The sequence below is a fragment of the uncultured Formosa sp. genome (genome assembly GCF_947500765.1).
Lineage (GTDB): Bacteria > Bacteroidota > Bacteroidia > Flavobacteriales > Flavobacteriaceae > Formosa.
Genome location: NZ_CANMTH010000012.1, coordinates 1 through 112658, shown reverse-complemented (window position 1 = coordinate 112658; position 112658 = coordinate 1). Strand labels below are relative to the sequence as shown.

The 112658-nt window shown below is 32.5% G+C and carries 83 protein-coding genes, 2 tRNA genes, 2 pseudogenes and 1 riboswitch; of the genes and pseudogenes, 44 read left to right on the top strand and 43 right to left on the bottom strand.

The window, feature by feature from the left end; genetic code table 11:
• Positions 1–216: 216 nt before the first annotated feature.
• The 7 genes from Q1B05_RS16675 to Q1B05_RS16645 all read right to left on the bottom strand — a co-directional run bounded on the left by Q1B05_RS16675 (position 217) and on the right by Q1B05_RS16645 (position 12452).
• Positions 217–3132, bottom strand: a complete 2916-nt coding sequence (locus tag Q1B05_RS16675) for a glycoside hydrolase family 3 N-terminal domain-containing protein (protein WP_299782225.1) — start codon at positions 3130–3132, stop codon at positions 217–219.
• A gap of 38 nt (positions 3133–3170) precedes the next feature.
• Entirely contained in the window at positions 3171–3995 is an 825-nt protein-coding gene (murQ, locus tag Q1B05_RS16670; RefSeq protein WP_299782223.1) for an N-acetylmuramic acid 6-phosphate etherase, read from the bottom strand.
• Between the two features lie 17 nt (positions 3996–4012).
• Positions 4013–5473 (bottom strand): sodium:solute symporter, encoded by a 1461-nt coding sequence (locus Q1B05_RS16665; RefSeq protein WP_299782221.1) that lies wholly within the window; start codon positions 5471–5473, stop codon positions 4013–4015.
• A 64-nt stretch (positions 5474–5537) separates the two neighbouring features.
• On the bottom strand, positions 5538–6722 hold the full coding sequence (locus Q1B05_RS16660; RefSeq protein WP_299782219.1) for a DUF1343 domain-containing protein: 1185 nt from the start codon (positions 6720–6722) through the stop codon (positions 5538–5540).
• A gap of 112 nt (positions 6723–6834) precedes the next feature.
• A complete protein-coding gene (locus tag Q1B05_RS16655) occupies positions 6835–8181 on the bottom strand; it encodes a RagB/SusD family nutrient uptake outer membrane protein (RefSeq protein WP_299782217.1) in 1347 nt (448 codons plus the stop codon).
• 25 nt (positions 8182–8206) lie between these two features.
• Positions 8207–11161, bottom strand: a complete 2955-nt coding sequence (locus tag Q1B05_RS16650) for a SusC/RagA family TonB-linked outer membrane protein (protein WP_299782215.1) — start codon at positions 11159–11161, stop codon at positions 8207–8209.
• Between the two features lie 184 nt (positions 11162–11345).
• Positions 11346–12452: a DUF5009 domain-containing protein gene (locus tag Q1B05_RS16645; protein WP_299782213.1), complete on the bottom strand. Its 1107-nt coding sequence runs from the start codon at positions 12450–12452 to the stop codon at positions 11346–11348.
• A 167-nt stretch (positions 12453–12619) separates the two neighbouring features.
• Here Q1B05_RS16645 and Q1B05_RS16640 point away from each other — a divergent pair, with 167 nt between their 5' ends.
• A complete protein-coding gene (locus Q1B05_RS16640; RefSeq protein WP_299782211.1) occupies positions 12620–13369 on the top strand; it encodes a DeoR/GlpR family DNA-binding transcription regulator in 750 nt (249 codons plus the stop codon).
• Positions 13370–13615: 246 nt separating this feature from the next.
• Here Q1B05_RS16640 and Q1B05_RS16635 read toward each other — a convergent pair whose 3' ends face one another.
• Positions 13616–14206: a DUF6515 family protein gene (locus tag Q1B05_RS16635; RefSeq protein ID WP_299782209.1), complete on the bottom strand. Its 591-nt coding sequence runs from the start codon at positions 14204–14206 to the stop codon at positions 13616–13618.
• A gap of 487 nt (positions 14207–14693) precedes the next feature.
• On the opposite strand from Q1B05_RS16635, the gene Q1B05_RS16630 reads away from it, so the two are divergent.
• Together Q1B05_RS16630 and Q1B05_RS16625 are read left to right on the top strand one after the other, a co-directional pair.
• The gene (locus Q1B05_RS16630) at positions 14694–15881 is read left to right on the top strand and encodes a histidinol-phosphate transaminase (protein ID WP_299782207.1); all 1188 of its coding nucleotides are present in this window, start codon (positions 14694–14696) and stop codon (positions 15879–15881) included.
• Positions 15882–15892: 11 nt separating this feature from the next.
• A complete protein-coding gene (locus tag Q1B05_RS16625; RefSeq protein ID WP_299782205.1) occupies positions 15893–17020 on the top strand; it encodes a permease in 1128 nt (375 codons plus the stop codon).
• A gap of 92 nt (positions 17021–17112) precedes the next feature.
• Here the strand turns inward: Q1B05_RS16625 and Q1B05_RS16620 are convergent, their stop codons facing one another.
• The 3 genes from Q1B05_RS16620 to Q1B05_RS16610 form a co-directional block, all read right to left on the bottom strand.
• Complete coding sequence (locus tag Q1B05_RS16620) at positions 17113–18852, bottom strand: ribonucleoside-diphosphate reductase subunit alpha (RefSeq protein ID WP_299782203.1); 1740 nt, start codon at positions 18850–18852, stop codon at positions 17113–17115.
• A gap of 3 nt (positions 18853–18855) precedes the next feature.
• Positions 18856–20130 carry a ribonucleotide-diphosphate reductase subunit beta gene (locus tag Q1B05_RS16615; protein WP_299782201.1) on the bottom strand — a complete coding sequence of 425 codons (1275 nt, stop codon included), beginning with the start codon at positions 20128–20130 and terminating at the stop codon, positions 18856–18858.
• Positions 20131–20349: 219 nt separating this feature from the next.
• Positions 20350–20538: riboswitch (cobalamin riboswitch) on the bottom strand.
• Positions 20539–21275: 737 nt separating this feature from the next.
• A tRNA-Leu gene (locus tag Q1B05_RS16610) sits at positions 21276–21357 on the bottom strand.
• A 165-nt stretch (positions 21358–21522) separates the two neighbouring features.
• On the opposite strand from Q1B05_RS16610, the gene Q1B05_RS16605 reads away from it, so the two are divergent.
• The 4 genes from Q1B05_RS16605 (at position 21523) to Q1B05_RS16590 (ending at position 25901) form a co-directional block, all read left to right on the top strand.
• Positions 21523–22458 (top strand): ribose-phosphate pyrophosphokinase, encoded by a 936-nt coding sequence (locus Q1B05_RS16605; RefSeq protein ID WP_299782199.1) that lies wholly within the window; start codon positions 21523–21525, stop codon positions 22456–22458.
• A 29-nt stretch (positions 22459–22487) separates the two neighbouring features.
• Positions 22488–23105: a 50S ribosomal protein L25/general stress protein Ctc gene (locus Q1B05_RS16600; protein WP_299782197.1), complete on the top strand. Its 618-nt coding sequence runs from the start codon at positions 22488–22490 to the stop codon at positions 23103–23105.
• A 148-nt stretch (positions 23106–23253) separates the two neighbouring features.
• Positions 23254–23820, top strand: a complete 567-nt coding sequence (pth, locus tag Q1B05_RS16595; protein WP_299782195.1) for an aminoacyl-tRNA hydrolase — start codon at positions 23254–23256, stop codon at positions 23818–23820.
• A gap of 89 nt (positions 23821–23909) precedes the next feature.
• Positions 23910–25901 carry a T9SS type A sorting domain-containing protein gene (locus Q1B05_RS16590; RefSeq protein ID WP_299782192.1) on the top strand — a complete coding sequence of 664 codons (1992 nt, stop codon included), beginning with the start codon at positions 23910–23912 and terminating at the stop codon, positions 25899–25901.
• A 185-nt stretch (positions 25902–26086) separates the two neighbouring features.
• Here Q1B05_RS16590 and Q1B05_RS16585 read toward each other — a convergent pair whose 3' ends face one another.
• Positions 26087–29416: a reprolysin-like metallopeptidase gene (locus Q1B05_RS16585; protein WP_299782190.1), complete on the bottom strand. Its 3330-nt coding sequence runs from the start codon at positions 29414–29416 to the stop codon at positions 26087–26089.
• A 177-nt stretch (positions 29417–29593) separates the two neighbouring features.
• On the opposite strand from Q1B05_RS16585, the gene Q1B05_RS16580 reads away from it, so the two are divergent.
• The 5 genes from Q1B05_RS16580 to Q1B05_RS16560 all read left to right on the top strand — a co-directional run bounded on the left by Q1B05_RS16580 (position 29594) and on the right by Q1B05_RS16560 (position 36104).
• Positions 29594–30535: a bifunctional riboflavin kinase/FAD synthetase gene (locus Q1B05_RS16580; RefSeq protein ID WP_299782188.1), complete on the top strand. Its 942-nt coding sequence runs from the start codon at positions 29594–29596 to the stop codon at positions 30533–30535.
• Positions 30525–31838 (top strand): HTTM domain-containing protein, encoded by a 1314-nt coding sequence (locus Q1B05_RS16575; protein ID WP_299782186.1) that lies wholly within the window; start codon positions 30525–30527, stop codon positions 31836–31838. Before Q1B05_RS16580 ends, Q1B05_RS16575 begins: the two co-directional genes overlap by 11 nt.
• A gap of 238 nt (positions 31839–32076) precedes the next feature.
• Positions 32077–33348, top strand: coding sequence for a serine--tRNA ligase (gene serS, locus Q1B05_RS16570; protein WP_299782184.1), 1272 nt, complete (start codon positions 32077–32079; stop codon positions 33346–33348).
• A 497-nt stretch (positions 33349–33845) separates the two neighbouring features.
• Positions 33846–35582, top strand: coding sequence for a tetratricopeptide repeat protein (locus Q1B05_RS16565; protein ID WP_299782182.1), 1737 nt, complete (start codon positions 33846–33848; stop codon positions 35580–35582).
• Between the two features lie 3 nt (positions 35583–35585).
• Entirely contained in the window at positions 35586–36104 is a 519-nt protein-coding gene (locus tag Q1B05_RS16560; RefSeq protein ID WP_299782180.1) for a GNAT family N-acetyltransferase, read from the top strand.
• 8 nt (positions 36105–36112) lie between these two features.
• On the opposite strand, the gene fucU is transcribed toward Q1B05_RS16560, so the two are convergent.
• A complete protein-coding gene (fucU, locus tag Q1B05_RS16555) occupies positions 36113–36547 on the bottom strand; it encodes an L-fucose mutarotase (protein WP_299782178.1) in 435 nt (144 codons plus the stop codon).
• Between the two features lie 271 nt (positions 36548–36818).
• Here fucU and Q1B05_RS16550 point away from each other — a divergent pair, with 271 nt between their 5' ends.
• From Q1B05_RS16550 to Q1B05_RS16535, 4 genes are all read left to right on the top strand, one after another.
• The gene (locus tag Q1B05_RS16550) at positions 36819–37145 is read left to right on the top strand and encodes a DUF4286 family protein (RefSeq protein ID WP_299782176.1); all 327 of its coding nucleotides are present in this window, start codon (positions 36819–36821) and stop codon (positions 37143–37145) included.
• Between the two features lie 5 nt (positions 37146–37150).
• The gene (gene rsmA / locus Q1B05_RS16545; protein WP_299782174.1) at positions 37151–37936 is read left to right on the top strand and encodes a 16S rRNA (adenine(1518)-N(6)/adenine(1519)-N(6))-dimethyltransferase RsmA; all 786 of its coding nucleotides are present in this window, start codon (positions 37151–37153) and stop codon (positions 37934–37936) included.
• On the top strand, positions 37936–39309 hold the full coding sequence (gene mgtE, locus Q1B05_RS16540; protein ID WP_299782172.1) for a magnesium transporter: 1374 nt from the start codon (positions 37936–37938) through the stop codon (positions 39307–39309). The genes rsmA and mgtE overlap by 1 nt, the downstream gene beginning before the upstream one ends.
• A 129-nt stretch (positions 39310–39438) precedes the next feature.
• Positions 39439–40377 carry a 2-hydroxyacid dehydrogenase gene (locus Q1B05_RS16535; protein ID WP_299782170.1) on the top strand — a complete coding sequence of 313 codons (939 nt, stop codon included), beginning with the start codon at positions 39439–39441 and terminating at the stop codon, positions 40375–40377.
• A gap of 105 nt (positions 40378–40482) precedes the next feature.
• On the opposite strand, the gene Q1B05_RS16530 is transcribed toward Q1B05_RS16535, so the two are convergent.
• From Q1B05_RS16530 to Q1B05_RS16515, 4 genes are all read right to left on the bottom strand, one after another.
• Complete coding sequence (locus Q1B05_RS16530; RefSeq protein WP_299782168.1) at positions 40483–43161, bottom strand: AsmA-like C-terminal region-containing protein; 2679 nt, start codon at positions 43159–43161, stop codon at positions 40483–40485.
• Between the two features lie 311 nt (positions 43162–43472).
• Positions 43473–45326, bottom strand: a complete 1854-nt coding sequence (locus Q1B05_RS16525; protein ID WP_299782166.1) for a lysophospholipid acyltransferase family protein — start codon at positions 45324–45326, stop codon at positions 43473–43475.
• Between the two features lie 22 nt (positions 45327–45348).
• Positions 45349–46596 carry an aspartate kinase gene (locus tag Q1B05_RS16520; protein WP_299782164.1) on the bottom strand — a complete coding sequence of 416 codons (1248 nt, stop codon included), beginning with the start codon at positions 46594–46596 and terminating at the stop codon, positions 45349–45351.
• On the bottom strand, positions 46597–47076 hold the full coding sequence (locus Q1B05_RS16515; protein ID WP_299782162.1) for a GNAT family N-acetyltransferase: 480 nt from the start codon (positions 47074–47076) through the stop codon (positions 46597–46599).
• A 112-nt stretch (positions 47077–47188) separates the two neighbouring features.
• On the opposite strand from Q1B05_RS16515, the gene fbp reads away from it, so the two are divergent.
• Positions 47189–48199 (top strand): class 1 fructose-bisphosphatase, encoded by a 1011-nt coding sequence (gene fbp / locus Q1B05_RS16510; protein ID WP_299782160.1) that lies wholly within the window; start codon positions 47189–47191, stop codon positions 48197–48199.
• Positions 48200–48265: 66 nt separating this feature from the next.
• Here the strand turns inward: fbp and Q1B05_RS16505 are convergent, their stop codons facing one another.
• On the bottom strand, positions 48266–48697 hold the full coding sequence (locus Q1B05_RS16505; RefSeq protein ID WP_299782158.1) for a TerB family tellurite resistance protein: 432 nt from the start codon (positions 48695–48697) through the stop codon (positions 48266–48268).
• Between the two features lie 176 nt (positions 48698–48873).
• On the opposite strand from Q1B05_RS16505, the gene mfd reads away from it, so the two are divergent.
• Positions 48874–52221: a transcription-repair coupling factor gene (gene mfd, locus Q1B05_RS16500; RefSeq protein WP_299782156.1), complete on the top strand. Its 3348-nt coding sequence runs from the start codon at positions 48874–48876 to the stop codon at positions 52219–52221.
• A gap of 5 nt (positions 52222–52226) precedes the next feature.
• Positions 52227–53531 carry a TlpA disulfide reductase family protein gene (locus Q1B05_RS16495; protein ID WP_299782153.1) on the top strand — a complete coding sequence of 435 codons (1305 nt, stop codon included), beginning with the start codon at positions 52227–52229 and terminating at the stop codon, positions 53529–53531.
• A gap of 108 nt (positions 53532–53639) precedes the next feature.
• Here the strand turns inward: Q1B05_RS16495 and Q1B05_RS16490 are convergent, their stop codons facing one another.
• From Q1B05_RS16490 to Q1B05_RS16455, 8 genes are all read right to left on the bottom strand, one after another.
• Entirely contained in the window at positions 53640–54443 is an 804-nt protein-coding gene (locus Q1B05_RS16490; protein ID WP_299782151.1) for an amino acid racemase, read from the bottom strand.
• A 13-nt stretch (positions 54444–54456) separates the two neighbouring features.
• Positions 54457–56031 carry a sulfatase gene (locus tag Q1B05_RS16485; protein ID WP_299782149.1) on the bottom strand — a complete coding sequence of 525 codons (1575 nt, stop codon included), beginning with the start codon at positions 56029–56031 and terminating at the stop codon, positions 54457–54459.
• Positions 56032–56373: 342 nt separating this feature from the next.
• The gene (locus Q1B05_RS16480; RefSeq protein WP_299782147.1) at positions 56374–57813 is read right to left on the bottom strand and encodes a SusD/RagB family nutrient-binding outer membrane lipoprotein; all 1440 of its coding nucleotides are present in this window, start codon (positions 57811–57813) and stop codon (positions 56374–56376) included.
• 11 nt (positions 57814–57824) lie between these two features.
• Entirely contained in the window at positions 57825–60980 is a 3156-nt protein-coding gene (locus Q1B05_RS16475) for a SusC/RagA family TonB-linked outer membrane protein (RefSeq protein WP_299782145.1), read from the bottom strand.
• 327 nt (positions 60981–61307) lie between these two features.
• Positions 61308–62741 carry a hypothetical protein gene (locus tag Q1B05_RS16470; protein ID WP_299782143.1) on the bottom strand — a complete coding sequence of 478 codons (1434 nt, stop codon included), beginning with the start codon at positions 62739–62741 and terminating at the stop codon, positions 61308–61310.
• Between the two features lie 132 nt (positions 62742–62873).
• Complete coding sequence (locus Q1B05_RS16465; protein WP_299782141.1) at positions 62874–63764, bottom strand: hypothetical protein; 891 nt, start codon at positions 63762–63764, stop codon at positions 62874–62876.
• A gap of 457 nt (positions 63765–64221) precedes the next feature.
• Positions 64222–65184, bottom strand: a complete 963-nt coding sequence (locus tag Q1B05_RS16460) for a D-2-hydroxyacid dehydrogenase (protein ID WP_299782139.1) — start codon at positions 65182–65184, stop codon at positions 64222–64224.
• A gap of 61 nt (positions 65185–65245) precedes the next feature.
• The gene (locus tag Q1B05_RS16455) at positions 65246–65605 is read right to left on the bottom strand and encodes a YraN family protein (protein ID WP_299782137.1); all 360 of its coding nucleotides are present in this window, start codon (positions 65603–65605) and stop codon (positions 65246–65248) included.
• A 194-nt stretch (positions 65606–65799) separates the two neighbouring features.
• On the opposite strand from Q1B05_RS16455, the gene Q1B05_RS16450 reads away from it, so the two are divergent.
• On the top strand, positions 65800–67707 hold the full coding sequence (locus Q1B05_RS16450; RefSeq protein ID WP_299782135.1) for a S9 family peptidase: 1908 nt from the start codon (positions 65800–65802) through the stop codon (positions 67705–67707).
• Positions 67708–67800: 93 nt separating this feature from the next.
• A complete protein-coding gene (locus Q1B05_RS16445) occupies positions 67801–68109 on the top strand; it encodes a hypothetical protein (RefSeq protein WP_299782133.1) in 309 nt (102 codons plus the stop codon).
• A gap of 610 nt (positions 68110–68719) precedes the next feature.
• On the opposite strand, the gene Q1B05_RS16440 is transcribed toward Q1B05_RS16445, so the two are convergent.
• The gene (locus Q1B05_RS16440) at positions 68720–69682 is read right to left on the bottom strand and encodes an LD-carboxypeptidase (RefSeq protein WP_299782131.1); all 963 of its coding nucleotides are present in this window, start codon (positions 69680–69682) and stop codon (positions 68720–68722) included.
• A gap of 115 nt (positions 69683–69797) precedes the next feature.
• On the opposite strand from Q1B05_RS16440, the gene metG reads away from it, so the two are divergent.
• The 6 genes from metG (at position 69798) to Q1B05_RS16410 (ending at position 77507) form a co-directional block, all read left to right on the top strand.
• The gene (metG, locus tag Q1B05_RS16435; protein WP_299782129.1) at positions 69798–71885 is read left to right on the top strand and encodes a methionine--tRNA ligase; all 2088 of its coding nucleotides are present in this window, start codon (positions 69798–69800) and stop codon (positions 71883–71885) included.
• Between the two features lie 39 nt (positions 71886–71924).
• On the top strand, positions 71925–72683 hold the full coding sequence (locus Q1B05_RS16430; RefSeq protein WP_299782127.1) for a copper resistance protein NlpE N-terminal domain-containing protein: 759 nt from the start codon (positions 71925–71927) through the stop codon (positions 72681–72683).
• A 167-nt stretch (positions 72684–72850) separates the two neighbouring features.
• Positions 72851–74974, top strand: coding sequence for a Tex family protein (locus tag Q1B05_RS16425; protein ID WP_299782125.1), 2124 nt, complete (start codon positions 72851–72853; stop codon positions 74972–74974).
• A gap of 1 nt (position 74975) precedes the next feature.
• Entirely contained in the window at positions 74976–75881 is a 906-nt protein-coding gene (locus Q1B05_RS16420; protein ID WP_299782124.1) for a histone deacetylase, read from the top strand.
• 162 nt (positions 75882–76043) lie between these two features.
• On the top strand, positions 76044–76931 hold the full coding sequence (locus Q1B05_RS16415) for a DMT family transporter (RefSeq protein WP_299782122.1): 888 nt from the start codon (positions 76044–76046) through the stop codon (positions 76929–76931).
• Between the two features lie 57 nt (positions 76932–76988).
• Complete coding sequence (locus Q1B05_RS16410) at positions 76989–77507, top strand: ferritin (RefSeq protein ID WP_299782120.1); 519 nt, start codon at positions 76989–76991, stop codon at positions 77505–77507.
• A gap of 309 nt (positions 77508–77816) precedes the next feature.
• Here Q1B05_RS16410 and Q1B05_RS16405 read toward each other — a convergent pair whose 3' ends face one another.
• Positions 77817–80402 carry a phosphoenolpyruvate carboxylase gene (locus Q1B05_RS16405; RefSeq protein WP_299782118.1) on the bottom strand — a complete coding sequence of 862 codons (2586 nt, stop codon included), beginning with the start codon at positions 80400–80402 and terminating at the stop codon, positions 77817–77819.
• A gap of 484 nt (positions 80403–80886) precedes the next feature.
• A complete protein-coding gene (gene ssb / locus Q1B05_RS16400; protein ID WP_299782117.1) occupies positions 80887–81225 on the bottom strand; it encodes a single-stranded DNA-binding protein in 339 nt (112 codons plus the stop codon).
• Positions 81226–81464: 239 nt separating this feature from the next.
• Between ssb and Q1B05_RS16395 the strand changes: the two genes are divergently transcribed.
• Together Q1B05_RS16395 and Q1B05_RS16390 are read left to right on the top strand one after the other, a co-directional pair.
• Complete coding sequence (locus Q1B05_RS16395; protein WP_299782115.1) at positions 81465–82025, top strand: hypothetical protein; 561 nt, start codon at positions 81465–81467, stop codon at positions 82023–82025.
• A 1-nt stretch (position 82026) separates the two neighbouring features.
• Positions 82027–82377 (top strand): hypothetical protein, encoded by a 351-nt coding sequence (locus tag Q1B05_RS16390; RefSeq protein ID WP_299782114.1) that lies wholly within the window; start codon positions 82027–82029, stop codon positions 82375–82377.
• A 15-nt stretch (positions 82378–82392) separates the two neighbouring features.
• On the opposite strand, the gene Q1B05_RS16385 is transcribed toward Q1B05_RS16390, so the two are convergent.
• From Q1B05_RS16385 to Q1B05_RS16375, 3 genes are all read right to left on the bottom strand, one after another.
• Positions 82393–82860 (bottom strand): CBS domain-containing protein, encoded by a 468-nt coding sequence (locus Q1B05_RS16385; RefSeq protein ID WP_299782112.1) that lies wholly within the window; start codon positions 82858–82860, stop codon positions 82393–82395.
• 156 nt (positions 82861–83016) lie between these two features.
• A complete protein-coding gene (locus Q1B05_RS16380) occupies positions 83017–83523 on the bottom strand; it encodes a nuclear transport factor 2 family protein (RefSeq protein WP_299782110.1) in 507 nt (168 codons plus the stop codon).
• Complete coding sequence (locus Q1B05_RS16375; RefSeq protein ID WP_299782108.1) at positions 83520–84029, bottom strand: hypothetical protein; 510 nt, start codon at positions 84027–84029, stop codon at positions 83520–83522. The genes Q1B05_RS16380 and Q1B05_RS16375 overlap by 4 nt, the downstream gene beginning before the upstream one ends.
• 464 nt (positions 84030–84493) lie before the next feature.
• Between Q1B05_RS16375 and Q1B05_RS16370 the strand changes: the two genes are divergently transcribed.
• The 5 genes from Q1B05_RS16370 to Q1B05_RS16350 all read left to right on the top strand — a co-directional run bounded on the left by Q1B05_RS16370 (position 84494) and on the right by Q1B05_RS16350 (position 90003).
• Positions 84494–84991, top strand: a complete 498-nt coding sequence (locus tag Q1B05_RS16370) for a hypothetical protein (RefSeq protein ID WP_299782107.1) — start codon at positions 84494–84496, stop codon at positions 84989–84991.
• Between the two features lie 126 nt (positions 84992–85117).
• Positions 85118–85999, top strand: a complete 882-nt coding sequence (locus Q1B05_RS16365) for a LysR family transcriptional regulator (RefSeq protein ID WP_299782105.1) — start codon at positions 85118–85120, stop codon at positions 85997–85999.
• A 75-nt stretch (positions 86000–86074) separates the two neighbouring features.
• Positions 86075–87001, top strand: coding sequence for a putative sulfate exporter family transporter (locus Q1B05_RS16360; RefSeq protein WP_299782103.1), 927 nt, complete (start codon positions 86075–86077; stop codon positions 86999–87001).
• Positions 87002–87180: 179 nt separating this feature from the next.
• The gene (locus Q1B05_RS16355; RefSeq protein ID WP_299782101.1) at positions 87181–87624 is read left to right on the top strand and encodes a hypothetical protein; all 444 of its coding nucleotides are present in this window, start codon (positions 87181–87183) and stop codon (positions 87622–87624) included.
• A gap of 150 nt (positions 87625–87774) precedes the next feature.
• Complete coding sequence (locus tag Q1B05_RS16350; RefSeq protein ID WP_299782099.1) at positions 87775–90003, top strand: TonB-dependent receptor plug domain-containing protein; 2229 nt, start codon at positions 87775–87777, stop codon at positions 90001–90003.
• 759 nt (positions 90004–90762) lie between these two features.
• Here Q1B05_RS16350 and Q1B05_RS16345 read toward each other — a convergent pair.
• A tRNA-Asn gene (locus tag Q1B05_RS16345) sits at positions 90763–90836 on the bottom strand.
• A gap of 76 nt (positions 90837–90912) precedes the next feature.
• The gene (rseP, locus tag Q1B05_RS16340; RefSeq protein WP_299782097.1) at positions 90913–92259 is read right to left on the bottom strand and encodes an RIP metalloprotease RseP; all 1347 of its coding nucleotides are present in this window, start codon (positions 92257–92259) and stop codon (positions 90913–90915) included.
• Between the two features lie 171 nt (positions 92260–92430).
• On the opposite strand from rseP, the gene Q1B05_RS16335 reads away from it, so the two are divergent.
• The 4 genes from Q1B05_RS16335 to Q1B05_RS16320 all read left to right on the top strand — a co-directional run bounded on the left by Q1B05_RS16335 (position 92431) and on the right by Q1B05_RS16320 (position 95689).
• Positions 92431–93105 carry an SCO family protein gene (locus Q1B05_RS16335; protein WP_299782096.1) on the top strand — a complete coding sequence of 225 codons (675 nt, stop codon included), beginning with the start codon at positions 92431–92433 and terminating at the stop codon, positions 93103–93105.
• 72 nt (positions 93106–93177) lie between these two features.
• Positions 93178–93414, top strand: a complete 237-nt coding sequence (locus Q1B05_RS16330; RefSeq protein ID WP_299782094.1) for a FeoA family protein — start codon at positions 93178–93180, stop codon at positions 93412–93414.
• Positions 93407–95506, top strand: a complete 2100-nt coding sequence (gene feoB / locus Q1B05_RS16325; protein ID WP_299782092.1) for a ferrous iron transport protein B — start codon at positions 93407–93409, stop codon at positions 95504–95506. Before Q1B05_RS16330 ends, feoB (Q1B05_RS16325) begins: the two co-directional genes overlap by 8 nt.
• Before the next feature lie 39 nt (positions 95507–95545).
• Positions 95546–95689: a FeoB-associated Cys-rich membrane protein gene (locus Q1B05_RS16320; RefSeq protein ID WP_299782090.1), complete on the top strand. Its 144-nt coding sequence runs from the start codon at positions 95546–95548 to the stop codon at positions 95687–95689.
• 184 nt (positions 95690–95873) lie between these two features.
• On the opposite strand, the pseudogene feoB (Q1B05_RS16315) reads toward Q1B05_RS16320, so the two are convergent.
• From feoB (Q1B05_RS16315) to Q1B05_RS16300, 4 genes and pseudogenes are all read right to left on the bottom strand, one after another.
• Positions 95874–98069, bottom strand: a pseudogene (gene feoB, locus Q1B05_RS16315) (ferrous iron transport protein B).
• 3 nt (positions 98070–98072) lie between these two features.
• Complete coding sequence (locus Q1B05_RS16310) at positions 98073–99095, bottom strand: metal-dependent transcriptional regulator (protein ID WP_299782088.1); 1023 nt, start codon at positions 99093–99095, stop codon at positions 98073–98075.
• 2 nt (positions 99096–99097) lie between these two features.
• The gene (locus Q1B05_RS16305) at positions 99098–99751 is read right to left on the bottom strand and encodes a metal-dependent transcriptional regulator (protein WP_159022244.1); all 654 of its coding nucleotides are present in this window, start codon (positions 99749–99751) and stop codon (positions 99098–99100) included.
• A gap of 191 nt (positions 99752–99942) precedes the next feature.
• Positions 99943–100692 carry a TerB family tellurite resistance protein gene (locus Q1B05_RS16300; protein ID WP_299782082.1) on the bottom strand — a complete coding sequence of 250 codons (750 nt, stop codon included), beginning with the start codon at positions 100690–100692 and terminating at the stop codon, positions 99943–99945.
• Between the two features lie 272 nt (positions 100693–100964).
• On the opposite strand from Q1B05_RS16300, the gene Q1B05_RS16295 reads away from it, so the two are divergent.
• From Q1B05_RS16295 to Q1B05_RS16280, 4 genes are all read left to right on the top strand, one after another.
• Positions 100965–101375 carry a BrxA/BrxB family bacilliredoxin gene (locus Q1B05_RS16295; RefSeq protein ID WP_299782080.1) on the top strand — a complete coding sequence of 137 codons (411 nt, stop codon included), beginning with the start codon at positions 100965–100967 and terminating at the stop codon, positions 101373–101375.
• 92 nt (positions 101376–101467) lie between these two features.
• Positions 101468–102211: a 1-acyl-sn-glycerol-3-phosphate acyltransferase gene (locus Q1B05_RS16290; RefSeq protein WP_299782078.1), complete on the top strand. Its 744-nt coding sequence runs from the start codon at positions 101468–101470 to the stop codon at positions 102209–102211.
• A gap of 12 nt (positions 102212–102223) precedes the next feature.
• Positions 102224–103210 (top strand): acyl-ACP desaturase, encoded by a 987-nt coding sequence (locus Q1B05_RS16285; protein WP_299782076.1) that lies wholly within the window; start codon positions 102224–102226, stop codon positions 103208–103210.
• Between the two features lie 146 nt (positions 103211–103356).
• A complete protein-coding gene (locus Q1B05_RS16280) occupies positions 103357–104010 on the top strand; it encodes an HD domain-containing protein (protein ID WP_299782074.1) in 654 nt (217 codons plus the stop codon).
• Between the two features lie 89 nt (positions 104011–104099).
• Here Q1B05_RS16280 and Q1B05_RS16275 read toward each other — a convergent pair whose 3' ends face one another.
• Positions 104100–104969 (bottom strand): AraC family transcriptional regulator, encoded by an 870-nt coding sequence (locus tag Q1B05_RS16275; protein WP_299782072.1) that lies wholly within the window; start codon positions 104967–104969, stop codon positions 104100–104102.
• 207 nt (positions 104970–105176) lie between these two features.
• Here Q1B05_RS16275 and Q1B05_RS16270 point away from each other — a divergent pair, with 207 nt between their 5' ends.
• Positions 105177–105773 carry a hypothetical protein gene (locus Q1B05_RS16270; protein ID WP_299782070.1) on the top strand — a complete coding sequence of 199 codons (597 nt, stop codon included), beginning with the start codon at positions 105177–105179 and terminating at the stop codon, positions 105771–105773.
• Positions 105774–105946: 173 nt separating this feature from the next.
• Positions 105947–106789 (top strand): alpha/beta fold hydrolase, encoded by an 843-nt coding sequence (locus tag Q1B05_RS16265; protein WP_299782068.1) that lies wholly within the window; start codon positions 105947–105949, stop codon positions 106787–106789.
• 163 nt (positions 106790–106952) lie between these two features.
• Here Q1B05_RS16265 and Q1B05_RS16260 read toward each other — a convergent pair whose 3' ends face one another.
• The 4 genes and pseudogenes from Q1B05_RS16260 to Q1B05_RS16245 all read right to left on the bottom strand — a co-directional run.
• On the bottom strand, positions 106953–108896 hold the full coding sequence (locus Q1B05_RS16260) for an OmpA family protein (protein WP_299782066.1): 1944 nt from the start codon (positions 108894–108896) through the stop codon (positions 106953–106955).
• Positions 108897–108912: 16 nt separating this feature from the next.
• Positions 108913–109857 (bottom strand): type IX secretion system membrane protein PorP/SprF, encoded by a 945-nt coding sequence (locus Q1B05_RS16255; RefSeq protein WP_299782064.1) that lies wholly within the window; start codon positions 109855–109857, stop codon positions 108913–108915.
• A gap of 1 nt (position 109858) precedes the next feature.
• Positions 109859–111100 carry a gliding motility-associated C-terminal domain-containing protein gene (locus tag Q1B05_RS16250; RefSeq protein ID WP_299782062.1) on the bottom strand — a complete coding sequence of 414 codons (1242 nt, stop codon included), beginning with the start codon at positions 111098–111100 and terminating at the stop codon, positions 109859–109861.
• Between the two features lie 184 nt (positions 111101–111284).
• Positions 111285–112658, bottom strand: a pseudogene (locus tag Q1B05_RS16245) (hypothetical protein); the annotation flags it as partial.

Below are 112658 nucleotides of genomic sequence, written 5' to 3'. Positions count from 1 at the left end.
GGTTGTTTTTGGGATGCTTTAACCTTAATTAAGTCGGCTATTTCTTTTGCTACAGCTTTCGACCCTGAAATAGAATCTTCATATACTACCGTTCCGATGTTCTCGAACCGCTTTTCAAATCCTGTGGCTTTGTCTATACTACTTTTTAGCATGATGTTTTTTTTTGATTGATTATTTATTTCCTTTTAAAATGCTTTCCTATTGAATCTATGAATATTATTCTTTTATAGCTTCATAAATAATATCAAGAATATTTGTTCTTATATTTTGCTCTCCAATCTTATTATTTACCATTGTTGGATATACTCTATTCGATAAAAAGACATATAATATACCAGTATCAGGATCTGCCCATGCAAAAGTTCCTGTAAAGCCTGAATGACCAAAACTATTTTCAGAAGCATATTTACTACTTGCAAATACTTCAGGATCTAGCTGAGGCTTATCGAAACCAAGACCTCTTCTCACACTATCTTTTTCGAAATACCTATGATTAAATTTATGTACGGTTTTCGATTCATAATAACGTTTACCACCATAATATCCGTCTTGCAAATACATTTGCATCATCTTAGCAACATCGTTAGAATTACTAAACAAACCAGCATTACCACTTACACCATTCATCATGGCAGCACCCATATCGTGAACATAACCTTGAAGTAATTGTCCCCTGAAATAATCATCATTTTCTGTAGGTGCAATTTTAGATACATCAAATTTATTTAACGGGTTATACGTTAACGTATTTGCTCCTAGAGGCTTATAAAATTCCTGATTATTTAACACATCCATATCTTCCCCATAAGTATTTTTTATATACTTTTTGAATAAATAAAATAGCAAACCACTATACTTATAACCTCCTTTAATTTCCTGTGGTGCTTCGGCTATTTTTTTATAAATAGAATCTGTGTACGAACTAATTAGGTATAAACCTTCGGCTACTTTAATCGAAAAATCTGGGGTCTTAGTTTTACTATAATATTTACTAAAAGGAATCTTAGTTACAGTATCAATAGTTTCTAAATAATACGGAATCCAAGGTTTAATTTTCGCATTATGAGACAGTGCTTCTTTTAATGTAATGGTATCTTTATTAGAACCTTTTAAATAAGGTAAGAGTTCGCCAAGTGTATTATCTATATTTAGAAGGCCAAGCTCTTCACTTTTCATAATCATAGGAAGACCACCTAGTATTTTAGTTAGTGAAGCTAAATCGTAAAGGTCTGTAACTTTCACTTCTTGCTTTTTATTATAAGTCTGATACCCAAAACTTTTATGATAAATGACTTTTCCATATCTAGCAACTAATACTTGTCCGCCAGGAGCTATGGTAGAATCTACAACTATTTTTGTAATAGAATCTATTTTAGAAAGCCTTTTACTATCCATATCAACTTCTTCTGGAATTGCGTATGAAAGTCTTAATAAATTTGGTGTTGTTATGCCTGTTCCTTCTGAAAACGTATTGTTTATAGAAACGGGTAATTTCCCCTTAATTTCTAATGCTCCAAAAATCATTTGTGCAGAAATTTCTTGTGATATTTCACTATTTTGGTAAGACACCATAACAGCATCTATATTAGAAAAATCTGAAATCTTTAATAGCGTATACGGACTTGCAAAAACATCTAATATCACTTTATTTGTTTTTGAAATTTCTTGCAACCAAGTCAATTCTTCACTAGACATTTTATAACTTTTCCATGGGGTATCATTCGATTTATGAAAACCAACAATAACAGTATTATAAGCCTCTAATTTTTTAAGTAAACTTGAAAGATTTTCATCTGAAACAACATCTACTTCTGTATATTTTTTTAATGTATTTGTAAAGTTAAAATTATCTGAATCTCCTAATTTTACATAAGCAATTTTAGACTCTGCCAAATTTTGAATAGGAAGTGTTGCATCGTTATTTTGTACAAGCGTTACGGCTTCTTTCATTAAAGATCTGTACAACACCTCATCTCTTGGAGTAATAATATCTTCTTTGATATCGACTTCTTTAATTGGAGTAAAATGATTCAGTCCAGCCCAGTATTTAGCGTTTAATATTTTATAAACAGATTCATCTAAACGAGCTTCAGTAATAACATTTGTTTTTAATGCTTGTTTCAGTTTAAAAACAGCAGCTTTTACGTCTTCTGGAATAAGCAACATGTCGTTACCAGCTACAAATGCAGCCAAATCAATATCTCCTGGTTGTGCATAGTTTGCAGCACCTTTCATATTTAAAGCATCTGTAAAAATCAAACCTTTAAAATTCATTTTTTCTTTTAAAAGCCTAGTCACTACATTGTATGAAACAGATGTTGGCACACCTGCTTTAGGCTCTAGGGCAGGCACATTTAAATGTGCAATCATAACACTTGCTAAGTCTGTTTTAAATAACTTTTTGTAAGGATACAATTCAATAGAATCTAAACGATCTAAACTAAAATCTAAATAAGGTAAGGTTTTATGAGAGTCTGTAGAGGTGTCTCCATGACCTGGAAAATGTTTTGCATTTGCTAGTACGCCCATACTTTGCATACCTTTAGTAAACGCTATTGCTTTTTCGGTAACATTATATTTATTCTCTCCAAAAGAACGATTTCCAATAATAGGATTTTCTGGATTTGTATTAATATCGACAACGGGAGCAAAATTAATATGGATACCAACACGTTTACAATGTACTCCTAATTGCTTCCCAAACTCTTCTATTAACATGTTATTTTGTACGGCTCCTAAAGTCATATTCCAAGGATAACGGAATGTGTTTTTTAATCGCATATCCAAGCCCCATTCACCATCGAATCCAATTAATAAAGGAATCTTAGATTTAGACTGATATAGGTTGGTAAGTTTTACCTGTTTTTCGGGAGTACCTTGCATAAAAATAAGTCCGCCAATTTGATACTCTTTTATCATTTTTTTGATAAAATTAGTTTGCTTTTCGTCTCTATTTGAGTAAGCTTGAATCATAAAAAGCTGACCGATTTTCTGATCTAGTGTAAGCGTTTTAAAAACACTATCTACCCACTTTTTTTGATGCTCTGTGTTTTGAGTTTGTAGTGGCTTATGTTGTTGCGCGTAAGTTGACACACACACTAAAAAGACACTAACAATAATTAACTTTTTCATTAAAATTTAGTTTTACTTCTGTACAATTTACACAGAACTTATTTAACGTATGTTGATTTATAAAAATCAAGCGTATCTTTAACGCTTTTATATTCAATCAATAATTTTTTAGCTAGTTTTTCATCGATATTCAACTCATCTACAATCATTTTAACACCTCTATTCACTAATTTTTTATTAGACAATTGCATATTCACCATCTTATTCCCTTTAACCCGACCTAGCTTTATCATTACCGTTGTGGAAATCATATTTAACGCTAATTTCTGTGCAGTTCCAGCTTTCATTCTAGTACTGCCAGTAACGAACTCTGGCCCTACAACCAACTCTATAGGATAGTCTACTTTTAATGACAATGGAGAATCTTGATTACAGGTAACACAACCTGTAATAATATTATTTGCTTTCGCTTTTTCTACGCCACCAATAACATATGGCGTGGTTCCAGAAGCCGCGATACCTACAAGTACATCATTCTGATTAATATTATATTTTTTCAAATCGTTCCAGGCTAAATCGGTATCGTCTTCAGCATTTTCTACTGCTTTTCTAAGTGCAAAATCGCCTCCTGCAATTAGCCCAATAACCCAGTCGTCTGAAACCCCATAAGTTGGCGGGCATTCTGATGCATCTAACACGCCCAATCGTCCGCTTGTTCCTGCCCCGATATAGAACAGTCTGCCTCCTGCTTTCATTTTATCATAAATAACATCTACTAATTTCTCAATAGAAGGCACCGCTTTTTCTAAAGCATAGGGCACTGTTTTATCTTCAGCATTCATATTTGTAAGCAACTCGTTAGTGCTCATTTTTTCCAAATTATTATAGTCTGATGCTTGTTCTGTAGTTAGTTTATTTTTCATTTTCAGCATTTTTCAATTTAATTTATATTTTTTTTATCACGATAAAGGATTAAACATATAACCGTTAAAAAAGCATTAACAAATATGTTCATGAACCCAAAATCGAAATCAAACCAAAGAATAAAATAGTGATTTAAAAGATAGGTTACGATAGGCATAGCAATACATATAAATGGTACTGCTGCATCTTTTATCTTGATTTTAGTAAAAATTCCAAACATATACAGTCCTAATAACGGACCATAGGTATATCCTGCAACTTTAAATATGAGTGAAATTACATTGCCTTTACTTTGTGAAAACACCATAATAATTGTAAAAATGACTACAGAAAAACCTAATAGCACCAGATTTTTTATAGCCTTTTTTTCTTTTGAATTTTTATGTTGAACATCCATAAAATCGTATGTAAATGATGTTGTTAGGGCTGTTAGAGCAGAATCTGCACTTGAAAACGATGCTGCCGTAATTCCTAAAATAAAACTTAAGCTTGCAATTGTTCCAAAATGATTTAAAGACAACATTGGAAATAAGGTATCTGTATTTATAAATTTTCCGTTTTCTACGTCTAATTGTATTCCAAATTTTTCTGCATACATATACAGCATAACACCCAATCCTAAAAACAGAAATTGAGTTACTGCCAGCACCAAACTAAAGGTTAAAATATTACGTTGAGCTTCTTTTTTATTTTTACACGTTAGTGTTTTCTGCATCATGTTTTGATCTAAACCAACCATGGCTACAGCTATTAAAACTCCTGAAATAAACTGTTTAAAAAAGTTGCTTCCTGAATTAAAATCCCAGTTAAAAACTTTAAAATACTCATGATTAATCACTGCAGAAGTTGTTTCTGAAAGACTTAAATTTAAAGCACTTTTAACCACATATATAGTAATACCTACAGAGAGTAATAAGAAAAATGTTTGCAACGTATCTGTCCAAACAATAGTTTTAATTCCAGATTTATGTGTGTAAAGCCAAATAAGAACCAGTATAATAAGTACAGTTACAAAAAATGGAATATGAAAGGCATCAAAAACCGCATATTGTAAAATTTTTGCAGCTAATAAAAGTCTAAGTGCTGCACCAAAAGATTGTGATATTAGAAAAAAAAGTGATCCTGTTTTATAAGATTTAATTCCGAAACGCGATTCTAAATACGTGTATATTGAAACTAATTTTAAATCGTAATAAATTGGTACAAGCACATACGTTATAAACACATACCCAACTACATTACCAAAAACGAATTGTAAATAGTAAAAGTAATTGGTTCCAACCATACCCGGAATAGATACAAAAGTAACTCCTGACAGCACGGCACCAATCATTCCAAAAGCAACGACTTGCCAAGGCGATTTACGATCTCCAGTATAAAAAGAATCGTCGCTTGTATTTTTTGAAACCACATGAGATATTAGAAGTAATACTCCAAAATACGCTGCTATAATTATTAAGATAAGTGTTGCGCTCATGTATATAATTTGATTAAAATAATTATCCTAGCTTACTTTTTTAAGATTAAGAGAAAAGACTTCATTAATAAATCTTAATATCGTGTAGTTGCTTTTTATATATTTTTAAGTCTTCAAAAGCATCTAAAGCTTCAATAGAGCTATTGTTAACCACCCAATGTCTCAATTTATCTGTACCGTTAATAAGATCTATCGGATGTTGATTATAATTATATTCATAAGGCGGTAGCTTCCAATCAAAATTATCTCCTAAATAATGATACAACTCTCTCATTAATAACTGCCCTGCACGCCAAGGCTTATAAATAGATTTATTTGTAACATGAATTTGAATACCGCCACAAACCTTACCACCTTGTTTTTGAAACGTAGGCAAAAACGTAATTGGCCTGTATTTGAAACCTTCTAATTTTGATTGTTTCATAGCTTCAGAAAGCACATTCTCATAGAACGAAAAAGGTTCTATTTTTGGATGACCAACAACCTCTAAAGATTGTGTAGTACCACGACCTTCACTTAAAGTTGTCCCTTCAAACAAAACAGTTGCAGGAAACGTATAAGAACTTTCTATTCTTGCCAAGTTAGGAGACGGTAATAACCAGGGTAGTTGGGTATCTTCATAAAACATATTCCTATCCCAATTAAGCATTTTTATAACTTTTAAATTTGCTTTCTCTTTAACCCAAAATTTTTGATGCATTAAAGCAACTTCTCCAATTGTCATACCATGACGCATTGGTATAGGGTGCCTTCCTACAAAAGATTCAAAATCTAAATCGAGTATATTACCTTCTATATCGATACCATTTATTGGATTTGGACGATCTAACACAATAATTTCTATTGGTTTTGAAGCACACTTTTCTAATAAATATGTTAAGGTATAAATGTAAGTATATACTCGGCAGCCTACATCTTGCAAGTCTACAAATAAATGATCTACACCTTGAAGCATCTCATCTGTAGGAATGCGTGTTTCTGAATACAAAGAATACACTGGTATTTTAAAAAAAGGATGAATAACATGATCCGTTTCTACCATATTATCTTGCACATCTGTAGAAAAACCATGCTGTGGTCCAAATAATTTAACAAACCGTTCTTGGAATGCTATTTTAAAACCTAATGCAGCATGAGTATATGTTGAATCTATAGAGGCATTATGGCAAAGTAAAGCAATATTCCCCTTAAATGTTTCTTGAAGTTTCTTATCATTTAACAATACATCTAAACCTGTTTGTACTTTCATAATAATTATTTAAATTATATAATATGCTTGTATCTTTTTTAATTCTACAAAGGGCAACACTCTTGTTACCCTTTATAAAATTAACTAAATAAAAAAATCAAACTTTACTCTTTTATATAGTAGGGTCTGCAGGGGTATTAGGGTTATTTTCTCTTTCTGTACTTGGATAAGGGTAATAATTTCTATTTCTTTCATTTGTTGTATTTGCTTCTAAAGGCACATCAAAATCTGGATGAAATCTTTTACTATCTCCAAACCTTAATCCTGTAAGAAATAACTCAACACTTCTATTTATATATATTTCTTCTAGAATAGCATCAGCATTAGACTCATCTCCAGACCAGGCCGGAAGATTTGCATTTACACCTAAAGGATCGTTTGTTTTTTGTCTTACAAGGTTTAATTGAGTTACTGCATTATCTAATTGATTTAATCGAGCATATGCTTCTGCTTTATTAAGCATCATTTCTCCAGGAAGATAAATTGGAATTGGAGCTGTACTAGAATCGAAAAAACCAAGCATCTCACTAAGCGCTTGTCCACCAGCATCTTCATTTGCAAACCCAGCATCTGCACCTAAATAAAAATCTATTCTACCATCTTCTTCTTCTGGAATATAATCTCCTGTTAATCCAAAATTTGATTGCGGATTTAAATCGGCAGAATTAACTGTTCTATTCCAAATAGGGTTTTCATTATTAGCATCGTATATCCACATAGAGTTTGTCGTGTCGCTAGAATTTAAGACTGCATCTGCAGATATTATTGACTCTGCATAATTACCAGCCATTAATTGATATCTAGATAAAAACGCATTAATAGTTTTCTCTAAACTCATATCTGACCACAATACTGTTGTTTCAAAATCATCAGACATTGGTTCTGAAGCCAACTCATTTCTAGCCTCTTCTAATAATAGAATACACTCAGACAATACAGTAGCTTTATCGCTAAATACAGCTGCTCCATCTGCAGAATTATCTATTGGTACCTGTTCAAACATTTCAATTAATGACCCAAGACACATGGCTTTTATTAAATTCCCATAAGCCAATAAACCACTTCGCGTACCTGCATTAAGTTCTACTGTATTTGTGCCTTCAATTAATGATTCAGCCATTCCTTTAGTTTTCAAAAGATATGTCCAAGGATTTGTAATTCCTCCACTTTCAGATGGCAATTCAGCACCTCCTTTAGCTAATTCATTAATATTTAGAAAGGTATTGGTAACCCCTAACTCTCTAGTTGTAATACCTGGCGCCTCTATAACTTGTCTTAACGCAGTTACAGAGTAATATTGTCTAATTCCTGTAGCCAAAGCAAAAAGGCCTTCTTTTGTTCCTAAAACAACATCTTCTGTTGGATTATTTGGATTCTCGAACTCAGTATCGCAAGCTGTAAACAAACCACTACTAAGAAGAATAACTCCAATTATTGTATATATTTTTATATTTTTCATCTTTTATTATTTTTTGTTTACACGTTTAAAAAGTAGCAACTACACCAAATTTTATAACTCTAGGAATAGGTACTAACCCCATAACACCTCCACGAGAACCATTACTTTGTCCATCCATATTTACTTCTGGATCGTGACCAGAAAAACTATCAATAGAAAGTAAATTACGTCCTGTTAATGTAAATCTTACACTATCTACTCCTTGTAAAGGATCTTTTAATAAATAAGATGTTGATAACTCACGAAGCTTAATATAAGACCCATCTTCTATATAGGATTCTGCGATACTAAAATTAGCTGCCCCAGTTCCTCTAACACTCTCTCCTCTTAATTCTTTAGCGGTTTGTTCTCCACCTCCAAAACGATATAACATACGTGTATCCCAACTTAATAAATCGACACCTTGAACGGCATCAAACTGCATTCTAAAAGAAAAGTTTTTATATCTAAATTCATTTGTTAAAGACGCTATAAAGTCTGGATTTGGATCGCCAATAACCTTACTTAAATTCGATCCACTAGGTTGTCCAGAGGCATCTCTTCCTGCGACAGGATTACCATCTGCATCGTACGATCCTTTTTCTCTTTGCGGAAGACCACCTTCTGTTAAAAGCAAGCTTCCATCTTCATTTCTTGCGTAGTATCCTTGATAAAAAACACCCAATGCCTCACCATTTTTAGCAACTGAGAAATCAAAGTTTCCAATACTAAACTGATCTCCTTCTATATCATTCACTTCATTTTTATTAGTAGAAAAAGTTCCCGTAACAGTCCAGCTAAAATCGTTCGTTTGTATAGGCGTTGCAGTAATTAATGCTTCAAACCCACTATTTGTCATAGTTCCGATATTCTCGACTCTAGATCCAAACCCTGTTGAAGGAGATAACGTTCTAGCCAATAATAAGTCTTCAATATTTTGTTTATAATAAGTAAGCTCTACCCCTATTCTATTATTAAATAATCCCATATCAATACCAAACTCTAATTCTGTTTGTCTTTCTGGTTTAAGATCTGCATTCCCTAATTCGGTTGGTGCTATTAAACCAGAAGTTCCATCGATACTAACAGCCGAATAATTTGACAATCTATCGAATGGTCCTATAGCAGTAAGGTTACCTGCCTGTCCCCAAGCTGCTCTAACTTTAAAACTATTAAGTGCACTACCAAAAGTATTATCCCAAAAATCTTCTTCAGAAACCAGATACGACATACTTGTTTTTGGATACCATTGATTTCTTTCATCTTCACCAAAAACTGAAGAACCATCTAGCCTAATAGCTCCTGTAACGAAAAGCTTATCTTTAAAACCAAATGTTTGCTGTAAAAAACCTCCCCAAAAAGAACGTTCACTTCTACTTTCATTAGTACTAATAGATGCAGATCCGTTGGTTGTTTTTACACCTAAAGCTAATCCCGTTCCTGAAATTGAACTTAAGTTAGTTTCATCTGCTTGCCATGAAAACCCTGTTGTAGTTGTTGATGATAAAACATCATTTAAATCTAAATTATAAGACCCGTTTAAATCACTATTAAATTGAGTTGTCGCAATTGTTGTTGTACTAGCACTACCTAATTCAATAGTAGTAGTTCCAATTGGGATATAAGTATTTCCTGTAGATTCTGAATTATCGTAACCTAAAACGTAGTTTACTTTAAGTCCATCTACTGGCTTTAACGTTATTTGTAAATCACTAATATTTCTATTACTCTTCTGAGTGAAATCGAAAGTATCAATGTATTCTAATATATTAGGATAAAAGGTCATTGTTGGATAATTTCCATCTTCATCGGGTCTAGGGTCTATCGAATTATCTGAAAATAAAATTGTAGGCAACACACCCGCAACATAACCTCCGTTTGGTTGATCCTGACTCTTACTTGTAGAAAAATAGGTCCCAAAAGAAGCCGATATCCAGTCGTTTACAACTTGATTTACTCTAATTCTTCCTGATTGTCTTTGATAATTTGTGCTTTTAAGAATCCCATCGTTCTTTAGATAAGAAAACGACCCGAAATAATTAGTATTTCCTTTTCCTCCAGACATAGACACATAATTATCTGTCCCTATAGAATTTTCAAACACCATATCTTGATAATCATATCGTGTGGCTGCGACCTTATCTAACACCGTAATATCTGACGATGCCCATGTAAAAGGCTCATCATTATATTCACGTTTTTTTCTCAAAGAATTAAAATTCACACTTGAAGAAATGGTAATAACAGGCTCTCCAGACTGTCCCTTCTTAGTAAAAATTTGAACAACACCATTACTTGCTCTAGATCCATATATAGCTGCGGCTGCCGCTCCTTTAATAACTTCTATCCTATCAATATCTTGCGGACTAATATCTGACATTCTGTTTTGAACAACACTCGTAGATCCTAAAACATCTGTAGAGTTATTATTAACAATAACACCATCTATTATATACAAAGGATCTGAACTACCGTTAACTGTACTAGAACTTCTTAATCTAACACTTATTCCACCTGCAGGATCTCCTGAATTCTGTGACACTTGAATACCTGCTAATTTTCCAGAAAGGGCACCTGTTATATCTACAGAACCAGCTTGCGAAATCTCGCCACCTTTAATACTAGAGATGGTATTACCTAATTGTCTTTTTTGTGTTAATGCACCTGCACCCGTAATAACAACTTGATCTAACCCTAGAATATCCATAGTCATCTCAACATCTTTAACCACATTGGTTTGATTCCCTAAAATCATTTTTACTTCTTGAGTAGATAAACCTAATAATCTAAAGACTAACGTATATTCGCCTGGCTCTAAACTAGCTTTTAACTCATAGTTTCCATCAAAATCAGAAATAGCTCCCTGATTCGTATTTTTAAGCTGAACCGTGACACCTGTCGCAGGACTTCCTAAATTGTCTTTCACACTACCTTTTAAGGTATAAAGTGTCTGGCTTTGCAATCCAAACCCAAACAACATAAACAGCGAAAAGCTTATCATAAATTTGGCTCTCTTAAGAAAAGAGAAAAGGGTGTTCGTTTTTTTCATAAGGACTAAGGTATTAGTTATTGCACTAAAAGTAGAAAAATTATGCAATAATCAATCATTTTTCATGCATAATATTGCAAGTTTTAACAAAAAACCCAATAAAATCGCTTATCTACACAAAAAATCTTATTAAAAACTATATTTTTACAAATATTTTATTTCTATATAAGAGATAACATATTGACCAAAATATAATAATATGAGTTAAAGCAAACATTAATGATCCATTCATATTACCTAACATGGGAGCAAACACCTCATTATACAGATACTTATAAGCAGATACTTTATTTCCAGAAGACACCGGTATCTTAATTAAGTAATTAATCGTTTTTATATACAATCCAGATAAAACAAATATAAATAAGGGATTAGTCCCAAAATGAACAAAAGGCCTAGACCACACACTAACCCCCTTTAAATCAATAATAAACATTAATAAAGCCAAAAGAATAGCACACAGACCTGCTGTAAAAAGCACATACGAACTTGTCCACAACGCTTTATTTATAGGAAGAACAAAATTCCACATGATTCCTAAAAGCACGAATAAAGATCCGTACAATAATAACTTTCTAACTTTAAACACTAACGACTCCTTTTCGGCTACAATTTGACCTATTAAAAACCCAAGGATAACCGTTCCTACGGCTGGAATAGCAGACAATAATCCTTCCGGATCAAACGGAACACCAAAGCCTTTATAGATGTGATTTTTACCAAATAAAAACACATCAAATGTTCTAACCACATTATTTTGTAAAGAATATGGATTTGATGCTGCACCAAAAAAAAGTAACGCCCAATACCCTAACAAAATAACAGCTAGAACAATTAACAAATTTCTTCTTTTAAAACTTAAACAAAGTATGGCTCCAATTCCATAAGCAATAGCAATACGTTGAAGCACACCCATAACTCGCACATTATCAAAATCGAAAAACGGAAAAAGATTTAGCACAAACCCTAAGAGAAATATAACAACACTCCGTTTTAGAATCTTTAAAGTATTTGTTATAGACAATGTTATTCCATATTTAGAAAAAGAGAACCAAATAGATATACCTACAATACATAAGAAAAAAGGAAAGACCAAATCTGTTGGCGTACAACCATGCCAAGCTGCATGTCTTAACGGGGCATACACATAACTCCAACTCCCTGGAGTATTTACCAAAATCATAAAAGAGATTGTAATTCCCCTTAAAACATCTAAAGAAATGAGCCTATTTGAACTTAACATAATTTTAAATTGTTTGTTAAAAATTAGCTAATACGTTCAAATATATTTATTTTTTAAAAACATTTGCACGTTTAAGAACTAAAACATGCAAAATAATGCGTATTTTAACACCCCCTATTTTATACAGCTAATTTTAAATTAATCTTATTTTTGAAAAAATTATTTACATGAAGAAAAAGGAGAGACAACAAAAAGTGATTGATGAAGTAAGCATAAACCGGAAGGTGAGTTCTAGTTTTTTATCAGAAAAACTTAATGTTTCTGAAGATACAATAAGACGAGATATTAAAGAATTACATGATAAAGGTATAATTACAAAAGTTCACGGGGGAGCAATATCTAACATCCAAAAGCTTTACCATTATAACGAAGATGTTATATATAATAGAGAGAATAAAATTCGTATTGCACAAAAAGCAATTTCTCTTATAGAGGATAACATGGTTATTATTATTAGCGGTGGTACTACTAATTTAATGCTCGCAAAGCTACTTCCTAAAAACTTAAAACTAACGGTTTACACCTACAGTCTTCCTCTGGCCATGCAATTAACAGAACACCCTTTAGTTGAAACTATTTTTATTGGCGGTAAAATTCACAGAAGCTCAATGGTTACTATTGGGATTGATGTTATTCAATACTTATCTAACATTAGAGCTAACATTTGTTTTATGGGAGTAAGCGGACTAGATATTGAAACAGGAATTACTGAAGATGGGTACGAAGTTTCTTTAATAAAAAAAGCAATGATAAAATCTTCCGAGCACATTGTATATTTAACAACGTCTAATAAATTAAATTTAAGACAAGGATATGATGTTTGTAATCTTAAAGAAATTGATACTGTTGTAACAGATTTAGACATAGAAGATCCAAAACTTAAACAGTATATTTCTGCTGGAATAAACATATTATAAAGAAAAATATTAATACTTAAACTCGCTACATAAAAGAAAACTACTTAATCAAATTTATTAACACCTCCCAAATCCTTTTTAACAAAGCAATTCTAAATTATTAAAACATTGAACATTAAATCATAAACACAGCATTTAAAACAAAAAAATATCAAAGATAAATCCTTGATATTTTTTTACACAACATTTAAGAGGTTGCAAACTCAAACTTTCAATAATCAAATCACTGAAACAGTTTTATTTAAATTAGTCGATTTCAATAATCCCAACAACCTCATAAGCTCTTGTATCATTAACCTGTACTTTTTCATATAATACATTAGCATACTCGTAATACGACAAGCCATCAACAACTACTTTTTCATAGCCATCTGGGAGATCGTAAACTATAGTACCAACCTCTGGATCTACAACTTCATATTGATTATTAATTTCTATATAAAAAACACCATTAGCATTAAAATAGTTATGCGTATCATATTGTATTCTTTTATAACTAGGAGGCAATACTTTTATTCTAAAACCTACTTTTGGAGCAATAGGAACATAACGCCCTCTAGACTGTGTGTAAAATTTATTATTTGAGTAATAATAATTTTCACCATTGTGTTTAAGTACTGTTTTATTAGGTATCTGTCTTACAGAAACCACCTTTCGCGATTCTCTTTTATAAGTAACCTTACTGCTAGGCACCTTTCTAACATTATTTTTCACAATTACTGTGGTTTTTGAAGACTTACTCTTAGATGTCGTTTTTTTGGTTTGCGAAAACCCCTGAGTCGTAATAGCCATTAAAAAGAATAACGGCATGAAATAAAATTTAATAAATGATTTCATAATTTATAATATTTTAGATTAATGTCTTTTTGTAATTAGACACTCACCAAACTCAATAGTTTAGCCCATTTTTATTCTTTCAAAAAACATTAACAAAACAACTTCTAAGTATAAAAACACAAAACACTACAAATAAATAGATTACAAAAAAAGACAAAATTTTTTTTAAAGCATTTTAACATTATAAACCATGAAGAATTCGGTTAAAGCCAAACAACCTATTTGTTTTCACACATTTTATTAATAACTGTACACACACAAAAATCGTTATACAAACAGATTCTCATCATTAAAACAGCCTTACACTAAACTAAAAGCTTTAAAAATTTCTCAATTTGACTTTGATTTTTAATACAAATATTAAAAAATCATCATATATTCAATTAAATCTACAATTCACCTCATTTTTTAATCTTAAAAACAAATTTTAACATTTTTAAATCAATTAAAACTCTAATTTTAATGAAAAAATTAAAGATTTATCAAAATGAGCTCATCACATATTAGCAGAAGAAATTGGTTAAAAAGAGGAAGTTTAACAATGGCTGGCCTTGCATTCATGCCCACAGAAATATGGGCAAAATCTGTAGAAACTGCCCAACAAAAAGATTCTACATTTATATTTGACACCAGTAATACTTTTAACGAATTCACACCACCAATTATAGATGAAGTAAAAATAAAAGCAAGACTCTTAGCAAATGAAAACCCCTATGGACCGCCACCATTAGCAGCTAAAGCTTTTCAAGACGAAGTTTTCACAGGAAATCGTTATGGTTGGGAAACATTAAATACTTTGATTGATATTATCGCAAAAAAAGAAGGCGTTAAACCAGAAAATATTTTAATGGCTCCTGGATCTTCAGATATTTTAGAAAAAGTAGCCATGGTGTTTTTCCAAAAGGGAGGAGATGTTATAAGTGCAGACCCAAGCTATATGTCCTTAATTAATGTATCTAAATCTGTTGGTGGAAAATGGAAATCTTATAAGTTATTAGCAGACGCACAACATGATCTTGCAGCAATGGAAGCCGCTGTAAACGAAAACACAAAATTAGTTTACATATGCAACCCTAACAACCCAACAGGATCTATAACAGACGCTAAAGCTTTAAAGGCATTTTGTAATCGAGTATCTGAAAAAGTTCCTGTTTTTGTAGATGAAGCCTATATTGATTTATCTGACAATGGATTAAGCGACAGTATGGTGAATCTAGTTGCTCAAGGAAAAAATGTAATGGTAGCACGTACATTTTCTAAAATACACGGTATGGCTGGATTACGCATAGGTTACTTGGTAGCAAAACCAGAAACACTAGAGAGAATAAATGCAATAACTCGAGGCGGAATGGGTATTACCGGACCTTCAATTATGGCTGCAACAACGAGTTTACAAGGCCAAGAATTTTTAGACATGTCTAAGTCTAAAATAGCAGAAACAAGAGACTACACTAAAAAACATTTAGATAAAAAAGGGTTACCATATCTACCTTCTCAAACCAATTTTATAATATTTGAAATCCCTATGGAAGGAAAACCTTTCTTAAAAGAAATGTACGACAGAGGCATTGGAGTTCGTGCGTTCAATTTCTGGGATAAAAACTGGTGTCGCGTAAGTATGGGCACCATGGATGAAATGAAATTATTCACCGAAGCCTTAGACCAAGTTATATAAGTATTTGTACTATGACAGAAGCACATGTAAAAGCGTTCTCTTTTATTACCTTTATCCTTTTAGGGTTTCTTATCAAAAAGAAATTCACCTCTAAGGACGAAACCAACGGATTAAAAAAGATCATTCTTTTACTAGCTTTACCTGCAACCATTTTTATTGCTTTATTACAAGTTAATTTAAACACAGAGCTATTAATTTTACCTTTAATAGCTTTAGGTTTTAATGGATTTCTATTCCTATTAACACCTCTCTTTTTAAATATTGCGGGAATAACAGATACGTCTACTAGAAACACAGCAAAATTACTATTACCATCTCTAGCACCTGGACTATCTTGTTTTCCGTTTATATTAGAATTTCTAGGGCCAACGTATTTAGGTAAAGCTGCTATGTCTGATTTGGGAAATAAGTTTTTTGTATTATTTATACTTTACATGATTGCTATTTCTTGGTATTATAAAAACCAAACAAGTAAACCGGAACCAATAAGCACAAAGTTAAAAGCGCTAGGTAAAGTGATGCTTTTAGAACCCGTAAACATTTTTATTCTTGTTGCTTTAATCTTTGTATTTTCAGGAATACACATGTCTAATTTACCACTATTTATTCAGGATAATTTAACCCGACTGAGTAGTATAATGACACCTTTAGTTCTATTATTTATAGGACTTGCTGTTGTAATTAAAAAAAAACAAATTGCTCAAATATTCTCATTATTAATGTTGAAAAATGGTGTTACACTTTTAATAATTGGAAGTATTATTACCGTAGCACCAATTTTTGCTTCTAACGATATTCTATTGATGCTTGTTTTCGGACTAAGTGCTTGTAGCTTTTGGCCTTTTGCACACATTTCTAGCATTGCCGCAAAAGAAATAGATGCTCCTAAAAATAAAAAAACATTTCATGTAGATTTTGCACTATCTATTCTAGCTCTGTCTTTACCGCTTTCTGTATTACTTATTTTAGGTATTTTAACTGCAGGAACCACATTTACTAAGGCTCCAAACATATTAATATTTGCCTGTGTTATTCTTGGCCTAGGATTAATTTTACCTGCTTACAATTGGTTAAAAAAAGAAAAAACATTTACTACAAACATTACAAAACTAACCAGCATTCTTGTGAAAAATAAATAACATCACAATTAAAAAAAAGTAACACCCTATAAAAAAACCTCATATTAAATTAACATGAGGTTTTTTATTTAAATATATATTACAAGACCAGATTAAGCTTCGCAGCTTGCACAATCTTTCTTTTGCTTAAACTTTTGAGCTGCATTCATACTATGTTGATAGTACAACGATTTTAGCCCTAATTTCCAAGCATTAATATGAATTTTATTAATATCTTTTGTAGGCATATCTGGGTGTACAATAATATTTAACGACTGCCCTTGATCGATATGATTTTGTCTATTAGCCGCCTGATAAATAATATCCATTTGATCTATTTCTGAATACGTTTTAAAAACAGCTCTTTCGTCTTCGGTTAAGAAATCTAAATGTTGAACAGAACCATCTCTACCACGAATATCGTTCCAAACTTCATGTGTATTCATACCCTTTTCTTCTAAAAGCTTAACCAAATACGGGTTCTTTATGGTTGTTTTTATTTTAGCAATATCTTTTACATAAATATTAGACCAAATAGGCTCTATACCTTGAGACACTTGTCCTAAAATAAATGCAGAAGATGTAGTAGGTGCAATAGCATTTAAAGTTGTATTTCTTCTACCATAACCTTTAAGAATCTCAGGCTCTCCCAGTGTTTTTGCAAGCGTTTCTGAAGCAACATAAGAACGTTCCTTTATGGTTTTAAATATTTCACTATTTAAATTAAACGCTTCCTGACTACTAAAAGATAAAGATTTAGACTGCAATAACGAATGCCAACCTAAAACACCCAAACCTAATGCTCTGTTTTCTTTAGCAAAGTTATAAGCGCGTTCCATAAATAAGAATGTTTGACGATCTTCTCTATCTTTAGAATCTCTGTAAGACTCTAACTTCTCAATAAATTCTGAAATTACAGCATCTAAGAAGTAAACCATAGTTTCTACGGCATCAGTATCTTTCCACTGATCGTAGTTTAATAAGTTTATACTAGATAACACACAAACAAAAGACCAATCTTCGTTAGAAGGCAACATGATTTCTGTACATAAATTACTAGCGTAAATAGGATGATCTTTATCCTTATACACATCTACAGTACCATTATTAGCATTGTCGGTGAAGAAAATATATGGATACCCCATTTCTCCTCTACTCTGCAATACTTTTGCCCAAACTGTTCTTTTTTCAACATCGCCGGCAATCATTTCTTCCATCCAAGCATTGGTAACGGTTACTCCATGGGTTAATTCCTGTATAGCATTTCCTTCAGACCCTATTTCTAAGAACTCCATAATATCTTTATGGTCGATTGGTAAATACGGAGAAAAACGCCCACGACGCACAGACCCCTGACTTACAACATCTACCATAGATTCAAAAAGTCTCATAATATGTACAGCTCCAGAAGCTGTACCATTATTCTTAACAGCAGCTCCCCTATGACGAATTTTACCAAAATACCCAGAAGTACCACCTCCAAGCTTAGACATCATTCCGATTTCAGATTGCGTAAAGAGGATATTCCCCATATCATCGTCTATATGCGACCCGAAACAGCTAATTGGCAAACCTCTTTTTTGACCAAAATTTGACCAAATTGGAGACGCTAACGAATAAAAACCTTGAGACATATAGCCGTAAAATTTATCGCTAAACCCTGGCATTTTTAATATATTCTCAGCTCTATCTGCTATTTCTCTTATACGCAATTCAGGAGTTACACCTTCTGTAAGGTATCCTGATTCTAAAAATTTACGACTATTTTCGTTTAACCACGCAAACGCTTCTTGTTTCACACTAGTTTCTTCCAAAGTATGCTCTAATTTTTGATTATAAGTTTTGTTTTCCATGTATTAAAATAAGTCGTCACTTGTTATACTTTGTGCTCTTTTACTATAGTTAATTGATCGCTTTACGAAAAAATCACCATGTTTTGTTCCAATAATTTCATCATCAAACCATTCTGTTTTTTGTAATAATTTCTGATCAATTTCAAATATTTTATCAATTCCAATACTCTCTAACGAGTTATTAAATCTGTTTTTAATAAATTCATTGATAACTGCTTTAGGAATAAAATCTAATTCGCCTTTTTCAAAAATCCAATCTATTATTTTACTTTCAGAAGCATAAGCGTCCTCACAGAGTTGTTTAATCATGGTTTTGTAAGTATCGTTAAACCATTCTGGGTGCTCATCTTTTATAATATTGATAATATCGATACCGAAATCACCATGAATTTGTTCTTCCTTAGAAGTTGCTTCCACAACATTAGAAATACCTTTAAGCATGTTTTTATGCTTATTAAAAGCCATAATAATTAAAAACTGAGAAAAAAGAGAAACATGTTCTATAAATAAAGAAAACAACAAAACAGATTCTGCATACTCTTCATTATTTTCACTTTTAGCATTTTTTAAGGCTGTTTCTAAATATTGAACACGCTTCATTATTGCAGGCTTTTTCTTAAGCTTTTCAAATTCACTATTCAATCCTAGAATTTCTAATAAATGAGAATATGCATCGTGATGTCTTACTTCACTCTCTGCAAATGTTGCCCCTACGGATCCAATTTCAGGCTTAGGCATTCTATGATAAATATCTCCCCAAAACGTTTTTACAGCAACTTCTATTTGAGAAATAGCCAACATTGTATTTTTTATAGCACTTTGTTCTACTGGGGTAAGTGTAGATTTAAAATCCTGAATATCGCTTGTGAAATTAAACTCTGTATGAATCCAATACGAATGTCTAATTGCAGGAACATATTCGTAAAGCTGCGGATATTCGTAAGGCTTCAAGTTTATACGCTTTTCAAAAATGTTACTTTTTCTGCTTTGCGTCTGATTATTTCTATAAATAATATATGCTTTTGCAACATCATCAAATTCACTGTGCATTAATTTTTGCTCAACAATATCCTGAACCTCTTCTACAGTTGGCACATAATCACCATCATCGCCTTTACGTTTAAGTAATTCTTGATGTACCTCCTTAGCAATTAACTCGGCATCTTCACTAGTACCATGCTCAACAGCTTTCATCGCTTTGGTTACAGCTCCTGTGATTTTTTTAAGATCAAAAGGTTTCGATTTAAAATTTCTTTTTATTATTTGTATTATTTCCATGGTATACCATATTAAGTTGGTTAAAAAATCGGCAAATCCAATTAGGACTTTTCTAAAAAACAAAAAGTCATTATTTTCAAACGTTAACCCACTAGTTATTAATCATGTTTAATCTGCAATCAAAATGTTTGGCTTATTAAGGTAGAAGTAGTTAGACATTGTCTTACTTATAAGGCATAGACAACTTCTAATTCCAGCTTCAATCCCCGAAAGCTAAACGAATTATTAAAAATTAATGGCAGGTCTTCTGACTCACTCCCTTATTCCGGCCTTCCCATTCTTTCGAAAAGTGACCCGTATTTAGATTCAGTTTAGAGCTTACAGCTGCGGGACAGTTCCAGAGTTTCACCGGATTCCCATTTTAATATCAAGTAATCAAACTTGATAACCAATAATAGTTAAATCAAGTTGCAAATTTATCTACTATTTATAACTTTTAAACCATGTTTTAGTAGTTATTTTTCACGAAAATTTTAATTAAAATGTTAATAACATTTAAAACGACATTATCAACTTAAACTAAAAATTTAACACAAAAAAATACATTTATTAAAGACCTATTTCATTCTCGACCAGAATCATAGTTAATTGTAAAACAGCACATAAGTTATAAGTATAGTAAAAATTTAAAACAAATCTCTAAAGATTTTAAAATTAAATTTCACTTACCATAAGAAGATATTTCTATAATTACTTTAGCTACAAAACAGACTAGCATACTGTACAAATTAAGAAGTCTAAATACTAAAACAATTAAACAAAATAATAACATTGAGACAAAGACATTTAAGCAGGTGAAAATATTAGAAAACCGTAATTAAACACCTGTTATTTTTTTTAATTACTATAATATTTTAGATACTTACTCAATTCTAGTTTACGATATAAACCCATTATTAATTATAACTCACTATAAATAGTTAGGGAACCTAGTAAAAATTAATAATTCCAATATTTACCTCAACTTAAAAATTATATTTTAGTTATGAAAAACCAAAACATCCGTTTACCTAAATGTTTGTAAATAAAATTTCCAACTTTAAATAATTATAAGCATTTTTAAAGATGTTAACTAAATGTTGATTAAAAGAAGATATTAAAAATAAAAAAGTCTTATCAATCAACAGATTAACAAGACTTTTAAGTACTCAAGGTGGGAATCGAACCCACACTTCCGAGGAAATTGGATTTTGAATCCAACGCGTCTACCAATTCCGCCACTTGAGCTTTTTATTGAATTTTCATTCTAGCAGGATGCAAAAATAATCCATTTTTATGGAAACTTCCTAAAAATACAGCATATAATTCTTTTCTAGTTGAAATAAAAGCCTAAATTTGCACCCAAATTAGAACACCCAGAAGTGTTTAACACTAATAAACAACACGTTACAAATGCCTTTAACTGAAGCTAAAATATTTACCTGTAATCAAAGTAGGGAATTAGCAGAGAAAATCGCTGCTTCCTACGGAACTCACTTAGGAAATGTCATTACCTCTACGTATAGTGATGGTGAATTCCAGCCTTCTTACGAAGAGTCTATTAGAGGTACTCGTATTTTTATTATTGGTTCTACACATCCTGGACCACAAAATTTAATGGAAATGTTGTTAATGATTGATGCTGCTAAGCGTGCATCTGCAAGACACATTACCGCGGTTTTACCTTATTTTGGTTGGGCAAGACAAGATCGAAAAGATAAACCTAGAGTACCAATTGCAGCTAAATTAGTTGCTAAAATGCTAGAAACTGCTGGTGCAACTCGTATTATCACGATGGACTTACATGCTGATCAAATTCAAGGATTTTTCGAAAAACCAGTCGATCACCTTTTTGCTTCCACAATCTTTTTACCTTATTTAAAATCCCTAAACTTAGACAACTTAACCATTGCATCTCCTGACATGGGAGGTTCAAAACGTGCTTATGCCTACTCTAAAGCTTTAGAAAGCGATGTTGTTATATGTTATAAGCAACGTGCAAAAGCCAATGTTATTTCTTACATGGAATTAATTGGTGATGTTACGGGTAAAAATGTTGTTTTAGTTGATGATATGGTAGATACTGCAGGCACATTAACTAAAGCAGCAGATTTAATGATGGAACGTGGCGCACTAAGCGTAAGAGCAATTTGTACACATCCCATTCTATCTGGAGACGCCTACCAAAAACTAGAAAACTCAAAATTAGAAGAATTAATAGTAACAGACTCTATTCCTTTAACTAAAAAAAGTGATAAAATTAGAGTTCTTACTTGTGCAGATTTATTTTCTGCAGTGATGCAAAATGTACATTACAATAAATCTATCAGTTCTAAATTTGTAATGTAAATATAATTTAATACTTAATATAAATAAAAATGAAATCAATTACAATCGACGGATCTCAAAGAGAAAGCGTAGGCAAGAAAGCAACAAAAGCCTTACGTAATGCTGGTCAGGTTCCTTGCGTATTATACGGAGGAGATAAGCCAGTTCATTTCTCAGCAGCAGAATTATCATTCTCTAAATTAATATACACACCTAGTGCGCATACTGTTGTGATTAATTTAGAAGGTGGCGAAACATTTAAAGCCGTATTACAAGACATTCAATTTCACCCAGTAACAGACGGAATTTTACACGTAGATTTCTATCAGTTATTCGACCATAAAGAAATTGCACTAGATATTCCTGTACATTTTGTAGGAAACTCTAGAGGTGTTAAAAATGGTGGTATTTTACGTAGAAACAACCGTAAATTACGTGTTAAAGCTTTACCAGAAAACCTTCCTGATTTTATTGAAGTAGATATTACTCCTTTAAAAATTGGTGATAAAATATATGTTAGCGAAATAGCAAACGAAAAATACACTTTTTTACATACAGACAACACTGTTGTATGTTCTATTAAAACTTCTAGAACAGCAGTTGCTGAAGTAGATGATGATGAAGAAGAAGGAACAGCAGCAGCTCCAGAAGCTACTACTGAAGCTTAGTCTTTAGACAGTCTAAATTTTTAAAAAGCATCCTATTTTCAGGATGCTTTTTTTATTTTAGCGAAAATAAAATCAAAAACATACTATGTACCGCTTATTTAAAACCCTTTTTAAACCTACACAAGCGGACATAAATCCTCAAGACGCTATGAAAAAATTTTTAATTGTTGGACTTGGAAATATTGGTGATGAATACAAAAACACCCGCCACAATATAGGTTTTAAAATACTAGACCACTTAGCACAAAAAGAAGCGCTCTCTTTTGACACTCAAAAGTTAGGAGATTTAACAACTTACAAATTTAAAGGAAGAACCTTTATCCTACTAAAACCAAGCACGTTTATGAATTTAAGCGGTAAAGCTGTACTTTACTGGATGACAAAAGAAAATATTCCGTTAGAGAACGTATTAATAATTACCGACGATTTAAATTTAGAATTCGGAAGCATTCGCCTAAAAGGAAAAGGTAGCGACGGTGGCCATAACGGATTAAAAGACATCCAAGCAAAACTACAAACCACAAAATATAACCGTTTTAGATTTGGAATAAGTGACGCTTTTAGTAAAGGCAGACAAATAGATTATGTATTAGGAGAATGGACTATTGAAGAGAACGACAAACTCCCTGAACGCTTGGATAAATCTGTAGAGCTTATAAAATCTTTTGGCACTTCTGGCGTTAACAATACCATGAATACTTTTAATGGCAAATAAAACGAACCAATAACTAGTGAAAAAACGAAAATAAATATTAGTAATAAATTTAATTACATTTACAACCACCATTATCAAGCACCTGAGATATGAAAACTTTTATTTTTACATTATTTATGCTATGCACTATATCTCCCTATAATGTACAAGCACAAAGTTCGGATAAAGTTCTTACTCCTGAAAATGGTGAACGTTGTGGATTTATTGCTAATGAAAACCGATTAAGTAACAACAACCCTTACCGCCTAAGCAAAAATCAGTTCGAAAACTGGATAACTCCAGAAATTAAAAAAATTAAAACACAAAGAACTATAAACGCTACAGAAAACACCATTATTACCATACCCGTTGTTGTTCATGTTATTCATAACGGAGACAATTATGGTGTAGAAGAAAACATTACAGACACTCAAGTACAATCTCAATTAACAGTATTAACTGAAGATTTTAGACGCATGGCAGGCACACTTGGTTATAACGATAATCCAGTAGGTGCAGATTTAGAAATAGAATTTGTTTTAGCACAACAAACACCAGATGGCTGCCCTACAAACGGTATTAATCGTGTGGATATGGGACAAGAAAATTGGAGTACAGACGATATAGAGGATATTGTAAAACCTGCCACCATATGGGATCCTACACAATACATGAACATGTGGTCTGTATCATTTACTAGAACAGATTTATTAGGATATGCCCAATTCCCTTCTAGTTCTCAATTAAAAGGATTAGACGAAGATGAAGGAAATGCGACTACCGATGGTGTTGTTTGTAGTTATAATTCTTTTGGAAGTATTGATTACGACGATGGTTCTTTTACCCTGATTAAGACATATAACAGAGGAAGAACAATGACTCACGAAGTTGGTCATTTTTTTGGATTAAGACACATTTGGGGTGATGGTGATTGTACTGTAGACGATTATGTTACAGATACTCCTTTAGCAGGAGATTCTAATAGTGGTTGCCCTATAATCGATACATGTACTACTAAAGACGAAACAGAAGTTGTGTACGATATGGTAGAAAACTATATGGATTACACCAATGATGTATGTATGAATATTTTTACTCAAGGCCAAAAAGAAAGAGTATTAGCGGTTCTTGAAAATTCACCAAGACGTAAGGAACTTGTGACTTCTAATAAAGATGAAGCTCCTGATTCTGTAGATAATGATCCAAGCATTTCTTTTGTTGAAATAGACATCCCTGTATGTGAATCTGAAGTTGCAGCAACTATAAAATTAACAAACTACGGTACAATCTCTTTAACCTCACTAATAATTACTTCTGAAATTTCAAATGGTGAAATTTCAAATTATAATTGGACTGGAAATATAGCTCCTGGAGCATCAGAAACCGTTACACTTCCTAGCATAACTGTTTCTAGTACAGATACAACTTACAACATCAGTATTAGTAGTCCAAATGGAGAAACAGACGCTAGAACTTGTAATAACGAAATTTCTGAAGACCTAAAATTAACCACCATTTTTACTTCAACAACCATAATTAATTTTAATATTAAAACAGATTTAGAAGCATCGGAAACAACATGGGAGTTTTTAAACAGCAATGATGAAGTTATTAAAGAAGGTGGTGGAAAATATTTTGGAAACCTAGAAGTTTCAGAGTCATTCGAAGTTAGTAGCGACGAGTGTTATACTTTTGTGATTTACGATGCTGGCGGAAACGGCATTTGCTGTAGTAACGGAGATGGTTATTTCACCTTATCTACAGAAGACGGCACAATACTTTACACTGGAGGAGAATTTACAAATGAAGATAGAATACATATTTCTACAAAAACATTAAGTCTTAGTGATAAGGTATTTGCAGATAGCATAAAACTTTACCCTAACCCAACTAAGGATTTTTTAAATATAAAATTTAGTGATTTAACCGCATTACCTACACAATACCAAATTTACAATATGCTAGGTCAGTTAATTAAACAACAACAAATCAATACCACAACAGATTTAAAAATTAATGCTTCACAATTACAAAGTGGCATGTACTTTATAAGACTTACCAATGGTTCAAACTCAGTATCACTACGTTTTATTAAAGAATAGAAAAAATTAGCTGTTAATCAGAAAAAAAAAGGGGATTGAATAATATTCAAAACCCTTTTTTTTATGCCTTAGTCTATCTAAAACCTCTTAAAAGCCCTCTATATTTTAATCTGTATTAAGACAAAAAAAGTCCTCTAAAAATAAATTTAGACGACCTTTTTATTTATAATTCTTTAAAATAGATTTTACTCTATTACAATTTTCTTTACCGTTTTTTGTTCCCCATTACTAACTTCTAATAAATACAATCCTGAAGCAACATTATTTAAACTTATTCTCTGACTAAAAGCATAACTACTTTCATACGATTTAGCGAATATTTTTCGGCCTCTTAAATCATACAACACAAAATAAACATCATTATTTGAAGATGCTGTTAACGACACCGTAAAAGTACCTGTATTAGGGTTTGGCCAAATTTTAAAATCATTGAATGTCTCTTCTGCTACGCCTAAAGTAGAAAGTACCGTCAATTTATAATCTTCGACTTCCCCATCAAATTCTGTTTCACAAGACTCTGGATCAATTCTATATTTAGTACTTACACGCATAATTGTTTTACCACCAACAACCGCATCTAACGGAACGGTTATGTCTAAAGGTGAGTTTCCTGTAATTCCATTTGTAACATTTGTAGCTTCACCCAATTCATACATTTCGCCTGCATCAGTAAAATCACAATTATTATTCCAATCAATCCAAACCACGGTTTTGGTTGTATAACTTCCTGAGGTATTAACATATACAGAAATAGGATAAACCTCACCTCTTTTAACATTGTTTTCTATAGACGTAAAATCACTATATCCCGTTTTTCCAGAAACATTATCCATAGAATTAAAGATTACACGTGTAGTAGACGTCTCTAGAGAAGCAATATAATCGATCCCGTAAGAGGTACATCGCGTACACAAACTTGTTGAAAAACTAAACACTTCGGAGTTCGTACTTATTCCACATGTATTTATTGCGCGTACTCGCCAATAATAAGTAACTAAAGCCTCTAAACCAGTAACATTATAAGAAGTTCCTTCTACCATATACGTACTCACATCGGAAGAAAAATCTGAAGTTGAAGATATATCTACTTCATACTCCAAAGCATAATCTGAAGCAGCCCAGGTTAACGTATCAAATTCCGAAATTTCTGTTGCTCCATTTATTGGACTTAATAAATTAGGGCTTTCAATTTGTGCCGATTCGATTTCTACAGTTGCTATAACCGTTTCTGTTAAAGCATTCGAAGTTCCTATAATATTTATATCATGCGACGTTATACTTGCTTGGTCAAAATTCTGCAATGTTAAAATAACATCTATATCTTTTTGTGCTGAAGTTGGGTTGAATGTAGCCGTGACTCCGTCAGGTAAATTTGAAGCGCTAAACGTTGTTAATTCATTAAAATCTGAAACCGTAGTATATCTAAACGGTATTTCTAAACTTGCATCATTATTACAAATAGCATACACTTCATCTTCTTGTTCTAAAACAAAAATAGGTTCCGAATTTTTTATACTAAAATTGGCATCAGAAATATCATAAAAAATATTATCTGCAGCTTCTATAAGTATTCTACACGTTTCACTTTCATAATCAGGAACAAATATCGTTTCAGAACCATCATTATCTACTTTTGAAGCCAAAGTAACGGGATAAGTTAATCCACCATCTAAAGACAGCTTAATATTCACCTTACTACTACTAATAGGAGCTACATTTGTCTCTCCGACCTCCCATGTAATCTTTCTAGAGACCCCAACATACCAAGATTCTGATACATTTGGACTTAGCACTTTAAAGGGTGTACCATCTACAACTGTTACTGTCATTAAATCGGTATCTACTTGGCCTATCCCTAACGGAAATCCGCTTCCATTATCCCTAATGGTTAATGCAAAATTCATAGTTCTTGCTACCGATGGAGTAACCTCCCATTTAGGAGTAATATCTCCATTTACAACATCGCTCAAACTAGGCATATATCTATTTGGAGAATGTGTTGGTAGTATAGAACGGTATAAAGGCCCAACTGTCCAAGTAGATTGAGGAGCACCTTCGTCAGGAGCACGTTCTGGATCGTTTTGTGACCAATTATATGTTAATGTCGAAATACCATCAACATCGTTACCTTCTCCTTTTAGCACAAAAGGAGTAGACACAGGAATTGTATAGTCTTGACCTGCGTTAGCTACAGGTGGTGTATTTTCTAAATCAGTTTCTTGAGCACAAGTACTAACACCTCCTGGCTGGATATTTTTAGAAATATCACGAATATTAACAAAATTAAAATGCGCATCAGAATTATCTTGAACATTATTAACCCCACAAATTCCAGAATACCCCATAATAGAACTTCCTGAAGCAGGCTCGACTTCTGAGATTCCATTTCCTGATCTGGAACACGTATTCATCGTGTGCCATGCGCCGAATTGATGCCCCATTTCATGAGCAACATAATCAATATCAAATGCATCTCCCGTAGGATCTTCTGAGCCTGTATAGCCTCGTCCTTTAGATGTCTCACCAGTATATGGTGCTTCAGCATCTACACACACACAACCTATACATCCTGAGTTTCCTCCATTAGATGTATTAAAATTATGTCCGATATCGTATAAAGATTCATCTCCTAAAGTTGAAGAAATAACTTGCTGTGTTTTCGTACTAAATTCTATTCCCCAAGGATCGTTATCTGTATCGTAATAAATCAACTCATCGTTTCTATCAATAAAAACTAATGTAATTGCCAAATCGCGTTCATAAATTTCATTTACACGATTAATAGTAACAACCATTTGTGCTAAAATATTAGCCTTCTTCTCCTGGTCTGTACCTTCACCAGCAAATAAAGCACCATATTTAGCATTACAAGACAGTGCCAAGCGAAACGTTCTTAATGTACTATCGTTTGTATTAGAAATTTCAGAACCTTCTTCTGCTTTTAAAGACTCTAAGTTAATATCATCTTCGGTTAAACATTCAAAATCCTGAGTATCTATACCTAAAGAAGATCTATTATAAACCATGTAGGTATCTCCTGTCACTGTTTGGGGGTCTATAAATTCGGAACTTCGTTTCCCCGAAAGAGAAAAAGCATGCAATCCGTTTTGCGTAACACTAAAACGCATGGTTGCCGTTTCATCATCTACCCCAATGGCCTTATACGTTTTTATTTCTGGAAATTTCTCTGCCAGTTTAGGTTCCATAATCGAAGATTCGGTGACTTCAAATTTTTGAAATGTACCGTCAGACATTGGAAATTCCATAACCTGTCCAGAAGTATTCCTATAATTGTCGCTTAAAGGGGCTTGAGTTAAAGCTGCTTGAAAAGAAGTTAAATCCAATTCATAAACCTGATATGTATCTGGATGTGTTTTTCTACTTAGAGGGTCTCTTATAACTCGTGACGTTGTTGTTTTTTTCCAAAAATTTGATGTTGATTGAGCAAAAAGAAAACTCGCATGAAGAGACACTAACAAAAGCAAAAAAAGCTTTTTGGTGTAAAGGTATTTCATAAATTTAAATCTTTCCATAACGCATATATACCACATTTTAATATTACAAAAAACATGGTCATTGCAAAAACATGACGTAGTTTTGTTTAATATTACGTATTAGCTTATAAACGTTTACTTTAAGATGGGCTAAAATAAGATTTTTTAACAATTAATTAACGATTACTCTTTTAATAAATGGAAAAAGTCAGAAATTTTAACAATCTAGACTCCAAGATTTCAACAGTTGTAACCATAGGCACCTTTGACGGTGTACATTTAGGTCATCAAAAAATATTAAAACGATTGGTTAATACCGCCAAAGAAACACATCTTAAATCGGTTGTACTTACCTTTTTTCCACATCCAAGAATGGTACTTCAAAACGATGCCAATATCAAATTAATAAACACTATTGAAGAACGCAGTAATATTTTAGAACAATCTGGATTGGACTATTTATGTGTTCAAAAGTTTACTAAAGAGTTCTCGAGACTAACGGCCGAAGATTTTGTGAAAAAAATTCTATTAGATCAATTAAAAGCAAAACGCGTAATTATTGGTTACGACCATCATTTTGGCAGAAATCGTTCAGCTAACATTGACGATTTACGTAGATTTGGTGAATTATATAATTTTGAAGTTGAAGAAATTTCGGCTGAAGATGTTAATCAAGTTTCTGTTAGTTCCACTAAAATAAGAAAAGCTCTTGATGCTGGAGATATTGAAAAAGCAAACACCTATTTAGGGTATCCGTTTTGCTTAAGCGGAACTGTAATTACAGGGAAACAAATAGGGAAACAATTACAATACCCTACTGCAAATTTAAAAATAGAAGAAACTTACAAACTCATCCCGAAATATGGTGTGTATGTTGTAAAATCTGAAATTGAAAATAAGACTGTTTTTGGAATGATGAATATTGGCAATAATCCAACCGTTTCAGACAGTTCTTTACAACATATAGAAATTCATTTCTTTAATTTTGATGCCAATTTGTACGGGAAATCTTTAAAAATTGACATGTTGCACCGTCTAAGAGATGAACAAAAATTTGATTCTATAGCTGCTTTAAAAACGCAATTACAACAAGACGAAGAAAAATCTTTACATTTTATAGCTAAGCTAAATGATAAATAAATTTCTTTTTAGGCAGGTAGACAATTCATCTTTAATTGTTTTCAGAATTATTTTTGGTTTTTTATGTTTCTTAGAAACTGTAGGTGCTATTTTTACGGGCTGGATTAAACGTTCTTTAGTCGATCCAGATTTTACATTCTCCTTTATTGGTTTAGAATGGCTACAACCACTACCTGGAAATGGTATGTATTACTATTATGCTGTTATGGGATTATTAGCCTTATGCATTATGGTAGGTTACAAATACCGCTGGAGTACCATTTTATTTACGGTGCTATGGGCAGGCTCTTATTTTATGCAAAAGGCATCTTACAACAACCATTATTATTTATTGATGCTTTTAAGCGGATTAATGGCATTACAACCAGCAAATAAATACTTTTCTATGGATGCAGATTCGCATCCAGAAATAGAGCGAAATTCTATGCCCCAATGGTGTAGTATACTCTTTATTTTACAAATGTTTATTGTATACACCTACGGAGCTATAAATAAAATATACCCCGATTGGCTAAACACAACAGTTATTGCAAACTTAATGTCTGCTAAAGCAAGTTATATGGTGGTTGGCGAGATTTTACAACAAAAATGGCTGCATTATTTTTTAGCTTACGGTGGTATTTTATTCGATGGTTTAATTATCCCATTGTTACTTATAAAACGCACACGAAAGATGGCTTTTATAGCCTCAATATTCTTCCATTTATTTAATTCTATTATTTTTCAAGTTGGTATTTTTCCGTATTTATCGTTGGCCTTTACTTTATTCTTTTTTGAACCTAAACGTATTTATAACATCTTTTTCAAAAACAAAAAACCGTTTTACGATGCTGGCGAAATTATAATACCTAAACATAAAAATGCAATAGTTGGTATAATGTCTGTGTATTTTGTGATCCAATTAATTTTACCAATTAGACATCATTTTATAAAAGACAATGTACTTTGGACAGAGGAAGGCCATAGATTATCTTGGCGTATGATGCTTCGTAGTAAAAGAGGACATGCGAGTTATACTATAAAAAATCACACCCAAAATACTACAGAAAAAATAAGATTAAAAGACTATTTATCGCCTAAACAAAGAGGTTTAGCATCTAGTAAACCTGATGTAATATGGCAATTTTCGCAACATTTAAAAGCGGTTTATGCAGCAAAAGGCGATTCTATATCGGTATATGTTAAAGCGCGTGTTAGCGTAAACGGCAAACCCGCAAAAGAGTTAATTAAACAAGATGTAGACTTAGCCAATATAGAATGGTCTGCTTGGAAGCATAGCGATTGGATTTTACCTTCAAAATAGGTTTATATTTTATTTCTTTCAACCTAAAATCTTATTACTTTTGTTGTTAATTAAGTTTCACCCTGCGTTAAGGATTGCAGCGGCATCCTTTTTTACATCTACGGTGTTCTCCTACATGTATTAGACTAAAATAAAGTTTACTAACAAGACCAAGAACATTTTTAAATAAAGTAAAAAAGATACAGCGAAAAGCCTGGTCTTGTCAATAAACAAGAAACGCCCAAATTAAAAAAATAAGATGTTACAAATCCCTTTTATACGAGATAATAAAGAGCGTATTATTGCAAATTTAGCTAAGCGAAATATTGATGCTACAGAAATGATTTCTGAAGTTATTAATCTTGACGAAGCGCGTAGAACTACGCAAGCACAACTTGATAACACATTAGCTGAAGCTAACTCATTATCGAAAGAAATTGGGAATTTGTATAAAAGTGGTGAAACACAGAAAGCAAATATTTTAAAAGAAAAAAGCGGACAATTAAAGGAATTATCTAAAGAATTAACCGAGACTTTAAACGAAAAATCTGAGGCCTTAAGTCAGTTACTTTATAAAATTCCAAACGTACCAAACGATAGTGTTCCCGCAGGAAGTACTGAAGATGATAATGAAGAAATCTTTAGAGCTGGCGATATTCCTACATTATACGATGGAGCCGTACCACATTGGGAAATAGCGAAAAAATACGACATTATAGATTTTGAATTAGGAAACAAAATTACAGGTGCTGGGTTTCCGGTTTATAAAGGAAAAGGTGCCCGATTACAACGTGCATTAATTGCATACTTTTTAGATAAAAATACAGCTGCCGGTTACACAGAATATCAGCTACCACTTATGGTAAATGAAGCTTCTGGTTACGGAACAGGGCAATTGCCAGATAAAGAAGGGCAAATGTACCATGTAACAGCAGATAATTTATATTTAATCCCTACAGCAGAAGTCCCTGGAACAAACATTTTTAGAGATGTTGTGTTAAACGAAAGCGATTTACCTATAGGAATTACAGGATATACACCTTGTTTTAGACGTGAAGCTGGAAGTTATGGAGCACACGTTAGAGGGTTAAATAGACTACACCAATTCGATAAAGTTGAGATTTTACGTGTAGAGCATCCTGAGAATTCTTACAAAGCATTAGACGGCATGGTAGATCATGTTAAAAGTATTCTTGAAGACTTAAAATTACCTTATAGAATTTTAAGATTATGTGGTGGCGATCTTGGATTTACATCGGCTTTAACATTCGATTTTGAAGTATTTTCTACTGCTCAAGACCGTTGGTTAGAAATATCATCTGTATCTAATTTTGAAACATTTCAAGCCAATCGTTTAAAATTACGTTTTAAAAATAAAGAAGGTAAAAATGAATTGGCACACACATTAAATGGAAGCTCTTTAGCTTTGCCAAGAGTTTTAGCTGGTATATTAGAAAATTACCAAACAGAAAAAGGAATTGTTATTCCGGACGCTTTAGTCCCTTATACCGGTTTTTCAATAATTGACTAAATTCGAAAATGCATTATTTTTCCTACACGAAGAAAAGGGAAAACCACATAAAATTCGATTAAATACAAACTAAGAGCGTTGTTCAACGAATTTATCTAGTTTAATTTTGAATTTTAATTATTTCTTTGGAAGTTCGTAAAAGCAAATAAACTTACACACATGTAAGATCGACCTAAAACAGGTTATTTTTAGAGTTAAGTTAATTAAAATTGCGAATAGTAAAATCGACATTTAAAATTATGAGTTCGAGAATCGCTTAAAAATACGACTCAAAACTCCTAATTAAACATATAAAAGAATCCAACAAAGTAATTGAATCATACTTGAATTGACAGTAGATTAATAGCACTCTTATTTTGGTTGGTGTAAATGCCTGATTTATCAGGCATTTTTTATGCGCCTATTTTTCGTTTGTTATATGCACTTTCCTATATTTACAACAACTTAGATTTACTATGAGATTTTTATTTGTTTGTTGCATGCTTTTAAGTTTTTGTATGTTTTCGCAAGAAGACAAAACGGCCAAACAATATTTTAAAAATGGTGAGTTTGAAAAAGCAAAAATTACCTACCAAAAGTTACTAAAAAACAGGCCAAACAATATAATCTATATCAAGGCTTATACAGAGACACTACAACAATTAGAACAATATACTGAAGTTGATTCACTTTTAAACAAAGCATTAACCGATATTAAATATCCAGCATTTTTAGTAAATTTAGGTTATAATTTTCAATTACAAAACAACTTAGTAAAGGCGAACGAAAATTATGAAAAAGCCATAGAAAGCATCGATATAAACACTAGTTATGTTAACTCTGTAGCTAAAGAATTTCAAGACTATTCACTATTAGATTTAGCTATACGTGCTTACGAAAAAGCAATATCTCTGGACAAGGATTTAGACTTTACCATACAATTATCTAAAATTTATGGAGAACAAGGTAATATTGAAAAGATGTTTGTGAGTTATGTAGATTTTATTGAAAAAAATCCGTTGTATAGAAATGACCTAAAACGCATTTTTAATGACTTTTTAACCGAAGATCCTTACAACGAAAACAACATCATTCTTAAAAAAGCTTTATTAAGAAAAATACAGCAAAATCCAGATCTAATCTGGAACGAGTTATTGAGTTGGTTATTTATTCAGCAAAAAGAATTCAATAAATCTTTTGCTCAAGAGAAAGCCATTTACAATAGACTACCAGAAAGTTTAAACCGTATGGAAGAATTAGCATCCATAGCAACTACACAAGAGGATTATAATACGGCAACAAAGGTTTACAACTACATTATCGAGACGTCCCAGGACATAGACACGAAACTAAATGCCCATTATAATTTACTACAGTTTCAAAGCCTTTTAGCTTTAGAAAAAGATTATAAATCTATACAATCAGACTATTTAAAACTGTTTGAAACCTACGGTACACAAACTCAAACGTTAAAACTCCAAATTGCTTACAGTCACTTTTTAGCATTTTACTTGCACCAAACACCTGAAGCAGAACTCTTTTTAAAAAAATCTTTAAATCTAAAATTAAAAAAGCAAGAAATAGCCGAAATAAAACTAGAGCTTGCAGATATTTTGGTTTTACAAGAAAAGTTTAATGAAGCCTTAATTTATTATACTCAAATTCAGCGAAGTTTAAAAAACAGCGTTATATCTCAAGAAGCGAGATTTAGAGTTGCAAAAACCAGTTATTATAAAGGTGATTTTAAATGGGCAGAATCGCAGTTAAATATTCTAAAACAATCTACATCTCAACTAATCGCAAACGATGCCTTAGATTTAAAGCTTTTAATTTCTGACAATAAGTATGAAGATTCTACCCAAACAGCTTTAAAACTATATGCAAAAGCAGATTTATTAGCTTACCAAAACAAACCTAAAGAAGCAATTATTGTATTAGATACAATATTAAAAAATCACAGCACAGAACCAATTGCAGAACAAACCCTATATAAGCAAGCTAAATTATTTGAAGCTCAAAAAGAATACGGGAATGCCGAAAATAACTATCAACTGCTAATAGCAAATCATAAAGACGGTTTATTGATAGACGACGCCTATTTTTCAATGGCAGAATTATATAAAAACAAACTCAATCTACCCGAAAAAGCAAAACCATTATACGAACACATTATATTCAACTTTTCTGACAGCATCTATTTTGTAGAAGCTAGAACGCAATTTAGAATGTTACGTGGCGACTCCCTAAACCAATAACTTATGCACATATCTTCTACAGAGAGGTTAGTTCTTGAAGAACTAAACATGTCGGACGCACCGTTTATTCTAGAACTCATGAACACACCACATTGGTTAGAACATATTGGAGATCGTAATATTAAAACGTTGGATGATGCCGAAAACGCTATTAGAAATCCGCATCTTAAAAGTTATCGCGAAAATGGTTTTGGTTTTTACAAATTACTTTTAAAATCTGAAAACCTAATACCTATTGGTGTTTGCGGATTAATAAAACGCCCGGAGCTTGATGGTGTAGATATTGGATTTGCATTTTTACCAGCATACGAGCGCAAAGGTTTTGGGTATGAATCGGCTGTAGAAATTATAAAGCTAGCCAAAACAAAATTCAATTTAAAGGAAATAATAGCAATTGTCTCTCCTGAGAATTCTAATTCAATTAAATTACTCGAAAAACTAGGTTTAACCTATCAAAAAAAAGTAACACCTTTTTCAGACGGGAAGGAATTGTTATTATTATCTAAAACATTTAACACATAACCTAATTTTTAGAGGATAGGCGTCACCCCCTTTTTCAGAATAACATTACCATATTTAGCTGTTTCTCCAGTTACTACAACTGCATACGCTTTGGTTGTACGCTCATAAAATGCAAAACGTTCAATATATTTAATTTCGGAAGCATCTGGATAAACTCCCTGTATACTTTTTAAGTAATTATTTTGCACATCCTCATCTAGTGTGTCTCCTGGTACAGCAGCCATCATCATCAAAGGCGACGGATCGTAACTGTCTAACATAAAAAGTGGTAAAACTCCAGTTAATAAATCCGGAATCTTAACACCATCTAACCTTAAAACTTTAGTATTATAGGTATACGCAGGAAAATGTGCATCGGCAAAGACAATTTCTTCGCCATGTCCCATTTCGGCAAGTACTTTTAATAATTCTGGACTAATTAAAGGAGAAATTCCTCTTAACATAGATTTACTTTTTAGTTATTATATTCTGCTATTCTTGCTAAATAATTCACATTTCTGTAAATATTCAGCTTTACAAGAATTACGGCTAAATTAATTAAAAATCAGCTTTAATTCACTTAATACTGGAATTCGTTCTTGTTTGTCAATTTCATCCACAACTAATTGCAATTGCGTTAAATTTCATAGAAAATTAGACCTAACTTACCAAAAAACAGAAATTCATTTTGTTCATGACAACGAGTTGTTGTTATTTGCAAAAAAATTAAATTACATGTATATCTATAATGTTACCTCTAATGTTAGCGATGCAGTACACGACACCTGGATTGTTTGGATGAAAGAAGAGCATATTCCACAAGTACTTTCTGTTGGCACATTTTATCAAGCGAAACTAACACGCGTTCTTGTTGAAGAAGACATGGGAGGCAAAACCTATTCTGTACAATACCGTGCAAAAACACGAGAAGCGTTAGATACCTATTACTCTGAATTTGCAGAATTATTACGCACAGAAGCCTTTAAAAAGTTTGGAGAAAACGTGTTGGCTTTTAGAACAGAGTTAGAAATAATAGACGAATACAGCGTAACAAAACAATAATTTATATGACGGTAAAAGCAAAAAAACACTTAGGACAACATTTTCTTAACGACGAATCTATTGCTGAAAAAATTGCAAATACACTATCTTTTCAAGGCTATAAAAATGTTCTAGAAATTGGTCCAGGCATGGGTGTTTTAACTAAATATTTGCTTGACAAGCCTACAAAAACCTATGTTGTAGAAATCGATTCTGAATCTGTAGATTACCTAAAGGCAAACTATTTAAATTTAGCCGATCGTGTTATCGAAAAAGATTTTTTAAAATACGATATTAACGAAGTATTTAAAGGAGAATCTTTTGCAATTATTGGAAATTACCCATATAATATTTCGACACAAATTTTATTTAAAACCTTAGAAATGCGGGATCAAATTCCTGAATTTTCGGGTATGTTTCAAAAAGAAGTTGCACAACGTATTTGCGAAAAAGAAGGCAGTAAAGCTTATGGTATTTTATCGGTACTAACACAAGCTTTTTACGACGCAGAATATTTATTTACCGTACCACCACACGTGTTTAATCCGCCACCAAAAGTAGATTCTGGAGTATTGCGATTAACACGAAAGGAAAATTTTACATTATCCTGTAATGAAGCCATGCTTTTCAAAGTTGTAAAAGCTTCATTTCAACAACGAAGAAAAACGCTTCGTAACAGTTTAAAAACATTCAATCTCTCAGATAATTTAAGAGAAGATAGTATCTTTGGGCAGCGTCCAGAGCAACTATCAGTAGCACAATTTATTTCGCTCACAGAGCGCATAGAAAACGACCTTAAATCACAAGAATAGTGGAGGAAAACGACGACAATATTCAGTTTAAAATAAGCGACGAACTTATTGAACAGGTAGAACAACTAATTGAATCTAAGGACAATATAAGGATTTTAGATGTATTAGATGATATTCACCATGCCGATATTGCCGAAATTTTAGAAGAAATAGACATAGATCATGCCACCTATGTTATTAAACTTTTAGATAGCGTTAAGACTGCAGAAGTTTTAATGGAATTAGACGAGGATACTCGTGAAAAAATTCTAGCTACACTTTCTGCTAAAGAAATTGCCGAGGAAATCGAAGAGCTCGATACCGATGATGCGGCAGATATGATTTCGGAATTACCAGAAGAGCGCCAACAACATGTTATAAATCATATTGAAGATCAAGAGCACGCTCAGGATATTAAAGATTTATTACGTTATGATGATAACGTTGCCGGTGGATTAATGGCTAAAGAACTTGTAAAAGTAAACGAAAACTGGACCATTACTCAATGTGTAAAAGAAATGCGATTACAAGCAGAAGAAGTAACGCGTGTGCATTCTATTTATGTAGTAGACGATAACGACAAACTTATAGGTCGTTTATCGCTAAAAGACCTGCTAATTGCCTCGCCAAGAACGCATATTTCAAATGTATATATTCCAAAAGTAGACTATGTTTATGTAAATGAAAATGTGGAAGAAGTCGCTAATATTATGCAGAAATACGACTTGGAAGCCATTCCTGTAGTCGATAAAAATCAAATTCTTTTAGGTCGCATTACCATTGATGATATTGTAGATGTTATTCGAGAAGAAGCCGAAAAAGATTACCAACTTGCCGCAGGTATTACCAGAGATGTAGAAGCAGATGATAGCATCTGGAAACTTACAAAAGCACGCCTTCCATGGTTATTAATTGGTATGTTTGGCGGTCTTGGTGCAGCTAGTATTATAAATAATTTTAGCGGCGCTATGGGCGAATATATTATTTTACTAAGCTTTGTCCCACTTATTCAAGCAACCGCAGGAAATGTAGGTGTACAGTCTTCTGCAATTGTAGTTCAAGGGTTAGCAAATAACACTATGGATAGTAATCTTTTAAGACAGCTATTTAAAGAATTTACGCTTGGACTAGTAAACGGTCTCGCTATTGCTTTAATAGCATTATGCGTTACACACTTTGCTTTTGGTACGCCATATAAAGTTTCCATCACAATTGGTTTAGCACTTATTGCTGTAATTGTTATGGCTGCAATAATTGGTACATTTATTCCGATTCTTTTAGACAAACGCGGTATAGATCCCGCTGTAGCTACAGGTCCTTTTATAACCACAAGTAACGATGTTTTTGGTATCTTAATTTACTTCTTAATAGCAAAAGCAATGTTAGGTTTTTAATTTGGGAGCTACCCAAGGGTCAGGCTTTCACGACTCGCTTTTTTAGACAAAAAAACTAAAAAGAGCTTAAACAAATCGCTCAATCGGTAACGCAAAAGTTTGTAAATTTGAACTCTAATTTTCAGTATTATGACCATTCTTCACCTGGATAGTAATCATCCTCTTTTAAAACATCAATTAACCGATTTAGGGTTCGAAAACCATGACGATTTCACATCAACTAAATCTGAAATTGAAGCCAAAATAAGTCAATACGACGGTATTATTATTAGAAGCAGATTCACAATAGACAAACAATTTTTAGATGCTGCAACCAACTTAAAATTTATTGGTCGTGTAGGTGCAGGTTTAGAAAATATAGACTGTGATTATGCTGAGTCTAAAAATATTCGACTTATTTCTGCCCCAGAAGGTAACAGAAATGCTGTGGGCGAACACACGCTAGGTATGCTCCTGTCTCTATTTAATAAACTAAATAAAGCCGACCATGAAGTTCGAGAAGGAAAATGGCTACGCGAAGATAATCGTGGTTTAGAATTAGATGGAAAAACAGTAGGAATTATCGGGTACGGAAACATGGGAAATGCATTCTCTAAAAAACTTCGTGGCTTCGATGTTAAAGTGTTATGTTACGATATTAAAGACGGTGTTGGAAACGAAAATGCCAAACAAGTAGACTTACAAACGTTTCAGAACGAAGTTGATGTGCTTAGTATACATACGCCACAAACACCACTCACGTTAAACATGATAAACGCAGCATTTATAAACAGCTTCAAAAAACCATTTTGGCTTCTTAACACAGCTAGAGGTAAAAGTGTTGTAACTACCGATTTAGTTACAGCTTTAAAGGCTAAACAGATTTTAGGAGCTGGACTAGACGTTTTGGAATACGAAAAAGCATCTTTCGAAAATCTTTTCACTGAAGATAATATGCCTGAAGCTTTTAAATATTTAATTGAAGCCGAAAACGTATTACTTACACCACATGTTGCGGGTTGGACCATAGAAAGTAAAGAAAAACTGGCACAAACAATTGTCGATAAAATTCAAAAACAATTTGCATAACAGCTAGTTTAATCACAAACATTAAGAAAGCAAAAATATAAGCACAAAAAAGCTGAAGATAAAACCTTCAGCTTTTTTTATTTAAACAGAAAATACATTAAAAATTTAATTTCCTGTTTTAGTTGTATCTTTTTTCTTTCCGAACAAGCCATTTAATAAATTATCGGCTGCTTTTTTAATGTTATCCGTTTGCACAGAATCTTTCGTTTTTGTAGCCTCTGTAGTTACATTTGTAGAGTCTTTAGAAGTGCTTTCGCCTAAGAAACTACTTAAAGCATCTTTTACTTTATTACTCCCTTCATTTATTAGCTTATCTTTTTGCATATCAACAAGCTTAGTTGTTAACGCTGTAGCTGTAGCACTTAAATCTGTAGTTATAGATGGGTTGGTAACATTACCACCTATTACAGCTGTTACAGGCACGGTAATATTTTCAGCATCAGGATCGTTTAGTTTTGTTAATAGATTCTTTACATCATTACCGAGGTATTTTGCAGGAACATCAAAAGTTGCGTTATAATTTAAAGTCTGATTAAAACCATGACTTCCAGCAACCTGAACATCGATATCCTTAAATTTAAGGTTAAAAGGTTTTACATTTACTTGTCCATCGTTAAACGTTAAGGTTGTATTTATTTTTTTTGTTTCACCTTCTTCAAAATTTAAAAATTTTAAACGATCTACCAACGCACTTAACACTTTGCTATCTTTAGAATCGACATCACTAACAAGTAATTCCGCTAAAGCATTTCCAGAAAGGGTATTTAAATTAGGCGTAAAATTGTTACTTAAATCTCCTTTTATTTCAAAATTAGAATTTAAAAGCCCTTTAAAAGCCTGAGCAATTGGTGCTAAAGCTTTCAACATATCCAAACCTTTAAAAGACTGCGCCATATCAAAACTTTGCATACCTAATTTCATATCAAAAGTTGGTGTTTGTCCTTTAGTTGAAACCGCTCCATTTAATGCTATTTTACCTCCAAATAAATTAGAACTAAAATCTTTTAAAGTAACAGTCTCATCCTTTACAAGTAAAGTTCCTGACGCTTCTTTTAGCGTTAAATTATCGTAAAGCACCGTATTTGCTTTTGCTGTAATTGTAGCATCTAAAAATGCTGGAATTTTTATTTCTTCAGAACTCACAGTGACTTCTGTTGCAGATTTATCTGTATTTAAAGTTTCATTATTTGTTGTAGATTCAGGGATTTCACTTTCGGTCATAAAATCGTTTACAGCAAACGTATTGGAATTAAGTGTGAAATTTCCTTTTAGTTTTTGGTCGTTAAACATATAACCTAATAAATTATCTATAGATCCTTTTGCAGAAAGATCTGTACGTCCTGTTTTAGCTTCAAAAGCATTTAAAGTAACGTTTTGAGTATTAAATATCAAACCTGCTTTAGAAATTTGAATTGGATTCTTCATGTCTTCAGAATTAAATTCAAAACCAGTTAATCCTAGCGATCCGCTATTTTTTGTATCCTGATATCGACCATCTTCTATGGCTTTCATATCGAATGCCGTAGTTATATTAGCATCTAATACCCCTTTTAATTGTTGTTCTACAGAAAACGGATACGCTTGCGATAGATTCCCCAAATTAATACGTCCTTTTAAATTTGCTTTGACCAATGGATTTCCCATTATATTTTTAATAGTCGCATTTGCACTAAATACATCTTGCGCTATTTTAAATGTTAACGCATTTATATTTAAATAAGTATTTTCTAACAATCCTGTATTGTTAGCGATCTTAGTGTCTATTGTAATATTAGAAACCGATTGTGGTAAATCCGGATATTTAAATGATGCATTATTAGATGTAATTGCAATATTAAATGCAGGAATATGTGTATCGTCTACAGTCCCATTTAAAGTTCCTTGCACGACAAAATCTCCTGTTGTTTGCACATTTTCTATCTCTTTAGAGTATGCTGCAGGAATTAAAGCTAAGAAGTTTTTAAAATCTGAAGATGGTGTTTTAAAGGTAATATCTACATCCTGACTAGCATCGTTAAGTTTCACAGATCCGTCGAAAACCAACTCCAATTGATTAATTATGGCCTTATTTTCTAAAAACGTATATATGTTCTGATCTAAATCGATACCCAATTTAGCATCTAACCGTATAGGTGTTTCTTTAAAATAATTAGTACCATCCATATCGAAAGACATGAGCCCACTAGTTTTTGTATCAAGTTCAGATTTTACTGCAGAAAGATCGCCTGTTCCAGAATGATTAAAATCGTTTAATTCGAAATACATTTTCCCTTGCTCATCATAATATTTAATTTGAGAATTTGTGATCTCGTAATTTTGCACAGATAAAGACACCGTACTCGTTTGCACATCTGAAGTTGTTACTGGAACTGCTTCCTCTTCCTTTTTAGCAATATCGTAATTTACATTACCATCTGCATCTATAAGAATGTTAATAACCGCACTATCTATACTGAATGAATTTACAGTATACGACTCGCCTTCTCCATTAAAAATTTGCATAAACGGCACACTAATATTTGCGCTTTTTGCAGCAACTAAAGTTTGACCAGCAAATGTTCCGGTATTTAAAATACTCATATCGTTTATAGAAACCGTAACTTCTGGAAAGTTCTTGATAAAACTAATATCTGCATCTGCAAAATCAAATTCTGCATCTATATTTTTATTGACTGTACTTTTTACAATATCAAGTATTTTTCCTTCAAATAAAAAAGGCGCAGCAATTAAGAAAACGATAAGTAATCCTATTACAATACCTACTATTTTAAGCGTTTTTTTCATGTTAATTTTATTTACTAATTACTTTTATCATAGAATGATGCCACAAAAATGAGGCGTTTATTACACTTCTAGTGAGACTTTAATATAAGTTTATATGTTTGGTACAAAATTGAGGATAAGCCGTTTAAAATTCAAGTTTTACTCCGCTTTATTTATGAATTAAAATCACACAAAAAAAGTAAAAAAAACACAGTTACAAGGACGTTTTTGGTTCGATTATTAACGCAATAAAAAAGACCATCATTACAGACAGTCTTTTACATTATTATTAACTTGAAAATGTATTGAAATCTTATCTTTTTAAATCAAAATTAAGGTGTTGGTGTTGAAGGTTGCTCTCCGTTACCAGAAAATTTACGTTCCAATTCTTCTTGAAATTCTTCCATAACAGGACGCACTGTACTTTCTGGCAAATCTTCAATTTTAATATACATTAAGCCATCTACCGCATTATTAAATAAAGGATCTACATTAAACGCAACTAATCTTGCATTTTGTTTTATATACTTTTTAAGTAATACAGGCAATCTTAAATTTCCAGGTTCTACCTCATCAATAATCTTATCGAACTTGTTTAAATCTGCTTCTGTAGCATCGAAAACAAAATCTTTATCTGCATCCTTCAGCTTCACTTTAAATTCTTTTTTAGGATGTACATATTGTGCCACATACGGATCGTAATAATGAGATTTCATAAACTCAATCATCAACGATTTTGAAAAATTAGAAAACTGATTACTTATACTTACGCCTCCAATTAAATATTTATGTTCTGGGTAACGCAACGTAGTATGTACAATACCACGCCAAAGCAGAAACAAAGGCATGGGTTTTTGCTGAAATTCTTTAATGATAAAAGCACGTCCCATTTCTATGGATTCGCTCATCATTTTATGTAATTCGGGCTCAAAACGGAATAAATCTTGAAGATAAAATCCATCAATACCATACTTTTTGAATATCTCTGAGCCTAAGCCCATTCGGTAAGCACCCGCAATGACTTTTTGATCGTCGTCCCAGAGGAACATATGATGGTAATAACTATCAAACTTATCTAAATCTATAGATTCATTAGTACCTTCACCAATCTCACGAAATGTAATTTCTCTTAAACGACCAATTTCACGAAGAATATTAGGCATATCACTTGATGGTGCCAAAAAAACTTCATAGTTTTTACTTTGTAATAGTCTACAATCTAAAGCGCGCAAGTTTTCGACTTCTTCTTCGACCAAAATAGCATCTCCAGGCTTTACTATTCGTTTTGGTGCTTTGGTAGATTTCAAATTTAAGGTTGACGCTAAGCTGCTTAATATTTTAGATTTTTCTTCGAAAGCATTCGCTAACATATATGTTTTCCGTCTTAAAAATTCGGAATACTCTGGTAACGTAGCATGCTCTTTCTGATCTGCAACTGGTATAGGCTTACCAATACGCACTTTAATAATACGTCTTTTTTGTGTTAAAACTTCAGACGGCAGCTTAGCTGTTCTTAATGTATCGCTAAGTTTCGAAATTTCGTAAAACAATTTACTGTTTTTCGCATGGAAATATATTGGAACTACAGGAACCTCCGCTCGTTTTACCAATTTTAAAGCCGTAGCCTCCCATGGTTTATCTACAACCAATTTACCTTCCCTGTAGGTAGATACTTCACCAGCAGGAAACATGCCTAAAGGATGTCCTTCTCTTAAATGCAACAAGGCCTTTTTAAATCCGATAACACTAGATTTTATATCTTTTCTATTCTCAAAAGGATTTACAGGCATAATAAAAGGCTTTAAAGGCTCAATGCGATTTAGCAAAAAATTAGCCATTATTTTAAAGTCATCTCGTTGCTCCAACAACAATTTAAGTAATAGAATACCATCGATTCCTCCCAAAGGGTGGTTAGAAACCGTAATAAAAGCACCTGTTTTTGGTAAACGTTTTAAATCTTCTTCAGGAATTTCGAATTTAATATCAAACTCTTCTAATATACGATCTAAAAACACAGTGTTTTCTAGATGCTTATTTTCAAGATAAAATTTATTAATTGTAGAAATCTTTAAGAACTTCATTAAGCTCCAGCCCACAAATGTGCCTAGAAAACCAAACTTATCTAAATTGACAGCACTTGCTACTTCATTTGCAGTTACTAATCCCTTTTCTTCATTTTTCGCCATGGTCGCAAATGTAGTAAATTGTTTATTTAGTTACTATTTGTAACGTGTCTTGTGTACGCTGTTGTAATAGTATGTCTTTATCTTTTTTTATTGAATCTAAAGCATCTGTATTATAATGTCTTACCGTGTATAAAGATACATTAGAAACATGTGAGACTTTATAACTAACGCGAAAATGATCTAAAACGTGTTCTAAATTATTAAAAACATCTTCAATACAAATAGAAAAACTAATAGCAGAATTCTGAATAAGATCTACTTTCATTTTAAAAAGATGCAAAATATTAAAAATGTCGCTAATATTTTCTTCTACAATGTAAGAAAAATCTAAAGAAGAAATGCATATTAAAATGTCTTGTTTTTTAACTATATAACACGGTATTTTAGGAGTAATGCCAAGCTGTGCGTTAATTTTAGTGCCTTTTGCTTTGGGATTTAAAAAGGATTTAACATATAGCGTAATACCCTTTTTTTGAAGTGGTTGTAATGTTTTGGGATGTATAACACTTGCACCGTAAAACGCCAATTCTATAGCTTCTGTATAAGACAATTGTTCTAAAAGTTTAGGCTCGGAAAAATAACGAGGATCGGCATTTAACACACCCGGAACATCTTTCCAGATGGTTACACTTTCGGCATCTAAACCGTAAGCAAAAATAGCCGCAGTATAATCGCTACCCTCTCTACCAAGAGTTGTAGTGCTTTTAAAATCACTACCTAAAAACCCTTGAGTTACAACTATAGAATGATTTTGTTTAAGAGGTTTTATAAGTTGTTCGGTAGCATCCCAATCTACATTAGCACGTCTGTAATTAGAATCTGTTTTTATATAATCTCGAACATCTAACCACGTATTTTGTACTTTTAACTGATTTAAATATTGACTTACAATAGTTGTAGAAAGTAATTCTCCAAACCCTATAATCTGATCGTAGACAAAATTATAATCGGTAGATGTATTTTCTTTTAAGGTGATTTTTAAAGCATCGAAAAGAGTTTTAACAACACAAAAAACAGGATGATTAACATCTAAAAACAATTCTGAAATAATGGTATTATGGTAATCTATAACCACTTGTATAGAAGCTTCTAATTCAGCTTTATTATACAGCACATTAGAAACAATAACCTCCAATGCATTTGTTGTTTTTCCCATAGCAGAAACAATAACTACAGGATATTCATCTGAGTACTGCTTTAAAATTTCTGATAGATTTTTAACACCTTCAGCATCTTTTACAGAAGCACCTCCAAATTTAAATACTTTCATTTAAATGTTATCAATATAATTCTTTATTGCAGATTCGTTTAATTGCACCACATCCCAATCACGTAAAACTGTTGCTCCTTTACTTTCATAAAAAGCAATTGCTGTTTCGTTCCAATCTATAACTTCCCAATTAATACGTTTTGCACCTTTGCTATACCCGTATTTCACAACCTCGTTAAGCAAAGCTGTACCAACACCTGTACCTCTAAAATCTTTATTTACAATTAAATCTTCAAGATGAATAATAGGACCTTTCCAAGTAGAATATCGGTTATAAACTAATGCTATTCCTTTAATTCTGTCTTCAATTTCAGCAACAAAACATTTAAACAAAGGAGTAGTTCCAAAACCATCGCGCTCTAAATCGCTAACGGTAACTTCTACAGCTTCAGGCTCTTTTTCATAAATAGCTAATTCGTAAATTAGCTCAAGTACGCCTGCCATATCTTCAATTTTGGCTGGTCTAATTTTAATATTCATAATAATTATTTAAGTCTTCAAATATATATAAAATGAATGGATTATAATTTTGACTCAAACGTTATAGTTTAACAAAAAACACGATATTTGCATAAACAAACGTTACCAATAAATGTCAAAACAAAACAAAACATTAGGTGAATTTATAATCGAAAATCAGACCGCTTTTAAATACACCACAGGAGAGTTAACAAGATTACTAAATTCTATTCGTTTAGCTGCTAAAGTTGTAAACCACGAAGTAAACAAAGCTGGATTGGTAGACATCATTGGAAATGCTGGGGATGTAAACATTCAAGGTGAAGACCAACAAAAATTAGATGTTTACGCTAACGATGTATTTATTCAGACGCTTATAAAGCGAAATATTGTTTGCGGTATTGCTAGTGAAGAAGAAGACGATTTCGTTTCGATTAACAGTCAAGATTCTAAAAACCAAAACAAATATGTGGTATTAATTGATCCTTTAGATGGATCTTCAAATATTGATGTAAACGTATCTGTGGGAACTATTTTTTCGGTGTACAGACGTATCACTCCAGTAGGATCTCCTGTTACAATTGATGATTTCTTACAAGAAGGTCACCAACAAGTAGCTGCTGGATATATTGTGTACGGAACTTCTACAATGTTAGTTTATACTACTGGTGCCGGCGTAAATGGGTTCACTTTAAACCCTGCAATTGGAACGTTTTACTTATCGCACCCAGATATGTCTTTCCCTTTAGATGGAAATATTTACTCGTGTAATGAAGGAAACTATATACATTTCCCTCAAGGCATAAAAGATTACATTAAATATTGCCAAATGGAAGAAGATGATAGACCATATACATCTAGATACATTGGATCTTTAGTATCTGATTTTCATAGAAACATGATTAAAGGTGGTATTTATTTATATCCAAAAAGTTCTAAAAATCCAAAAGGAAAACTACGTTTATTATACGAATGTAACCCTATGGCCTTTTTAGCAGAACAAGCTAATGGAAAAGCAAGTGATGGTTTTACTCGTATTATGGATATAAAACCAACTGAATTACACGAACGTGTACCTTTTATGTGTGGAAGCAAACACATGGTTGAAAAGGCTGAAGAATTTGAAAGAAAAGCATTAAAATAAGATTATAAATAAAAAAGCGATCATTTTAAAATGGTCGCTTTTTTATTTTAGTAGAAAAATAAACTATTATTGATTCATTTTTTTCATTTCTAGAATAAATGTATCTAAATCGACATTCTCCTCGACTAACGTTAAGGCCTTATCTACAATATACTTTACGTTACGTGATGAAAAACCTAACCCCATTCCCATTTTACGCAATAATGTAATTTCACTGTCACCATTTATATGGTCTAAGTTTACCATTCTTGCCAAATCGTACAAACGCTCTAAACGCACGGCGTATTCCACAGGAGGATTTATTGGATGCGATTTATAATCTATTAATATCTGTGCGTATTCCTCCTCGTTTATGTGTAAATTTCTTGCTAATCTATCTAAAAACGCTTTCTCTTCTTCAGAGATAATACCATCATCCATAGCTACACGAACAATAGCAGCAAAATGATCTTTGTTACGTTCTGTAAACCCGCTACCAAATAATTTTGAATAAGACATATCTTTTATTTTTTAAGGCGACTAATATAAATAAAGTTTAATTGTTAATATATTTAATTATTATTAAATTTTAATCTTTAATTTAAGAAAAATCAAATTAATCTCAATTTTTAATTTCATAAATCATTAACATAATTTATAAACGCATACCCTATATTTGCAAAAAATAAATTGACTTGAGTAAAAATAACCTCTTGCAAACATTTGCACAAACTTTGCAAACGCAAAATTTGCAACTTGCTATTTCTAAAAGTGAAAATAAAACGGTTTTAAAAGGCCTAATTGGGTCGTCTTTTTCTTTAGTAATTGCTGAAGTTTTTAAATATGCAGAAAAGCCTTTTCTCTTAATATTTAATGATAAAGAAGAGGCCGCTTATTATTTAAACGACTTAGAACAGTTGTTAAACACCAAGGATGTACTCTTTTATCCTGGAAGTTACCGCAGACCTTATCAAATTGAAGAAACCGATAATGCTAACGTATTATTACGTGCCGAAGTTTTAAACCGTATAAACTCACGTAAAAAGCCAGCTATTATTGTAACTTACACAGACGCATTATTCGAAAAAGTAGTTACAAAAAAAGAACTAGAGCGCAACACACTAAAAATTGCAGTAAACGATAATTTATCTATAGATTTTGTAAACGAAATTTTATTTGAATATAAATTTAAACGTGTCGATTTTGTTACAGAACCAGGAGAATTTTCTGTTCGTGGTGGGATTGTAGATGTGTTTTCATTCTCGCATGACGAACCCTATCGTATAGAATTTTTTGGAGATGATGTAGATAGCATTAGAACTTTTGATGTAGAAACGCAACTATCTACAGAGCAAATTAAAAAAATCAGTATTATTCCTAATGTTGAAAATAAATTATTAGACGAAAGTCGCGAAAGTTTTATAAAATACATATCCTCTAAAACGGTCATATTCTCTAAAAACAGTCAGTTACTGTTTTCTGGAAGCGATGTCCTTTTTGGCAAAGCTGTAGAAGCCTTCGAAAATCTAAATTCAGAAATAAAACACAGCGCTCCAAACGAGTTATTTTGTAATGCTGAATTATTAAAAAAACAACTTTTAAAATTCACTGTTGTAGAATTTGGAAGCGGTTATTATTTCACTAAAAGTATAGACACTGGTATTGTTTTTAATACCACACCACAGCCCTCTTTTAATAAACAATTCGATCTGTTAATAGAAAATTTAAATAGCAATCACAATAAAGGGTTTACCAATTATATTGCTTGTATAAGTGAACAACAAGCAAAACGATTTCACGATATATTTAACGACATAGAACAAGGTGTATCTTACCAAACCATAGTCTTATCGTTACATCAAGGTTTTATAGACCACACCAATAAAGTGTTGTGTTATACAGACCACCAAATATTTGAACGTTACCATAAATTCAGTCTTAAAAATGGCTATGCTAAAAAGCAATCCATAACACTTAAAGAGCTTACCAATTTAGAAATTGGCGATTATGTTACGCATATTGATCATGGTGTTGGACGTTTTGGCGGACTTCAAAAAATTGATGTTGAAGGCAAAAAACAAGAAGCCATAAAACTTATTTATGGCGAGCGCGATATTTTATATTTAAGCATACACGCACTTCATAAAATAACCAAGTTTAACGGAAAAGATGGTAAGGCGCCAAAAATTCATAAACTAGGAAGTAACGCTTGGAAAATTTTAAAACAAAAAACAAAAACACGCGTTAAAGAAATTGCCTTTAACCTGATTAAACTGTATGCAAAACGTAAGTTAGAAAAAGGGTACCAATACAATCCAGATAGTCATTTACAACACGAATTAGAAGCTTCATTTATTTACGAAGACACGCCAGACCAAAGCACGTCTACTGCCGATATTAAAAACGACATGGAAAGCGAACGCCCTATGGATCGCTTAGTTTGTGGCGATGTAGGTTTTGGAAAAACAGAAGTCGCTATCCGTGCCGCTTTTAAAGCTGTAGATAACGGCAAACAAGTAGCTGTTTTAGTACCAACTACCATTTTAGCATATCAGCACCACAAAACCTTTAAAGAACGTTTAAAAGACTTCCCTGTAACCGTAGATTACGTAAACAGATTTAGAACTGCCAAAGAAAAAAGAGAAACTTTAGAACTACTAGAAAAAGGACACGTAGACATCATTATAGGCACACACCAACTTGTAAATAAAAATGTGGTTTTTAAAGACTTAGGACTTCTTATTGTAGATGAAGAACAAAAATTTGGGGTTGCCGTAAAAGAAAAACTAAAGACACTAAAAGACAATGTAGATGTATTGACATTAACAGCAACACCAATTCCAAGAACACTACAATTTAGCTTGATGGCAGCACGTGATTTATCTGTAATTACAACACCTCCGCCAAACCGTTATCCAATTGAAAGTAATGTTATTCGTTTTGAAGAAGAAACGATTCGCGATGCTGTGAGTTACGAAATTCAGCGTGGTGGACAGATTTATTTCATTCATAACAGAATTGAAAACATTAAGGAAGTTGCAGGTTTAATTCAGCGTTTGGTTCCCGATGCAAAAGTAGGTATTGGTCACGGACAAATGGAAGGTAAAAAATTAGAAAACCTAATGTTGTCTTTTATGAATGGTGATTTTGATGTTCTAGTCAGTACAACCATTGTAGAAAGTGGTTTAGATGTACCAAATGCAAACACTATTTTTATAAATAACGCTAATAATTTTGGGTTGAGCGATTTGCACCAAATGCGTGGTCGTGTAGGTAGAAGTAACAAGAAAGCATTCTGTTATTTTATTACTCCAGAATACTCTTCTATGACCGAAGACGCCAGAAAACGTATCACCGCCTTAGAGCAATTCACAGAATTAGGAAGTGGTTTTAATATTGCCATGAAGGATTTAGAAATTCGTGGCGCTGGTGATTTATTAGGTGGCGAACAAAGCGGATTTATAAATGATATTGGATTTGATACCTATCAGAAAATTTTAAATGAAGCCATTGAAGAATTAAAAGAAAACGAGTTTAAAGATTTATATCCAGAAGAAGAAGGCAAACCTAAGGAATATGTTAAAGACATTACCATAGACACCGATTTTGAATTACTGTTCCCTGACGATTATGTTAATAATATTGCCGAGCGTTTAAATCTATATACACAACTTAATCAGTTAAAAACAGAAGACGAATTAATCGCATTCGAAAAAGAGCTAATCGATCGTTTTGGAGAACTTCCGGTACAAGTTGTAGACTTACTAAATAGCGTACGCGTTAAATGGCTTGCAACAAAAATTGGATTAGAAAAATTAGTTATGAAACAAGGTAAAATGGTTGGTTATTTTGTTAGCGACCAACAAAGTTCATTCTACCAAAGTGCTAGTTTTACAAACGTTTTAAAATTTGTACAATCCCACCCAAAAGCGTGTAAAATGAAGGAAAAACAAACACGTGCAGGACTACGACTATTACTAACTTTCGACCATATTAAAACTGTAAAACAAGCATTACTTGCCTTACAACCTATTTTAAATTAAAACACATGAAAAAATTAATTTTTACATTTTTACTACTCCCAACCATACTATTGGCCCAGCATAAAGTTTCTGGAACATTTTTGCCTGCAGAACAATTTAGAGCTGCTATTTTATACAAACTAGAACCTTCTAAACCAGTTTACATTGCAAATACAAACATTGTAAATGGTCATTTTGAAATGGAGCTAGACGCCTCTCAAAAACCAGGTATGTATCGTGTAGTATACGCACTACCTCAAGATCAATATAATTTCGAATTTATTTATAATAATGAAGATATCGTCTTTAGTTTCGATAAGGAAAAAGGGATTTCTTTTCAATCATCTAAAGAGAATACACTATTAAATGATTACAAAAGCGAGATGCTTGCTATTAAAAGCAAAATCAATACATTTTACAGCAACAACATTCAAGACAAAGCCGAATATATGGCATGCTTTACAGAGTTAAAAACAGTACAACATAAAGCAGAAGAAACGTCTGAAAATATGTTAGTTCATGATTTTATTAAAGCAGAAAAACCATACATCCCAACAGCTTTTGAAGATGCGCAAACGTATTTCAATAATTACAAAACCAACTACTTTAAGCCTATAGACTTTAGCAATTCGGTACTACAAAACTCTAGTTTTTTATTAGATTCTGCACTAAGATACATTTTCATTTTTGTAGACAAACAACACGAAAACACCTCGTATAAGAACAATATAGACGTTGTTGTTGGTGTTACTTCTAAAGAAAAAGTAATTCAGAAATCAATTTTAGAGTCCTTGTGGAACCAGTTTAAAGAACTTAACAACGAAGAGGTTGCCAATTATATTGCTTCAAAATATCTAGAAAAATTATTAGATCCTGTAAAAGACGAACTACTTTTATCTGACATGAAAGCGTTTCAAAATACAGCCATTGGCGTAGTAGCGCCCGATTTCTCTTGGCCTTCTAAACAAGGAAGTAGTAAACTAAGTAAACTTACGGGAAAAGATTTTTACATTGTAACCTTTTGGAGTAGCACATGCTCGCATTGCCTTGCTGAATTGCCTGTATTAAAAAAATACTTAGGAACTAAAACCAATATTCAAGTACTCGCTGTAGGGCTGGAAGACGAACGTCCTAATTGGGAAAAAACTATTGTAGACTATCCAGATTTTACTCAAATTTACGGTTATGGAAAATGGGACAACCCAATTCCAGTAGCGTATGGTATTTCGAGTACACCATCATTTTTTGTACTAGATAAAGACAAAAAAATTGTAGCGAAACCAGATGATGTAGAAGCACTAATTACATTTTTAAACTCACACAAATCATAGACAAATATTAACGACTTACATACTGTTTACAAAGTCTTAATAAGTAAAAAGCTGAACAACATCTGTTGTTCAGCTCTAAACATGTTTATCACAAAATAAACAAACCACTTATTCGTTTAAAATATAGTCTACTCCTGATAAGGAATGTATTTTAGTTGTATCAAAAATAGAAATATCAAGATCGTCTTCAAAAATCATTAAAGGAAACTCTGTACAGCCTAAAATAATACCTTCTGCGCCTTCATCTTTCATTTTATTTATAACACTTAACACATACTTTTTAGATTCGGGTTTAACTTCTCCGTATGTAAGTTCTTCTATAATAATTCTATGCAATTCATCAATAACCTTTTCTTCTTTAGGCACAAGAACTTCTAAACCATTATCTTCTATTCTTCCCGTAATAAAATCTTCGGTCATACTATACTTAGTTCCAATAAAACCTACTTTTTTTAAGCCTTTTTTATGAATCGCTTTAGACGTTGCATCTGCAATATGTATCACAGGAAAATCTAATTGATCTTGGACCGTAGTATATACTTTATGAGGTGTATTTGCGCAAAACATTACAGATCGCGCACCTGCTTTATTAAGACTTTTTGCTGCATGTGTTAACATAGCCGCAATGGAATCCCATTTATCTTCTCTTTGAAAACGATGCACCTCAGCCTGATTAAGCGTATAAACCAACAACGGTGGATTTGTATTATTTCCGAAGTGATCGTTTACAGCTTGATTAATTGCGCTATAATAATCTAATGTAGAATGCCAAGACGTTCCTCCTATCAATCCTAATGTATTCATTTTTTGTACTTTTATTTCTAATTTATCAGGTTGTATGACCTCTTTTTCACTTGGGCTAATATAAGAGGTAAGTCCTAAAAACAGTAAACCATAAATATACTTTTTCATAATGTTTATCAACTTATAATGTTGTGAATCCTTTTTTTAATTCTTGAGACAACGTTACTACTAATTCCTGGTTTGCAACTTCGTTTACAACATTTATATTCTCTTGAGAATCTTTCTCATGATCAAAAAGTTCTCTCCCCACTAATTCTCCTTTTTCTTTTTTATCTGCCTTCCAGGTATACCATTCAACATAACGGTAACGATCTGTCCTTACAGTATATCCCATTCGTTCTTCTTCTCTTTCTTTTATAGGCCCAAATCTTCCTAATAAAAACTGACTATAAGCAGCGTCTTTTACTTTTGAATCTGGATCTTTTAGAAGCGGTTTTAAACTTGTTCCTTGTAAATATTCGGGAACATTAAAACCTGTTACATCGCAAAGTGTTGGATACACATCTACAAACTCTGTTAAAGCATCACTAATTTTACCTTTAGCAGCAACTTTATCTCCACTAATAATTAATGGTACTCTAGCATCAATTTCATAATTGGTTTGTTTACCCCAACCATTATGTTCACCAAGCTTCCAACCATGATCTCCCCAAAGTACAACAATGGTATTATCTTTAAGCCCAAGACGTTCTAATTCGTCCATTATTCTACCTATTTGCGCATCGACATAAGAGATAGAGGCATAATAGGCATGCTTAAGTTCTCTTTGCTTTTCTTCATCCCAATTTCCTTCATTAGGATAAGGTAAGTTGTTTTTAGCATCCATATACCCTCTAAGTTCGGCATCCCCATGCACAGCATAAGATGGACTATCTTTTGGATGAAATTGATTATCTGCCAATTTTATATCTTCCCTATTATACATGTCCCAATATTTTTTGGGTGCGTTAAAAGGTAAATGCGGTCTATAGAACCCTACAGATAAAAAGAAAGGTTGATTTTTAGATTTTAATTCGCTTAATTTTTTAATAGCCATTGTAGTTTGAGCGCCATCATAATAAGCATCATCATCTACCAGTCCCATTTCACTAGATCTAGTTTTCGAATAAATAAAACCATACTTATCAAATTTAGCTCGACCTGCTTTTAAGCGTTTTAATTCAAGTTCTTTTTGTTCTATAATATTATCTTGGTTTACGTATACAGCATCCGGATCGAAAGGAAATCCGTCGACATGTAAATACTCATTCCAAGCTAAGGAATCCTGCAAAGTGTTATGAAACGTTTTTCCTAAACCAACACTATAGTAACCATTATTTTTAAAAAATTGAGGAAGTGTAACCAGGTCGGGCATTTGGTCTCTAAAATGTGTTTTTAAATCCCAAACTTGCGTAGAGTCAGGTCTTAAACCCGTCAATAAACTTGTTCTAGAAGCAGTACAAACGGCTTGTTGGCAGTAGGCACGATTAAAAACAACGCCATTAGAGGCTAATTTGTCAATATTAGGAGATATTACGTCGCTATTACCATAACACCCCAACTCTGGTCTGAGATCATCTATAGGAATAAATAAAATATTTGGCCTATCGATGTCTACATTTACTTCTTTAGTGTCTGTTTTTTTTTCACAGCCACACAATATTAAAATAGCTATTAATGTAAAGTAGTTAAATATTCTTTTTTTTATAATCATCATTAAATAAAAATTTAATATATCTTATTTCTTATTCGTTTTACTTTTCGAATGTATTTACGGACAAAATCTAGCTATCGTAATTGGTAATTTTGTTATTACGCCCATAGATGAATGTAAACTAAGTGTAAAATTACTTCTCGTTTAATTCTGTTTTCTTTTAAACCTTATCTCATTATTAACAAGACATTTTTTAATCTTTTATAGACATATTAATTGCGTTAAATTATAGTAAGCTAGTAATTATAAAATTCAGTTTTTATCTTATAAAACAGTTATAAGACGATGACTAACTCAAAAAAAATGAAACATCACTAGCTTACTATAATTCTAAAATATTACACTCTATTTTTCAAACCACATAGGATCCTCAATAGTTACTTCAGTAGGTATGTTTATATTAGCTGCAGCTTCATTGCTAGAATATGTATATCTTCTAATTATATCTGAGGCACCAGAAAGGTTAGGAATATCAAAATCAACTGACTTTGTTCTTTTCCATAAATTCCATGCTTCAATTCCATTACCAAATAAAGAGATATAATGCTGGTCGTTTATATAATCTAGTGCTTCATCTGTTGTTAGTGTTGATAAATCTGGCAAACTTGCTATATACGTATCTTTATCTGTTTGTGAAATCTCTCCTAAAGAACCATCAAAATAATCTAAAGCCAATGTAACTCCTTCTAAAAACCATGTATTCGCTTGTGCTAAACCTCCTGAAATATATCCATTTGCAGCAGCATCTGCCAATAAAAAATAGGTTTCAGATGCTGTTGAGTATCTATCAGGTGTATCTGCTAGAATATTGTTTACATTTATTTTTGAAGTAAGTGTGACACCTGTATATCCTTGAACTAAACCAACATAAACACCATTTACATTTTGATCAAAATAAGTTGCTCTACGGGGATCGTCTAAATCATTCATAAGGTTTACAAGAGGGCTTCCTGCGTACCATAAATTAACATTTCCTCCCCAATAATTATTTATAAAAGTATATTTAGGGTTTTCGTTACCAATTTCAGAACTGTATTTTAATTTAGCTTCCTGTTCGTTCGTTAGTATTAACGCGCTATTTGCTACTTCCTGAAGTCTGTCTGATACTTCAGTAGGTTTTATATTTGCCATAAACATGAGCATTTTTAACTTAATAGAATTTGCCCAACGAATCCAAGCCTCTTTATCTCCATCAAAAATTAAGTCATCAACAATGTCTGAATCGATATCTTGTTCTAAAATTGCAATAGCTTCATCCATTAAAGTAACTATACCTTCCATTACAGTTTCTTGAGAATCAAACTCTGGATTAGGATATTCTGTTGGATTTCCTGCTTGGGTAAATGGAACTTCTCCCCATACCTGTGTTATATTAGAATAAATAAACCCTTCTAATATTTTCGCTTGAGCAGTAATATATACATCTTCTGGGTAATCTTTTTCAACTAATAATTCTACTAAAGATAAATTTTTTAAACAGGTTGTATACCAATTTGTCCATGCATTATTTACTGAAGGCACTCCAAGTGTATATCTACTTCTACTTCTCCAGGTACCAGCACTACCTGCCCATTGTTGCGCATGCATATTAGAACCTGCGAATTCAATAACTCTTTGCGAAGACATATTGACTATGACCTCAGGAAATAAAAGATAAGGTGGTACTGTTGTTACTGCTAATGGATCTTCATTAATATCTGTTATATCATCAGTACATCCGTTTAAGCTGAATATAATTAACGATAATAAAAATAAATACTTTGTTTTTATGATTGTATTTTTCATCTTTTTCTTATTTAAAATTGAACGTTAACACCAAACCCAATACTACTTGTTGAAGGCAAACCATTATATTCAATACCCCCTCCATTACTACTTGAACCAAACAAATTTGTTTCTGGATCAATATGAGGAATACTAGTATTAAAAAGTGCTATATTTCTTCCTTGCAAACTAAATCTTAAAGATTTAAAAGGGGTGCTCCCTAACTGATTCTTATTCAACGAATAAGACAAAGCTAACTCTCTCCATTTTATATAAGTAGCATCAAACGTATTACTTTCATGAATCCTAGAGGCCGAATAATTAGTCCAATAAGATTGTACATTTGGTATTGGTGTTGTGTTTTCAGAATACGTACCATCTCCATTATCAACAAAGGTATTTGGATCTACAAAAAGTGTTTCTCTATCTACAGCTGTTTCTGCAGCCAAACCACTAGTTCTTAGGTTAGATACGGTTTGCGAATATAAAACACCGCCTTCTTTCCAATCGAAAGTTGTGGATAGTCTCCAACCTTTATAACTAAATACAGAAGTAAGCCCCATAGTAAAGTCTGGCATTATATCTCCTAAGCGTTCTGTATTACCTTCATAACGTAAACCGGTACTTCCTACTAGTATTTGATCCTCTATAGTATTTCCATTTTCATCTACAGCTCTAGCAAATCTATTTCCATATAGACCTATACTTTCTCCTTCTCCGGCAGCTACTGTTAAACCATTATAAGTACTTGCCAAAGTATATTTCTCTAAATCACCTAAATCTTCAATAATGGTTTCATTGGTTGTAAAATTGTAATTTAAGTCCCACTTAAACCCTTTAGCTCTAATTAATTTTATTCCTAATTGTAATTCAAAACCTGTGTTTGATATTTCTCCTAAATTAGTCCAAGCAGAACTATACCCTGTAGAAGGCGAGGTAGATAATGCTATAATTTGGTCAGTAGTATTAGTCTTATAATAAGTTGCATCTACTGTAAATCTGTTTTTAAAAAACCCTAATTCAATACCAATTTCTTTACTTAATTGATTTTCTGGCTTTAAATATGCATCTGGCAGAGAATTTGGACCCGAAAAAGCGAGCTGACCACCAAAAGGAAATGTTCCAGATGTACTAAATTGTCCATACCAACTTGATTGAGGAGTATACAAGTAATCTAATCGATAAGCACTTGTATCACCCCCTACGTTTGCCCAGTTTGTTCTTAATTTACCATAACTAAAAATATTACTGTCAATATTAAAGGCATCAGAAAATACGAAACTTAAAGCTACTGATGGATAAAAATAACTGTTGTTATTCTCTGGTAAGGTAGAAGACCAATCGTTTCTTGCAGTTGCATTTAAAGTAAGCCATTTTTTATAAGTCATTGTAAAATCTCCAAAAGTTCCAAAAATACGTGTTTGAGAATAATTGTTAAAAGGAACATTACTTTCTACATTACCTGGGGAAAAAAGCTCAGGAATAGTAAGAGTTGTACCAAGATTACCAATAATATCAGTTGTTCTTTGATTCCATTGTACCCCACCCCTTAAAGTAACATCAAAATCTTCAAAAGAATTATCATAAGTTGCTATATAATCTAGAGTTATTTCATTTCTACTCGTAGTAGATTGTCTATAATTACCCTCAAGAAGTCCAATAGTTCCTTTATGATTATTTCTAAAATATTTTGTATTGTAGGTATCATACCCCACTCTTCCTAACATAGAAAAATGATTTACAGGGCTATAAGTAAGAGCAACATTCCCAAAAAACCGTTCGGTATCAGCTGTTCTTTGATTTTCATTAACAATCCAATACGGGTTATTGGTTCCATCAGCATCAACAGGAGATAGCTGTGTTACGCCATCATCGGCTACCCATGGTTTAAAAACATCTATATTTGTAACTCTTGGTAATAGATTGACAATACTTGTTAATATATTAGGGTCATTTGCTCCTGTTGCTACAGCACCATCTATACCTGTATTAATATAATTTACGCTGAATTCAGAACTCAACTTATCAGACAATTCAGAACCTGCTTTAAGGCCTAAATTCAATCTATCAAGAGACGATCCAGGTAAAAGCCCTTCATTTGAACTATAAGAAGTACTAACTCTATAATTATTTTTTCCTTCGTTTGAAGTTCCTGAAATTGAAAAACTATTTACCCTAGTTGAACCTAAATCATAAAAATCTTTTTGAAGATCTGGATTCGATGTAAAGGTTTGTAAATTGCCTGCATAATCTGTGTACGTTGTTCCGCTAGAGATTGCAGGTCCCCAACCTTTAGAAGCATCTTGTATATTATCGCCATCAATCTCACTATAAACTCCTAGACTACCTGGGCCATAGCTATTTTGAAAATCTGGAAGTCGTAGAGGTGTATCAAAACGCATTGTTGAGCTATAAGTAATGGTGGCACCTTTTCCTTTCCCTTTTTTAGTAGTTACCACAATAACACCGTTAGATGCTCTTGAACCATATAAAGCCGCAGCCGATGCCCCTTTAAGCACGGTTAGCGTTTCAATATCATCTGGATTAATATCTTGGGCTCTGTTCCCATAATTTGCACCTCCTGATATACCACCGTCAGAACTATTATCATCAGATATAGGAACCCCATCAATTACCCATAACGGGTTATTATCTCCAAATATACGAGTAAGACCTCTTACTGTTATCTTTGTCGAAGTCCCTACACCTCCGCCTCCGCCAGTAATTTGAACACCAGACACTTTACCTTGTAAGGCTTGTAATACATCGGTTTCTCTTGCTTCTTCAAAATCTTCAGATTTTACTGTACTCACAGCATACCCTAAAGTCTTTTCTGCTCGCTCAATACCCATTGCAGTTACCACAACCTCATTCAGGGCTTCTGCATCTTCATATAACGTAACGTCTATTTTTGTAGAGGCACCAACAGTTCTTTCTTCTGCCCCCATACCTAAATAAGAAAACACCAACACCTGTCCTTGATTTGCTTTAATGGAATAATTACCATCAAAATCTGTTTGCACACCTATCCGAGTACCTTTTATTATAACAGTTACTCCTGAAGCAGGAATACTTGATTCGTCTATCACCTTACCCGTAATATTGTTTTCTTGCGAATAGATATACTGAATAGTCCCGAATTGAATCGTAATAAAGAAGATTAATAATTTGAAGATTTTTGTTTTCATACACAGTTGTTTTTATTATAAACCATCTATTAAATGCCTTCAAAATAATTTAACTTTTTGTTAAATTATATTTATGACAACATTAACAAATGAGATATAAAACAACTAAAAAACCAATAAAAACGGGAGATTTAGAGGTGTACACTTATACTACATCAAGCCTTAACACTAGATTTTTATGAGAAAGAAAATAAAACAACAGTATATTATTAATTTATTTATTTTATTCAAATAATTTATCAAACATGACATCCAAAAAAATCAATAATAATGTTAAAACACAATAAAAATATCAGTAAAAAAAAGAGTTTTTATAAACAACTTGAATTAAATTCTTTTTATCCAAGTATATATATTTTCATCTTCGGGAATGTTTAGCTTTTTACGTAATCTGTACTTTTTGGTTTGCACCGTTCTGGGCTGAATATTAGTGAAGCTTGCAATATCTTTTGAAGAAAAATTAAGCCAAATCATGGCACATAATGTTAATTCTGTGTTTACCAATTTAGAATTTACCCTTAATAAATTTGTACACACCTCGGGATAAACTTCTTGAAAACGGATAAGAAAAGAAGGGTCGTTACTTTTAGCTAAATCGACAACTTCTTCGAAAGCTTCATTTAATTTTTGTTTTAATTTTTCACTTTCAAGTTGTTCTTGCTTTATTAAGTATTCTTTCTCTTCAACTATTCTAAGTCTTTTTTTTCTGTAGTAATACACAATTAGGATTACAAGTCCTACAAACAAAAAGACTACTGTTACTATAAGAACACTGTATTTTTTTTCTTGCTGCTTATAATCACTTTCTTGTTCGGTTAAAAAGTTACTAATTACACCACCTATATTTTTATTATACTGCGTACTTAAACTATCTGTTAAGTCTGCATATTTTACTAAATACTCATGAGAACGATCCTCGTCTTGTAATTGAGAGTACGTTTCTGAAATTAATTTATAAGATAATTGAACATTGTCTAACTCCTTAATATTCCTAGAAATATCTATAGACTCTTCATACAAACTTATAGCTTTATCATAATTCCCTATGGCTTTATTATAATTAGCTTCTGCTTGCAGTATTATAGATTTATGATATTCTGTAATATCCCGAACTTGCATTAACTTTTTACTTTTATTTAAATAAGTCTTTGCTGAATCTATATTTACATCCTTCTTTAAATAATAATTTGCAACAACGGCATACTTAAATGGATTTTCTTTAATTTTAATTGCCTTATGTAAATAAACTAATGTAGAATCTAATTTATAAGGAGTATTTGTAAAAGCATCTGCCTTGTTTATGTACAAGAAAGATAATAAATAATCATAATTAGGAGGCAACTTGTTACAGAGTTTAATGCACCTATTGTAATATTCAATAGACTTATTACTAATTTTTAATGCTGCATAATTTCTTGCATAATTAGCTAGAACCCTTATTTTTAGAATAAAGTCTTTATCTTCATCTATTAAATTATCTGCCAAATCTAAATATCTCAAACTCTCTAAATGTTCTCCAAAAGTGCATAAGATATTAGCAATGCGTATATAGCCAACAGTAACATAATAAATATCATTCTCCTTTTTAGCCCTCTCAACAATATCTATGTCTAGAAGTAAGGCTTCTTCAAGAAGGCCTTTTTTAATCAACGAATTCTCTTTATTTATCCAATCTTCATAATCTGTTTTTTGTGATTGCTGCCCGGCATATACTGAAGAAAGAACTAAAAAAAATAATATAATAATATATCTGCTTCTCATTTATATAATAACTCCTATCCTTAATAAAAAAGGTATGTTACAGAGTAAAAATACTTACTTTGTAACATACTTTTTTATATAAAAATATAATTATTTGGTCTTTTTATGAGATTACTCTATAAATTACACTCTTTAATTTCCTTTTCCTAATAACGTTATCCATTGCTCTGCGTAACCTATATTTCTTACACCATTAGAATGTCCTTTTTTTCCTTCTGGCACAGGAAGATTAAAAGAGTAAATATGATCTTTAGGTATCCCCATTGCTATATAAGATGCTTCAATCACTTTAGCTGTAGGCTCGGTAACATGATAGGTACCATACCATAAATTGGAAGGCGTAACACTTTCATTATAATACCATCCAGCAATTTTATTTTTAGCAGAATAATCCCATCCTCCAGAAAAATCTATCACTCTAGCAACACGTTCCTTTTTTGCTATAAAAGCAGCCATTCCGCCACCTTGAGATTGTCCTGAAACCGCAATTTCACTCCATTTTGGTTCTCCATTTTTAAGGTAAGCTCCCCAATTACCTTGCTTATCATTTTCTGCAAGATAGGTTAATAATTTAGTCAATCTATTAACTATAGCATCATGTTCTTGATCTTCAATAAGCGGAAAATTATTATTGCCATAAATACGCATAGTCCTAAAATCACTTGTACATTTTGCATTTTTTTCTAAGTTTTCTCCTCTACATATCTGAGCAACTGCTGGTGTATTTATATAAGACAGATTAATAACATGATATCCCTGACTAACAGCTACAGAAAACAAATCCTTAGGGCCTTTAGCAGCAATGCCTCCTGTACCAGGTAAAAACAATAAAAGTTTCCCTTGTTTTGCAGCTTGATTATAAACTATAAAATGAGGTGTATTAGCTTCTTTAATTCGTGAATCGGTTTTAGCAGGATCGACATTTAGAACCGTATAATCTTTAGGAAATTGATATCCTGATTGCCCAAAAGAATAATTGTGAAATAACACAATAACAATTAATAGAATAAGCTTTTTTATCATAATATGTTTACTTTATTTTTTTTAATACCTCTTAAATACACAAACCTATTTTATTGAAAAATTATATGGTCGTAGAAAACGAATTCTAGAAGTTTTATAAAATTTTAATTAATCAATTTATGTTGAATTCTTTCTAAAGCAACTAAAAAAAAATTAAAATAAAGCATTTTTAACGTGCACACTTATACTACAGGCTATGTTATCCAGTGACTTTTATGAGAAATGAAATAAAACGACATTAAAATCTGTTTTTATTTATTTTTTAAAGATAATTTTAGGTAACATAATAATAGTTAAAATTAGTAATACTATTAAAATAACACCAAGACTGTAATTAAAAATGGAATATTATTTAGATTATACAGACTCATTCTTTTAATATTTGCAAACATTTTAACTCCAAAACTCTATAACGACTTGTCTATTTGTGATGCTTTTATAGCTTCAATTAAATTTTTCACGACACCACATTTTTAGCATCTCCATTTAAAAATGTTTTAAAATTATTGACAGTTATTTGCATGCAACGACTTCTAGCTTCGTGCGGAGCCCAAGCTATATGTGGTGTAATAATACAGTTTTTAGCCTCTAAAAGTGGATTATCAGATAGTATCGGTTCTTCTGAAACTACATCTACTGCTGCACCTGCGATTTTACCAGAATTTAAAGCTTCGGCTAAATCGGCTTCTACTACCAATCCGCCTCGAGATGTGTTTATTAAAAACGCTGTCGTTTTCATTTTAGCAATGCTATCCGAATTAATAATGCCTGCGGTATCATTGGTCATCGGACAATGTAAACTGATAATATCTGAATCTTTCAACAATGTATCTAAATCTACAAAACGACATGTTTCCGTTTCATATTCAGGATAAATGGTTCTATTATACACCAAAACATTTAATCCGAAAGCTTGTGCTAAGGCAGCTGTCGCTTTTCCTATTTGTCCGAAACCAATAATCCCCATGGTTTTATCTTCCAATTCAATTAGCGGACTATTCCAAAAACAAAAATCTAAAGACTTCTCCCATTGTCCAGATTGTACTGCAGTATTATGATCACCTATATGGTGACACAACTCCAATACCAACGCCATCGTAAACTGGGCCACAGAGGTTGTACTATACGCAGGTACATTTGTTACGGTTACACCTTGATTTTTTGCTGTTTCAACATCTATAATATTAAAACCTGTAGCCGTAACACCTATATATCTTAAATTAGATAACTGCTCTAAAACCTCTTTTTGTAAAGGTATTTTATTAGTAATAACAGCATCTGCATTCCCGATTGCAGCGATTATTGATGCTTTATTAGACTTTATACGATTATGAATGGTAACATCTGCCAAAGCCTTTAAAGGCTCCCAACTTAAATCTCCAGGATTTAAAGTGTACCCATCTAATACAACTAGTTTCATTTTATTTTAAAATTTTATATAATTTTTATTTATCTCTATTACATGCTTATTCTAAATGATTTTAAAAATGATAAAAAGCATTTTCTAAATGTTCAAGCTCGAATTTTTTACTTGATTTTACAATAGCAATAATATCAAAGCGTACTTCTAAATCTAAATTATGACTTGTAATGTAAGCGTCAACAGCGGTAACTAATCTTTGAATTTGTTTTGGTTTTACAAAATCTTGCGGATCTCCGAAAAAGGATGACGATCTTGTTTTAACTTCTACAACGGCAAGAATATCATCTTTTTGGGCTAAAATATCTACCTCAGCTTTTTGATAACGATAATTACGTTCTAAAACTTTATAGCCCTTTTTCAACAGAAAATCGACAGCCATATCTTCACCTAATTCACCAAGTTCGTTATGTTGTGCCATACCTTAATGTTCTAAATACATTTCAATTCACAAGTTAATCATTAATCATTTTAAAATTCAATAAGGTATTCATCTTAAATTTTCAAGATGTTTAAATAGTAAAGAACGCAATATACTACTCTAGACTTTATTACAAATTTAATAAACGAAACAGCCTCAAATCCGTATATTTGAGTTGTATAATTAATATAAAAATGAAGAAATTAATCTTAATTCTAACTGCTTTGATTACTAGCAATTTATCGATGGCACAAAACGTAATGAATCCAGAATTACTTTGGAGTGTAAAACGTATTGGCGTTATGGGCGTATCTCAAGATGGCTCACAAATTTTTTATAGTGTAAAAACCCCAAATATTGAAGACAATAGTTATGACACGTCATACTTTAAAATTCCAATTAATGGTGGCGATGCTGTTGAAATTAAAAAAGAAAATGTTACCGTTACAGACAAAAACATATCGCCAGATGGTGCTTACAAACTGTTTCATAAAGCTGTGCATTTAGAAGATATTAAAGCTAAAGACATTTACAAAAATCTTGATAAAGCAGATGCTTATGTGTTTACAGATTTAGATAATCGCCACTGGGACACATGGAGCGACGGATCTTACGAGCATGTATTTTATAAAAAAGCAGATGCTGAAGATGAGTCTGCTACAGACATTATGCCTAACGAACCTTTTTACACACCACAACGTCCGTTTGGAGGTGACGAAGATTATATTTGGGCTCCAGATAGCAAAAGTATTTACTACGTTAGCAAGAAGTTAAAAGGAAAAGCCTACGCTACAAGTACCAATACCGACATTTACAAATACAATATTGACACTAAAAAAACAACCAATATTACAGAAGATAATACAGGTTACGATACCAATCCTGCATTCTCACCAAAAGGTGCTTTAGCATGGTTACAAATGAAAACACCAGGTTACGAAAGCGACAAGAATGATATTATAGTTTTAGAAAACGGAATAAAACAAAACTTAACCCAACAATGGGACGGAACAGTAAACAGTTTTACCTGGAGTAAAGACGGTTCTAAATTATATTTCACAGCTGCTGTAGACGGTACCATTCAGTTATTTTCTGTGAATTATCCTGGTAAAAAACGAATTGCCCCTGTGGTTGAGCAATTATCTGAAGGACAATTTGATGTTAGAGGTATTGTTGCTGAAGTAGGAAAAACACTTATTGTAACTCGTGGCGACATGAATCATGCTAGTGAGGTTTATGCTTATAATTTGAAGAAAAAAACATTCAAACAATTATCCAGTGTTAACAACGACTTTTATAGCAAATTAGATTTACCTAAAGTTGAAAAACGTTACGTTACCACAACCGATAATAAACAAATGTTAGTTTGGGTAATCTTACCGCCTAATTTTGATGCAACTAAAAAATATCCAACCTTATTATATGCACAAGGTGGGCCACAATCTCCACTTTCACAATTTTATTCTTACCGTTGGAACTTTCAACTTATGGCTTCTCAAGGCTATATTATTGTAGCGCCTAACCGTAGAGGAATGCCTGGACATGGTGTAGAGTGGAATGAAGCGATTAGTAAAGATTGGGGCGGACAAGTTATGGACGACTACCTTTCTGCTATAGATGATGTTGCAAAAGAATCGTATGTAGATAACGACAGATTAGGAGCTATTGGCGCAAGTTACGGCGGGTATTCTGTATTTTATTTAGCCGGAATTCACAACAAACGTTTTAAATCTTTAATTGCACACGATGGTGTTTTCGACACAAGGTCTATGGCTGGAACAACAGAAGAATTATTCTTTGTAAATCATGATTTTGGTGGAAATTATTGGGATAAATCAAATAAAATTGCTCAAAAAGCATTTAACGAATTCAATCCCGTAACACTTGTAGATAAATGGGATACACCTATTTTAATTATTCAAGGCGGAAAAGATTATCGTGTACCAATCGAGCAAGGTTTAAGTGCTTTTCAGGCAGCACAATTACGAGGCATAAAAAGTAAATTATTGTATTTACCTGACGAAAATCACTGGGTATTACAACCTCAAAATGCTCTGGTATGGCAGCACGAATTTTTTAGTTGGTTAAAAGAAACACTATAAAATGCTTTAACGTTAATAATATTTTGATTCTTTTTTTAAATTACCTTTCAATCTAAAATTAATTAGGTAATAAACATAAAACAAGATAAATATATGGGTGGTACAGTTAAAATAAAATGTCCGAATTGTGGATTATTCAACACAAATGCAGACTATTGTTCTAACTGTGGCACCCTTCTTTCTTATAAAAAACGACGAGAATTAGCTCATAAAGAAGAACAACAAAAACAAAAAGCACGTAAAGACGCTGAAAAAAAAGCTTCGCCGTCGTGGATAGAAACGGGCAAAAAGAGTAAGTATTTGATAGTTCGTTTAGGCGCTCAGTTTTTCAACGGCATTGTGATTGCAGTTATGGCCATCGGTGCCTTTTTTGCTTGGCTATTTACTTTTCTGGCTGCATGAGAATTCTAACTCAGCCGCTGTTCTTAATCGCGATAACTTTAGCAAGCTTTATTTACTGCGCTCCCCTTTTTCATTTATCACTCCCAAACTGGATGCAATTTTACGTAAACGATGCGTTATGCATGCCTATAGTTTTATCGTTTTGCTTGCTAGGTGTTAGAATAATTAAAAGAGATAACAGCTTGTATTTACCAATACTTCCAATACTATTATTGACCGCAGGTTACGCCATCTATTTTGAACACTACTTACCAAAATACAATTCGAGATACACTGCCGACTGGATTGATGTTGGATTATATACTGTTAGCAGTTTTTTGTTTTATAGGTTTCAGAAGAGATTGTATTAATTATTGAAAGCGGATGCATTCTGGGTGTTGAATAGTTATATGTTCTCGACTGCGCTCGAACACCCTGAAAAAACATGAAATATAAATACTGACAGTTTAAACGGTATTCGAGCGGAGTCGAGAATCCATAAACAAATTTTCTTTGTTTTGATTATGTGTTCAATTTGTAATTGTAAAATATTCTATAAATAACTCCCTGGAAAACAGGGTAAAAATCTTTTCAGAACAGACTTAATAACCTTAAGCTTCTAACAAAAGTTCTACTCATTAAAAATTACAGTAGTCCCGCTTTTTTCAACCTTCATAGTAACAGTTCTTCCAAAAAACAATGCACGATTATCTTTTTCGTGTCCTGCAGGCATATTAAATGCTACTGGAAAATCGTAATCGGCAGCAATATTAAGAATAATTTCTTCTATCGTTTCTCCAAAAGGCGTTGGATTTTTTCTCACTTTACTCATATCTCCAACTAAAATCCCTTTACAGTTTTCAAAATAACCCGCACGTTTTAAACTCTGTAACATACGGTCTATATGGTAAGCATATTCACCAACTTCTTCAATAAAAAGAATCTCACCAGAAACATCTATAGTACTCACAGAACCTAACATAGTATGTAACAATGTTAAATTTCCTCCTACTAAAGGAGCCGTTACTATTCCCGTTTTATTGTATTTAGAACCTTTTAAAGTGTATGACAATGGTTTTCCGAAAATAGCATCTTTAAATGTTGAAATCGTTTCTGGAATTTCGTCTAAATTTTTAGTCAGACTAATACACATCATCGCATGTAAAGACTCATATCCCATATCATGAATTTGATTGTGAAGCGCTGTAATATCAGAATACCCAATAACCCATTTCGGGTTTAATTTAAATTTAGAGTAATCTAACATATCCATCATTCTAACCGTTCCATAGCCACCACGTGCACACCAAATGGCTTTAATTTTCGGATCGTCTAATGCCTTCTGAAAATCTGAAGCACGCTGTTCATCTGTACCTGCAAAATGTCCGTTTTGTGCATAAAGATTATCGCTAACTACCGTATTTAAACCCCATGTTTTTAGTAAAGCTCTAGCACGCTCAATATCATCAAACTTATTTCTTAACACTCCAGACGGCGCTACAATAGCGACAGTATCACCCACTTTTAAATATGGTGGTTTAATATACGTTTTTGAAGTATTCACTAAAGATTGACTTGTAGATTGCTGTGCCATTATCGGACTAATATTTAAACTAAAAACAATAAAAAATAGGGGTAAAAAAATTCTATTAAGTAACATAAAAAGTGCTTTTGGTAAAAATACATTTTTTTTCTAAATGGTTAATGAAATGCGTACTTTTGTGCCATTAAAACAGAAACGAGACATGTCTAAAAGATATACCATTACAGCAGCGCTACCTTACACCAACGGCCCAATACACATTGGCCACTTAGCCGGTGTTTACGTACCTGCAGATATTTATGCACGATATTTACGCTTAACAGGAAACGATGTTCTTTTTATTTGCGGAAGTGACGAACACGGCGTACCTATTACTATTAAAGCGAAAAAAGAAGGTGTAACACCTCAAGATATTGTAGATAAATATCACGCGATTATTAAAACATCGTTTGAAGATTTTGGTGTCTCTTTTGATAATTACTCTAGAACTTCTGCTAAAATTCATCATGATACCGCATCAGAATTCTTTACAACCTTATATAATAAAGGTGAATTTACTGAAGAAACGACTGAGCAGTTGTACGACGAAGAAGCCAATCAGTTTTTAGCAGACCGTTTTGTTACAGGAACGTGCCCTAAATGTGGAAATGAAGAAGCATATGGAGATCAATGTGAAAAATGTGGAAGCAGTTTAAATGCTACAGATTTAATTAATCCTAAATCGGCAATCACAGGAAATGTACCGACATTAAAACAAACAAAACACTGGTTTTTACCTTTAGATAAGCACGAAGACTTCTTAAAAGAATGGATTTTAAAAGGACATAAAAAAGACTGGAAGCCTAATGTTTACGGACAAGTAAAATCTTGGATAGACGACGGATTAAGACCTCGTGCTGTAACACGTGATTTAGATTGGGGAATTCCTGTTCCTTTAGAAGGTGCAGAAGGAAAAGTGCTTTATGTGTGGTTCGACGCACCAATTGGATACATATCATCTACCAAAGAATGGGCAGCTCGCGAAGGAAAAGATTGGGAACCGTATTGGAAAGATAAAGACACCACTTTAGTGCATTTTATTGGTAAAGATAATATTGTATTTCACTGTATTATTTTCCCTGCCATGTTAAAGGCAGAAGGGTCTTATATTTTACCAGAAAATGTACCAGCTAACGAATTTCTAAATTTAGAAGGCAACAAATTATCGACATCTAAAAACTGGGCCGTTTGGTTACCAGAATATCTAGAAGATTTTCCAAATCAGCAAGATGTGTTGCGTTATGCCTTAACAGCAAATGCACCTGAAACTAAAGATAACGACTTTACGTGGAAAGATTTCCAAGCAAGAAACAACAACGAATTGGTTGCCATCTTCGGAAATTTCATTAATCGTGTCGTAGTTTTAACTAATAAATATTACAACGGAAATGTGCCAACGCCAAGTGAATTCTCTAAAATAGACGAAGAAACATTAGCCGCTTTAAAAGCATATCCGTCTGTAATTTCTAGTTCTATAGAACGTTACAGATTTCGTGAAGGAAGTCAAGAACTAATGAATTTAGCCCGACTTGGAAACAAATACTTAGCCGATGAGGAGCCTTGGAAAAAAATTAAAGTAGACGAAGTTCGTACGCAAACCATCATGTTTGTTGCGCTTCAAATCGCTTCAGGATTAGCAACATTATGTGAGCCATTTTTACCTTTTACATCAGCTAAACTAAAAAGTATTTTAAATATTTCTGATGAAAACACTTGGGAAAGCATTTCTACTAAAGATGTATTGCTTCCTGCAACACACCAAATAGGAAAAGGGGAATTGTTATTTTCTAAAATTGAAGACGATACCATTCAACACCAATTAGACAAATTAATAGCAAGTAAAAAAGCAAACGAAGCGGCAAACAAAGTTGTTGAACCTCAAAAAGACACCATCACTTTCGACGATTTTTCTAAATTAGATTTACGTGTTGGTACGATTTTAGAAGCAGAGAAAATGCCTAAAGCTAAAAAATTACTCATTTTAAAAGTAGATACCGGACTTGATGTAAGAACTATTGTTTCTGGAATTGCAGAAAGTTTTAAGCCGGAAGATATTATTGGAAAACGCGTCACTGTACTTGTAAATTTAGCTCCAAGAGCACTACGAGGTGTAGATAGTGAAGGTATGATTTTAATGACAGAAACTGCAGAAGGTAAATTGGTGTTTGTTAATCCAGATGAAAAAGGAGTGACTAACGGATTACAAATTAGCTAAAGAGTTATAAACACACCCCTCTTTTTAAACTAAAATATTATGATAAAAAAAATAGTACCATTTTTAATGGTTGCCGTTTTAATTGTTAGTTGTAAAACAAACAAAGATTCAGCACTTAATGCAGATAATAGTATGACTAATTTAGATTGGGACGGAACTTACGTTGGCATAATACCTTGTGCAGATTGCGATGGTATTAAAACAGTAATAGAACTAAACAATGATTTAACTTATTCTAAAAAAACAAAGTATTTAGGAAAATCTACAGATATATATACAGAACAAGGTTCTTTTAACTGGAATAACTCAGGAAGCGAAGTAACTTTAAAATCTGAAAATAAATCTCAAACCTATTTTGTTGGAGAAACAGTAATAACACTATTAGATAGTTCAGGTAAAAAAATTACAGGTGCTTTAACGAACAATTACACACTAAAAAAGCAAGATGCTAATAGTTTAAAAAACACACCTTGGAAACTAGTAGAAATCTATGGAAAACCTATTGATAAGGTCACGAAACAACCGTTTCTAGTATTAAACACAGAAGACAATCGCATTAGCGGAAACACAAGTTGTAATGGTTTTGGCGGCGAATATAAGCTGCTTGAAGGTAACCGTATAACGGTCTCTAAAATAATGCACACCATGATGGCTTGTCCAAATATGGAAGTTGAAAATAAATACATGAAAGTTTTAGAAGTTGCAGACAATTACACTGTTGTAAACGGTGTTTTAAATTTAAACAAAGGTCGCATGGCTACAATGGCAAAATTTGAAGTTGATTACTTTGTAAACTAAATCATTTTTATTCTAAATTAAGTATTAAAAGACCTCGCTAATTTCGATTTGCGAGGTCTTTTTATTTTGTATCACTTTTGACATATAAATTGAATTATAATTTTCAAAAAATAAAATCAGTTTCGGTCTAACACCTTATCTTTACACTCTATTTTCAAAACTAAAATATGTCTATTTTACAATACATCATCTCTCAAACTAATCTTCCTGAAACCAGCGTAAAAAACACTTTAAAACTGTTACAAGAAGACTGTACCATTCCCTTTATTTCGCGTTATAGAAAAGAACTAACAGGAAACTTAGATGAAGTACAAATTGCAAATATTGTAAAATACAAAGACGCTTACGAAACACTTGAAAAACGTAAAGTAACCATATTAAAAGCACTTGAAGAACAAGAGGTGTTAACTCCTGAACTTCAGAAAAAAATTAATTCTACAACCGATTTAATTACACTTGAAGACATCTATCTGCCCTTTAAAAAAAGCAGAAAAACCAAGGCAGAAAAAGCAAGACAATTGGGCTTAGAACCTTTGGCAAAAATTATAATGAGTCAGAATGCGAACGACGTTGAGTCTATTGCGCTTAAATATGTAAAAGGAAATATTGCTTCTGTTGAAGATGCTTTAGAAGGTGCGCGCCATATTATTTCAGAATGGATTAATGAACGTACAGATATTAGAAACAATATTCGGTTTCAATTGGAGCACAGAGCAACCATTACAACCAAAGTTGTAAAAACGAAAGCAGAAGATGAAAAGGCTCAAAAATTTAGAGATTATTTTGATTGGACAGAGGCGTTAAGTCGTATTCCGTCTCACAGATTATTAGCCATTTTAAGAGCAGAAAAAGAAGGGTTTATTCGTGTAAAAATTGCAATTGATGATGACGCTGCATTAAACAAAATCGAAGATCGTATTATCCGTTCAAACAACGCCTGTGCCGACCAAATAGAGACCGCTATTAAAGATGCCTACAAACGTTTATTATTACCAGCCTTAACCAATGAAGCACTTCAAAAAGCAAAAGATAAAGCAGACGAATCTGCGATAAATGTATTCGCTAAAAACTTAAAACAATTACTTTTAGGATCTCCTCTAGGACAAAAACGTGTTTTAGCCATCGATCCTGGATTTAGAACAGGTTGTAAAATCGTATGTTTAGATGCTCAAGGCGATTTAAAATATAATGAAACCATTTATCCGCATCCGCCTAAAAACGATGTTACAGGTGCGATTAAGAAAATCAGTACTATGGTTGAAGCTTATAAAATTGAAGCCATTGCTATTGGTAACGGAACAGCTTCTAGAGAAACAGAAACCTTAATTCGTCGTATTCATTTTAAAACCGATATTCAAGTGTTTGTAGTTAGTGAAGCTGGAGCATCTATCTATTCGGCATCAAAAATTGCACGAGACGAATTTCCAAATTATGATGTTACCGTAAGAGGCTCTATATCTATAGGCCGTCGTTTACAAGATCCTTTAGCTGAATTGGTTAAAATAGATGCAAAATCTATTGGAGTAGGACAATATCAACACGATGTAGATCAATCTAAACTTAAAGGAAGTTTAGATTTAGTTGTTGAAAATTGTGTGAATGCCGTTGGTGTAAATATAAATACAGCAAGCACTTCCTTATTAAGTTATGTTTCGGGAATCGGACCAAAACTTGCCGAAAATATTGTGAATTTCAGAACAGAACATGGTGCCTTTGCAACACGAACAGCCATAAAAAAAGTACCCCGTTTAGGAGATAAAGCTTTTGAACAAGGTGCTGGGTTTTTAAGAATTAAAGAAGCAAAGAACCCTTTAGACGATTCGGCGGTACATCCAGAACAATATGCTATTGTTCAAAAAATGGCAAAAGATTCAGGGAAAAGTATTTCAGAACTAATTGGAAATTCTGCAGTACTTAAAAACATAGATCTTAAAAAATATTGTTCAGAAACTGTTGGATTACCAACACTTCAGGATATTATTAAGGAATTAGAAAAACCTGGTTTAGATATCAGACAACAAGCTAAAGTCTTTACATTTAATCAGGATATAAAAACTATTGCAGATATTACCGAAGGGCAATTACTGCCAGGTATTGTAAATAACATTACAAATTTTGGATGTTTTGTAGATATAGGAATTAAAGAAAGTGGTTTAATACACATTTCTAACTTAGCAGATACTTTTGTAAGTGATGTTAGTGAATACGTCACCTTGCATCAACAAATTATTGTAAAAGTATTAGAAGTTGATGTGGCTAGAAAACGTATTCAGCTTAAACTTCATAAATAAGATGCTAAAAATCGCATACGACACCATATATAATCATCCTATCCCAAAAGGACATCGATTTCCTATGGAAAAGTACGAACTGCTTCAGTTGCAATTAATATACGAAGGCACGTGCACTGCAGATAATTTCTTTAAACCAAACGTTTTACAAAATCACAAACCAATTTTAGAGATTCATGATCCTGATTATTTTTACGATTTATTAAATTTAACACTAAACCATCACGCTGCGCTTAAAATTGGTTTTTTATTAAGCGAACGCTTAATAGCTCGTGAAATATGTATTGCTTCTGGCACGTTACAAGCCGCAGAATATGCTTTACAATACGGCATTGCAATGAATATTGCAGGAGGAACACATCACGCCTATTCGGATCATGGAGAAGGATTCTGCATGTTAAATGACCAAGCTATTGCCGCAAAACATTTATTAGATACACGTATAGCTAAACGCATTCTTATAGTCGATTTAGACGTCCATCAAGGTAACGGAACAGCAGAAATATTTACTAACGAACCGCGGGTATTCACCTTTTCTATGCATGGAAAAAACAATTATCCTTTTGAAAAAGAACAAAGCGATTTAGACATTGAATTAGACGATGCAACAACCGATTCGTCCTATTTAAAAATTCTAAAAAACACACTCCCTAAATTAATAGATGAGCAACAACCTGATTTTATATTTTATCAGTGCGGCGTAGACGTTATAGCATCGGATAAGATTGGAAGATTAGACCTATCAATCGAAGGGTGTAAAGCAAGAGATTTATTTGTTTTAGAGACATGTAAATTCAATGCAATTCCTATTATGTGCAGTATGGGTGGCGGATATTCTCCAGAAATCAAAACAATTATTGAAGCACACAGTAATACGTTTAGATTAGCACAAGAACTCTACTTCTAAGCCCTTTATAAAAAACTGTCAGACAAACATATAACACAACACGATACATATAATTTTTAAAACCATACTCAGGATAACATATCATTAAACACGGATTATTTAGTACCATTTTTATAATAATTTACAACATATTTTTGCTCGCTTTTTTATACTAAAATTGTTATGACAAAACCTAGAATAGCTCTTGTAGTCGGAATTATATGTATTTCTATATTTCCAGTATTAGTACGCTTAAGTTTAACACCTGGATTAATTTCTGCATTTTACAGAATGGCAATCGCTTCGGCAATTATTTTGCCTTATGTTTTAATTACAAGGCAGTTAAAAATCCCTTCACCTAAAATGTTGCTTTTAGCATCACTTTGTGGTATTGTATTTGGTTTAGATGTAGGCGTATGGAATATTGCTATTCAGGAATCTTCGGCAACACAAGCCACATTATTAACTAATTTATCTCCTGTTTGGGTTGGCATTGGAGCGTTTTTATTTTTAAAAGACAAGCCGAAACGTAATTTTTGGATTGGCACAATAATCGCTATTATTGGGATGATAACTTTAGTAGGATTTCAGTTTTTTATCAATTTAGATTTTGACCTCGCTTTCTTTTTCGCCATACTTTCAGGCATGTTGTACGCCGTATATATGTTAACTAGTAAATTTGTACTGGAAGAAACAGATGTATTAACGTTTATGACTATTAGTGTTGTCTCTTCTACAATTGCCTTAGGTGTTATTAGTTATGTAATGGGCCAACCATTTTCTGGATTTTCTAACACTGGTTGGTTTGTACTACTTATTCAAGGCATTGTTTGCCAGCTCCTAGCTTGGCTACTTATTAGCTATGCTACAAAACACATGAGAGCTACAAGAGTTTCGGTTAGTTTATTAGGACAAGCTATTTTGGCTTCTATCTTAGCATGGGTTTTTCTAAATGAAACCATTACTTTACAAATGATGATTGGTGGTATTATTCTGCTTTTTGGTATAAGAATTACCTTTTACACCCAGCACATATCTTTATTTAGAATATTTAAAAAAGAAAAATCTTAAGAGTTTTTATTAAAAATTAAACCCTTTTTATCTATAACTTTGTTAAAAAGAAAGAATATGTTATCAAAAGATATAGAAGAAGCGTTAAACAAGCAAATTAGAATTGAAGCAGAGTCTTCTCAAATATACTTAGCCATGGCTTGTTGGGCTGAAGTAAAAGGGTTAGAAGGTATTTCTAATTTCATGTATAAACAATCTGACGAGGAACGTGAACACATGCTTAAACTTATTAAGTTTGTTAACGAACGTGGTGGACATGCTTTTATTTCTGAATTAAAAGCACCAAATGTAACTTTCCAATCGTTTAAAGAAATGTTTGAAATGTTGTTTAAACACGAGGTTTTTGTAAGTAAAAGCATTAACGATTTAGTTCATATTTCTTTAGAACAACGCGATTATGCAACTCATAATTTCTTACAGTGGTATGTTTCTGAACAAATTGAAGAAGAAGCTATGGCAAGAACCATTTTAGATAAAATTAATTTAATTGGTGACGATAAAGGTGGACTGTATTTATTTGATAGAGATATCGATCAAATTACTGTAAGTACAGCTGCATCTAATAACCCTATATAATTTTTAACATTTAATCTTATTTAGATTAAGTAAAAATAATTATTTTTGAAGCTTAAACCGCTAATTGTAATTAGTTTTGGGCAAGAAAAAAGACAAAAAGGTTAAAAAGAAAGAACTTAAAAAAGCAAAAACTGTTTTATTAACTGTTGGAGTTAAAATTTCCAACAAATGTAAAACCAAGTGTTGCAAAAAATATACAAAGTCTGAAAAGAAACGTTGTGGCAAATGCCCTTGTTTCGATTTACTTCAAAATGTTGCATAAAAAAAGCCTCTATTTCTAGAGGCTTTTTTATATTTTAAACTTCGCTTTTAAGCTGAATTTCTACTTGCATTAATATTCCCGAATAAAGAACGAGTTACTAAATTCTCATAGATTTTTATTTGGTCTTCATCTCTAACCTCAGCTTTTTCTAACTCTTGAATTTTTCTTAAAGCAAATTGCTGAATCGTTAATAATGGTAAGACCATAGATTCTCTAATATCAATAGATGCTTTACCTGCTGGTTCATCTTCCATTAATACTTTATATCCTGTAAGTTTCAATAGTAACCTTTTTGTAACCTCGTATTCTGTATGAATAATTCTCCAAAAATCTCCAAATTCAGCATCGTCTGCCATATATTTAGTTAGATCAAAGAACGATTTAGACAAAGACATCATACTGTTCTCAATTAACGTTTTAAAGAAACTAGAAGACTTGTAAAGCGCTATTACTTTGTCAAATTCTCCTGCATCTTCATATTTCTTTAATGCTGTACCTACACCAAAGAATCCTGGTACGTTTTGTTTTAACTGACTCCAAGAACCTACAAAAGGAATGGCTCTTAGATCTTCAAAAACTAAACCTTCAGATTTTCCACGCTTAGATGGTCGGCTACCAATATTTGTTTTCGCATAGTATTTTAAAGTACTCATACGCTCTAAATACGGTACAAACATGGGGTGATTTTTAAAGTCAACATACGTTTTAAAACTAATTTCTGCCAAGTCATTCATCACAACAGTACTTTCTGCAGACATGGCTGCATTTGTATCGTTTAAGCGGTTATAGATACCTGAACTTATTAATTGTTCTAGATTATATTGAGACGAATCTAAAGTTCCGAAATTAGAACTAATGGTCTGTCCCTGTATAGTAAGTTGTACTTCTTTATCTTCAATTGTTGGTCCTAAAGAGGCATAAAATTGATGCGTTTTCCCACCACCACGAGCAGGAGGTCCACCACGTCCGTCAAAGAACAACACGGTAACATCATATTTTCTAGATATTTCTGTTAATCGCTCTTTTGCCTGAAATATAGCCCAGTTTGCCATTAAATATCCACCATCTTTCGTTCCATCAGAGAAACCTAACATAATAGTTTGTCTATTCCCTCTAGATTTTAAATGCGCACTATATGCAGGATTTGTATACAATTCCTCCATAACTAAATGGGCATTCTCTAAATCGGTAATCGTTTCAAACAATGGCCCAATATCTACAGTTAATTTATCATGAAAAGCAACAAGCTTTAACATCGCAAATAACTGCATTACGTTTAAAGTAGTTTGGTTGTTACTAATAATATATCTGTTCGCTGCTTTTTCTCCGTTATGGTCTTGAATGTACTTAATAGCAACCATAGAGTTTAATGTTTTTAACACATCTTCTCCTTGAAAGATAGACATATCTACAGCGCCTTCAACCTTAGATAAAATAGCAACTTGTTCTTGTGCTGATAACTGATTATAATTTGCCGGAAAAATATCACTTCCTGAAGCTATTACGGCTTCAACCATATCTGTAAAGACCTGATCGTGTGCACGACTATCTTGTCTGATATCTAGAGACGCAAAATGGAATCCGAATAATTTTATTTTATTCATGAAGCTTTTTACCTCAGTTACATAAAGTGATTGGTGTTTTTCTTCTAAAGTTGTTATGATTGCAGATAATTCTGAATTAAGCTCTTCTAATGTTAGAATAGTATTATCAGACACATTAATCATGTGTTCATATAACTTTTCTTCAATTAAAGAAATACGCTCTTCAACACCTTTAAAAGTTAATTTACGTTTTAATTTACGTGCATCGGTATAATAACTCTTTAGAATTGCTTGCTTTAAACGTTCAGACACTTTAAGTGTAATTTCTGGCGTTACAAAAGGGTTTCCATCACGATCTCCTCCTGGCCAAAATCCGATATTTAAAATATCATTATCGATCTCTTTATTATCAAAAATGTTTTGTTGAATATAATCGTAAATAGAGCCGAAAGAGTAATAAAATACATTTTCTAGATACCATATTAAACTGATAGCCTCGTCGTAAGGAGACGGTTTAGTATGCTTAAAAAATGGCGTTTTACCTAACTGCGCCAATAAATCATTTATTAACAACAAATCGTTTTCTTGGATGGCAGTCGTTAAATCGGTAATAATCCCTAATACAGAACCTGGATAGAATTGAGTAGGGTGAGCTGTTAAGACAATACGTACTTTAAATTCTTCAAGATATGTTTTTAAAAGCTCTGTTCTGTTTTCAGAACTCGCTGTTTCTTTTAAACTACGAAGTGTACCAATCCCGTCCATATTGTTTACTACAGGAAAAGCGGCATCTTCAATAGCATCAAACAATACGACTTGTCTTTCTATATATTGAATAAATCTGAATAATAAATTAATTTGACTTTCGTCTGAGCGCCTCGCTTGATATTTCTCAAAAAAAGATTCCACAATCGTAGTAGGATTATCACCGTTTTTAAAACCTTTCTCGCAGGTTTCGTGAAAAAGTGGTAATAATACACCCGTTTTTGTAATAGAATCAAACGGCAACGTCATGAAAATACTATTGTATATCTGATACTTCGATAATACATTTTGATTAAATCTGGTTAATTTCGGTTGTACTGACATGGTTTCGAACTTCTATATTTTTCATAAAAATACTAAAGCTTAGCCAATAGACTATCATAGTTTTACAAATTTTATGTAATTTTAAGTTATACCAACAGATAACCTGAATATTATGAAAAAAGCACAGATTTGAAACTATACTTTTAATTTATACTCATTTATTATTAATAAATTTTAGAAAGAACACAATACTAATTAACTAACTTCATTGTAATTACAGAAATTAGTTGATTCTAAACAAGATATAGCATGCGTAAAAAAAGATCGAAAATAATATTGGGACTATGTTGGTTAACCTTTATCATTTGGGAGATTCTAGTCATGAATTGGGCCAACAGTCAAGAAGAAGTTATTATAAGAATTGATTTGGTTATCATCCTCCCTATTCTTATTCTGTTTACTATATATATGCTATTCCAAATTTATCGTGACAAACGGAAAAAGAAAAAAAGAGGAGGATTTTAATTAATCCTCCTCTTAACAACTATTTATTGCTTCCTAACATCATAATTTCATTACAAACAACTTCTGTTACAAATCGTTTCTCACCGTCTTTGGTTTCGTAACTTTTAGATGTTAATTTTCCTTCTATAGCAACCTCTTTTCCTTTTGTTAAATAACTCTCTATTATTTTTGCAGTTGGCCCCCAAGCAACAACATTATGCCATTGAGTGTCGGTTACTTTTTCTCCCGATTTATTTTTATAAATTTCGTTAGTCGCTAAAGAGAATTTAGCAAGTGTTTTACCTGATTCTAAATTAATAATCTCTGGATCATTTCCTAAATTACCAATTAACTGTACTTTGTTTCTAAGTGTGCTCATGATTATTATTTTTAAAGTTAAACTGTTTATATCTGTCTTAGCTTATTAAGACGTTACAAAGGTGAAGCAGATACTAAAACGCAGTCGGTTTAAAACTAATTGAATTCGCTTACAACCGATTGTAGTCGTTTACAAACGGCTGTAACTTGTATAAAAAAGAATGATTTCTAAAAAAAATACCCGTTTTTTAGACCTCAATTATATTTATTATTTAACTTTATTCTCGAAATTAACAACCAATGAAAAAAACTTTACTTTTACTTATTCTACTTCAATTAGGAGCCTATACAATTTATGCTCAAGAATCTGAAAACAAGCACAATGAAGAAACCGAAGAAGGTTTTGAACACCACCAAATTGGAGTCATGATTGGACATGCCCATATTGATGAAGGTCATCATGTTGAAGGTAATAGATGGTTGGTTGTACCCATGGTTAGTTTAAATTATAACTATTGGTTTACTAAAAATTGGGCCGTAGGACTACATACCGATTTTATTTTAGAAACTTATGAAATCCTTAAAGAGACTGAAGAAGGAGAAAGTGAAGTTTTAGAACGTGAATTACCTATTGCACCAGCAATAATGGCAGCATACAAACCAGGGGAACACTTTGCTTTTATGGTTGGCGTTGGAGAAGAATTTGCAAAAGAGGAAGATTTATTCCTAATACGAGGAGAAGTTGAATATAGCTTAGAGCTTCCTAAAGCTTTTGAACTTGGTGCAGCCATAGGTTACGATTTAAGATTTGATGAATACGACTCTTGGGTTTTAGCTATTGGTATATCTAAAATGTTTTAATATGAATAAATCTTGTTTAGAATGTGGTGAAAAAATTATAGGAAGATCGGACAAAAAGTTTTGTAACGATTATTGTAGAAATGCCTATAACAACCAGATAAACAAGGACAGTAAAAATTTAATTCGGAATACGAATAATAAATTGCGTAAGAATTGGCGAATTTTAGAAACGTTAAATCCGGATCAAAAAACAAAAACCACTAAATTAAAACTGCTTAATTTAGGGTTCGATTTTAGTTTATTTACAAACATATATATTACAAAAGCTGGAACAACATACTATTTTGTGTACAACCAAGGCTATTTACCTCTGGATGGAGATTATTATGCTTTGGTTAAACGAGATTCTTAAAAAGAATTAGCCTTATTATTTCCAATTATGTCCTTTTAAAGTAAGTGCAGCTTTTAAAATATCTTTCTGACTTATTTGACCAACCAACTTACCATCCACAACAATAGGAAAACGACGTCTTTTAGATTCTAAAAATTTATTTGCTGCATCAAAAATGTTCATGTTACCATCTATGGTTTCCACATTTTTTATCATTCGCGTCTCCACTTTATCTTGCTCCATTGGCATATTGTAATACCTACTTTCGCTAATTTGCTTTAAACAATCCCCTTCTGAGATTATTCCAATAAGCTCGAAATTATCATTTACAACAGGCCCACCAGAAATTTTATTTGTAATTAATTTATCTATAACATCTTCTACCATTTGTTCAGGTTTAAATGTTATAAGATCTCTACTCATATAATCACTTACACGAACTGCAACGTGATCTACTTCTTTAAGCTGTTGCTTCCTGGCTCCTGTAAAACTTTTAATACCCATAATATTTTGTTTTAAGTTTGAAATTAAAACTACTGAATTATAGTGAATTAACCTAGTGTATTTTTAAGCATAACACAATTTTTATACTAAATATTTGTTAATTATTAAGTATTAATATCAAAAAATGAATAAATCAAAAAATAGAATAACAAAAAGTTACTTCGAGAAAGAAGTTATTATAGTAGAATCTTCTGTAGATTTTAAAACGGATACAGTGTTCATTTTAGCATTAGGAATTGCTGCAGATAACACATAGTGTGCTACTTTCCAGGTATGGTCTTCATATTTAATAACACCAGAACCTCTGCATATTCCCATTTGTGTATCTAACAATTCGTCAAACCAAGCTAAATTAGCACTTGCAATGTAAACATGCCTTTCTAAAGCCGAAAAATTCCAAGCCCTTCCAGCATCAAAATGCGGTTTACTATATGCCTTAAAAGCTTCAAGCTCCCAATGCTCTGACGCATCTGTACCAACAAATACAGCATCTGTAGTCATCAAATTAAAGTAAGCGTTAAAATTTGCTTCGGCAGCAGCTTTATGCCAAGTATCTAAACTTAAGTTAATTGCTTTTTCCGCTACTTTGTCTTGTGCACGCAAACTACAAACACTAATTAAAAAGAAAAATAGAACACTTAATACCTGTTTAAAATGCATCATGGTTTTTCAATTTTTTGAGCGTCTTTTTCATATTTTTTATTAATCTGAAGATTTAGATTAGAATAAGCTACTAAAACTTCTTTAACATTCTGTAAATGTTCTTCTTTCGGAATATTACGCAAAATTAAAGTGCCTTGTAATTTAAGCATTTTTGTTTCTAAAGTAACCAAACGTGCTTGTATTGAAGGCGTATTAACAACATCTGGTATACTCTCTCTTAATTCTTTCATTAATAAAACAATCTCTTTAGATTCTCGCTGAAAATAAGAAATGTCTCCAACCTTTAATTGAGACATTATAATCTCTAACTCTATGAATTTTTCCCACAATAAGACATCTGATTTAGCTTTAGCATCTAAACCATAATCTACATATTTTAACTTTACAATATCATCTTGAAACACTACACCAGAGACTGGAACTTCTTCTATTTTTTTCACTTTTTTATCTTCAGTATCGCATGCCCAAAGACACAAACACATAAGTATAATACTAATTTTTTTCATTTTAAATTCTCTTATTAACTTATAACGCCTAAACTATCCTAAAATCAGATTCAATTTACAAAATAGTCCTATTTAAGATTTTTTTTTAACGAAGAATCGGATAAATTCTAAGTTATCAATTATAAACGTTTACATTTATATTACATCAAAATAAATCTTCTAATTAAGACAAATATATGATGATGCTAACACTATTACTAACGATATTTCTTATAATAATCTGAAGATTTAAATACTGCCGTTTAAAAATCTTTAATTTGAAAATAATTATAATTTAATTAGTTAAGCAAAAACAAACACAATTTAAACTTAAAAACAGGCTACTTTAGCTTAAAAAAGGATAGAGGCTCTAAAAATTAAAGTAACTATTCAAACACTTATCTATGAGCTAAAGTTGTTGCTTCTGTTAAAAAATCTTACTTTTAAAATTAAAAAACGATCTTTATCGGTTTAAAATTAAAACTATGAAACATATTATAGCTGTATTATGCTTAGCATTAGCATTCACTTCATGCGAAGGAGACCAAGGTGTTCCTGGTGAAGATGGATTAGACGGAATAGATGGAGAGGTTGCTCCTGCTTTTGAAATTGAAGTAGATTTTAACGCTTCAAATAACTACGAAATTACTCAAACTTACGGTTTTACTATTGTACCTTCAGATGTGGTTTTAGTATATATGTCTTGGGAAACTGTAGATGGTACCGAAATTTGGAGATTAGTACCACAAACCCAATTTTTTGACGATGGCGGTGTACTAACGTATAATTACGATTTCACTGATGAAGATTTTAGAATTTTCTTAGACGCTACTTTTGATTTAAATACTTTGGGAGACACATGGACACAAAACCAATATTTTAGAGTTGTTGTTGTTCCTGCAGATTATATTAGCGGCGTTGATATAGAAAATTACAATGATATTATTGAAGCTACTGATGTAGAAAACTTTGAAACGTTTTAAACGAAACATTCTAAAGTATATATATAAAAGCTATTAAAATCGGTTTGGATTCAATTCAAACCGATTTTCTTTTTTTAGTTAAAACCATATCAAAATCAGTAAATTGGTCCGCTCACATTACGTCTTATGAAAGTTAAATTTAAAATATTCAAAGAAGTTGCTTCACACTTAAGTTTCACCAAAGCAGCAGAAGTTTTAAACCTATCTCAACCAGCTGTTTCAAAAACCATTCGCTCATTAGAAGACACCTACAAAAAAACTTTTTTTACACGCTTAGGAAACAATATTGAGTTAACTCCCGACGGACTAGATTTTTTAGAATATATAAATAAAATTTTAACGCTTCATGCCGATTTAGATAATCATTTTTTAACCTTAAATCAAGATGAAGAAAAACATATTAAATTTGGTGCAAGCTCTACCCTTGCCGACTTTATTCTACCTCAGGTTTTAGCTAAATCAAATAAAAACACACCCAATACAACCATTCAATTAATTAGTGGTAACACCGAATATATTGAACATTTAATTACCAGTCTGGAATTAGATTTCGGAATTATAGAAGGAAGTAGTCACAATAAACAATTACATTATGAAAAATTTATAAAAGACGAAATTGTTTTAGTTACCAGCGCTAATAACCCCAAATTTAAAACAGGTGTTTTACAATTAAGCGACCTGGAAAATCTACCTATGGTAGAACGTGAATATGGCTCTGGAACACGAGAAATTATCTATAAAAAACTACACGAATATGGCATTAAGCAGCTTAAGTCGAGTGTGACATTAAATAGCACAATTGCTATTAAAAACTACTTGTACCACTCTAAAAGTTACGCATTACTCTCTATACATTCTGTTAGCGACGATTTAATAAACAACAAACTAAAAGTTATAGACATTCAGAATTTTAACTTTGAACGTTGGTTTTATTTTGTATCCCGACAAGGTTATCAATCTAAAACCAAAGACTTTTTTGAAAAACTAGTTAAACTAAATCATAACTAAAAGTTATTACGTATAACTTTTTTTATTGCATTTTAATTATACTGTCCTTGTACATTTGTTTCAAAATTAAAAACAATGAAAACGCAGTTATCCAAAATATATTTTTTCACCGTTATCGCTCTTGCATTAGCAGGATTTATTTCTAGTCCGATTGCACTCGGATTAGGATTTGTTTTTACATTATTTTTCAAGCATCCGTTTTTAGAAAAGAGTCAGAAAAGCATCCATTTCTTATTAAAAATAGCCGTTGTAGGTTTAGGTTTTGGAATGGCTTTAATAGAAACCATTAAAACAAGTGTTTCTAGTTTTGGACTCACCTTCTTCTGTATCTTTTTTACAGTAAGTTTAGGTCTAATATTATCGCGCTATTTAAAACTAGATAAATCGCTCGGGCACCTTATCACCTCAGGAACATCTATTTGTGGTGGTAGTGCAATTGCAGCAATATCGCCTATTATTAAAGCAGACACAAAAACCATTAGCATGGCTTTAGGAGTAGTTTTCTTTTTAAATGCTATTGCTTTAATTGTATTTCCTACGTTAGGACATATTTTTGGACTAAATCAGCATCAATTTGGTTTGTGGTGTGCTGTTGCCATTCACGACACCAGTTCTGTAGTTGGAGCCGCACTTACCTACGGAGAAGAAGCTTTAAAAATTGCAACAACAGTAAAACTATCAAGAACATTATGGATTATACCCATGTCTATATTATCTATGTTTCTATTTAAAAACAGCGGACAAAAAATTAAATTCCCTCTTTTTATACTCTTGTTTTTAGTTGCTATTTTAATAAATAGTTCAGACATCTTACCAACAGCAATAACCACAACAATAGTTACTATATCTAAACACTTATTAGTGGTAACTTTATTTTTAGTAGGAACAACAATATCTATTTCAGACTTAAAAACTACAGGTTGGAAACCTATGATTTTTGCATCTACACTTTGGATTTTTGTATCTACAATATCACTGTGCTACATTTTATACTTTTTTTAATAAGCTAAATACCCTGATTTTTAGATGATTTTTATACCCTGTAAAACAATAATGTTTTGTTCATAAGAAACAAGATGCTAGGTTAGAAAATATCTGTATTTTTACGTCTTATTATATTGTTGTTTTTGAAACCACTGTTAAATATAAAACCAATAGCTTTTAGATGTTTCATTGTGCTTATGGCAATATGTTACATGGTTTCTCCTTTAACGAATTCTATGTTCGATATGCTACATTCCATGTCTCATTATATCGAAGATCGCATCCAAACACATAATAAAACATCAATAACAACAACCAAGCATCATACACACGATGCATTTGAACACCACATAAATACAGAAACATCACATCATTCGCATACCCACGAAAAAAAAGTAACCACAGACCACACACACCAATTACTTACTTTTTTAAACACCGTATTAACATCATCAGACGAACAAAAAGAACATCAAAAATCTATCTTTAAAACCGTATTAGACAAGCATATATTAACATCTGAATTCGGTTTAAAAAACATCACATTCCATACAACTTTAAAACAAAAATGGTATACTTTTTTACCTGTATATCATTTTAATTTACCTACACTTTCTCCTCCTCCTCAGTTTATTTCATAACATATTTAAGTCAATTTAAAACCCTAATTAGATGTTTTTCGTAAGTATACGCAAACCATCTAAACTCAGGCTGCCTTTTAATGTCTAAAAAGTACCTGATTAGGAAATAGAATATTAATTCCTCCCAACAGAGGACAACCTAATTATGAAATGAAACACTTATTAACAGCATGCGCTTTGCTGCTTACAGGTTTAGTTTATGCACAACAGATTTCAGGAAAAATAGTAGACAACAAAAACAAACCTGTAGAAGAAGTTAGTGTCTTTAACAAAACTACCGACACACACACGCATACATCTACAACTGGCGATTTTTTACTAAATAAAACGCAAGTAAACGACACATTATACCTGTCGCGCTTAGGTTACGAACCTAAAATTATTCGTATAACACAAACACATTTAGATAAAATAGCAACTTTTACTATCACGCCTGCAAACATCTCTTTAGATCAAGTGATGTTGGTTGCAGAAATTGATGCTTTAAGTAAATTTGTAAATGTAGACGTACAAAAAGATCCTGTAAAATCGTCTCAAGAAGTTTTAAGAAAAGTACCTGGACTAATTATTGGACAACATGCAGGTGGCGGAAAGGCCGAACAGATTTTTTTAAGAGGATTCGATATAGATCACGGTACAGATGTTAATATTACTGTAGACGGAATACCTGTAAATATGGTATCTCATGCTCACGGACAAGGATACTCTGATTTGCATTTTGTTATTCCAGAAACCATAGATAATATAAACTTTGGAAAAGGACCTTACTATGCAGATAAAGGGAATTTTGCAACAGCAGGTTATATTAATTTAGGCCTAAAAAAAACTATAGATAAAAATTACTTGTCTTTAGAAGCAGGACAGTTTAATACAAACCGCATTATGGGAATGTTTAATGTATTAAACAACGACAAGAGTAGCGCCTATATAGCTTCAGAATTATCGTTAACAGATGGACCTTTTAAGTCGCCACAAAACTTTAACCGTTTTAATGTTTTAGCACGCTATAATTATAAACTTGCAGGAGATCAGGAATTAAATTTCACAACGTCTCACTTTCAGAGCAAATGGGATGCTTCAGGACAAATCCCACAACGTTCTGTAGATAATGGTAGTATTGATAGATTTGGAGCTATAGACGACACAGAAGGCGGAGAAACAAGCCGTACAAACCTATTAGTTAATCATAAGAAAATTATAGACCAAAATCAGTCTGTTAAAACCACTGCTTTTGTCTCTCAATATAATTTTGAATTGTATTCTAACTTTACCTTTTTTCTAGACGACCCTGTAAATGGCGATCAGATTAAACAATTTGAAAACCGAGTAACTACAGGAGCAAGTACCGTTTACGAACATAGAAACATAGAATTAAGCGAAAACACGACGTTTAAATATGAAGCAGGAATAGGATTTAGATACGACAATGCAGACGATGTAGAATTATCGCACACCGTAAACAGAAAAACAGTTTTAGAATACAAATCTCTAGGAGATATTGACGAAATAAACACTTATGCCTTTTTAAATACTGAGTTTAAAACAGGAAAATGGACATTCAATCCTTCTGCAAGAGTAGACTATTTTAAATTTCAATATGAAGATAAATTATCTGAAACATATAGCGATGAAGCAGAAACAAAAACGCGAGTAAGTCCTAAACTAAATACCATTTACTCTTTAAACAAAAACACTCAACTTTTCTTAAAAGCAGGAATGGGCTTTCACTCTAACGATACACGTGTTGTAGTCGCTAATAATGGAAAATCTATTTTACCAGCAGCTTACGGTGCAGATTTAGGAACTATTTTAAAACCTACAGATCGCTTGGCATTAAACGCTAGCTTATGGTATTTATTCTTAGAACAGGAATTTGTATATGTTGGAGATGCTGCCATTGTTGAACCTAGCGGAAAAACAGAACGTTTAGGTGTAGATTTTGGAGCCCGCTACCAAGCTTTAGATTGGCTGTATCTTTTTGCAGATGTTAATTATTCACACGGAAGAAGTATTGACGATCCTGATGGCGAAAATTACATACCACTAGCACCAGATTTTACCTCTGCAGGAGGAATATCTATAGAAAATCTTGGTCGTTTCTCTGGTAGCATAAATTACAGATATATAGATGATAGACCTGCTATTGAAGACAACTCTATAGTTGCTGAAGGCTATTTTGTTACCGATTTTAACATTAATTACAAATGGAAAAACTGGACGTACAGCGTTATTATTGAAAACGTATTCGACACAGAATGGAACGAAACACAATTTGCTACAGAAAGCAGATTATTTGACGAACCTGCATCTGTTGAAGAAATTCATTTCACACCAGGAACTCCATTTTACATTCGTGGTAAAATAGCATTAACATTTTAATCCCTTACATTATAACTTATTCTACAGGGGCTATCTATTAAGATAGCCTCTGTTTGTTTTTAAAGCTATTAACCATTTAATATTAAGAATTACAGTTATAAATTCTAAGACACTTCTTCAATACAAATTAAAAAGACAAATTAGACATGTATAAGTCCATTCGCAACCTCAAGCAATACAATTAAACAAAACCCGATTAAAATACATTAAACAGCCTGAAACAAGTTAAAACAAACATAAATCTGCCTAATTAAGCACAAAAAAAAACCTTCAGCTTAATTACATTAAGCTGAAGGTTAAAAGAAATAATAATCAAAAAATTTGCCAGTTAATTTTCTAGGTTAATAGTCTCCTAAAAAACACATTTCAAAAATATAACCTTAAACTTGTTTAATATATGATGTTTGTCAGGTTATGAGATATTTTTATTTATAAACATAAACTTCTTCAACAAATACAATTATTTTAAACCAATTAATCACACGCTAAACTAATAGTCTCTTTTTACAGAACAAAAGCATAACTCCTTGATGTTTTATTTCAAATCAACTTTAGTTTAAGTATTGCAGACAATTCAGATATGTACACCGAATTGTACACCTCATTCTTCAAATAAAGTTAACAAGTTGTAAAATAAAGAACAATACATTTCACTTAAGAAGCGCTGTAATTAGTTGTAATCACTATATAACACGACTATTAGAAACTATAACGCATAAAAAAAGCCTTACATTTCTGTAAGGCTTTTTGCTAGCTTTGCTCCCTCTCTTGGGCTCGAACCAAGGACCCTCTGATTAACAGTCAGATGCTCTAACCAACTGAGCTAAGAAGGAGTGTTTTGCATTAGCGAGTGCAAATATAGAACTTTATTTCAGTTGCACAAAGCTTTTTTAAAAAAAATTAAAAAAATTATTTAAACACCGCTTTAAAGATGTCATTTCCGTTCGCAAACAGCACTAACGCTATAAGAATAAAAAATCCAACCATTTGTGCATACTCTAAAAATTTATCGCTTGGTTTACGTCCAGAAATCATTTCATACAGTAAAAACATAACATGCCCACCATCTAAAGCCGGAATAGGTAATAAGTTTAAAACTCCTAGCATAATTGACAAGAAGGCTGTAATGCCCCAGAATGTTTCCCAACTCCACGTACTAGGAAAAACATCGAAAATAGCTTTAAACCCACCTACACCTTTATAAGCGCCCGTACTTGGCTTAATCATTAATCCTAATTGTGCCCAATACCCAACTATTTGTTCTTTAAATCGCATGGCACCTACCCCTATGCTTTCTCCTAAGCCATAGTTTTTAGTAACAATATCATAGTAACCTAAAGCATTAAGTGTTGCTGCGCTAGCTTTTGGATAATAAGCAATTCCAAATTTCCCATCTTCACTAACTTTAAGTTCTCTAGAAAACGCTTCTTCACCTCTTAACACATCTACCTGTACTGTTTGCCCTTTAGATGATTCTAATATAGAATGAAATTCATCAAAATATTTTAATTTAGTCTTATTAACAGCTGTAATAATATCGCCTTCTTTTAAGTCTACGTTTTTGTTTGCAGAAGTATCTGGAACTTGTGCCACTACAAATGGCATACGTAATTCGAATAGTGTTTTATCTTCGCCTGTACTTAACTGCCCCAAAAAATCTACTGGAGTAGTAAGCGTTTTCTGAACTCCATCACGCTCTATAAGTATGGTTTTGGCTTCAATTAATTTCGATCTCATATCAGAATATCCAGTAACAGGATCTCCATTAATAGCGATAACATTATCTCCTGTTTTCGCGCCCATATTTTCAAGAATAGGATTTGTTATTAAATACCCATCTTTAATACTTGCGGTATCAATATCGGTTTCGCCATAAGCAAAAGCCATAACCATGTAAATAAGTGCCGCTAAAACAAAGTTTACCGTTACACCTCCAAGCATAATAATTAAACGTTGCCAAGCCGGTTTTGATCTAAATTCCCAAGGTTGTGGAGGTAAAGCCATTTGCTCCTTATCCATACTCTCATCTATCATTCCTGATATTTTAACGTAACCCCCTAAAGGCAACCATCCAATACCATAAACGGTATCGCCTATTTTCTTTTTAAATAGAGAAAACTTTACATCGAAAAATAAATAGAATTTTTCAACACGTGTTTTAAATAATTTTGCAGGGATAAAGTGACCAAGCTCGTGTAATACAATAAGTAAAGAAAGGCTTAATAAAAATTGAGAAATCTTAATTAGAAACTCCATGTAGTTTATACAGTTATATTTTAACGGGCAAAAATACATTTTTTAAAGTGGTAAAAAAATATAAACACCCTTTACCCTTCTTTTTTTAACATGCTTTTATTATTAAAAGGACTTCATATAACTTAATTTTACTCGTATTTTTGCTTTACTCACGATTTATATTTTAAAAACATGTTATCATTTTTTAAAGCTTACAAATACTTCGCTATCGTTTTTTCTATTATATCAATGGTTATTATCGCTATTATTTATAATATTCTAGATGTAGAAAAACCACTTCCGATTTACCAACCCGCTCAAGTCGATCAAGAATTGGTTGATAGCACACTTTTTGATGTTAGAAAGTATCATAAAATTGCAGATTTTAGTCTGATTAATCAGAACGGAAAGATTATTACTCAAGACAATTATAAAGACAAAATTTATGTGGCCGATTTCTTTTTCACCACCTGCCAGACCATTTGTCCAATTATGACAGACCATATGGCAAAAATTCAAAAAGAAATTTTAAATGATGATGAAGTCATGTTACTCTCTCATTCTGTAACACCACAAATTGACAGCGTTGCACAATTAAAAAGATACGCGATAAAAAAAGGCGTGAACGATGCAAAATGGAATTTAGTTACAGGCGATAAAAAACAGATTTACGAATTAGCGAGAAAAAGCTATATGGCTGTAAAAACACTAGGAAATGGAGATGAATACGATATGATTCACACCGAGAACTTCATGCTTATAGATAAGAAAAAACAAATTCGAGGATATTACGATGGCACAGACCCTGAAGCTATTGAACAGCTATTAAACGACATTAAAACCTTAAAAAACGAATATAAAAAGTAGTTTTCTGCTTAATTTTTTTTTAACGTTAGTTTTTACCTTACTTTTGCTTCTTTAAAATCAATCTAAATAAGTTTGCAAACAACTTTAGCGCATCTAAAACGCGGAGAAACAGCTGTTATTATAGACGTTTCATCTGCACAAATTCCATTAAAATTATTGGAAATGGGTTGCCTTCCTGGTAATCAAGTCGAACTCGTGCAAATTGCACCGTTTAAAGACCCTATTTACCTCAATATTAACGGAACTCATTTAGCAATAAGAAAAGAGACTGCAAGCCTTATTTTAATTGAAAAATTATCTCATGAGTAAACAAATCAATGTTGCTTTAATAGGAAATCCCAACACAGGAAAAACATCGGTATTTAATGCCTTAACAGGACTATACCAAAAAGTAGGAAACTACCCCGGAATTACTGTTGAAAAAAAAGAAGGGATTTGCAAATTACCACGTGGTGTTAAAGCCCACATTATAGATCTTCCTGGAACGTATAGTTTAAATGCGTCTTCTCTAGATGAAAACGTAGTTATAGAATTACTTCTTAATAAAAACGATAAAGATTTTCCAGATATTGCTATTGTTGTAAGTGATGTAGAAAATTTAAAACGAAACCTTTTACTTTTTACACAAATAAAAGATTTAGAAATCCCTACCATACTTGTTATCAATATGGCAGATCGTATGTCTCGTCGAGGTATTTCGTTGGATATTCCCTTTTTAGAAGCAGAGTTAAAAACTAAAATAGCAGTTGTTAGTACTCGAAAAAATGAAGGAATAGATAAGATTAAAGAGCTTATTGCTAATTATAGAGATCAATCTACAACACCTTGTTTAAACGCCTCTGAAATTGACAAGGCCTATTTTGATCGTTTACAACAAGTTTTTCCAAAACAATTACTTTACAAACTTTGGCTTGTTATTACCCAAGATGCAAATTTTGGAAAAACAGACAGGAATGAGTTTGATGCTGTAACCGATTTTAAAACAAAAACAAAAACAGATTTAAAACGATTACAACAAAAAGAAACCATAAAACGCTATCAGTTTATAAATAACACCCTTAAAAAAGGACAAACTATAGATGTTACAAAAGCAAAAGATTTACGCGCTAAGTTAGACCGCGTTTTAACACATAAAGTTTGGGGCTATGTTATTTTTCTTACTATACTATTAACTATTTTTCAAGCCATTTACGATTGGTCTAGCGCACCAATGGATTTTATCGATTCGTCTTTTGCAGCCCTAGGAGAATGGGTTAAAAACGCACTACCACAAGGGGCTTTCACAAGCTTACTTGCAGAAGGAATAATACCCGGATTAGGCGGAATTGTTATTTTCATTCCACAAATTGCATTCTTATTTTTATTTATATCCATTTTAGAAGAAAGCGGCTATATGAGTCGTGTTGTCTTCTTAATGGATCGTATTATGCGACGTTTTGGATTAAGCGGAAAAAGTGTTGTGCCTTTAATTTCTGGTACGGCATGTGCAATTCCTGCAATTATGGCAACACGTAATATTGAAAGCTGGAAAGAACGTTTAATTACTATTCTTGTTACCCCTTTTACAACATGTTCTGCAAGACTTCCTGTTTATTTAATTATTATTTCATTAGTAATTCCTGAAGGCAGCTTTCTAGGATTAGGATACCAAGCACTTACTTTAATGCTCTTGTATTTACTAGGATTTGGAGCTGCAATTTGTTCTGCTTACATTTTAGATCGCGTCATGAAACTTAAAAGTAAAACATTTTTTGTTGTTGAAATGCCAAATTACAAATTGCCTTTATTTAAAAATGTTGCTTTAACTGTACTTGAAAAAACAAAATCATTTGTATTTGGAGCGGGTAAAATTATTTTAGCCATATCAATTGTATTATGGTTTCTAGCATCTTATGGTCCTGGAGAACATTTTAATGAAGCAGAAAGCATTATGACTGAAAAATATGCTTCAGAAAACTTATCTCAAGAAGATTTAGACCATAAAATAGATTCTTATAAACTTGAACATTCTTACATTGGTATTGCGGGTCACGCTATTGAACCTGCTATTAGACCTTTAGGTTACGATTGGAAAATTGGTATTGCCATTGTAAGTTCGTTCGCCGCTCGTGAAGTGTTTGTAGGAACTTTAGCAACAATTTACAGTGTTGGTAGCGACCAAGAAGAAACAATTAAAAATAGAATGGCGGGTGAAGTTAATCCTATTTTAGGCGGACCCTTATTTAACTTTGCATCAGGAATTTCATTATTATTATTTTATGCTTTTGCAATGCAATGTATGAGTACTTTAGCTATTGTAAAACGAGAAACAAACAGTTGGAAATGGCCAGCCTTGCAATTGATAGTTATGACGGGAATGGCATATTTTTCTGCTTTAATAGCCTTTCAAGTTTTAAAATAAACACTGAAAGCCTTTAATATTAAAAACGACTATTAGATTATGAATACAATCATTCAAAACATATTAGTTTTTGCGTCCTTAGGAATAGCAGTTGCATTCTTAATTAAAAAGTACTTTTGGAAAAAAGACAAATCTAAGAAAAAAGCTTGTGGATCTGATGGTACAAACTGTGGTTGCAGTTAGGCCGAAACCAAATTTTATATATATAACAAAAGGTTATTAAGTGCTGTATGCATTTAATAACCTTTTATATTTTAACACTAATCAAAGTTCGCTTTATTTTGAATTGATTATAAATAACAATTCGTATCACCACGATACTTCAATTACATTAATATTATTTACTTCTTCTCTTAAAAGATTTTTACTAAAACAGAAGTCTCCACACCTGAGCCACTAAAAAGGTAACAACAAAACCTAAAATAACAGGCATAATAGATGCGACTACAGTCCATTTCACACTATTTGTTTCCTTATAGATGGTATAAATCGTGGTACTACACGGATTGTGAAGCAAACTAAAAAGCATTAAATTAACAGCTGTTAATAACGTCCAACCACCTGCTCTTAGAATATCTCCAGTTGCATTTATAGAATCTAACTCGAACATTACACCAGCACCAGCTCCTCCTCCTATTCCTGTTACCATTACAGTAAGCATCAAAATAGTAGGAATTACAATTTCATTTGCTGGAATAGCTACAATATAAGCTAGCAGTATAACACCGTTTAACCCTAAAAGGAATCCGAAACCATCCATTCCATTAATTAAAAAAGCAGCAATTGTTTCATCACCCACATGCACATTAGAAATTAACCAAATTACGGCACCTGCCGGAGCAGCAAATACTATTGCTCGCCATAAAACAATTAAAGTTCTATCTATTAATGAAGTATAAATTGTTTTCCAAAAACGCGGTGGTCTGTATGGTGGTAATTCTAAATTAAATGTAGACACTTCTCCTTTTAAAACCGTTTTAGATAACGCCCAAGACACGCCAAACATAAAAGCCATTCCTAAAACAGCTACACTAATTACAGCCAATAATGATGCTAAACTAGATAATGATTCAGGTACAACTGCTCCAATAAAAATTGTGGCAATCAAAATCTGCGTAGGCCAACGCCCGTTACACAACGAAAAGTTATTTGTAATAATTGCGATTAATCGTTCTCTAGGACTATCTATAATACGAGTTGCAACAACACCTGCTGCGTTGCAACCAAATCCCATACTCATAGTTAAAGCCTGCTTACCATGCGCTCCTGATTTATTAAATAAAGAATCTAAATTAAAAGCAACTCTTGGCAGATAACCAAAATCTTCTAAAAGCGTAAACATCGGAAAAAATATAGCCATAGGAGGTAACATAACAGCAATAACCCAAGCCACTGCCAAATACACACCATCTATTAAAAAACCAGCAAGCCACCAAGGCATATTCACACTATTTGCTCCACTTTGTAAAAGAGGATGAACCGTATCTAAAAGCAAACTCGCCAACAGAGAAGACGGATAATTCGCTCCAACTATAGTAAGCCATAACACGGTTCCTAAAATTAAAAACATGATAGGAAATCCCCATATCTTACTTGTTACAATTTTATCTATTTTAGAGTCTAACCGAAACCGTTTCTCTCCGTCTTGAGTCGTTACCGAATCCTTAACAATATCGGCTGCATCTGCATAAATACTCTCAGTTAAATTATCATGAAACTCATCTCCAATTTGCCAACGAAGCTCATTAGATAATTCGATGATATTGTCTATATTATTATCTTTCATCTGATTGAATATTTAAAGAAATTCTCCCGTTTTTAAAGCATTTATAATTTGCTTATCACCTTCTAACAATCTAAAAGCAATCCAACGACTGTTTGGTATATTAGGAAATTCTTTTTCTATTTGAACCGTTAATGTCTTAACCGCGTGTTCAATATTTTTGGGTACATTTTTAATACGATGTGGTTTACACACAATTTTACCACTTGCGATCTCACTAATGGTTTGTATTAATTCTGGAATTCCACGATTAAATCGTGCGCTTGTAGGCACTACAGGAATACCTAAATCTCGAGATAATGTCCTTACATCTATATCAACCTTATTACGTTTCGCTTCGTCCATTAAATTTAAACACAACACCGCCTTGTCTGTAATTTCAAGAATTTGAAGCACTAAGTTTAAATTACGTTCTAACCGGTTTGCATCGGCAACAATTACAGTGACATCAGGTTTACCAAAAAGAATGAAATCACGTGCCGCTTCTTCATCTTCAGAGGTTGACAGTAATGAATATGTTCCTGGCAAATCTACCAATTTATATTTTTCAGTATTGTATTCAAAGCCTCCCTCTGCACGTGTAACCGTTTTTCCTGGCCAATTTCCAGTGTGTTGTTTTAACCCTGTTAAAGCATTAAAAACAGTACTTTTTCCGGTGTTAGGATTTCCAGCTAAAGCTACTATAAAATCAAAATTATCAGTATGAATACCTAGTCGTTTTAAACCATCTTTATTATACAACGCACACGTATCGCAAGCGCTCTTTACTTTTGTTTCCATAGTTTAATCTTTTTTAATTAAGATTTTCGAAGCCTGATCTTTTCGTAAAGCAATAGAAGTTCCTTTAATTAAATAGGCATTAGGATCGCCTAGCGGATTTAAAAGATCGATACTAACATTTGATCCTTTTACAAAACCAAGATCTAATAATCGCCTTCTGCTTTCTCCTCTATTTTCCTTAGAAATTCCAATAATTTTAGCTGTTTCATCTTCCTTTAAACTGGATAAACGTGCTATATTATCTTCTATAACAACTTCTTTTTCTATGAGTGCTACTGTTAAGTTTGCAGCAACTATTGGTGCCAATTTAAATTCTTCACCTTCCGACTCAAACACTATTCTTGTCGAATTATTTTCTATCACTTTTAGCAGAGATCCCATATAAATATGCTCTGCCAAAATTTGTTTATAAATCACTTCAGGCTCATCTTCAATATGTGTAATTTTCCCAACAGACCCCACTGGTAAAAGCGGTAATTCTACACCATGAACCGATGCCATTTTTCCTGTTTTTGTTGGAATAGGATCGCCATGCGGGTCGAATTTAGGATGTCCTAAATGAGCAGCTAACTCGTCGGCCTCATCATGACTTAATCTATGCTCCATAGATTCTGCTCTATCGTGCCACTCTTTCTTGTGTATTCCTGTTTTATCTGCTAAATAACGCTCCCAAAGACGGTGCACACGAACAATACGAAGCGCATAATCACGTCCTTCTTCTGTGAGCTTTAAAACATCCGATTCTGAATAAATCAAATCATTAATTGTCATTTTTTTAACAGCCTCGACAATATCCGTATTTTTAAAATCTAGAATCTGAACTAATGTTTTCATATCCACTCTATTATTCGAAGTTTCGAAATGATAAAGCTGTTTCAAGACATCTTCTATAATTACTTTTTCGCTACTTTCAAATGCTTTCCTAATAATCCAAAACCACCCTTTTGTAGGCCTAAATAAAACATACAATAATGCTACTACTATAAAAAATATTGAGAGCGCTAATAAAGGGCTGTAGTTTTCCATAATTATAAGCTTAAGTATAAGTTTTTAGCAACTTCATTAGAGATAATCATTTTTCTATCAGATGTTTCTATAGTTAAAGACTTATCGAAAGGTTCAAAGTCTATTACTTTAATAGCATCTCCTAGTGCTAAATTATTTTTATTTAAATACTTTAAAAATGAGTCGGATGAATTTTTTACCAATACCAAAACGCCTTGTTCGCCTTTTTTAATTTCTAAAATATTCACACTTTTTATAGGCGAATAATTTCCATCTTTATCAGGAATAGGATCTCCGTGCGGGTCGTGTGTTGGACACCCTAAAAAAGCATCTAATTCATCAACGAGTTTTAACGACTTTATATGTTCTAATTGCTCTGCAACATCGTGTACCTCATCCCAAGTAAAATTTAATTTCTCGACCAAAAACACTTCCCAAAGTCTGTGTTTCCGAATGACTAAAGCCGCTATTAAACGTCCTTTTTCGGTTAAAGTCACCCCTTGATACTTGACATAGTTAGCCAAATTCTTATCTGCTAATTTTTTTACCATATCGGTAACAGACGAAGCTTTTGATTTTATTTTTTCGGCTATAGCATTTGTGCTAACTGCTACCGAACCTTGTTTACCCAAATGGTAAATTGCTTTTAAATAATTTTCTTCAGATAATGTAACCACTAAACTCTTATTTTATAACAAAGATACACAATTTACTTGAATACAAATATATTTTTAGTCTAGTCTAAAATATATTTTAATAAATTAATTACAACAACAAAAAGACGAACTGCATGTACAAACATCCAATTCGTCTTTTAATAATAATCCCTAGTAATTATTTGAGATTATATATTGTAATGAAATTTTATTTATTTAAAACCTCGCTCTTTTTGAAGCTGATCGTAAGCTTCTTGAACTTGTCTAAATTTTTCCTCTGCACCTTTCTGGTATTCTTCACCTAAATGAAGCACTTTATCTGGATGATATTTTTTAGCCATTTTACGATAGGCTTTTTTAACCTCATCGTTAGTCGCAGACTTTTCTATTTCAAGAATTTTATAAGCATTATCGCTACTGTTGTAAAACATAGCCTTAATACTTTCAAAATCTAAAGCACGAATGCCTAAATAGTTTGAAATGGTATAAATAACATCAACTTCTACTTGGCTTACATTCCCATCGGCTTTTGCGATTCCGAATAAAAAGTGAAGCAATTGAAGGCGAGATGGGTGATCCATCATTTGACGAATTTGCATACACACATCGCGAATAGGAATATCTTTTTGTTGACTTATATTTTTGAATAGTTTAAAAGCTTCGTTTGCACGTTCTTTACCATACATACCCACAAATTGAGCACGCACAAAATCTAATTCTCTTTTATCACTAACGCCATCTGCCTTTATAACAATAGCTGCAAGTATTAATAAACTGACTTCGAATTCGCTAGATTTGGTTCGTGTTCGTGCTGGCGCTCCGTAAGGAGAATCTGTATTAACCTTAATGCTTCCGCTAGAAAACCCATCGACCATACTACCTAATGCAAATCCTAAGATAGCTCCTATTGGACCTCCAAACGACATACCTAAAGTAGCTCCTAACCATTTTGAAATACCCATAATTTTATTTTAATTCCCGCAAATATACTACTTGTAATTTTAACCAAAATATTTTTTATGGTTTGCCTTGCTTTTGCGTTAGGCATAGCAGCGGCATCCTTTTTGTTTCTTTAAAAACAAAAAGATATAGCGTATAGCCCGACTTTGCTTAAACAAAGTAACGCCCAAAACAACACTACATTTAGACTTATGCACGTTACGTTAAAGTCATGATTGTTTCTGTTTTTATTATGTATATTTGCCCTTTATTTAATAAACAAAAAATTTAAAATATGTATCCAGCAGAATTAGTTAAACCAATGCGTGAAGATTTAACCAAAGTTGGTTTTGAAGAATTACATACCGCAGAAGCTGTAGATGTTGCTTTAGCAAAAGAAGGTACAACTTTAGTGGTTGTAAATTCGGTTTGTGGTTGTGCTGCAGCTAATGCACGTCCAGCAGCTAGCATGAGCATAAAAAACGATAAACATCCAGACCATCTTGTAACTGTTTTTGCAGGAGTAGATAAGGAAGCGGTTGATAAAGCGAGAGGTTATATGATACCTTTCCCTCCAAGCTCACCATGTATTGCTTTATTTAAAGATGGCGAATTAGTACACATGTTAGAGCGCCACCATATTGAAGGTCGTCCTGCAGAAATGATTGCAGACAACCTTAAAGATGCTTTTAACCAAGTTTGTTAAGTCGGATTTTGTAAAAAATATAAACCACGCTTTTGGCGTGGTTTTTTTATATCCTATTTTTGTTTAAATTCTAAACTTCCAAAATTTAATTAATGAAACTTATAGCGTATCCTTTAACTGTACTATATGCATTTGCATTTTTACTATCTATATGTGTGTTCCATCCTATATTATGGATTAGTCATCGCGTATTTGGTTATAGTGCATTACAACGTAGTGTAAACATATTACAATTTGCACTATTACGTTGTTTGAATATTTTAGGAACACGCTTTACATATACAAATCACTTTGATAATGAGATTCCCAAAGACACTCCTTTAATTATAGTATCTAATCACCAAAGCATGTACGATATATCGCCAATACTTTGGTACATGAAACAATATAAACCTAAATTTATTAGTAAAATAGAATTAGGAAAAGGGATACCTAGTGTCTCGTATAATTTACGTCATGGCGGATCGGCTTTAATAGACAGAAAAAACCCAAGACAAGCCATACTTGCAATTAATAATTTCTCGAAATTTATAAATGAGAAAAATTATGCCGCCGTTATTTTCCCTGAAGGCACAAGAAGTAAAGATGGTGTTCCAAAACCGTTTCAACGTCGTGGTTTGCAAACATTAATAAAAAATATACCAACTGCAACTGTAGTTCCTTTAACAATAAATAATTCATGGAAAACGTTAAAATATGGCAAATTCCCTATGGGATTAGGCGCTCATATTACATTAACTGTTCATAAACCCATAAATTTATCTACCTTTACAGGCACGACAGAGACTTTGATTGACGAAATTGAGCACACTGTAACACAGAGTATAAACCATTAAAAACTTAACATTATGTCATTAAAAAATGTAAGGTTAGAAGTGATGCAGTTTTTAGAAAAAGACGTAGACGCTTTAATAGAAAAATATTTAATACCAACAGAAACCATTTGGCAACCTACAGATTTTTTACCAAATTCTGAAGGTCCAACCTTTTTTGAGGAAGTTAAAGAAATAAGAGAATTAGCTAAAGATTTACCTTACGATTTATGGGTGGTTTTAGTTGGAGATATGATTACAGAAGAAGCTTTACCAACCTACGAATCCTGGTTAATGGATGTTGAAGGTGTTGGACAAGTTGAACGTAACGGTTGGTCTAAATGGGTACGCCATTGGACCGCTGAAGAAAACAGACACGGAGATGTACTTAACAAATATCTTTACCTTTCTGGACGTGTAAATATGAAAGAAATTGAAAAAACAACTCAGTATTTAATTTCTGATGGTTTTGATATTGGTACAGATCGCGACCCTTATAAAAACTTTGTATATACCAGTTTCCAAGAACTAGCAACTTACATTTCTCACAACCGAGTGGCTAAATTTGCTAGAGAACGCGGCAACAAACAACTAGGCAAAATGTGTAGAATTATTTCGGGAGACGAAATGAGACACCATAATGCATATAGCGAATTTGTTGAACGTATTTTTAAAGTAGATCCTAGTCAGATGATGATGGCTTTTCATTATATGATGAAGCAAAAAATCACAATGCCAGCTCACTTTTTAAGAGAATCTGGCGGACAAGTAAGTTCTGCTTTCGAAGAATTTTCGAACACCGCACAACGTATTGGCGTGTATACATCTATGGACTATATAGAAATTCTAGAGAAACTACTTAAACGTTGGGAGATTGAAAAAATCACAGATTTATCTGATGAAGCTGAAAAAGCAAGAGACTACCTAATAAAACTTCCTAGCCGTATGATGCGTGTAGCAGAGCGTATGAAAATTCCTGAAAATTCGTTTGAATTTAAATGGGTAGAACCTGCTAAAATATAATATTCAGCCATAAACTTCTCAAAATATATGTTTACGTTTTAACAAACTTGTTGAAGCTTTTCTAAACTAGAAAATGAGAATCTGAATTAAACTAAAAACATAAGAATTCCTTTCTGTCTCAGTTAGGAATTTTTACTTTTATAAACATGAACAAAGACCTCCAAATACAAGCAACAATTAATTTTGTAAAACAACAATTAGAAGGTGCCGAAGGTGGCCATGATTGGTTTCATATAGAACGCGTTTATAAAAACTCTAAATTAATAGCCAAAACAGAAAACGTTGATATGTTTGTAGTTGAACTAGGAGCTTTACTTCACGATATTGCTGACAGTAAATTTCATGATGGTGATGAAACTGTTGGCCCCAAAGTAGCTTCAGCATTTTTAAAAGACATTAATGTTGATGAGGACACAACTACTCATGTTATTAATATAATTGAAAATATATCTTATAAAGGCGGAAATTTTAAAGCCACATTTTCATCTCCAGAATTAAATGTCGTTCAAGATGCAGACCGTTTAGATGCTATGGGCGCCATTGGTATTGCTAGAACATTTAACTACGGAGGGTTTAAAAACCGAGCTATTTACAATCCAGAAATCAGTCCGAATTTAAGTATGACAAAAGTAGAATATAAAACATCTACAGCACCTACAATTAATCATTTTTACGAAAAGCTACTCCTTTTAAAAGATAAAATGAATACAGTGAGTGGTAAAAAAATAGCGACTCAACGACACGATTATATGGTTGGTTTTTTAGATCAGTTTTATGCAGAATGGAATGGCGAAAAATAATTGTATTAGCAATTAACGACACCTTATTATAAAACAAAACCCTCAGATTAATTAATCTGAGGGTTTTGTTTTATGTAAATTGAATCTAATTATTGAATAATACGTGTCATTTCACTTCTGTATTTAGACGCACTAGTTCCTGTAATTTCATTAAAAAATTTATTGAAGTGAGAAAAGTTATTAAACCCACATTCAAAACAAATATCGGTAATACTCATTTCACTTTCTTGTAATAATTTTGTTGCATGCACAACACGATATTCATTTACTAATTTAGTAAATGTTTTACCCGTAGCCTTTTTAAAAAACCTACAAAACGCAGGCACAGTCATGTTTGCTTGGTCTGCAATATCTTCTAAACTAATATGACTCTGAAAATTATTATTTATATATCTAAAAATAACATCAATTTTAGCACTATCCTGAGGTTCTGTTTCAAAAGCAACACCATCTACATTTAATAGACTGTAGTGTTCAGACAAAGCCAAATCGTTTAAAATTTCTAATAATTTTAAAACACGATTAAAACCTTGAAATTCTATTAAAGATTCAATTTTTGGTCCAACAACCAATTTTGTTTCAGGTTTAAATAGCACACCTTTTTTAGCGCGTTCAAAAAGCATGGCAATACGCTCCATTTCTGGAAGCTTAAGAAACGTATCTCCTAAAAAATTAGGTAAAAATTGTACAATAGTTTCCGAACCACGTGCTGTTAACCTATCTGCAAATCCATTATGGGGTAAATTAGAACCTATTAATATAAGCTGACTGTTATTAAAGTATGATAAGTGATTTCCTATATGCCTTTTTCCCTGTCCTTTATTTACATACACCAATTCTAATTCTGGATGAAAATGCCAGAAAGCCTTGCTCTTGTGGGCTTCTTGCGTATGTTGCCTTACCACCAACGAGCTTCCAAAACTTGGTGTTACCTTTTCGTAAGTTGGTTTTAACTTCATAAGACTTTCACATTTATGTGGCAAAAATACAAAATGTATATGGTATAGCATGTGTATAATTAACCCTAATGTATACTATTTTACCATATCACAACCTTAACAATTTATTTACAGTTAATATAGCATATAAAATAGCCAATATCGATGTTTTCTACACAACACAAGCCCCATACCTTTGTAATGTAATTAAGTATTAAGATAATGATTATGAAAAAAGTATTAGTATTCAGTATATATATGTTAGCCTTAACAACTGGAATTTCTAGTTTCGCTAACACATCTTCTGATAATATAAAAGGGAAAAAATTAGAAATCGTTTTAACACTTGATAATGTAAAAGAAGGTCAAGAATTATCTATTAAAGACGATTATGGTATTGTTTTATACAACACTACTTTTGAAACTTCTGGTATTTATAATAATAAATTTGATTTAACAGCTTTACCTGACGGTGATTATTCTTTCGAACATGAAAAAGGTTTTGAAGTTAAAATTATGCCTTTTAAAGTAGCATTAGGTGAAGTAACTTTTAATAAGCAAGCAGAGAAAAGCATCTTTAAGCCAGTTATAAAATTTAATGAAAATAAAATATACATCTCTAAATTAGATTTAAATCAAGAAAAAGTAGAAGTGAAAATTTATTACACTACTAACAATGCAAATTCTGATTTAATTCACTCAGAAACATTTTCAAACACTACAGATATTAATCGTATATACAGCTTAGCTGGAAAACGTTCTGGTAGTTATAAAGTAATAATAAATGCTGACGGAAGAAATTACGTTGAGCAGTTTAAAATATAGTTTTAATTTTAAATAGATAGTTAGTTAAACTATGTCAATTAGTTAGTTTGTTTGTAAGAGTGGGACTGGTTATCTCACTCTTTTTTTATGCCTTTTTTTTAATGAATGTTTTAATAAGCAATTATAAAACTTTAATTTTATAGAGCTTAATTTTAAGAAAACACCATCGCGTTATGAAACGTATTACAAACATTCAAATTACAGGCACACACAATAAACCCATTTTAACCGATGTGTTTTACACTGAAAACAACACACCAAAACCTATTATTATCTTTTGCCACGGCTACAAAGGTTTTAAAGATTGGGGCGCTTGGAACCAAATGGCAGAAACATTCGCTGATGCTGGTTTTTTCTTTATAAAATTTAACTTCTCTCATAATGGCGGAACGCCAGAACAACCTATAGATTTTCCCGATTTAGACGCTTTCGGAAATAATAATTACTCGATTGAACTAGACGATTTAAAATCTGTTATAGATTGGATTACCTTACACCCCGATTACAGTAACGAAGCAGATTTAAAAAACATAAATCTTTTTGGACATAGCCGAGCTGGAGGTATTGTAACTATAAAAGCTGAAGAAGATTCACGTATTTCTCGTGTTATCAGCCTAGCAGGCGTAAGTGATTATGCTAAGCGTATGTCTAGCGGAAAAGCTTTAGAACAATGGAAAGTTAACGGTGTAGAGTATGTTGTTAATGGACGTACCAAACAAAATATGCCTCATTACTATCAGTATTTTGAAGATTTTAAAAACAACGAAGATCGCTTAACTATTAAACGTGCTGTATCTCAATTAAAAATCCCACACCTTATTATTCACGGTAGTGCAGATACTAGTGTTTTAATTGAAGAAGCATACAATTTACACCAATGGAATCCGAACAGTGAATTAAAAATTATAGATGGTGCAAATCACGTTTTTGAAACCTCTCATCCTTGGAGTAAGAAAGAATTAACACCGCAGCTACAAGAAGCTGTAGACACTGTTATAACGTTTTTAAAACAATAAACTAAATACACCAACTACTTTAGCTAAGTTGCTTACATTATAATCTGAGGTTTAAATCCCCTCCTTTTAAGTGCTATTAATCTATAAAATACAAGAAGATTTTTTTTGCTATTAATCTACCAAAATATGTATAAGACTATCAAAAAAAGAGGGTTTTTTAAAATTATTTAACAACAATAAACTCGCTTCTTCTATTTTTCTGATGCTCTGCCTCAGAACATTCTACACCATTAGAACATGTATTTATCAATAACGTTTCTCCAAAACCTTTAGCTACTAACCTATCACTATTAATATTTTTACTCACCAAATAATCAAGGGTAGATTGCGCTCGTCTGGAAGACAATTTCATATTATAATCATCACTACCTCGGCTATCTGTATGAGATCGTATCTCAAGTTTTAAATCAGGGTAAGTGTTTAGAGCTACAAGTATTTTTTGCAACTCGACTTCGGCATCATCTCGAATATTAGACTTATCATAATCGAAATATATTATTGGAATATTTAATACCTCGGCCAGATTCATTCCAGGAACAAGATCTACTATATTTTGTTGTAGTTCAAAATTAATTTCTTGATGACCTATATTTATTTTCGAGATGTTTTCGTCGGTATCATAACGCTCTTTCTCTGATTTTATAAAATAAGATTTATACTTATTCGTTTCAATGCTATAAAACCCATTTTCATCGGTTACAACTTCATGAAACACATCTCCATGCGAATCTCTTAAACTTACTCTAGCATCTCGAATAGGTTGTTTAGATTGTTTATCGATAACATACCCGTCTATATTAGAAAGATATACATCTACTATTCGGGTCTTTTCTTTAAACACATAAATATTATCGTAAACAAATTCGCCTTCACGGGTAGAACGATTAGAACTTATAAATCCTCTATTTGTTTTCATATTTATACCAAACGCAAAATCGTCTGCATTAGAATTTAAAGGTTCTCCTACATTTAATAAATTCCCGTAATGATTGTCTAGAATCTTGATATAAAAAATATCTAATCCACCTAAACCAAAATGTCCATCTGAAGAGAAATAAAGCTCATTAAGAGTCGTTATAAAAGGAAACGTCTCCTTACCTTCTGTATTTACTTCCGGTCCAAGATTTACCGGCTCTCCTAAATGACCTTCTGGAGATATTGTAGAAACATAAATATCTGATTCGCCATAACCACCTGGACGGTCTGATGAAAAATATAACTTTGTGCCATCTGAATTTAAAGTGGGGTGAGCTGTTGAAAAATTGTCACTATTAATAGATAGTTCAACGGCCTCTTGCCACTTATTATTTATCTTTTTAGACTTATAAATTTTCAACTTATAATCATCTATTTTATCATCAAATGTAATGTTACTTCTAGTAAAATACATTGTATTATTATCTGCGGTAAATACGGGTGAAGATTCGTGAAATTTACCTTTCAAATTACCTTTAAGCATTTTAGGATCACTAACAGCCTGGTTTAAAGAGTCTAGCTGAACTTCATATAACGATAAAAAACTAAGACCATCCCAACCGCTTTTTTTATTTAAAATTTCATCAGAGTCTTTAGTAGAGGTATAATATAGCGTATCTTTTACCATGGTATTTCCAAAAGAAATTTTATTTTTATTATAAATTTTCCTAATCGGATCTAAATCATATCTGCCTGAATTTTCTTTAATTAATCTTAAATAATCTTCAGCCAATAAAGGCGACTCTTCTAAATCGTTTTCTCCTACAAAAATATTGTAATACTTCATGGCTTGTTTAGATTTCCCTATAGCCTTTAGTGCCTGAGAATATCGTAAATAGATGATGCTTTCTTTAGGTTTTTCAACCATAGAAAACAAATCATCATACCACTTTACGGCCTGATCATATTGTGCATTAAAATAATAACTATTAGCTAATTTAGCACATAACTCTTCAGACTTATATCCATTTTCAGCAACTGATAAATAGATTTTTTGAGCATTTATAAAATTTAGTTTTTCATAATCCTGGTTTGCCTGAATTAACTTTTTTTCTTGCCCATTAACGGCCGTAACAGTAACCATGGTTAAAAAAACCCAAAAGAAACTATATATAGATATCTTATTTTTCATTAATTTATTTTTTTAATTAAAAGAATCTAGGGTTCACTATTCCTCTTCTTCTGGTACCTAATTCAAATCGTAAAAGTATTTCATGAGATCCATCGTTATAATTTCCTAATTCGGTTGTATCGTAATCATATGTATATCCAATCATAATCGTATCGGTTAACTGAAATCCAGCCAAAGCACTAACAGCTGCATCTAACCTATATGAAAGTCCTAATGTTAATCCATTATTAATAAGTGCATTTAAGGACAAGTCTAGAGCCAAGGGTGAACCTGTAACAGATTTAACCAAAAAAGCAGGTTTTAATTTCAGTCTCGGATTCATTTCAAAAATATATCCACCTATTAAGTACAAATGTGCTTTTTCTGTAAATGTAGATGCCTGTATATCGTCATAATGTTTCGTTTCTAAAAAATTAGGGGTAGAAAGACCTACATACCATTTTTCAGAATATAAATACAAACCAGAACCAATAATTGGGGAACTATAGTCTTTTTGATTTAGAGTAATGTCGTTTTGATTCTGAATATTTAATTTAGTAGGATCTAGGTTCCACATAGAAATACCTCCCTTTACACCCAAAGCTAATTTTAAATTGTTAGCTAAATTTATAGTATAAGAAAAGTCCAATGAAAGTATGTCTTCTGAAGTAGGTCCTATCTTATCACTTGTAAATCCTAAACCAACACCAACACCTTTAATTCCTATAGGAGAATGTGCTGAAAAGTTTAATGTTTCGGGAGCTCCGTCTAAACCAACCCATTGGCTTCTATATACCCCTAGCATACTTAATGATTCTCGAGATCCAGCATATGCAGGGTTAATAGAGATCGTATTATACATGTATTGCGTGTATTGCGATTCTTGTTGTGCCTCCATAGTAGGAGCCATAAAAAACAGACTCAACACCAACACTAAAACAGATATATTTGTTTTTTTTGAAGTCATTCTTTTTTCGTTCATATTAGTTATCGCTTAAGTATAAAAAACCTGCTTTTTTATGAGATTTATTATCTGCTACGCTACCATATTTATATTTCAAAATATAGTAATACGTATTAGCAGGTAACATATCAGAATCTTTTACTGTTAACCTTCCAGAAGAACGCCCATTAAAAACATGGCCATTTTCACCATAATTAGTCATTTCATATACCTTAACACCCCATCTGTTAAAAACCTGAAGTGTAAGTTCTCTAGCACATGTATCGTCTGTTTTTTCTATAGCGAAATAATCATTTTTACCATCTCCGTTTGGAGACACATAATTATAAACAATTAAAGAACAAGGTAATTCAGATTCAGATTTTACACGTCCAAGTGTAAAAACACCATAATTAGTTGTCGCTGTTGTTATTGTTTGGTTATCAATATCAACCACACCACCTTCATCTACCCACATACTACTAGACTCGTCCCATCTTACAATAGTTAGAGCTTCTTGTTCTGCTGCTTCAATTAATATACCTGGCGTTGTAACTGTACTCCAAGACAATGTAATTAAACCATCTACAGAACCATCACTAACACTCTCTACAATCCAATACTCTTGACTGTCTATTTCTGTTATATCTTCAGACTTAAGCTCATGCGAATACAAATCGTTAGAACTTTCATAATAGTACTTTCCTTTGAAAAAAGCACTTGAATTTTCTGGTGCAGATATACCGGCTAACCTGTAATAACCTCCATCTCCAATAGGAAATGTAAACTCTTGATCTCCGAATTTATTTACAGGTCCATCTACATGACTAACATCTGAAGTGTTGATGTGATTTCCATTCGTGTTAAATGTAATTTGTCCACCAAAATTATCATTATCAACAATGCCTTCGTAAAAATCTGTAGTTCCACTAATATTAATTTCACCTGATAAATGAAAAGGATTTGCGTTACTACTATTATTAAAGACTACATTAAATAAATAACTAACCTGAGTCCCGCTAATATTCTGATTATCTGAACCTATAAACTTTGTAATTCCTGTGTTTTCATAAAAATCGACTACACCATCGTTATTAAAATCGCTATATATAAAAGATTCTCCATCGTTATTAAAGGTACCTTGACTTAAATTATCAAATCGAGATACTGTAGAAAACTGTGTGTTTTCACTCACGTACAATACGCCACTATTAGAAGTCTGCGCAAGCATACCATAAGAAAAGGGTAATAAAATGCTTATTTGTAATAAATATTTTTTCATATGTCTAAATATTTAATTATTAATGAGTCTGATTTATTTTAAAAGAAAATAACTATCATTTTATTTCTTGTAGATTCTCCAGAGGACAAAAAGAACACCTTGTTATTTTTAAGTTTTAGATATTCTAATTATCTGTTATAATTTACTTTTAAAACAAATCAGACTAGTAAATAAAAAACCTCATTTACTTCACTTGATGTATTGAGAACTGATATTCAAAACCATTTAACAAGGCAGCTCCAACCACACCTACATCTGTCCCAAATACAATTTGATCTCCAGCATTAAGTTTTACTAAAGTTTGAGTAGATCGTGTTGGAGGAGATACATCTAAATCAATAAATAGTACGGATACATTTAAATTTACATATGATTCTTCAGCAAGTAGTGTATAACTAGAAGATGTAGCCTCTTTTTTAAAAATCCCAATACCTAATGTACCTGCTCCTAAAAGACCTTTTGAATTTGCTTGAAAGTTTATATTATATATACCATCTTGTTTAGCCGTAAAAACACCTGTGGTTGTACTAAACTCACTGTTCTCATCAAACTCCCTTCCACTTAAAGGAAACCCTACTGGCGTATAAGTACCTAAAAGACTAATCCCTAACAAACTACTACCACTTGTACTATTATACTTTATAAAAGTCTTTAAAGGAGCACCATAAATATTAATAATTTCATCATAAATATCGCCTTCATTGGATATATTATCTACAACCGTATCAACAACATCTACAGGATCACCATCTGCTCCAGCAACTCCCTGAGCACCAACCAATGACGCTAACCACTCTGTTTCTGTTCCTATAAAACCTTCGTCTACTGCAACCTCATATGCTGAAGATCCAGCAGCACCTGCTAAACCTTGTGGACCAGTTTCTCCTTGAGGACCTTGTGCGCCATCAATACCATTTGTTCCGTCAGCACCATTGGCTCCTGCAACACCTTGAGGACCCTGAGCTCCAACTGCACCATCTGCTCCTTGTAATGACGCTAACCATTGGGCTTCTGTACCTGTGAAACCTTCGTCTACTGCAACCTCATATGCTGAAGATCCAGCAGCACCTGCTAAACCTTGTGGACCAGTTTCTCCTTGAGGACCTTGTGCGCCATCAATACCATTTGTTCCGTCAGCTCCATTGGCTCCTGCAACACCTTGAGGACCCTGAGCTCCAACTGCACCATCTGCTCCTTGTAATGACGCTAACCATTGGGCTTCTGTACCTGTGAAACCACCGTCTACTGCGATTTCGTAAGCTGAAGCTCCATCTGTTCCATTAGCTCCATTTAATGACGCTAACCACTCTGTTTCTGTTCCTATAAAACCTTCGTCTACTGCAACCTCATATGCTGAAGATCCAGCAGCACCTGCTAAACCTTGTGGACCAGTTTCTCCTTGAGGACCTTGTGCGCCATCAATACCATTTGTTCCGTCAGCTCCATTGGCTCCTGCAACACCTTGAGGACCCTGAGCTCCAACTGCACCATCTGCTCCTTGTAATGACGCTAACCATTGGGCTTCTGTACCTGTGAAACCACCGTCTACTGCGATTTC

What these genes read in the sequence shown, in the direction of transcription:
- Q1B05_RS16445 (WP_299782133.1), top strand. Translation starts at nt 67,801, where the DNA reads ATGGGTGGTACAGTTAAAATAAAATGTCCGAATTGTGGATTATTCAAC.
- Q1B05_RS16425 (WP_299782125.1), top strand. Translation starts at nt 72,851, where the DNA reads ATGTCTATTTTACAATACATCATCTCTCAAACTAATCTTCCTGAAACC.
- Q1B05_RS16495 (WP_299782153.1), top strand. Translation starts at nt 52,227, where the DNA reads ATGAAAAAATTAATTTTTACATTTTTACTACTCCCAACCATACTATTG.
- Q1B05_RS16660 (WP_299782219.1), bottom strand. Translation starts at nt 6,722, where the DNA reads ATGAAAGTACAAACAGGTTTAGATGTATTGTTAAATGATAAGAAACTT.
- Q1B05_RS16465 (WP_299782141.1), bottom strand. Translation starts at nt 63,764, where the DNA reads ATGATAAAAAAGCTTATTCTATTAATTGTTATTGTGTTATTTCACAAT.
- Q1B05_RS16520 (WP_299782164.1), bottom strand. Translation starts at nt 46,596, where the DNA reads ATGAAAGTATTTAAATTTGGAGGTGCTTCTGTAAAAGATGCTGAAGGT.
- Q1B05_RS16600 (WP_299782197.1), top strand. Translation starts at nt 22,488, where the DNA reads ATGAAATCAATTACAATCGACGGATCTCAAAGAGAAAGCGTAGGCAAG.
- Q1B05_RS16405 (WP_299782118.1), bottom strand. Translation starts at nt 80,402, where the DNA reads ATGTCAGTACAACCGAAATTAACCAGATTTAATCAAAATGTATTATCG.
- Q1B05_RS16255 (WP_299782064.1), bottom strand. Translation starts at nt 109,857, where the DNA reads ATGAACGAAAAAAGAATGACTTCAAAAAAAACAAATATATCTGTTTTA.
- Q1B05_RS16615 (WP_299782201.1), bottom strand. Translation starts at nt 20,130, where the DNA reads ATGGAAATAATACAAATAATAAAAAGAAATTTTAAATCGAAACCTTTT.
- Q1B05_RS16285 (WP_299782076.1), top strand. Translation starts at nt 102,224, where the DNA reads ATGTCATTAAAAAATGTAAGGTTAGAAGTGATGCAGTTTTTAGAAAAA.
- Q1B05_RS16440 (WP_299782131.1), bottom strand. Translation starts at nt 69,682, where the DNA reads ATGGCACAGCAATCTACAAGTCAATCTTTAGTGAATACTTCAAAAACG.
- Q1B05_RS16575 (WP_299782186.1), top strand. Translation starts at nt 30,525, where the DNA reads ATGATAAATAAATTTCTTTTTAGGCAGGTAGACAATTCATCTTTAATT.
- Q1B05_RS16390 (WP_299782114.1), top strand. Translation starts at nt 82,027, where the DNA reads ATGAATAAATCTTGTTTAGAATGTGGTGAAAAAATTATAGGAAGATCG.
- Q1B05_RS16270 (WP_299782070.1), top strand. Translation starts at nt 105,177, where the DNA reads ATGAAAAAAGTATTAGTATTCAGTATATATATGTTAGCCTTAACAACT.
- fucU (WP_299782178.1), bottom strand. Translation starts at nt 36,547, where the DNA reads ATGTTAAGAGGAATTTCTCCTTTAATTAGTCCAGAATTATTAAAAGTA.
- Q1B05_RS16280 (WP_299782074.1), top strand. Translation starts at nt 103,357, where the DNA reads ATGAACAAAGACCTCCAAATACAAGCAACAATTAATTTTGTAAAACAA.
- Q1B05_RS16470 (WP_299782143.1), bottom strand. Translation starts at nt 62,741, where the DNA reads ATGAGAAGCAGATATATTATTATATTATTTTTTTTAGTTCTTTCTTCA.
- Q1B05_RS16580 (WP_299782188.1), top strand. Translation starts at nt 29,594, where the DNA reads ATGGAAAAAGTCAGAAATTTTAACAATCTAGACTCCAAGATTTCAACA.
- Q1B05_RS16620 (WP_299782203.1), bottom strand. Translation starts at nt 18,852, where the DNA reads ATGGAAAACAAAACTTATAATCAAAAATTAGAGCATACTTTGGAAGAA.
- Q1B05_RS16640 (WP_299782211.1), top strand. Translation starts at nt 12,620, where the DNA reads ATGAAGAAAAAGGAGAGACAACAAAAAGTGATTGATGAAGTAAGCATA.
- Q1B05_RS16655 (WP_299782217.1), bottom strand. Translation starts at nt 8,181, where the DNA reads ATGAAAAATATAAAAATATATACAATAATTGGAGTTATTCTTCTTAGT.
- Q1B05_RS16420 (WP_299782124.1), top strand. Translation starts at nt 74,976, where the DNA reads ATGCTAAAAATCGCATACGACACCATATATAATCATCCTATCCCAAAA.
- Q1B05_RS16360 (WP_299782103.1), top strand. Translation starts at nt 86,075, where the DNA reads ATGAAAACGCAGTTATCCAAAATATATTTTTTCACCGTTATCGCTCTT.
- Q1B05_RS16560 (WP_299782180.1), top strand. Translation starts at nt 35,586, where the DNA reads ATGCACATATCTTCTACAGAGAGGTTAGTTCTTGAAGAACTAAACATG.
- Q1B05_RS16455 (WP_299782137.1), bottom strand. Translation starts at nt 65,605, where the DNA reads ATGGCACAACATAACGAACTTGGTGAATTAGGTGAAGATATGGCTGTC.
- Q1B05_RS16385 (WP_299782112.1), bottom strand. Translation starts at nt 82,860, where the DNA reads ATGGGTATTAAAAGTTTTACAGGAGCCAGGAAGCAACAGCTTAAAGAA.
- Q1B05_RS16365 (WP_299782105.1), top strand. Translation starts at nt 85,118, where the DNA reads ATGAAAGTTAAATTTAAAATATTCAAAGAAGTTGCTTCACACTTAAGT.
- Q1B05_RS16475 (WP_299782145.1), bottom strand. Translation starts at nt 60,980, where the DNA reads ATGAAAACAAAAATCTTCAAATTATTAATCTTCTTTATTACGATTCAA.
- rsmA (WP_299782174.1), top strand. Translation starts at nt 37,151, where the DNA reads ATGACGGTAAAAGCAAAAAAACACTTAGGACAACATTTTCTTAACGAC.
- Q1B05_RS16585 (WP_299782190.1), bottom strand. Translation starts at nt 29,416, where the DNA reads ATGAAATACCTTTACACCAAAAAGCTTTTTTTGCTTTTGTTAGTGTCT.
- Q1B05_RS16505 (WP_299782158.1), bottom strand. Translation starts at nt 48,697, where the DNA reads ATGTCTTATTCAAAATTATTTGGTAGCGGGTTTACAGAACGTAACAAA.
- Q1B05_RS16250 (WP_299782062.1), bottom strand. Translation starts at nt 111,100, where the DNA reads ATGAAAAAATATTTATTACAAATAAGCATTTTATTACCCTTTTCTTAT.
- Q1B05_RS16395 (WP_299782115.1), top strand. Translation starts at nt 81,465, where the DNA reads ATGAAAAAAACTTTACTTTTACTTATTCTACTTCAATTAGGAGCCTAT.
- Q1B05_RS16430 (WP_299782127.1), top strand. Translation starts at nt 71,925, where the DNA reads ATGATAAAAAAAATAGTACCATTTTTAATGGTTGCCGTTTTAATTGTT.
- feoB (WP_299782092.1), top strand. Translation starts at nt 93,407, where the DNA reads ATGAGTAAACAAATCAATGTTGCTTTAATAGGAAATCCCAACACAGGA.
- Q1B05_RS16565 (WP_299782182.1), top strand. Translation starts at nt 33,846, where the DNA reads ATGTTTTCGCAAGAAGACAAAACGGCCAAACAATATTTTAAAAATGGT.
- Q1B05_RS16675 (WP_299782225.1), bottom strand. Translation starts at nt 3,132, where the DNA reads ATGAAAAAGTTAATTATTGTTAGTGTCTTTTTAGTGTGTGTGTCAACT.
- Q1B05_RS16370 (WP_299782107.1), top strand. Translation starts at nt 84,494, where the DNA reads ATGAAACATATTATAGCTGTATTATGCTTAGCATTAGCATTCACTTCA.
- Q1B05_RS16350 (WP_299782099.1), top strand. Translation starts at nt 87,775, where the DNA reads ATGAAACACTTATTAACAGCATGCGCTTTGCTGCTTACAGGTTTAGTT.
- Q1B05_RS16275 (WP_299782072.1), bottom strand. Translation starts at nt 104,969, where the DNA reads ATGAAGTTAAAACCAACTTACGAAAAGGTAACACCAAGTTTTGGAAGC.
- Q1B05_RS16295 (WP_299782080.1), top strand. Translation starts at nt 100,965, where the DNA reads ATGTATCCAGCAGAATTAGTTAAACCAATGCGTGAAGATTTAACCAAA.
- Q1B05_RS16515 (WP_299782162.1), bottom strand. Translation starts at nt 47,076, where the DNA reads ATGAATATTAAAATTAGACCAGCCAAAATTGAAGATATGGCAGGCGTA.
- Q1B05_RS16630 (WP_299782207.1), top strand. Translation starts at nt 14,694, where the DNA reads ATGAGCTCATCACATATTAGCAGAAGAAATTGGTTAAAAAGAGGAAGT.
- Q1B05_RS16290 (WP_299782078.1), top strand. Translation starts at nt 101,468, where the DNA reads ATGAAACTTATAGCGTATCCTTTAACTGTACTATATGCATTTGCATTT.
- Q1B05_RS16320 (WP_299782090.1), top strand. Translation starts at nt 95,546, where the DNA reads ATGAATACAATCATTCAAAACATATTAGTTTTTGCGTCCTTAGGAATA.
- Q1B05_RS16450 (WP_299782135.1), top strand. Translation starts at nt 65,800, where the DNA reads ATGAAGAAATTAATCTTAATTCTAACTGCTTTGATTACTAGCAATTTA.
- Q1B05_RS16635 (WP_299782209.1), bottom strand. Translation starts at nt 14,206, where the DNA reads ATGAAATCATTTATTAAATTTTATTTCATGCCGTTATTCTTTTTAATG.
- Q1B05_RS16530 (WP_299782168.1), bottom strand. Translation starts at nt 43,161, where the DNA reads ATGAAAAAAACGCTTAAAATAGTAGGTATTGTAATAGGATTACTTATC.
- Q1B05_RS16260 (WP_299782066.1), bottom strand. Translation starts at nt 108,896, where the DNA reads ATGAAAAATAAGATATCTATATATAGTTTCTTTTGGGTTTTTTTAACC.
- Q1B05_RS16645 (WP_299782213.1), bottom strand. Translation starts at nt 12,452, where the DNA reads ATGTTAAGTTCAAATAGGCTCATTTCTTTAGATGTTTTAAGGGGAATT.
- Q1B05_RS16265 (WP_299782068.1), top strand. Translation starts at nt 105,947, where the DNA reads ATGAAACGTATTACAAACATTCAAATTACAGGCACACACAATAAACCC.
- Q1B05_RS16300 (WP_299782082.1), bottom strand. Translation starts at nt 100,692, where the DNA reads ATGGGTATTTCAAAATGGTTAGGAGCTACTTTAGGTATGTCGTTTGGA.
- fbp (WP_299782160.1), top strand. Translation starts at nt 47,189, where the DNA reads ATGTCAAAACAAAACAAAACATTAGGTGAATTTATAATCGAAAATCAG.
- Q1B05_RS16355 (WP_299782101.1), top strand. Translation starts at nt 87,181, where the DNA reads ATGGCAATATGTTACATGGTTTCTCCTTTAACGAATTCTATGTTCGAT.
- Q1B05_RS16535 (WP_299782170.1), top strand. Translation starts at nt 39,439, where the DNA reads ATGACCATTCTTCACCTGGATAGTAATCATCCTCTTTTAAAACATCAA.
- Q1B05_RS16460 (WP_299782139.1), bottom strand. Translation starts at nt 65,184, where the DNA reads ATGAAACTAGTTGTATTAGATGGGTACACTTTAAATCCTGGAGATTTA.
- pth (WP_299782195.1), top strand. Translation starts at nt 23,254, where the DNA reads ATGAAAAAATTTTTAATTGTTGGACTTGGAAATATTGGTGATGAATAC.
- murQ (WP_299782223.1), bottom strand. Translation starts at nt 3,995, where the DNA reads ATGAAAAATAAACTAACTACAGAACAAGCATCAGACTATAATAATTTG.
- Q1B05_RS16335 (WP_299782096.1), top strand. Translation starts at nt 92,431, where the DNA reads ATGTTATCATTTTTTAAAGCTTACAAATACTTCGCTATCGTTTTTTCT.
- Q1B05_RS16380 (WP_299782110.1), bottom strand. Translation starts at nt 83,523, where the DNA reads ATGATGCATTTTAAACAGGTATTAAGTGTTCTATTTTTCTTTTTAATT.
- Q1B05_RS16665 (WP_299782221.1), bottom strand. Translation starts at nt 5,473, where the DNA reads ATGAGCGCAACACTTATCTTAATAATTATAGCAGCGTATTTTGGAGTA.
- Q1B05_RS16490 (WP_299782151.1), bottom strand. Translation starts at nt 54,443, where the DNA reads ATGAAAAAGTATATTTATGGTTTACTGTTTTTAGGACTTACCTCTTAT.
- Q1B05_RS16605 (WP_299782199.1), top strand. Translation starts at nt 21,523, where the DNA reads ATGCCTTTAACTGAAGCTAAAATATTTACCTGTAATCAAAGTAGGGAA.
- ssb (WP_299782117.1), bottom strand. Translation starts at nt 81,225, where the DNA reads ATGAGCACACTTAGAAACAAAGTACAGTTAATTGGTAATTTAGGAAAT.
- serS (WP_299782184.1), top strand. Translation starts at nt 32,077, where the DNA reads ATGTTACAAATCCCTTTTATACGAGATAATAAAGAGCGTATTATTGCA.
- Q1B05_RS16625 (WP_299782205.1), top strand. Translation starts at nt 15,893, where the DNA reads ATGACAGAAGCACATGTAAAAGCGTTCTCTTTTATTACCTTTATCCTT.
- Q1B05_RS16550 (WP_299782176.1), top strand. Translation starts at nt 36,819, where the DNA reads ATGTATATCTATAATGTTACCTCTAATGTTAGCGATGCAGTACACGAC.
- Q1B05_RS16415 (WP_299782122.1), top strand. Translation starts at nt 76,044, where the DNA reads ATGACAAAACCTAGAATAGCTCTTGTAGTCGGAATTATATGTATTTCT.
- Q1B05_RS16525 (WP_299782166.1), bottom strand. Translation starts at nt 45,326, where the DNA reads ATGGCGAAAAATGAAGAAAAGGGATTAGTAACTGCAAATGAAGTAGCA.
- Q1B05_RS16310 (WP_299782088.1), bottom strand. Translation starts at nt 99,095, where the DNA reads ATGGAAAACTACAGCCCTTTATTAGCGCTCTCAATATTTTTTATAGTA.
- Q1B05_RS16410 (WP_299782120.1), top strand. Translation starts at nt 76,989, where the DNA reads ATGTTATCAAAAGATATAGAAGAAGCGTTAAACAAGCAAATTAGAATT.
- Q1B05_RS16480 (WP_299782147.1), bottom strand. Translation starts at nt 57,813, where the DNA reads ATGAAAAATACAATCATAAAAACAAAGTATTTATTTTTATTATCGTTA.
- rseP (WP_299782097.1), bottom strand. Translation starts at nt 92,259, where the DNA reads ATGGAGTTTCTAATTAAGATTTCTCAATTTTTATTAAGCCTTTCTTTA.
- Q1B05_RS16590 (WP_299782192.1), top strand. Translation starts at nt 23,910, where the DNA reads ATGAAAACTTTTATTTTTACATTATTTATGCTATGCACTATATCTCCC.
- Q1B05_RS16375 (WP_299782108.1), bottom strand. Translation starts at nt 84,029, where the DNA reads ATGAAAAAAATTAGTATTATACTTATGTGTTTGTGTCTTTGGGCATGC.
- Q1B05_RS16650 (WP_299782215.1), bottom strand. Translation starts at nt 11,161, where the DNA reads ATGATAAGCTTTTCGCTGTTTATGTTGTTTGGGTTTGGATTGCAAAGC.
- Q1B05_RS16485 (WP_299782149.1), bottom strand. Translation starts at nt 56,031, where the DNA reads ATGATGATTATAAAAAAAAGAATATTTAACTACTTTACATTAATAGCT.
- metG (WP_299782129.1), top strand. Translation starts at nt 69,798, where the DNA reads ATGCGTACTTTTGTGCCATTAAAACAGAAACGAGACATGTCTAAAAGA.